Source organism: Bradyrhizobium roseum, assembly GCF_030413175.1.
In the GTDB taxonomy this organism is placed as follows: Bacteria; Pseudomonadota; Alphaproteobacteria; order Rhizobiales; family Xanthobacteraceae; genus Bradyrhizobium; species Bradyrhizobium roseum.
On record NZ_CP129212.1, the window covers coordinates 6176746 to 6289170 of the forward strand.

Annotated in this window: 114 protein-coding genes and 1 pseudogene (2 of these 115 cut by a window edge); 54 read left to right on the forward strand and 61 right to left on the reverse strand. The window is 64.0% G+C overall.

The features are described from left to right. The 4 genes in view from fliG to flbD are tightly spaced (at most 53 nt apart) and all read left to right on the forward strand, a layout consistent with a single transcriptional unit that may run on beyond the window. Positions 1 to 325, forward strand: partial view of a flagellar motor switch protein FliG gene (gene fliG, locus QUH67_RS29175; protein ID WP_300942952.1) — the end only. It extends 761 nt beyond the left edge of the window; only the last 325 of its 1086 coding nucleotides appear in the window; the start codon falls outside the window, past its left edge; the stop codon is at positions 323 to 325. Then, entirely contained in the window at positions 325 to 951 is a 627-nt protein-coding gene (locus QUH67_RS29180; protein ID WP_300942953.1) for a FliH/SctL family protein, read from the forward strand. The genes fliG and QUH67_RS29180 overlap by 1 nt, the downstream gene beginning before the upstream one ends. A gap of 19 nt (positions 952 to 970) precedes the next feature. After that, the gene (fliN, locus tag QUH67_RS29185; protein WP_300942954.1) at positions 971 to 1321 is read left to right on the forward strand and encodes a flagellar motor switch protein FliN; all 351 of its coding nucleotides are present in this window, start codon (positions 971 to 973) and stop codon (positions 1319 to 1321) included. Between the two features lie 53 nt (positions 1322 to 1374). After that, positions 1375 to 2754: a sigma-54-dependent transcriptional regulator FlbD gene (gene flbD, locus QUH67_RS29190; RefSeq protein ID WP_300942955.1), complete on the forward strand. Its 1380-nt coding sequence runs from the start codon at positions 1375 to 1377 to the stop codon at positions 2752 to 2754. A 290-nt stretch (positions 2755 to 3044) separates the two neighbouring features. Here the strand turns inward: flbD and QUH67_RS29195 are convergent, their stop codons facing one another. The 8 genes from QUH67_RS29195 to QUH67_RS35040 form a co-directional block, all read right to left on the reverse strand. Next, entirely contained in the window at positions 3045 to 4256 is a 1212-nt protein-coding gene (locus tag QUH67_RS29195; protein WP_300942956.1) for an LLM class flavin-dependent oxidoreductase, read from the reverse strand. Positions 4257 to 4403: 147 nt separating this feature from the next. Further along, positions 4404 to 5120 carry a NapC/NirT family cytochrome c gene (locus QUH67_RS29200; protein WP_300942957.1) on the reverse strand — a complete coding sequence of 239 codons (717 nt, stop codon included), beginning with the start codon at positions 5118 to 5120 and terminating at the stop codon, positions 4404 to 4406. Positions 5121 to 5127: 7 nt separating this feature from the next. Continuing rightward, entirely contained in the window at positions 5128 to 5586 is a 459-nt protein-coding gene (locus QUH67_RS29205; RefSeq protein ID WP_300942958.1) for a nitrate reductase cytochrome c-type subunit, read from the reverse strand. Next, positions 5583 to 6524 carry a quinol dehydrogenase ferredoxin subunit NapH gene (gene napH / locus QUH67_RS29210; RefSeq protein ID WP_300942959.1) on the reverse strand — a complete coding sequence of 314 codons (942 nt, stop codon included), beginning with the start codon at positions 6522 to 6524 and terminating at the stop codon, positions 5583 to 5585. The genes QUH67_RS29205 and napH overlap by 4 nt, the downstream gene beginning before the upstream one ends. Continuing rightward, positions 6521 to 7288 (reverse strand): ferredoxin-type protein NapG, encoded by a 768-nt coding sequence (napG, locus tag QUH67_RS29215; RefSeq protein WP_300942960.1) that lies wholly within the window; start codon positions 7286 to 7288, stop codon positions 6521 to 6523. Before napG ends, napH begins: the two co-directional genes overlap by 4 nt. A 17-nt stretch (positions 7289 to 7305) precedes the next feature. Next, positions 7306 to 9855 carry a nitrate reductase catalytic subunit NapA gene (gene napA / locus QUH67_RS29220; protein ID WP_300942961.1) on the reverse strand — a complete coding sequence of 850 codons (2550 nt, stop codon included), beginning with the start codon at positions 9853 to 9855 and terminating at the stop codon, positions 7306 to 7308. A gap of 14 nt (positions 9856 to 9869) precedes the next feature. Beyond that, on the reverse strand, positions 9870 to 10217 hold the full coding sequence (locus QUH67_RS29225; protein ID WP_300942962.1) for a chaperone NapD: 348 nt from the start codon (positions 10215 to 10217) through the stop codon (positions 9870 to 9872). Continuing rightward, entirely contained in the window at positions 10210 to 10560 is a 351-nt protein-coding gene (locus tag QUH67_RS35040; RefSeq protein WP_407080364.1) for a 4Fe-4S dicluster domain-containing protein, read from the reverse strand. Before QUH67_RS35040 ends, QUH67_RS29225 begins: the two co-directional genes overlap by 8 nt. 303 nt (positions 10561 to 10863) lie before the next feature. Here QUH67_RS35040 and QUH67_RS29230 point away from each other — a divergent pair, with 303 nt between their 5' ends. After that, positions 10864 to 11979 (forward strand): ATP-dependent DNA helicase, encoded by a 1116-nt coding sequence (locus tag QUH67_RS29230; protein WP_300942963.1) that lies wholly within the window; start codon positions 10864 to 10866, stop codon positions 11977 to 11979. Between the two features lie 38 nt (positions 11980 to 12017). On the opposite strand, the gene QUH67_RS29235 is transcribed toward QUH67_RS29230, so the two are convergent. Continuing rightward, complete coding sequence (locus tag QUH67_RS29235) at positions 12018 to 13733, reverse strand: caspase family protein (protein WP_300942964.1); 1716 nt, start codon at positions 13731 to 13733, stop codon at positions 12018 to 12020. Positions 13734 to 14000: 267 nt separating this feature from the next. Between QUH67_RS29235 and msrA the strand changes: the two genes are divergently transcribed. The 5 genes from msrA (at position 14001) to QUH67_RS29260 (ending at position 16428) form a co-directional block, all read left to right on the forward strand. After that, complete coding sequence (msrA, locus tag QUH67_RS29240; protein WP_300942965.1) at positions 14001 to 14720, forward strand: peptide-methionine (S)-S-oxide reductase MsrA; 720 nt, start codon at positions 14001 to 14003, stop codon at positions 14718 to 14720. 9 nt (positions 14721 to 14729) lie between these two features. Next, the gene (msrB, locus tag QUH67_RS29245; RefSeq protein WP_300942966.1) at positions 14730 to 15140 is read left to right on the forward strand and encodes a peptide-methionine (R)-S-oxide reductase MsrB; all 411 of its coding nucleotides are present in this window, start codon (positions 14730 to 14732) and stop codon (positions 15138 to 15140) included. Between the two features lie 120 nt (positions 15141 to 15260). After that, the gene (locus QUH67_RS29250) at positions 15261 to 15635 is read left to right on the forward strand and encodes a hypothetical protein (protein WP_300942967.1); all 375 of its coding nucleotides are present in this window, start codon (positions 15261 to 15263) and stop codon (positions 15633 to 15635) included. A gap of 120 nt (positions 15636 to 15755) precedes the next feature. Further along, on the forward strand, positions 15756 to 15920 hold the full coding sequence (locus QUH67_RS29255; protein WP_300942968.1) for a DUF3309 family protein: 165 nt from the start codon (positions 15756 to 15758) through the stop codon (positions 15918 to 15920). Positions 15921 to 16143: 223 nt separating this feature from the next. Next, complete coding sequence (locus QUH67_RS29260) at positions 16144 to 16428, forward strand: hypothetical protein (protein ID WP_300942969.1); 285 nt, start codon at positions 16144 to 16146, stop codon at positions 16426 to 16428. A 54-nt stretch (positions 16429 to 16482) separates the two neighbouring features. Here the strand turns inward: QUH67_RS29260 and QUH67_RS29265 are convergent, their stop codons facing one another. Both QUH67_RS29265 and QUH67_RS29270 read right to left on the reverse strand, forming a co-directional pair. Further along, the gene (locus QUH67_RS29265) at positions 16483 to 17037 is read right to left on the reverse strand and encodes a DUF4112 domain-containing protein (protein ID WP_300942970.1); all 555 of its coding nucleotides are present in this window, start codon (positions 17035 to 17037) and stop codon (positions 16483 to 16485) included. 129 nt (positions 17038 to 17166) lie between these two features. Next, positions 17167 to 18129 (reverse strand): AraC family transcriptional regulator, encoded by a 963-nt coding sequence (locus QUH67_RS29270; RefSeq protein WP_300942971.1) that lies wholly within the window; start codon positions 18127 to 18129, stop codon positions 17167 to 17169. Between the two features lie 252 nt (positions 18130 to 18381). Here QUH67_RS29270 and QUH67_RS29275 point away from each other — a divergent pair, with 252 nt between their 5' ends. The 5 genes from QUH67_RS29275 (at position 18382) to QUH67_RS29295 (ending at position 20535) form a co-directional block, all read left to right on the forward strand. Further along, on the forward strand, positions 18382 to 18621 hold the full coding sequence (locus QUH67_RS29275) for a hypothetical protein (RefSeq protein WP_300942972.1): 240 nt from the start codon (positions 18382 to 18384) through the stop codon (positions 18619 to 18621). A gap of 35 nt (positions 18622 to 18656) precedes the next feature. Next, the gene (locus tag QUH67_RS29280) at positions 18657 to 18905 is read left to right on the forward strand and encodes a GCG_CRPN prefix-to-repeats domain-containing protein (protein WP_300942973.1); all 249 of its coding nucleotides are present in this window, start codon (positions 18657 to 18659) and stop codon (positions 18903 to 18905) included. Between the two features lie 221 nt (positions 18906 to 19126). After that, the gene (locus tag QUH67_RS29285) at positions 19127 to 19321 is read left to right on the forward strand and encodes a hypothetical protein (protein ID WP_300942974.1); all 195 of its coding nucleotides are present in this window, start codon (positions 19127 to 19129) and stop codon (positions 19319 to 19321) included. Positions 19322 to 19804: 483 nt separating this feature from the next. After that, on the forward strand, positions 19805 to 20053 hold the full coding sequence (locus QUH67_RS29290; RefSeq protein ID WP_300942975.1) for a hypothetical protein: 249 nt from the start codon (positions 19805 to 19807) through the stop codon (positions 20051 to 20053). 77 nt (positions 20054 to 20130) lie between these two features. Further along, entirely contained in the window at positions 20131 to 20535 is a 405-nt protein-coding gene (locus tag QUH67_RS29295) for a hypothetical protein (RefSeq protein WP_300942976.1), read from the forward strand. Positions 20536 to 20901: 366 nt separating this feature from the next. On the opposite strand, the gene QUH67_RS29300 is transcribed toward QUH67_RS29295, so the two are convergent. The 5 genes from QUH67_RS29300 to QUH67_RS29320 all read right to left on the reverse strand — a co-directional run bounded on the left by QUH67_RS29300 (position 20902) and on the right by QUH67_RS29320 (position 25904). Next, complete coding sequence (locus tag QUH67_RS29300; protein WP_300942977.1) at positions 20902 to 21273, reverse strand: BA14K family protein; 372 nt, start codon at positions 21271 to 21273, stop codon at positions 20902 to 20904. Positions 21274 to 21525: 252 nt separating this feature from the next. Continuing rightward, the gene (locus QUH67_RS29305) at positions 21526 to 22179 is read right to left on the reverse strand and encodes a response regulator (protein WP_300942978.1); all 654 of its coding nucleotides are present in this window, start codon (positions 22177 to 22179) and stop codon (positions 21526 to 21528) included. Next, positions 22176 to 24281 carry a sensor histidine kinase gene (locus QUH67_RS29310; protein WP_300942979.1) on the reverse strand — a complete coding sequence of 702 codons (2106 nt, stop codon included), beginning with the start codon at positions 24279 to 24281 and terminating at the stop codon, positions 22176 to 22178. The genes QUH67_RS29305 and QUH67_RS29310 overlap by 4 nt, the downstream gene beginning before the upstream one ends. 165 nt (positions 24282 to 24446) lie before the next feature. Then, entirely contained in the window at positions 24447 to 24869 is a 423-nt protein-coding gene (locus tag QUH67_RS29315) for a DUF5413 family protein (RefSeq protein WP_300942980.1), read from the reverse strand. A gap of 174 nt (positions 24870 to 25043) precedes the next feature. Continuing rightward, positions 25044 to 25904, reverse strand: coding sequence for a LysR substrate-binding domain-containing protein (locus QUH67_RS29320; protein ID WP_300942981.1), 861 nt, complete (start codon positions 25902 to 25904; stop codon positions 25044 to 25046). 123 nt (positions 25905 to 26027) lie between these two features. Here QUH67_RS29320 and QUH67_RS29325 point away from each other — a divergent pair, with 123 nt between their 5' ends. After that, positions 26028 to 26993 (forward strand): sodium-dependent bicarbonate transport family permease, encoded by a 966-nt coding sequence (locus QUH67_RS29325; RefSeq protein ID WP_300942982.1) that lies wholly within the window; start codon positions 26028 to 26030, stop codon positions 26991 to 26993. A 21-nt stretch (positions 26994 to 27014) separates the two neighbouring features. Beyond that, positions 27015 to 27329 carry a P-II family nitrogen regulator gene (locus tag QUH67_RS29330; RefSeq protein ID WP_300942983.1) on the forward strand — a complete coding sequence of 105 codons (315 nt, stop codon included), beginning with the start codon at positions 27015 to 27017 and terminating at the stop codon, positions 27327 to 27329. Between the two features lie 55 nt (positions 27330 to 27384). Here the strand turns inward: QUH67_RS29330 and QUH67_RS29335 are convergent, their stop codons facing one another. Further along, on the reverse strand, positions 27385 to 28485 hold the full coding sequence (locus QUH67_RS29335; RefSeq protein WP_300942984.1) for a DUF2336 domain-containing protein: 1101 nt from the start codon (positions 28483 to 28485) through the stop codon (positions 27385 to 27387). A 774-nt stretch (positions 28486 to 29259) separates the two neighbouring features. Between QUH67_RS29335 and QUH67_RS29340 the strand changes: the two genes are divergently transcribed. After that, entirely contained in the window at positions 29260 to 29529 is a 270-nt protein-coding gene (locus QUH67_RS29340) for a hypothetical protein (protein ID WP_320416107.1), read from the forward strand. A gap of 170 nt (positions 29530 to 29699) precedes the next feature. On the opposite strand, the gene QUH67_RS29345 is transcribed toward QUH67_RS29340, so the two are convergent. Both QUH67_RS29345 and QUH67_RS29350 read right to left on the reverse strand, forming a co-directional pair. After that, positions 29700 to 31322, reverse strand: coding sequence for a hypothetical protein (locus tag QUH67_RS29345; RefSeq protein WP_300942985.1), 1623 nt, complete (start codon positions 31320 to 31322; stop codon positions 29700 to 29702). Positions 31323 to 31360: 38 nt separating this feature from the next. Then, complete coding sequence (locus QUH67_RS29350; protein WP_300942986.1) at positions 31361 to 32653, reverse strand: adenylosuccinate synthase; 1293 nt, start codon at positions 32651 to 32653, stop codon at positions 31361 to 31363. A gap of 343 nt (positions 32654 to 32996) precedes the next feature. Here QUH67_RS29350 and ybaK point away from each other — a divergent pair, with 343 nt between their 5' ends. Next, positions 32997 to 33470 (forward strand): Cys-tRNA(Pro) deacylase, encoded by a 474-nt coding sequence (ybaK, locus tag QUH67_RS29355; protein WP_300942987.1) that lies wholly within the window; start codon positions 32997 to 32999, stop codon positions 33468 to 33470. A gap of 35 nt (positions 33471 to 33505) precedes the next feature. Here the strand turns inward: ybaK and QUH67_RS29360 are convergent, their stop codons facing one another. Then, positions 33506 to 33670, reverse strand: a complete 165-nt coding sequence (locus QUH67_RS29360; RefSeq protein WP_300942988.1) for a hypothetical protein — start codon at positions 33668 to 33670, stop codon at positions 33506 to 33508. Between the two features lie 404 nt (positions 33671 to 34074). On the opposite strand from QUH67_RS29360, the gene QUH67_RS29365 reads away from it, so the two are divergent. The 3 genes from QUH67_RS29365 to QUH67_RS29375 all read left to right on the forward strand — a co-directional run bounded on the left by QUH67_RS29365 (position 34075) and on the right by QUH67_RS29375 (position 37149). Further along, entirely contained in the window at positions 34075 to 35001 is a 927-nt protein-coding gene (locus tag QUH67_RS29365) for a DMT family transporter (protein ID WP_300942989.1), read from the forward strand. A gap of 75 nt (positions 35002 to 35076) precedes the next feature. Beyond that, the gene (locus QUH67_RS29370) at positions 35077 to 35889 is read left to right on the forward strand and encodes an MlaD family protein (RefSeq protein ID WP_300942990.1); all 813 of its coding nucleotides are present in this window, start codon (positions 35077 to 35079) and stop codon (positions 35887 to 35889) included. A gap of 105 nt (positions 35890 to 35994) precedes the next feature. After that, positions 35995 to 37149 (forward strand): alpha-hydroxy acid oxidase, encoded by a 1155-nt coding sequence (locus QUH67_RS29375; protein ID WP_407080486.1) that lies wholly within the window; start codon positions 35995 to 35997, stop codon positions 37147 to 37149. A gap of 110 nt (positions 37150 to 37259) precedes the next feature. On the opposite strand, the gene QUH67_RS29380 is transcribed toward QUH67_RS29375, so the two are convergent. Beyond that, a complete protein-coding gene (locus QUH67_RS29380) occupies positions 37260 to 37661 on the reverse strand; it encodes a DUF1330 domain-containing protein (RefSeq protein WP_300942992.1) in 402 nt (133 codons plus the stop codon). Positions 37662 to 37753: 92 nt separating this feature from the next. Here QUH67_RS29380 and QUH67_RS29385 point away from each other — a divergent pair, with 92 nt between their 5' ends. Then, positions 37754 to 38692: a DMT family transporter gene (locus tag QUH67_RS29385; RefSeq protein WP_300942993.1), complete on the forward strand. Its 939-nt coding sequence runs from the start codon at positions 37754 to 37756 to the stop codon at positions 38690 to 38692. Positions 38693 to 38838: 146 nt separating this feature from the next. Beyond that, complete coding sequence (locus tag QUH67_RS29390; protein WP_407080487.1) at positions 38839 to 39765, forward strand: Bug family tripartite tricarboxylate transporter substrate binding protein; 927 nt, start codon at positions 38839 to 38841, stop codon at positions 39763 to 39765. Positions 39766 to 39896: 131 nt separating this feature from the next. On the opposite strand, the gene QUH67_RS29395 is transcribed toward QUH67_RS29390, so the two are convergent. Further along, on the reverse strand, positions 39897 to 41582 hold the full coding sequence (locus tag QUH67_RS29395) for a methyl-accepting chemotaxis protein (protein ID WP_300942995.1): 1686 nt from the start codon (positions 41580 to 41582) through the stop codon (positions 39897 to 39899). A gap of 233 nt (positions 41583 to 41815) precedes the next feature. On the opposite strand from QUH67_RS29395, the gene QUH67_RS29400 reads away from it, so the two are divergent. The 4 genes from QUH67_RS29400 to QUH67_RS29415 all read left to right on the forward strand — a co-directional run bounded on the left by QUH67_RS29400 (position 41816) and on the right by QUH67_RS29415 (position 46374). Further along, positions 41816 to 42859 carry a C-terminal binding protein gene (locus QUH67_RS29400; RefSeq protein ID WP_300942996.1) on the forward strand — a complete coding sequence of 348 codons (1044 nt, stop codon included), beginning with the start codon at positions 41816 to 41818 and terminating at the stop codon, positions 42857 to 42859. 184 nt (positions 42860 to 43043) lie between these two features. Then, entirely contained in the window at positions 43044 to 44390 is a 1347-nt protein-coding gene (locus QUH67_RS29405; RefSeq protein WP_300942997.1) for an ABC transporter substrate-binding protein, read from the forward strand. A gap of 132 nt (positions 44391 to 44522) precedes the next feature. Then, positions 44523 to 45479, forward strand: a complete 957-nt coding sequence (locus QUH67_RS29410; RefSeq protein ID WP_300942998.1) for a carbohydrate ABC transporter permease — start codon at positions 44523 to 44525, stop codon at positions 45477 to 45479. Then, the gene (locus QUH67_RS29415; protein ID WP_300942999.1) at positions 45472 to 46374 is read left to right on the forward strand and encodes a carbohydrate ABC transporter permease; all 903 of its coding nucleotides are present in this window, start codon (positions 45472 to 45474) and stop codon (positions 46372 to 46374) included. The genes QUH67_RS29410 and QUH67_RS29415 overlap by 8 nt, the downstream gene beginning before the upstream one ends. Positions 46375 to 46382: 8 nt before the next feature. On the opposite strand, the gene QUH67_RS29420 is transcribed toward QUH67_RS29415, so the two are convergent. Further along, the gene (locus tag QUH67_RS29420) at positions 46383 to 47276 is read right to left on the reverse strand and encodes a LysR family transcriptional regulator (RefSeq protein ID WP_300948212.1); all 894 of its coding nucleotides are present in this window, start codon (positions 47274 to 47276) and stop codon (positions 46383 to 46385) included. A gap of 218 nt (positions 47277 to 47494) precedes the next feature. Here QUH67_RS29420 and QUH67_RS29425 point away from each other — a divergent pair, with 218 nt between their 5' ends. Next, positions 47495 to 48316: an alpha/beta fold hydrolase gene (locus QUH67_RS29425; RefSeq protein WP_300943000.1), complete on the forward strand. Its 822-nt coding sequence runs from the start codon at positions 47495 to 47497 to the stop codon at positions 48314 to 48316. A gap of 90 nt (positions 48317 to 48406) precedes the next feature. Continuing rightward, entirely contained in the window at positions 48407 to 49411 is a 1005-nt protein-coding gene (locus tag QUH67_RS29430; RefSeq protein WP_300943001.1) for an alpha/beta fold hydrolase, read from the forward strand. Between the two features lie 149 nt (positions 49412 to 49560). Here QUH67_RS29430 and QUH67_RS29435 read toward each other — a convergent pair whose 3' ends face one another. The 6 genes from QUH67_RS29435 to QUH67_RS29460 all read right to left on the reverse strand — a co-directional run bounded on the left by QUH67_RS29435 (position 49561) and on the right by QUH67_RS29460 (position 54830). After that, positions 49561 to 50391 (reverse strand): energy transducer TonB, encoded by an 831-nt coding sequence (locus QUH67_RS29435; RefSeq protein WP_300943002.1) that lies wholly within the window; start codon positions 50389 to 50391, stop codon positions 49561 to 49563. A 5-nt stretch (positions 50392 to 50396) separates the two neighbouring features. Then, positions 50397 to 50840 carry a TonB system transport protein ExbD gene (exbD, locus tag QUH67_RS29440; protein WP_300943003.1) on the reverse strand — a complete coding sequence of 148 codons (444 nt, stop codon included), beginning with the start codon at positions 50838 to 50840 and terminating at the stop codon, positions 50397 to 50399. Between the two features lie 18 nt (positions 50841 to 50858). Beyond that, on the reverse strand, positions 50859 to 51644 hold the full coding sequence (exbB, locus tag QUH67_RS29445; RefSeq protein WP_300943004.1) for a tonB-system energizer ExbB: 786 nt from the start codon (positions 51642 to 51644) through the stop codon (positions 50859 to 50861). Positions 51645 to 51677: 33 nt separating this feature from the next. Beyond that, positions 51678 to 52193, reverse strand: coding sequence for a heme utilization cystosolic carrier protein HutX (hutX, locus tag QUH67_RS29450; protein ID WP_300943005.1), 516 nt, complete (start codon positions 52191 to 52193; stop codon positions 51678 to 51680). A 12-nt stretch (positions 52194 to 52205) separates the two neighbouring features. Then, positions 52206 to 52541, reverse strand: coding sequence for an antibiotic biosynthesis monooxygenase family protein (locus tag QUH67_RS29455; protein WP_300943006.1), 336 nt, complete (start codon positions 52539 to 52541; stop codon positions 52206 to 52208). Positions 52542 to 52676: 135 nt separating this feature from the next. Continuing rightward, a complete protein-coding gene (locus QUH67_RS29460; protein WP_300948213.1) occupies positions 52677 to 54830 on the reverse strand; it encodes a TonB-dependent hemoglobin/transferrin/lactoferrin family receptor in 2154 nt (717 codons plus the stop codon). Positions 54831 to 54870: 40 nt separating this feature from the next. Here QUH67_RS29460 and QUH67_RS29465 point away from each other — a divergent pair, with 40 nt between their 5' ends. From QUH67_RS29465 to QUH67_RS29490, 6 genes are all read left to right on the forward strand, one after another. After that, positions 54871 to 55101 (forward strand): hypothetical protein, encoded by a 231-nt coding sequence (locus QUH67_RS29465; protein WP_300943007.1) that lies wholly within the window; start codon positions 54871 to 54873, stop codon positions 55099 to 55101. Between the two features lie 181 nt (positions 55102 to 55282). Then, entirely contained in the window at positions 55283 to 55489 is a 207-nt protein-coding gene (locus QUH67_RS29470; protein ID WP_300948214.1) for a hemin uptake protein HemP, read from the forward strand. A gap of 7 nt (positions 55490 to 55496) precedes the next feature. Beyond that, the gene (locus tag QUH67_RS29475) at positions 55497 to 56450 is read left to right on the forward strand and encodes a heme/hemin ABC transporter substrate-binding protein (RefSeq protein WP_300943008.1); all 954 of its coding nucleotides are present in this window, start codon (positions 55497 to 55499) and stop codon (positions 56448 to 56450) included. Positions 56451 to 56500: 50 nt separating this feature from the next. Then, positions 56501 to 57538, forward strand: a complete 1038-nt coding sequence (locus QUH67_RS29480; protein ID WP_300948215.1) for a FecCD family ABC transporter permease — start codon at positions 56501 to 56503, stop codon at positions 57536 to 57538. Continuing rightward, positions 57535 to 58341, forward strand: a complete 807-nt coding sequence (locus QUH67_RS29485; RefSeq protein WP_300943009.1) for a heme ABC transporter ATP-binding protein — start codon at positions 57535 to 57537, stop codon at positions 58339 to 58341. The genes QUH67_RS29480 and QUH67_RS29485 overlap by 4 nt, the downstream gene beginning before the upstream one ends. Before the next feature lie 107 nt (positions 58342 to 58448). Continuing rightward, positions 58449 to 59801: an esterase-like activity of phytase family protein gene (locus QUH67_RS29490; RefSeq protein WP_300943010.1), complete on the forward strand. Its 1353-nt coding sequence runs from the start codon at positions 58449 to 58451 to the stop codon at positions 59799 to 59801. 52 nt (positions 59802 to 59853) lie between these two features. On the opposite strand, the gene QUH67_RS29495 is transcribed toward QUH67_RS29490, so the two are convergent. Further along, positions 59854 to 60735, reverse strand: coding sequence for a hypothetical protein (locus QUH67_RS29495; protein ID WP_300943011.1), 882 nt, complete (start codon positions 60733 to 60735; stop codon positions 59854 to 59856). Positions 60736 to 60933: 198 nt separating this feature from the next. Next, positions 60934 to 61806, reverse strand: coding sequence for an enoyl-CoA hydratase-related protein (locus QUH67_RS29500; protein ID WP_300943012.1), 873 nt, complete (start codon positions 61804 to 61806; stop codon positions 60934 to 60936). Positions 61807 to 61970: 164 nt separating this feature from the next. Between QUH67_RS29500 and QUH67_RS29505 the strand changes: the two genes are divergently transcribed. Then, entirely contained in the window at positions 61971 to 62657 is a 687-nt protein-coding gene (locus QUH67_RS29505; protein ID WP_300943013.1) for a CBS domain-containing protein, read from the forward strand. Between the two features lie 60 nt (positions 62658 to 62717). Here QUH67_RS29505 and QUH67_RS29510 read toward each other — a convergent pair whose 3' ends face one another. The 12 genes from QUH67_RS29510 to glmM form a co-directional block, all read right to left on the reverse strand. After that, a complete protein-coding gene (locus QUH67_RS29510; protein WP_300943014.1) occupies positions 62718 to 64400 on the reverse strand; it encodes a mucoidy inhibitor MuiA family protein in 1683 nt (560 codons plus the stop codon). A 152-nt stretch (positions 64401 to 64552) separates the two neighbouring features. Beyond that, on the reverse strand, positions 64553 to 66517 hold the full coding sequence (locus tag QUH67_RS29515; protein WP_300943015.1) for a methyl-accepting chemotaxis protein: 1965 nt from the start codon (positions 66515 to 66517) through the stop codon (positions 64553 to 64555). Between the two features lie 272 nt (positions 66518 to 66789). Continuing rightward, complete coding sequence (gene serA / locus QUH67_RS29520; RefSeq protein ID WP_300943016.1) at positions 66790 to 68379, reverse strand: phosphoglycerate dehydrogenase; 1590 nt, start codon at positions 68377 to 68379, stop codon at positions 66790 to 66792. Positions 68380 to 68395: 16 nt separating this feature from the next. Then, on the reverse strand, positions 68396 to 69154 hold the full coding sequence (locus QUH67_RS29525; protein WP_300943017.1) for an enhanced serine sensitivity protein SseB C-terminal domain-containing protein: 759 nt from the start codon (positions 69152 to 69154) through the stop codon (positions 68396 to 68398). A gap of 61 nt (positions 69155 to 69215) precedes the next feature. Then, complete coding sequence (locus QUH67_RS29530) at positions 69216 to 70388, reverse strand: phosphoserine transaminase (protein WP_300943018.1); 1173 nt, start codon at positions 70386 to 70388, stop codon at positions 69216 to 69218. Between the two features lie 79 nt (positions 70389 to 70467). Further along, positions 70468 to 70662 carry a hypothetical protein gene (locus QUH67_RS29535; RefSeq protein ID WP_300943019.1) on the reverse strand — a complete coding sequence of 65 codons (195 nt, stop codon included), beginning with the start codon at positions 70660 to 70662 and terminating at the stop codon, positions 70468 to 70470. 170 nt (positions 70663 to 70832) lie between these two features. Continuing rightward, complete coding sequence (locus QUH67_RS29540) at positions 70833 to 71303, reverse strand: GNAT family N-acetyltransferase (RefSeq protein WP_300943020.1); 471 nt, start codon at positions 71301 to 71303, stop codon at positions 70833 to 70835. Between the two features lie 17 nt (positions 71304 to 71320). Continuing rightward, on the reverse strand, positions 71321 to 71911 hold the full coding sequence (locus QUH67_RS29545; RefSeq protein ID WP_300943021.1) for a glutathione S-transferase family protein: 591 nt from the start codon (positions 71909 to 71911) through the stop codon (positions 71321 to 71323). An 81-nt stretch (positions 71912 to 71992) separates the two neighbouring features. Further along, the gene (locus QUH67_RS29550; protein WP_300943022.1) at positions 71993 to 72811 is read right to left on the reverse strand and encodes an outer membrane protein; all 819 of its coding nucleotides are present in this window, start codon (positions 72809 to 72811) and stop codon (positions 71993 to 71995) included. A gap of 212 nt (positions 72812 to 73023) precedes the next feature. Then, complete coding sequence (locus QUH67_RS29555; protein ID WP_300943023.1) at positions 73024 to 73851, reverse strand: outer membrane protein; 828 nt, start codon at positions 73849 to 73851, stop codon at positions 73024 to 73026. Between the two features lie 296 nt (positions 73852 to 74147). Then, positions 74148 to 75407: an MFS transporter gene (locus tag QUH67_RS29560; protein ID WP_300943024.1), complete on the reverse strand. Its 1260-nt coding sequence runs from the start codon at positions 75405 to 75407 to the stop codon at positions 74148 to 74150. 146 nt (positions 75408 to 75553) lie between these two features. Next, positions 75554 to 76900 carry a phosphoglucosamine mutase gene (gene glmM / locus QUH67_RS29565; protein ID WP_300948216.1) on the reverse strand — a complete coding sequence of 449 codons (1347 nt, stop codon included), beginning with the start codon at positions 76898 to 76900 and terminating at the stop codon, positions 75554 to 75556. A 504-nt stretch (positions 76901 to 77404) separates the two neighbouring features. Between glmM and QUH67_RS29570 the strand changes: the two genes are divergently transcribed. Beyond that, entirely contained in the window at positions 77405 to 78541 is a 1137-nt protein-coding gene (locus QUH67_RS29570) for an alpha-hydroxy acid oxidase (RefSeq protein WP_300943025.1), read from the forward strand. A 166-nt stretch (positions 78542 to 78707) separates the two neighbouring features. Here QUH67_RS29570 and QUH67_RS29575 read toward each other — a convergent pair whose 3' ends face one another. The 7 genes from QUH67_RS29575 to QUH67_RS29605 all read right to left on the reverse strand — a co-directional run bounded on the left by QUH67_RS29575 (position 78708) and on the right by QUH67_RS29605 (position 86235). Continuing rightward, positions 78708 to 79286, reverse strand: a complete 579-nt coding sequence (locus QUH67_RS29575) for a hypothetical protein (RefSeq protein ID WP_300948217.1) — start codon at positions 79284 to 79286, stop codon at positions 78708 to 78710. 136 nt (positions 79287 to 79422) lie between these two features. Next, complete coding sequence (locus QUH67_RS29580) at positions 79423 to 80265, reverse strand: shikimate dehydrogenase (protein ID WP_300943026.1); 843 nt, start codon at positions 80263 to 80265, stop codon at positions 79423 to 79425. An 83-nt stretch (positions 80266 to 80348) separates the two neighbouring features. Continuing rightward, a complete protein-coding gene (locus QUH67_RS29585) occupies positions 80349 to 82397 on the reverse strand; it encodes an elongation factor G (RefSeq protein WP_300943027.1) in 2049 nt (682 codons plus the stop codon). Positions 82398 to 82708: 311 nt separating this feature from the next. Further along, positions 82709 to 83512, reverse strand: coding sequence for an alpha/beta fold hydrolase (locus QUH67_RS29590; RefSeq protein ID WP_300943028.1), 804 nt, complete (start codon positions 83510 to 83512; stop codon positions 82709 to 82711). 112 nt (positions 83513 to 83624) lie between these two features. Then, complete coding sequence (locus QUH67_RS29595) at positions 83625 to 84107, reverse strand: DUF992 domain-containing protein (RefSeq protein WP_300943029.1); 483 nt, start codon at positions 84105 to 84107, stop codon at positions 83625 to 83627. A 181-nt stretch (positions 84108 to 84288) separates the two neighbouring features. Continuing rightward, entirely contained in the window at positions 84289 to 84804 is a 516-nt protein-coding gene (locus QUH67_RS29600; protein ID WP_300943030.1) for a DUF992 domain-containing protein, read from the reverse strand. 228 nt (positions 84805 to 85032) lie between these two features. Further along, the gene (locus QUH67_RS29605; protein ID WP_300943031.1) at positions 85033 to 86235 is read right to left on the reverse strand and encodes a pyridoxal phosphate-dependent aminotransferase; all 1203 of its coding nucleotides are present in this window, start codon (positions 86233 to 86235) and stop codon (positions 85033 to 85035) included. Positions 86236 to 86823: 588 nt separating this feature from the next. Between QUH67_RS29605 and QUH67_RS29610 the strand changes: the two genes are divergently transcribed. The 3 genes from QUH67_RS29610 to QUH67_RS29620 all read left to right on the forward strand — a co-directional run bounded on the left by QUH67_RS29610 (position 86824) and on the right by QUH67_RS29620 (position 89085). Further along, entirely contained in the window at positions 86824 to 87474 is a 651-nt protein-coding gene (locus tag QUH67_RS29610) for a glutathione S-transferase family protein (RefSeq protein WP_300943032.1), read from the forward strand. A 202-nt stretch (positions 87475 to 87676) separates the two neighbouring features. Next, a complete protein-coding gene (locus QUH67_RS29615) occupies positions 87677 to 87850 on the forward strand; it encodes a hypothetical protein (RefSeq protein WP_300943033.1) in 174 nt (57 codons plus the stop codon). A gap of 74 nt (positions 87851 to 87924) precedes the next feature. Next, entirely contained in the window at positions 87925 to 89085 is a 1161-nt protein-coding gene (locus QUH67_RS29620) for a PQQ-dependent sugar dehydrogenase (RefSeq protein WP_300943034.1), read from the forward strand. Between the two features lie 29 nt (positions 89086 to 89114). Here the strand turns inward: QUH67_RS29620 and QUH67_RS29625 are convergent, their stop codons facing one another. Further along, positions 89115 to 89468 carry a DMT family protein gene (locus QUH67_RS29625; protein WP_300943035.1) on the reverse strand — a complete coding sequence of 118 codons (354 nt, stop codon included), beginning with the start codon at positions 89466 to 89468 and terminating at the stop codon, positions 89115 to 89117. Between the two features lie 200 nt (positions 89469 to 89668). Here QUH67_RS29625 and QUH67_RS29630 point away from each other — a divergent pair, with 200 nt between their 5' ends. The 3 genes from QUH67_RS29630 to QUH67_RS29640 all read left to right on the forward strand — a co-directional run bounded on the left by QUH67_RS29630 (position 89669) and on the right by QUH67_RS29640 (position 92267). Then, complete coding sequence (locus QUH67_RS29630; RefSeq protein ID WP_300943036.1) at positions 89669 to 90481, forward strand: PAS-domain containing protein; 813 nt, start codon at positions 89669 to 89671, stop codon at positions 90479 to 90481. 103 nt (positions 90482 to 90584) lie between these two features. Beyond that, on the forward strand, positions 90585 to 91046 hold the full coding sequence (locus tag QUH67_RS29635; RefSeq protein ID WP_300943037.1) for a GNAT family N-acetyltransferase: 462 nt from the start codon (positions 90585 to 90587) through the stop codon (positions 91044 to 91046). A gap of 282 nt (positions 91047 to 91328) precedes the next feature. Next, a complete protein-coding gene (locus QUH67_RS29640; RefSeq protein WP_300943038.1) occupies positions 91329 to 92267 on the forward strand; it encodes an aldo/keto reductase in 939 nt (312 codons plus the stop codon). Positions 92268 to 92452: 185 nt separating this feature from the next. On the opposite strand, the gene QUH67_RS29645 is transcribed toward QUH67_RS29640, so the two are convergent. The 3 genes from QUH67_RS29645 to QUH67_RS29655 form a co-directional block, all read right to left on the reverse strand. Further along, positions 92453 to 92797: an endonuclease domain-containing protein gene (locus tag QUH67_RS29645; protein ID WP_300943039.1), complete on the reverse strand. Its 345-nt coding sequence runs from the start codon at positions 92795 to 92797 to the stop codon at positions 92453 to 92455. A gap of 64 nt (positions 92798 to 92861) precedes the next feature. Then, a complete protein-coding gene (locus QUH67_RS29650) occupies positions 92862 to 94088 on the reverse strand; it encodes a DUF1501 domain-containing protein (RefSeq protein ID WP_300948218.1) in 1227 nt (408 codons plus the stop codon). A 14-nt stretch (positions 94089 to 94102) separates the two neighbouring features. Next, positions 94103 to 95665: a DUF1800 domain-containing protein gene (locus QUH67_RS29655; RefSeq protein ID WP_300943040.1), complete on the reverse strand. Its 1563-nt coding sequence runs from the start codon at positions 95663 to 95665 to the stop codon at positions 94103 to 94105. 322 nt (positions 95666 to 95987) lie between these two features. Here QUH67_RS29655 and QUH67_RS29665 point away from each other — a divergent pair, with 322 nt between their 5' ends. Next, positions 95988 to 96668: an HAD family hydrolase gene (locus QUH67_RS29665; RefSeq protein ID WP_300943041.1), complete on the forward strand. Its 681-nt coding sequence runs from the start codon at positions 95988 to 95990 to the stop codon at positions 96666 to 96668. A gap of 33 nt (positions 96669 to 96701) precedes the next feature. Here QUH67_RS29665 and QUH67_RS29670 read toward each other — a convergent pair whose 3' ends face one another. Then, positions 96702 to 97313, reverse strand: coding sequence for a TetR/AcrR family transcriptional regulator (locus QUH67_RS29670; protein ID WP_300948220.1), 612 nt, complete (start codon positions 97311 to 97313; stop codon positions 96702 to 96704). Between the two features lie 88 nt (positions 97314 to 97401). On the opposite strand from QUH67_RS29670, the gene QUH67_RS29675 reads away from it, so the two are divergent. Further along, a complete protein-coding gene (locus QUH67_RS29675) occupies positions 97402 to 98193 on the forward strand; it encodes a crotonase/enoyl-CoA hydratase family protein (RefSeq protein WP_300943042.1) in 792 nt (263 codons plus the stop codon). Positions 98194 to 98195: 2 nt separating this feature from the next. On the opposite strand, the pseudogene QUH67_RS29680 reads toward QUH67_RS29675, so the two are convergent. The 6 genes and pseudogenes from QUH67_RS29680 to QUH67_RS29705 form a co-directional block, all read right to left on the reverse strand. Further along, positions 98196 to 98888: pseudogene (locus QUH67_RS29680) on the reverse strand (glutathione S-transferase family protein). Between the two features lie 191 nt (positions 98889 to 99079). Next, a complete protein-coding gene (locus QUH67_RS29685) occupies positions 99080 to 100525 on the reverse strand; it encodes a peroxidase family protein (protein ID WP_300943043.1) in 1446 nt (481 codons plus the stop codon). A gap of 286 nt (positions 100526 to 100811) precedes the next feature. Then, positions 100812 to 101090: a hypothetical protein gene (locus tag QUH67_RS29690; protein WP_300943044.1), complete on the reverse strand. Its 279-nt coding sequence runs from the start codon at positions 101088 to 101090 to the stop codon at positions 100812 to 100814. Positions 101091 to 101295: 205 nt separating this feature from the next. Next, positions 101296 to 102003, reverse strand: coding sequence for a glutathione binding-like protein (locus tag QUH67_RS29695; RefSeq protein ID WP_300943045.1), 708 nt, complete (start codon positions 102001 to 102003; stop codon positions 101296 to 101298). 121 nt (positions 102004 to 102124) lie between these two features. After that, positions 102125 to 102361 carry a hypothetical protein gene (locus QUH67_RS29700; protein ID WP_300943046.1) on the reverse strand — a complete coding sequence of 79 codons (237 nt, stop codon included), beginning with the start codon at positions 102359 to 102361 and terminating at the stop codon, positions 102125 to 102127. A 28-nt stretch (positions 102362 to 102389) separates the two neighbouring features. Continuing rightward, positions 102390 to 103151, reverse strand: coding sequence for a sulfite exporter TauE/SafE family protein (locus tag QUH67_RS29705; RefSeq protein ID WP_300943047.1), 762 nt, complete (start codon positions 103149 to 103151; stop codon positions 102390 to 102392). 147 nt (positions 103152 to 103298) lie between these two features. On the opposite strand from QUH67_RS29705, the gene QUH67_RS29710 reads away from it, so the two are divergent. The 8 genes from QUH67_RS29710 to QUH67_RS29750 form a co-directional block, all read left to right on the forward strand. Then, on the forward strand, positions 103299 to 104204 hold the full coding sequence (locus QUH67_RS29710) for a LysR substrate-binding domain-containing protein (RefSeq protein WP_300943048.1): 906 nt from the start codon (positions 103299 to 103301) through the stop codon (positions 104202 to 104204). Then, entirely contained in the window at positions 104194 to 105417 is a 1224-nt protein-coding gene (locus QUH67_RS29715) for an NAD(P)-binding domain-containing protein (protein ID WP_300943049.1), read from the forward strand. Before QUH67_RS29710 ends, QUH67_RS29715 begins: the two co-directional genes overlap by 11 nt. A 130-nt stretch (positions 105418 to 105547) precedes the next feature. Continuing rightward, positions 105548 to 105760 (forward strand): hypothetical protein, encoded by a 213-nt coding sequence (locus QUH67_RS29720; RefSeq protein WP_300943050.1) that lies wholly within the window; start codon positions 105548 to 105550, stop codon positions 105758 to 105760. 331 nt (positions 105761 to 106091) lie between these two features. Beyond that, positions 106092 to 109115, forward strand: coding sequence for an excinuclease ABC subunit UvrB (gene uvrB / locus QUH67_RS29730; protein ID WP_300943051.1), 3024 nt, complete (start codon positions 106092 to 106094; stop codon positions 109113 to 109115). Positions 109116 to 109592: 477 nt separating this feature from the next. Further along, positions 109593 to 110039, forward strand: a complete 447-nt coding sequence (locus QUH67_RS29735; RefSeq protein ID WP_300943052.1) for a nuclear transport factor 2 family protein — start codon at positions 109593 to 109595, stop codon at positions 110037 to 110039. A gap of 552 nt (positions 110040 to 110591) precedes the next feature. After that, complete coding sequence (locus QUH67_RS29740) at positions 110592 to 111026, forward strand: nuclear transport factor 2 family protein (RefSeq protein WP_300943053.1); 435 nt, start codon at positions 110592 to 110594, stop codon at positions 111024 to 111026. A gap of 240 nt (positions 111027 to 111266) precedes the next feature. After that, a complete protein-coding gene (locus tag QUH67_RS29745; RefSeq protein ID WP_300943054.1) occupies positions 111267 to 112169 on the forward strand; it encodes a hypothetical protein in 903 nt (300 codons plus the stop codon). 183 nt (positions 112170 to 112352) lie between these two features. Continuing rightward, positions 112353 to 112425, forward strand: partial view of a hypothetical protein gene (locus tag QUH67_RS29750; protein WP_300943055.1) — the 5' end (the start) only. The gene runs 344 nt beyond the window's last position; the window shows 73 of its 417 coding nt (coding positions 1–73); its start codon is at positions 112353 to 112355; its stop codon lies beyond the right edge, outside the window.

Below are 112425 nucleotides of genomic sequence, written 5' to 3' on the forward strand. Positions count from 1 at the left end.
GCGCATCAAGGCGCTGATGTTCACCTTCGACGACCTGATCAAGCTCGATTCCGCCTCGGCGCAGACGCTGATGCGCAACGTCGACAAGGACAAGCTCGGCATCGCGCTGAAGAGCGCCAATGAGGAGGTGCGCGGCTTCTTCCTCGGCAACATGTCCTCGCGCGCCGGCAAGATGCTGATGGACGACATGGCGGCGATGGGACCGGTGCGGCTGCGCGACGTCGACGAGGCGCAGGCGCTGCTCGTCAACATGGCCAAGGACATGGCGGCGCGAGGCGAAATCACGCTGACCAAGAACCGCGCCGACGACGAATTGGTGTATTGATGGCCGCGCCCGCAAAATTCCTGTTCGACACCGACTTTGCCGCTCCCGACAAGACGCGCGAACGCGCCGCCACGAGCGCCGAGATCGCCGAGAAGGTCGCGGAGGCCGAAGCGCGTGCCTACCGCGCCGGCTACGAAGCGGCCCAGCACGAGGCGAAGGTGGAAAGCGATCGCCGCGCCGCGCTGGCGCTGGAGGAGATCGGCATCGCCATCCGCGGCATCGCCTCGCGCTTCTCCGGCATCGAGACCAGGATGGAGACCGAGGCGGTCGACGTTGCTGTGGCGGTGGCGCGCAAGCTGTGCAGCGAACTGATCGTCCGCGAACCGCTCGGCGAGATCATGGCGCTGGTCAGCGACTGCTTCTCGCATCTGGTCGCGACCCCGCATCTCGTCGTCCGCATCAACGACCAGCTCTACGATGCTGCCCGCGAGAAGATCGAGCGGCAGGCCGCCCAGAGCGGCTTCGAAGGCCGGCTCGTCATTCTTGCCGAACCCGCCATCGCCACCGGCGACTGCCGGATCGAATGGGCCGACGGCGGCGTGGTGCTGGAACGGACGGCCATCGAATCGAAAATCAGCGAACTCGTCGGACGCTATCTGGCGTCCCGCGGTCAGGCCGCAACGTAAGGGCCATGAGGACTGAACCATGAGTGACACCGACGCACAGGTACCGCTACCCGACCTCAACGCCGCGGACGCACCGCCAATCGACGACCTCGCCTATAATGAGGACGAACAGGCTTCGCGCATCGCCGCCGACCTCGAGGCGGTGTTCGACGTGCCGGTGCAGGTTTCGGCCGTGCTCGGCCGTTCCAAGATGGACGTCGGCGAGCTGTTGAAGCTCGGGCCCGGCACCGTGCTCGAACTCGACCGCCGCGTCGGCGAAGCCATCGACATCTACGTCAACAACCGCCTGGTGGCGCGCGGCGAAGTGGTGCTGGTGGAAGACAAGCTCGGCGTCACCATGACGGAAATCATCAAGGCGGAACGCAACTAGTAATTTGGCGATACGCGCCGAAAGCGGCGCGAACAGACGGACAGGAGATCAACATGCGGCTTCTCATCGTTGGCACATTGAAGGGCCAGCTTACGACCGCCACCAAGATCGCGATGGAAAACGGCGCATCGGTCACCCACGCCGAGGCGATCGAACAGGCGATGGCCGTGCTGCGCGGCGGCAAGGGCGCCGACCTGCTGCTGGTCGACGTCGCGCTCGACATCCGCGACCTGGTGATGCGGCTGGAAGCCGAGCACATCCATGTGCCGATCGTGGCCTGCGGCATCTCCAACGACGCCCGCGCTGCGGTCGCCGCGATCCACGCCGGCGCCAAGGAATACATCCCGCTGCCGCCCGATCCGGAGCTGATCGCCGCGGTGCTCGCCGCCGTCGCCAATGATTCACGCGACCTGATCTACCGCGACGAAGCCATGGGCAAGGTCATCAAGATCGCGCAGCAGATCGCGGGCTCGGATGCCTCGATCATGATCACGGGCGAATCCGGCACCGGCAAGGAAGTGCTGGCGCGGTACGTCCATTCCCGCTCCAACCGCGCCAAGCGGCCGTTCATCTCGATCAACTGCGCGGCGATCCCGGAACATTTGCTCGAATCCGAATTGTTCGGCCACGAGAAAGGCGCCTTCACCGGCGCCATCGCCCGCCGCATCGGCAAGTTCGAGGAGGCCACCGGCGGCACGCTGCTGCTGGACGAAATCTCCGAGATGGACGTCCGCCTGCAATCGAAACTGCTGCGCGCCATCCAGGAGCGCGTGATCGACCGCGTCGGCGGCACCAAGCCGGTGCCGGTCGATATCCGCATCATCGCCACCTCGAACCGCAACCTCGCCGACGCCGTGCGCGAAGGCACCTTCCGCGAGGATCTGCTGTTCCGCCTCAACGTCGTCAACCTGAAGATCCCGCCGCTGCGCGACCGCCCCGCCGACATCCTCGAACTGGCGCAGCATTTTGCCAAGAAATATGCCGACGCCAACGGCGTGCCGTTGCGGCCGATCTCGGCCGACGCAAGGCGCGTGCTGACCTCGAACCGCTGGCAGGGCAACGTCCGCGAGCTGGAAAACACCATGCACCGTTCGGTGCTGATGGCGCAGGGCGACGAGATCGGCCCCGAGGCGATCCTGACCCCCGACGGCGACCGCCTCGACCTCGCCAAGACCGTCCCCGCCGTGGCGCACGCGACCCTTGCCGCCGAGCAGGTCACGCGAGCGCTGGTCGGCCGCACCGTCGCCGATGTCGAGCGCGACCTGATCCTCGAAACGCTCAAGCACTGCCTCGGCAACCGCACCCATGCCGCCAATATCCTCGGCATCTCGATCCGTACGCTGCGCAACAAGCTGAACGAATATGCCGACGGCGGGATTCCGATCACGCCGGCGGGCGCGGGGGATCAACAGCGGTTTGTGGTGGCGGGGTAGGATGCACGGGCAAGCCTGCTCGCGGCCCCTCGCCGTTCCGGAATGGTCCGAAGGACCCGACCCGGAATGACGGGACCTGCGAATAGCTCGGTGCGTCGGGTTTTCGAAAAATGCGGATGGGATCGCCCGGCGTGAGATCAGGCCGCGTCCAGAGCGCGTAAGCATACAGCGCAAGATAGGCGATCGCGATCGCGCCTACGCCGTAGAACAGCCAAATTCCGATCCGCTTCATGCGCCGCTTTTAGATCGGCGCCCCGGCAAAAGCGAGGCGCTTCAGGGCGCAACAGCGCCTACCCCGCCGCCACCTTCTGCGGCGCCGGCGCCACATTCACCGCCAGCTTGCCGTAACGGTCCTTGAAGGCCTCGGTGTCGATCTCCTCGAGCTTGATGGCGCCGCTCAGCACGCCTTTCTTCCACGCCTCATGTTCGGGATCGTTCTGGAATTCCGGCATCACTTCCTTGCCGAACAGTTCGAGCGACTCGCAGATGTGCTCATGGGTATTCTTGCCGGCCTGGTTGAGCAGGATCACCTGGTCGATATGGGAGGCGCGGAACCGCCGCAGCTTTTTGCGGATGGTTTCCGGCGAGCCGATCAGGCCGCCACGCAGCGCCGCCTCCTGCGCTTCCGGGTTCTCGCGCTTCCACTTGTTGTACTCGTCCCACATGTTGACGGTGCCGGGATCGGGACGCTGCCGGTTCTGCGAGGCGCCGTAGAAGCGCAGCGCGAACTGGAAGAAGGTGGCGCCGTCGGCGCGGCGGCGCGCTTCCTCGTCGGTCTCGGCGCACATGAAGAACGACACCAGCGCCATGTTCGGGTTGATCACGTAATCGGCGAGCTTCTTCAGCCGTTTTGTAATCGCGTTGTAATAGGCATGCACCCAGGCATGCGCGGCGTCCGCGCTGACGAACTGGAAACCCAGCGCGCCAAAGCCGTTCTCGCCGGCACGCTCGATGGTCTGCAATTGCGAGCAGGCCATCCACAGCGGCGGATGTGGCTTCTGCACGGGCTTCGGCACCACGTTGCGCAGCGGTATATCGAAATACTTGCCGTGATGCTCGGTGCCCACCTTGGTGAACATCGGGAAAATCGCCTGGACGGCTTCCTCGAACACCTCACGCTTGGTTTCCATGTCGCGGCCGAACGGGGTCAATTCGGTGATGGACGCGCTCTCGCCCATGCCGAATTCGCAGCGGCCGTTCGAGAGCAGATCGAGAACTGCTACTTTTTCGGCAACGCGCGCGGGATGGTTCGTGGTGAGCTGGAAGATGCCATGCCCGAGCCGGATGTTCTTGGTGCGCTGGCTGGCGGCGGCGAGAAAGGATTCCGGGGCGGGCGAGTGCGAGTATTCCTCGAGGAAATGATGCTCCACCACCCAGGCGTGGTCGTAGCCGAGACGGTCGGCGGTTTCGAGCTGCGTCAGTGCGTTCTGGTAGAGCCGGAGTTCGTCGCCCTCTTCCCATGGGCGTGGCAGCTGCAGTTCGTAGAAGATCCCGAATTTCATGATCTCTCTCCCGCGACGATCTTGTTGTTGTCGTCAGTCTAACCGTGCGGGTGATTGAGTCCAGAGCTCGGCAATTCCGCTTGGCGGGAGAACTGGCAGCCCGCGCAAGCGGCGGGTCGCCCCTTCAGGCCGGAACCCGATGCACTCCTATCGCGCCGCCTTCGCCCGGGCGACGTCGGCGTCCTGGAGGAAATCGATCAGCTTCTGCAGCGGCCCAACCTGATCGATGTTGTCGAGCATCTCGCGATAGGATTCCTGCGCTTTCGGCGGAAGCTTGTGGGCGATTCCCTGATGGCAATCGATGCAGGTCTTGCCTTGCGCGAACGCCGTCTGGTGCAGCTTGGAGGCCCGCGGCTCCTGCGCCGCGTACTCCATGTGATCAAACTTGTGGCAGTTGCGGCATTCGCGCGAATCCGTGGTCTTCATGGCGCGCCATACGTTCTTGGCGAGGTCGAGGCGATGCGCGTTGAATTTCTCCGGCGTATCGATGCTTCCAAGCGCCTTGTGATACAGCTCGTTCGATGCCTGGATCTTGCGGACAACCTTGTGCCCCCATTCCTTCGGCACGTGGCAGTCCGGACAACTCGCGCGCACGCCGGTGCGGTTCGAGTAGTGCGGCGTGTTGCGGTACTCGGCGTAGACGTTGTCCTTCATCTCATGACAGGAAATGCAGAACTGCTCGGTGTTCGTCGCCTCCATCGCCCAGTTGAAGCCGCCCCAGAAGATGACGCCGGCGACAAAGCCGACGATGATGATCAGGCCCCAGGCGAAGCGCGCCGTCGGCGAGAGGAACCAGCGCCGGAGCCTGGCTACCAGGCCTGGCCGCGGGGCTGCCGGAGCAGCGGCGGTGTCGGTATCGGCCATTATCGCCTCACTTCGCCTGCGTCGCGTTCTTGAAGATGTTGCCGACCAGCGGCTTGGCGTCGGCCTGCGGCACGTGGCACTGCTGGCAGAAATAGCGGGTGCCCGCGACCTTATCGAGCCGCACGCCCTGCCGGTCGACATAGTGCGTTTCGGAAATCTTCGGCGCGTTGACGCGCGCATTGCCGGGCCAGTCATGGCAACCCATGCAGGCATTGTTCTCGCTGCTGATCTGATAGCCTTCGACCTTGTGGGGAATCAGCGGCGGCTGCTGGCGATAGGCTCGGTCAAAGCCGCCGGCCGGCACCGATTGCTTGCCGACGTCGGGAGCGGACGACGTATCGGTGAGCGGCGCCTCACGCAGGCTTTTTGGCGCCTTGGCCTCCTGGGCCTGCGGCCCGACGGCGACAAGAGGCGCGAGGATCACGGCCAGCGTCGTAACCAGTGGAATGAATCGGACAAGCTTCATGGGGCGACCCTTTCAGGACTGCGACGTGTTGGCGCGACTTGCGAAGCAGAAGCTGTCACCGTCGCGGAATTGGTGGGGGCCACGCCGCTGCGTGCGCGCAGGCCCAGATTGAACACCCGCTTGGAGCAGACATCGATGCAGGCGCCGCACAGCGTGCAGTCGCCCGACGCAATGACAGGGCTCGTGCCGGACCGTTCGCCCCTGAGCGCGGGGCTGATGACGTGCGGTTCCGGGCAGACGGCAAAGCAGTCCATGCAGTCGTCGCAGGCGGCGCGGTTATCCGCAGCCACGCGCAGCAACGACACCCTGCCGATCTGGCCATAGAATGCCCCGACGGGGCAGAGATGGCCGCACCAGCCGTGCTTCGCCACGAAGAGATCGAAGATGAAGATCGCTCCGGCCCCACACGCTCCAGACCAGAGGCCAAAGACGAGCGCGCGATGCAAGGCGGTGATTGGATTGATGAGCTCCCACGCCATGGAGCCGGACACGGCGGACGCTGCCAGCACGCCGACGACGAAATAGAGCCGCAGTTCGGGGCGAACCTTGGCCGTGTAGGTGATGCCCAGCCGGCGCCGCAGCCAGGCGGCGAGATCGGTTACCGGGTTGACCGGACAGACCCAGGCGCAATAGCTGCGACCGCCGAGCAGCAGATAGCTGCCCAGAACGATCGCCGTGCCGAGGATCGCAACGCCCTCGGGCCAGTGCCGCGCCGCCAGCGATTGCAGGAAAATGAAGGGATCGTTCAGCGGCAGCACGCCAAGCGTCATCGACGAGGCCAAGGTGCCTTTCGCGATCCAGATGCCGAACAGCGGCCCCGACAGGAACAGGGCCAGGAACGACAGCTGGCTGATCCGGCGCAGCACCAAAAAACGCGTCGATGCCCAAAGGCCCTTCTGCGCACGCGCTTCACGATATGGCCTGGCGTTGGCGGTCATGGCGCGCCTCCCGCGTCGGGCTTGCGCACCGGCAGCTTGAGCGGCGCATCGACGAGCGGGGCGCCGGACTTTTTCTTCTCTTCCCAGCCGCGGAGATAGTGCTCGTCCTGCTTCAGCGCGGCGATCTCGATCGGCAGCACCTTGATCGCGGCGTCGTTCAGCACGCAGGATTTCTCGCATTTGCCGCAGCCGGTGCAGTATTCGGCATGAACCACTGGCTCGAAAATCGCGTGCCTGGCGGTGCGGGCGTTGTGCGAGGTCTCCAGCGTGATCGCCTTGTCGATCGCAGGGCACACCCGATAGCAGACGTCGCAACGCAGCCCCTGCAGATTGAGGCAGGTCTCGCGGCTGGTGATCACGGCCACGCCCATTTTCGCCTTCGCGATGTCGGTGAGCGAATGGTCGAGCGCGCCGGTGGGGCATGCCTTCACGCATGGAATGTTGTCGCACATCTCGCAGGGCACGTTGCGCGCCACGAAGAACGGCGTTCCGACTGCCGGACCGTCCGCCCAATCCGAGAGATTCAAGGTGTCATAGGGACAGTCGCGAACGCAGAGGCCGCAGCGCACGCAGGCGGACAGAAACTGTTTTTCCGGCAATGCGCCGGGCGGCCGCAACGTTTGCGCCGGCTTTGCGCGGGAGGACACGCCGAACCCGGTCAGCATCGTCGCGGCGACGGCGGCGCCGCCGCCGAAACGCGCCATCTCCTGCAGCGCCTTGCGGCGCCGCGGATCGCCCGGATTGCCTGCCCCCGAATCCGCCATGGTCCATTGCATCCGGATCAGGCGCTAACCACGCGGCAGGCGCACTTCTTGAAGTCCGTCTCTTTCGAGATCGGGCACGTCGCATCAAGCGTGAGCTTGTTGGCGAGTTGACTCTCGTCGAAGAACGGGAAGTAGACGAGCCCGCGGGGCGGCTTGTTGCGTCCCTTGGTCTCCACCCGCGTCACCACTTCGCCGCGACGGGTCTGGATCTTGATCGGCTGGCCGCGCAGCAGCTTGCGATCGGCCGCGTCGTCCGGATGCATGAACAGCGTCGCCGCCGGCACGGAGCGATGCAGTTCGGGCACGCGGCGCGTCATCGAGCCGGAATGCCAGTGCTCCAGCACGCGGCCGGTGCACAGCCACAGGTCGAATTCCTTGTCCGGCGACTCGGCGGCCGGCTCGACCGGGCAGAAGATGATGCGCGCCTTCTTGTCGGGCTTGCCGTAGAACGAGACGCCTTCGCCCGGCTTTACGTAGGGATCGTATCCTTCGCGGAAGCGCCACAGCGTTTCCTTGTTGTTGACGACCGGCCAACGCAGCCCGCGCGCCTGATGGTACTGCTCAAAGTCGGCCAGATCGTGCCCATGGCCGCGACCAAATTTGGCGTATTCCTCAAACAGGCCCTTCTGCACGTAGAAGCCGAAGGCCGCACTCTCGGAGTTGTCATAACCCTTCTGGCATTCGGTGACGGGGAACTTGTTCACCTCGCCATTGGCATAGAGCACGTCGAACAGGGTCTTGCCGCGCCATTCGGGCTTCTTGGCGATCAGTTCTTCCGGCCACACTTCCTCGAGCTTGAAATGCTTCGAGAACTCCATCAGCTGCCACAGGTCGGAGCGCGCCTCGCCCGGCGCCTTGACCTGCTGCCGCCAGAACTGCGTGCGCCGCTCGGCGTTGCCATAGGCGCCTTCCTTTTCCATCCACATCGCGGTGGGCAGGATGAGGTCGGCGGCCAGCGCGGTGACGGTCGGATACGGATCGGAGACGACGACGAAGGCGGCCGGATTGCGGTAGCCTGGGTAGCCTTCCTCGTTCATGTTCGGGGCCGTCTGCATGTTGTTGTTGCACTGGACCCAGTAGGCGTTGAGCTTGCCGTCCTTCAGCATGCGGTGCTGCTGCACGGCGTGATAGCCGACGTTGCCCGGCAGCGTGCCTTCGGGGAGCTGCCAGACCTTCTCGGTCTCGGCGCGGTGCTTGGGATTCGTAACGACCATGTCGGCCGGCAAACGATGCGAAAACGTGCCGACCTCGCGCGCGGTGCCGCACGCGGACGGCTGGCCGGTCAACGAGAACGGACCGCTGCCCGGCTCCGCGATCTTGCCCGTGAGCAGGTGCACGTTATAGATCATGTTGTTGGCCCACGTGCCGCGCGTGTGCTGGTTGAAGCCCATGGTCCAGTAGGAAATGATCTTCTTCTTCGGATCGGCATAGAGCTTGGCGAGCCGCTCGAGCTTCTCCTTCGGTACCCCGGACGCCTTGGCGGCGTAGTCGAGCGTGTATGGCTCGAGCAGCCTCTTGTATTCGTCGAGCCCGATCTTGTCCTTCATTCCTGCCGGATCCAGCGCGCCGTCCTTGCCCGCCTTGTGCGAGGCGTTTACTGCCTTCACTTCGAGCGCGTGCGTTGGACGCAGCCCGTAGCCGATGTCGGTGACGGTCGAAGCGAACTCGATATGCTTTTCGACGAAATCCTTGTTCATCGCTCCCGAGTTGACGATGTAGTTCTGGATGTAGTTGAGGATCGCAAGGTCGCCGTGCGGCGTGAACACCATCGAATTGTCGGCCAGTTCGAACGAGCGGTGCTCGAAGGTCGACAGCACGTGCACTTCGCAGCCTTCATGCGTCAGGCGGCGGTCGGTGAGACGCGACCACAGGATCGGATGCATCTCCGCCATGTTGGCGCCCCACAGCACGAACGCGTCGGTTTGCTCGATGTCGTCATAGCAGCCCATCGGCTCGTCGATGCCGAACGTCCGCATGAAGCCGGCGACGGCCGAGGCCATGCAATGGCGCGCGTTCGGGTCGAGATTGTTGGTTCGGAACCCCGCCTTGAGCAGCTTGGCGGCGGCATAGCCTTCCCAGATCGTCCACTGGCCGGAGCCGAACATGCCGACCGATGACGGGCCATTCGCCTTCAACGCGGCCTTCCATTTCTCGGCCATGATCTTGAAGGCGTCGTCCCAGGAAACCGGCGCGAACTCGCCGTTCTTGTCGAACTTGCCGTTCTTCATGCGCAGCAGCGGCTGGGTCAGCCGGTCCTCGCCATACATGATCTTCGACAGGAAATAGCCCTTGATGCAGTTGAGACCGCGGTTCACCGGCGCATCGGGATCGCCCTGGGTCGCAACCACCTTGCCGTTCTTGGTGCCGACGATGACGCCGCAACCGGTGCCGCAAAAGCGGCAGACGCCCTTGTCCCACCTGATGCCGTCGGTCTTGCCGGTCTGAGCCCCCGCCGTGTCGGGCAGCGTGACTCCGATCGTCGCAGCGGCAGCGACCGCAGCCGCGGCCTTCAACGCCTCGCGACGCGTGGTCTGTCGTTCATGGGTATCGGTGGATTGGTTGTCCATCGTTCGCTCTCCGCTTAACGAATCTCTGTCGGTCCGGTTGACACGCGATGTCCGGTGCCTGCACCGCACGCCGCATTGTCTTCGCAAGGATTGTCGTCAAAGGGCTCGGCCCCGCCGTCCGCCTCATCGACCGCATGGAAGATCAGCGAGGCGGCGACCACGCCGGGCATGCGATGAATGGCCGCAATCTGATCGATCGCCATGCTTGTCGGCGTGTCGACGACGGTCGCCGCCAGCCTTTGCTCGCCGGAGGCCGCCTGCAGCTCGACGCCCGGCAGCGCCTGTATTCTGGCCGTAAGATCCGCGCCGGCGCCCGGTGCGAGATACACGGCAACACCGCAGATGTTCTGGGAATTAGCCATGACCGGCCACCAGCCTCGCCACTTCGGATGCGAGCTCGGCCCGCTCGCGGGGCAGCATCGCGATCGCCTCGACGGGACAGACCGGGGCGCAGTCCCCGCAGCCCGTGCAGGCCGCGGCATCGATGACCGCTCCCTTGCGTTCCCGGGCGGGGATTCGAATAGCGGAGTGGTCGCAGACTTCCGCGCAACGCCGACAGCTCACCCCGTGTCTCTCGACGCAGATGTTCGCGGTGGAGACGGTCGCCACGAGCCTCGGCTGTTCACAGGCGCTTGAATCGACCGCGGCATCGGCGGGCGCCGAAGGAAAAAAGGCCGACAATAATGCGCGTCGCGACACTGGCATGCTTTTCACGAGCTGAAGCCCGTGCCCCCAAAAGTTAGCGGAGAGGGTCGCACAGATGCGCGAATCCCCGGGGGACGCCGTTGTCCTGGAACATGTCTAAACGGGCCTCCACCGCGGTACTTTGCGCTAGATCAACGAGAAGCGACGCCGCCCTCCCCGGCACGCCTGCAGAACAGCCTGAAAATGCTTTCGTTTTCCCGGACGCGGTGTGTGCGCTGCAGTGGCTTGCACTGGCCTTTGCAATGGTTAGTTTCGGGTATTCGTGAGTCGGCGGTCCGCCGGCGCCCCTCCCTCACCTTGACCATGACCTCCTTCACCCCGCATCAGGATGCCGCGTTGAAAGCCGTTGCCGACTGGCTGAAAGCCAAGCCCGGCCGAGGCGGCACGCCGCCGGTGTTCCGGCTGTTCGGCTATGCCGGCACCGGCAAGACCACGCTGGCGCGGCACATCGCCGAGGGCGTCGACGGCGAGGTGAAATATGCCGCCTTCACCGGCAAGGCGGCACTGGTGATGCGCAACAAGGGCTGCGACAACGCCTCGACGATCCACTCGCTGATCTACCGCGCCAAGGAATCCGGCGTGGAACAGCCGAGCTTTGAGCTCTGGGACGACGCACCGGCCTCGAAGGCAAAACTGATCGTGATCGACGAATGCTCGATGGTCGATGCCGAGCTAGGCCGCGACCTGATGTCGTTCGACTGTCCGTTGCTGGTGCTCGGTGACCCCGCACAATTGCCGCCGATCCAGGGCGGCGGCTTCTTCACGGATTGCGAGCCGGACTCGATGCTGACCGAGGTGCACCGCCAGGCCCAGGACGACCCGATCGTTCGAATGTCGATGGACGTTCGCGAAGGTCGCGAGCTCGAAATCGGCCGCCATGGCGAGAGCGAGGTGGTGCCGCGTAGCGAACTCGATCCCGACCGCGTGATGGGCGCCGACCAGGTGCTGGTCGGCCGCAACAACACCCGCCGCGCTTACAACATGCGGGTTCGGCAAAAGCAGAACATCGAGGACCCGTTTCCGGTGGCCGGCGACAAGCTGGTGTGCCTGCGCAACAACCGCAAGAAAGGGCTGTTCAACGGCGGTCTGTGGCGGGTCAAATCGCGCACCCAGCCGCGGGGCAAGTCAAAGATCCTGACCATGCGGCTGTCGCCCGACGAGGAGTTCGGCCACAAGGTTACCAAGGTCTCGGTGCGCCACGACTGCTTCGAGGGCGGCATCGACGCGATCCCGTGGGACCAGCGCAAGCCCTATGACGAGTTCGACTACGGCTATGTGCTGACCGTGCACAAGTCGCAGGGCTCGCAATGGGACGACGTGGTGCTGTTCGACGAAAGCTTTGCGTTTCAGGACAGCCGGGCGCGATGGCTCTACACCGGGATTACGCGGGCGGCGAAACGGCTGAGCGTGGTGGTGTAGCTTCGCACGGCAAGGAAGTCCTCATCCTTGAGGAGCAGCTACTTTCCCCCCACGAAGTAAAAATCCTCACGCCCGGGCAGCGAGCCGTAGGTGAACGGCTGCTGGGCGCGGTTGGTCGCCTTCCAGACGTCGTCGCGGACGATGTCGAACAGTTTTCTCACTTCGATCTTCGGTTCCTTGATGACGCGCGCCAGAACGGTAGCAAACGGGCTGTTGAGGGCATCGCCGTCGAGGGCGGTCTCGCCGTGCTTGGCGGCATAGACCACCATGAAGCCGGCTTCCGGCTCGATATTGGAAAAGCCGCGGTTCACCAGTTTCAGCGCAATTGTCCGCTGCATGGTCTTTTCAAACGGGTTGTCGCGGCAGGCGTCGAGCATGACCAGGCGCAGCTTCTTCGCCCCGGCGACGGACGCGATCACCTGCTCGAGCGCGACGGCTTGCGTTTCAGCGTCGCTGTCGGCCTTGAGCCGGGCGTCGACCGGGATCAGGTAGTTCACGCCGCCGATCTCCATGCCGTGGCCGGCATAATAGACCACCGCCCAGTCGGCCTTTTCGGACTCGACACCAAATTCGTGCAGGGCGGCGAAGAACTTGTCGCGGCCGAGATCGGGCGCCATCGTCACCGTGGCAAAGCCGAGTTCGCGAAAGGTCGACGCGATCAGTTTGGCGTCGCGCGGCGGGTTGGCGAGCGGCGCGACGCTCTGATAGGCGCCGTTGCCGACGATCAGCGCGACCTTGCGCGTCCCCGTCGGCTGGGGCGCCGACGGCAAAACCTTGCCGGCAGGCGCCGGCGCGGCCGCGCCCAGCAGGGCTTCCAGCCGCGCCTTGGCGACGGCGCGGGCCAGCGTGGTGTCAATGTCCTCGCGCCGCGCCGCCACGGCGCTGGCCACCGTGCGGTAATCGGCGCGGGCGGCGGCGAGGTTGCGGCGCTTCTCGAACAACTGGCCGCGCCCGACATAGGCGCGAACATAGTTCGGGTTGATCTTGAGCGCAGCCTCGTAATCGCCGAGCGCAGCATCGAGATTGCCCTTGCCGAGATAGGCATTGCCGCGGCTGGCCAGCGCGAAGACATTGTTCGGCGACTTTGCCAGCGCCGTGTTGCAGTCCGCCAGCGCGTCGTCGAACCTGCCCATCCCGATATAGGTCACGCAGCGGTAGACCGGGACCTGCGGGCCGTCGGGGTTGATCTTCTGCGCCTCGGCGAAGTCGGCGAGCGAGGCGTCATAGGCCTTCAGCAATCCCTGCAGCCGGCCCCGGTTATAGTGGTGCAAATAGCGGCTCTGGTCGTTGGAGACGTGCTTGACCGCCAGGTTGAACTCATCGAGCGCCCGCTGCAGCTCGCCACGGCGCATGAAGATCAGGCCACGATTATTGTAGGCGCTGCCGAAGGTTGGACGGAGCTGCAGACACAGATCGTAATCGGCCAGCGCCCGTTCGTCGTCGCCCTTGTAGCTGTAGGCGATGCCGCGCGCGTTGATGACGTTGGTATTTTGCGGCGCGATCTCGTGGGAGGCGCTGAAGGCGGCGATCGCGCCGTCGTAATCGCGCTTCTTCATCAGGCTGTCGCCCCGATACCAGAACGCGGCCGCCCGCGAGGGGCCGGTGATCTTCTCGTCGGCGATCACGCTTTCGCAGGCCGCCAGCCGCGCCACCGGTTCCGCCGTATTGTTCCGGCAGGTATCGATATCGACGGCCGCCCGCGCCGGGCCTGTGGCGCCAAGCATGACGAGACCGAGCAACAAGGCCCGCAACATCGATGGATCGCTCCGGTGCATGGATTTCGGTCGCGGCGCGCGGCCGGGGGTTCATTCTGCAAAACAACGCCTGCAGCGGTCAGGCGCAGTTTAACCGTCTCCCTTAAGGCCTTGCGCAGACGGCGCTTTATTCACGAACTCGTGTGGCGCGGGCCTGTAACAATCAGGCCATCGCGCCGTATCTGTGGCATCGGAACGATCAGGGCCGATTGCGAAACGCCGATCCCGCTCTAGACTGCCCTTCAACCATTGCCGAAAGAGGAAACCATGTCCCCTCGCCATCTCAGACGCCTGTCCCTGTGCGCTGCCGCCGTCGGTGCGCTGGTCATCGCCGCGGTCGCCATCAGCCCGTCGCGCGCCGCCGAGGAAGCCGTCATCATTCCGCCGCCCGCGGTCGACGTTCAGGCCGCCGACGGCATCCAGACCGCTGTGATCGCCGGCGGCTGCTTCTGGGGCGTGCAGGGCGTCTACCAGCACACCGCGGGCGTGCTCAACGCCGTGTCCGGCTATTCCGGTGGCAGCAAGATGACTGCGAACTACACCATGATCGGCACCGGGACCACGGGACATGCCGAGGCGGTCGAGATCAAGTACGATCCGAAAAAGATCAGCTATGGCAAGATCCTGCAGATCTTCTTTTCCGTCGTGCATGACCCGACGCAGTTGAACCGGCAGGGCCCGGACACCGGCACGCAATATCGCTCGGCGATCTTCACGGCCAATGACGAACAGAAGAAGGTGGCGGAGGCCTATATCGCCCAGCTCAATGCCGCCAAGGTCTACAAGAAGCCGATCGTGACCAAGGTCGGCCCGCTGCAGGCCTTCTATGCGGCGGAAGACTATCACCAGGACTATCTGACGCTGCACCCGAACCAGCCTTATATAGCGTTCAACGACATCCCGAAGATCGAGAATTTGAAGAAGATCTTTGCGGAGAACTACATCGAGAAGCCAACGCTGGTCAGCAGCGCGAAGGCTACGAACTGAGGAGGCTAAATGTCCGAGACCAAAACATCCCCCAAGGTCGTCAAGAGCGAGGCCGAATGGCGCAAGGAATTGACGCCAATGCAGTACGCGGTGCTGCGCGAGAAGGCGACCGAGCGGCCGTTCTCGGGCGAATATGAGCACGAGCACCGCAAAGGGACCTATACCTGCGCCGGCTGCGGCCAGACGCTGTTCGAATCCGATGCCAAGTTCGACTCCGGCTGCGGCTGGCCGAGCTTCACGGCACCCGCCGTGGACAGCCATGTCGACGAGGAGCGCGACGTGAGCCACGGCATGATCCGCACCGAGGTGTTGTGCTCGAAATGCAACGGTCATCTGGGCCACGTCTTCCCTGATGGCCCGGGCCCGACCGGCCTGCGCTACTGCATCAACTCGGCGGCGCTGAAGCTGCAGCCGAAATAGTTCCAGTAACGCTCGAACCTGTTTGCACCCCGCGCGACCAAGAACTGGTCGCGCGGGGTTTCTGTTTGATGGGGCGATTTTTCCTGTCTGCCCGGCGTGCAGACAAGGATGAATTTCGAAATGAACATTTCCAAACGCCTGCTGCTCGGTATCGGCGCAGCCACCCTCATCATGGAGAGCGCCGTGATCCAGCCTGCCTTCGCCGCGGACAAGGTTTCTCTGTTCAAGATTATCACGTCCAAAGATGAGATCGTGATCGGGATCAGCGAGGGCGATCTTGCCCAGATCGAAGGCCAGAACGCCGGAGGCATCGCCAAGATGCTGGTCGCCAAGGGCTCGATGAGCGCGTGGCAATATGCGGTACGCAAATCCGCCAGCGGCGATCTCGAACAGGCGCCGCTGCACAAGATCGGCCTGATCGCCCGCGACAGCATCCGCGTCGAGCCCTATGCGACGCCGCTAAAGGTGCTGCCGATCGACGAGACGAAGAAGTGACTCTCCTTTCCTTCTCCTACAAGAGGAGAAGGAAGCGAACGACTTGTGGCCCAAAACATGCTTTGATCCGGTCGCGGTCGCGTTTGGGGACGCTCCCGCGGGCTGTTAGGGGAGCTCGCCATGTCGCTTGGGACGATACTGGTCATCATCCTGATCATCATTCTGCTGGGCGGCTTTTCCGGCCGCTTCAGGGGGTATGGCTACGGCCACGGCCATTCCGGGATGGGGCTGATCGGGGTGATTTTGGTCGTCCTGCTGATCCTGCTGCTCCTTGGCAAGATCTGACCCGCTAAATCATTGAAAAAACTTGACTAAATTTATGCCTCCCGCAGCCATGCGTGGATTCATCATCACCCCCGATCTGCTGCTTCAGGGGTCGCATTTCCGTCAAATAAGCTTATATTGGCTGTTGAAATGACTGCACGGCGCGGCCCGCCATCGTGGCCCCACCGTCATCCAATCCCCATTGCTCACACGCAAGAGCCGAAAAAGATTGAGGTCACTGTCCATGCGTCCATTCAGCTACAACACCTCCGCCGAACTGTTTCCCGCCGCGATCCGCAAGAAGAAGCGGGCCGGGTTTGCCTATCGGCGTTTCGGCACCGCGGCGGAAGCGGTTCGCTTCGCGATCGAGGAGTTGCCGGCGGATTCGCTGAACGGCGCCTACCTGCAGGTCGAGGAGGCCCGCTTCGACCAAAGCGGCATCCGGTCGCTCTATGAAAGCGAAGCCTTCCCGCTCGAACGCCGTCCGCGCCCGGCCGCTGACGCTGAGGATAAGGCCGACGCGGCCTGAGCTTTCGGATATCAAATAAAGCGCCCCCGGAGCTGGTCTCCGGGGGCTTTTTTGTCAGCGCGGCTGCTTGTCGAGCCAGCGCTTGAGCATGCGCATGTTGCGAACGTTGGCGCGGAACATGACGTCGAAGGCGTCGCCCGCGACCGGCACCAGGCCCACGACCCCGTCGACCGCGACATTGCCGAGCATTCGCGCCGTGATGTGCCAGGGCGCCCCGAGCGCCCGCGCCTCGCGCACCAGCCATAGCGAAATCGCCGTCGTGATGATGTCGCCAACCACCGGGATCAGGCCGATCAGCCCGTCGATGCCGTAGCGGAAATTGGTGCCGGGCACGACGAAGGCGACATCCAGCAATTTGGCGATGGCATCGAGCCGCGCCAGCCGCTGCTCACGGGTCAGGTCGCCGAATGGATTGGCGCCGCCAGGACCAAAATCGAACCGGAAGCCTTCGAACTGGGCACGCGGGCCGGCGTCGGGGATTTCCCGCCCGTCCTGGTCGATGACAGGCCCGCGCCCTTGCGCGCGTCCTGTGGCGCGTTCGCGGAAGGGCCGTTCGCTGCCGCTGCGGGAACGCTGCGGCGTATAGATATCATCGTTTGCCATGGTCATCAGATGGTAACGCCAATACGAGGCACAAGTTGCGTCAAATTATCGCTCGATCAGCCTTCGATTTGACGCGTTAGCTTCACGCCAACCAGCGTCCACCCCCAGGTCCGAGGGCATGGTTCGCTTGAAACGCTACCGCCCCCTTGCCGACGTCGGCGTCAGGCCGAAACGGCGGCGGAAGCAGCGGTTGAAGTAGGACAAATCGTTGAAGCCGCAATCGAAGGCGATGTCGCTGATGCGTCGCCCGGCGGGCCGCGCCAAGAGGTCCGCCGCCTTGCGCAGCCGCAATTCCAACAGCCGCAGGGTGAAGCTGGCGCCGGCTTCATAGAGCAGTTCGTTGACGTAGCGCTCCGACAGGCCGGCGGCGGCGGCGAGCTTCTGCGCGGAAAAATCCGGCTCGGTAAAACGTTTCTCCAAAATCATCAGCACCGCCTGCAGCCGCACCGCGCGCAAGCCGGCACGGCGGGCTACGCCGGCGACATCGCCGCGGGCGCCGAGGCCGAGCGCCGCCAGATCCATCAAATGGCTGGCGATGGCAAAGCCCGCCTCGTCGACGGCGCCGGGATGTCGCAACAACAGATCGCTGTAATCCATCGCCAGCGACAGCGCCCCGCCCGGCGCCAGTTCGCGGCCGACGAGATCGTCGACGCCGGCGACCAGAGCCTTCAGCGTCGCCATCGGCAGATGCACATTGGTGAAGCGCTTCTCGTTCATGCCGTCGGCGGCGAAGAACGGCTCGTCAAGCCTGAGCAGCGCCATCGATCCCGGCCGCAGCACGAACTCGCGGCCGCGATGGGTGACGCGGGACTCGCGGCTGCCGGTGTTGCGCGCCAGGCAATAGCGGTCGTCATTGGTCGCCAGCACCTGCCGCCTGTCGCGCCGCACCGTGGTGAAGGTGCCGTCGCAGCGGCCGAGCATGGTGGTGCCGACATGGATCGAGTTCATCGCCGCGCGAAACGGCACGTCCCCGGCCGGATCGAGTTCGCCGGTGTTGGAGAAATGCTCGAACAGTTCGGCGAAATACATGAAGCGCTGCCGCTCGCTCAGGCCCTGCGGCAGCATGTCGGTCGACAGCGCTTTCTTGAGGACGGGCATCGGCGGAAGGTTCTGATGGCAACGTGGACAGTCTTGCAACTGGCGGATGAATGCCGGCTGAAGCGAGCCTAGCAACACGCCGCCGTGAAGAAAACAGCGCCGGACAGTCCAAATCTCAAATCCTTCGGCGCTTGCCAGTCCAAGACGCGGCCTCGAGCCGGGCTTATCCGTGCGGCGACAGCGGCCGCCGGGGCCGCCGCATTCCCGCAAGCGGAATCGTCGGCGTTTTAACACCTCAGAGGAGACCAGGAGATGACGACATCCTTCGCCCGCAAGGCGCTGCTTGGCGCTGCGATCGCCGCCAGCATGGGCATCGGCTACGCCATCGGTGCGCAGCCGCACATGACCGCCAGCATCGGCCTGTTGCAATCGGCGCGCGCTGAACTCGTCGCCGCGACGCCGAACAAGGGCGGTCACCGCGAAAAGGCGATGGGCCTGATCGACCGGGCCATCGGCGAGGTCCGCGCCGGCATCGCCTTTGCCGGCGGCTGATCGCGATATCCGGCTGAACCCATCGGAGAGATTTGATGAACAGACTGATCGCCACCGTTTTCGCTTTCGGCATGATGGCCGGCGTCGCCCATGGGATGCCGTTGGCGCCGCTCGCGCCCGCGACCAACAGCGACGTCATCGAGGTCGCCGGCGGCTGCGGCCGTGGCTGGCACCGCGGTCCCTATGGCGGCTGCCGACGCAACTACGCCAGGCCGTGGCTGCACGCCTGCCCGCGCGGCTGGTACCCCGGTCCCTACGGCCGCTGCCGCGCCAACGGCAGGTGAAATTTCATCACGCGACGATACTGCATCACCGGCGGCGGATCGAAAGATCCGCCGTTTTGATTTGCGCGGCCGACTTGTCGCTTCTGACAGGATTTTCCTGACGTTTCAGGATCCGGGCTCGCCCTAATATGCCGCACGCCAAGAAAGCATCGGGCACGAAGGAAAACCAAACGGCGCCGCCACGGCCATTCTCGGCGTGCCAGCAGTAAAGGTGACCGCTGATGGGAAAGCTTGCCTATCTCGCATTTTCATTCTTCTTCGCAATCGGAAGCGCAACGCTCGTGGCATACACGCTGGCATACACCGCGCACTACTATCTCGACGTTCCCGGCTCCGCGATTCGCGAACAGGCACTGATCTCCGCAGCGCTCATCTTCGGTTTCGTCACAATCCAGCTTCTGACAACCAAGGACTAGATAACTTGCTGGGCATACTCCCGCATCACTGCTGATCGACGCGATCATGATCGGGAGTTTGCCCAGCCTTTCGCTTCCAGCGGCGATGATAATGATCGAAAGGATTATCGGGGCGATCCGGCCACAAGATTCTGCACGACAACATCATGGGGGTTTGAATGTTCTGCAGCAAAACAGTCGAAAGGCAACCGTCAGCCTATTGCATACCGTGTTCGGAACGAACGCCGCACCGCTACGAACGGCTGGGTGTCAACGGCCGACTGACTTCCAGGGCCATCTGCCTGGTCTGCGACAACGATTCGCGCCGGGACCCAGCAAGCCTTCGTGAGACCGGGTCACCGTTGCCGTAAGCGTTTCAGCCCTCCCCGCGTCAGGCCAAGCACGACAGGCGCATTGACAGGTTTTTCCTGACGCGCCGATGCGGAATTGGGGCCTAGGATGGGGACTAACAGGCATGAGCATGCATCATTCCAGGGGTAAACGGTGGACCAGGCGAACGAAAAGTCACTCAAGCAGATCCAAAGCAAGCAACTGAGCGATCGCGCTTTTTTCTTTAAACGCCTCGCGATTGGCGCCGCGGATCCAAAATTTGCGTCGAAACTGCAGCGGCTCGTCGAGGAATATGAACGCGCGGCAGCGCGCATTACGCTGGAAGCAGAACCTGCCTCCTTGCAAGCAGAGAGCACGGTGCTCCAAGCCGCGCCAGCGCAGCGCAGCGCAGCGATTGAGTGAACTTGCCCGGCCTAGGCAAGCGAACTTGCTCTGTCCATCATCCGGCAAAACGATGATCGCGGACTGAGATATCCGTCATGCTCGAACACACGACATCAGCCCCTAATATGGCAACGCAATACGTCCCGGACGATATCCGCGACTTCCTTTTGAACCACATTGCTTCGGTTGCGCAGATCGAAGCCTTGCTGCTGATATGGGCTACCCCGGAGAAACGGTGGGGCATCTCGCAGATTGCTGCGCGGATCTACGCCAACGAAAGCGAAACCGCAAAAGCACTAGAGGGGCTTTGCAACGTCGGTTTGCTCGACCGCAGGGACGGGACCTTCGGCCTGCAGACGTCGGAAGAAACTTTCGAACTGATCAGGAGGCTGCGGGAAACCTATGCCCGGCATCTCATACCCGTGACGGATGTCATCCACAGCAGATCGCGTGACCCGCAGTTGACAGCCGGGGCACGCCCGACTGAAGGGGATCGATGACATGTCGACGCGCGAGGCAGGCCGTGGGCTCTCCAGGCTTACCGCGAGGCTGCGCAAACCGCCTGTCTCGTCGTGCTTGTGGCGATCCCGTTCGCGGCACAGCCGTCGTTCGCCCAGAAACTCCATGCCTACGAGCCGCCAATAATGGACCCCTACTCCACGGCCTATGTCGACAACGGCTCCTGTTCGGCTGGCAAGATCCTGAAGGTCCAGGGTGCGCCGCGCAATCAACGCCGGAAGAAAAGCTGTGTGCCCGTCAGCGATCTGCGGGCCGTCGGGGCGCCTGCAGTCGCCAGATAGGGAAGCGATTGGTCGCACGCGGATGTGCGGGGCCGCAGAAAGCATGCAACCCCGCGCGGCGCGCGCCTACGGGCAAGAATGGCGATTGCCGTCATATCCCAGATAGGTGCCGGAGGCCGGATCGTAGGAACGATAGCGCTGCGCACAATAGGTCATCGCGTCGTTCGCCCGAGCCTGACTGTTGGCAATCGCACCGCCAATGACAGCGCCTGCGGCCAGCCCGCCAAGTGCCGCCGCCCCGGGCCCGTAGTGGCGGCGATGGTGCCAGCGTCGATTCCCATGATGCCACCGGCGGTATTGCACGCTTGTCAAAGGAAATGCCGACGCGGCCAGCATTTCCGGCCCGGCTACCGGCGCCATCGGCGCCGCCGCGGCCGGCGAGATCGTCGCCGATGCGCCTAGCAAGATCGTGACTGCGACAATTTTCCATGAAGTCATCTGAACGCTCCTGTTTCAGGGCACGCCAATTGAGGGGATCCGCCACGTGAACCATTTCCGCTGCGGCTTGCGTGCGCACATGTCGGCAACACGCCGCGGGATGGATCGTTCTGACAGGTAATTCCTGACGCTAAACCGCGATGAGATCGGGATGAATCATCCATCGCGCTTCAGGTTGCTGTTTGAGGATGATCTGTTCGGAAAGCCGCTTCACATTTTTCCGGATCATGCCCCAGGTCGTACAGCTTGGCTTCAGTTGGGTGGCGCCAGCCAGCCCTGCTTGATACCGAAGCGGACGATATCCGCACGGCTATCAAGCCCCTTTTTCTCAGCCGCGCGCGCCTTGTACGTCTCTACGCTCTTGACGCTGACATCAAGTTGGCCGGCGATTTGCTTGTTGCTGAAACCTTGCGCCACCAGCTTAAGCACGTCCTCTTCGCGCCAGCTGAGTTCGCCGCCGGCCTCTTCGCTCGGCAAGGCGAATGAAGGCGCGCTCATCGCCGTTCTTTCGGCTATCGCCGGATCGAGGTAGACGTTCCCCCGATTGACGTCCCGGATCGCGCGGAGCAATTCTTCCCCAGCCGATCGCTTCAACAGATATCCTCTCGCGCCGGCCTCGAGCACCGGATGCACATACGCCCGATCTTCATGGACCGTAAGAACGATGATCTTGACGTCCGGGCAGTGCCTCGTCACCTGGCGCGCGAGCTCCATCCCGCTGATATCCGGCAATGACAGGTCGATAACCGCGATATCCGGCGCGCAGTCGCGAATGGCCTTCAGGCCCGTAGCCCCTGTGCTGGCTTCGCCGACGAGTTCGACCTCGGGCACTCCCTGCAGCAGCGCCCGAATGCCCGCGAGAACCACGGGATGATCGTCAACCAATGCGATACGAACCGGCGTCACGCGATGGTCTCCGACGCCTGCAGCGGAATCTGGATAAAGATCGTACTCCCCTTTCCAGGTGCGGATTCGAAGGCGATTGTGCCGCCGAGGAGAGCAACCCTCTCCTTCATGCCGGAAAGACCCAAGCCCGGCGTCCGACCGGGGCCTGACGCAATCCGGCCAACGGTCTCCGGGTCAAAGCCAACGCCATTGTCCTCCAGAACCAGCGCAAGGCTTTCCGGTTTCTTCTCGAGTACGATGCTGACCTTGCTTGCGCTGGCATGTTTCAGGACGTTGGTCAGCCCTTCCTGAATCAATCGGTACAGCACCGCCGCCGCATCGGCTGGCAGAGCATCGTCGCGCCCGAACGTCTGAATATCGACGCGAATGCCGTAGCGCTCTTGCCATTCCGCAACATAGGCCTCGATCGCCTTGAAGAGGCCGAGATCATCGATGGCCGTCGGCCGCAGGTCTGACGCCGTACGATGAATGTCGCGACCAATCTGGGCCGCAAGCTGCTCCAGCCAACGCACCTGCGCCGTCGCCCCCTCTTCACTCGTGCCTTTGGCCAATCGCTGCTCCAGCGCTTTCAGTCCGAGAGACAGCCCGGTCACCGTCTGACCGATCTGATCGTGCAGCTCGCGCGAAATGCGGCGCTGCTCCTCTTCCTGCGCCGAGGCTAGTCGTCGCAGCAAATGAGACCGTTCAGTCTCCGCGCGCTTGAGAATATCGATGTCGGCCAATACGCCGTTGATAACGTGACGCCGGTTGGGCGGCCCCTCCGCCCTTCCCGCCGCGCGCAGCCAGTACTCCCCGCGGTCGTCGGACTGCACCAGGAACTCGACGCTGCCGGATCTGCCACTCTCAAGGCAGTCGGTGGCGAACGAAGTCAGCGCGACGCGGTGCGGCGACTCGATCTGCGCGAAAATCCGCTCGGCCGGAAATCGGGTTTCTCCCGATCGCGCGGCCGCCAGGCCCAGCAGCGCGCAAAATCGACTGCAGCCGATGAACTCGTTGGCGGATAGATCCCAGCGCCACGTGCCGAGTTCGGCCGCATCGACCGCGAGCGCCCCGCGCTTTTCGCTATCCAGCAGCGCAGCCGCCGATTGAAGCGACTCCATTCGGCGCCGTTGGGCAATTTCTCTGGCAATAACCAGACCGAGGGCAATGGCAAGCCCAACACTGGCCGCCGTGCCGCTGAACAGCAGCCGCAACGAACGGGATACCGGTGCATTCAACTCCGACACGGGCACGCCAACGTGGACCGACCATCCATCCGTACCGGCGAGCACGCGGTGAACAGTTTCGACATCGACACCCTCGCGGGTCTGGGTTCGCGCCGAGTTCGAGCCGCCGCGCGCCATGGCTTCCTGTACGGCCGGTGTCGTGGCGGCCGCCTTGGCAACTTTGACGTCCGGCGTGCGCGCAACCATTTTTTCCCTGGCATCAATGACGGTGCCCGCCCAACCTTCGGGCAATCCGGCCTGGCCCAGAATCGTGCTGATCTGGTCAGGCAGCAGGCCGATCGTCAGGACGTAGCGGAGTTCACCATCCCTGACGACGGGAACGCGCAGGGACACCAATTGCTTGCCGATGGCGGCCTGGTACGGGCCGAGCCCGCCGAGCACCGGCTTTCGCGTGCGCACAACCGCGTTGAAGCTTTCGGTATCGGTTACCGGTCCAAGCGGAGCACCGAGCGGCCGGAGCACGTTCAGGACCTGCTCTTGATCCGGCCTCGTCAGCGCGGCGGTTTCCCATAGCGGGCGGCTAGCCACGATCCGCGTTGCTTCGAGATAGAAATCCCGCAGATTTCCATGATCGAGCGCGACGGAACTCGCAAGCGTTTCGGCCACCTGCACCTCACGGGAAATCTCGCCTTCGATGCGGTGCGCGACCTGTGTCAGCGCCTCGGTGGCGGCCTTGCGCGCGTAGTTTCGCTCCTGATCGGCGGTGATATAGGCCATCCATCCCCCGAGAAGGAGGACCGGAATGGCCGCCGTGAGAACGAGGGCCGCGAAAAGCCAGAAGCCCTCCTTGGGGCGGCTCGAGCCGGAGGAAAGCAAGGTTCCTAACCTCGCGATCACTGTCGCCCGCGACTCCTTTTTGCCGGCGATAACGAACAACGTTATGCGCTCCTTAATTTGCATTCCCGATCGGATCAGCGCGCTGTAGTCCTGCCAAGTGGTATATCGGCGGCACCGGTCAGGAAAATCCTGACGCGGGCGGGTGCAAGTCCGGTTCCATTCGGACTCGTAACGCAACGCCAGAAACGAGCGGCCGAAAACCCATCAGGTCGAATGCGCGGCCTGCGGCGCGTCGTCGTATCTATGCGCCAGCCAGGACGACAGCAGCGCGGGCGCCATCCCCACGAGGCCGTAGAGCAGGAACTGCGTGATGCCGGCATCCGGCCCGCGTGAACCGTAGAGCAACGACGAAGCGGCAAAGCCGATGGCAGCCACGATCAGCATCCGCACCGCGGGCGGGATGCGCCTGACGTGATAGAGGATGTCGTCGATGGCGCCGACCATCAGCGCCGGTATGATGCCGAACAGGTAGCTGTATTGCAGCGTCTTGACGAAGGCGCCGAGGAATTTACCGATCTCCGACCAGTTGGTGTCGTGCCAGTAGCCCGAGGTCACCGTGGTCGCGAACAGCATCAAGAATCCGCCCACGAGCGGGCCGATGGCCCCGAAGATCAGATAACGCTTCATGGCAACCTCTGCGCGGGCGTGTGCACCGGAAAGCCTGACTTACTGCTTGAGCGGAAAATGGTTCCGCCAATGCCGGAACGGAGTGCAGCAAAGCATCCAGTCCTCAGCCGCCGCTATTTCAAATTCTGTCGGCGGTGAGTCAAGCGGTTCCCCGTCCCGGCGACGACGCCACACTCACCCAAGCGACTTCACCACATGTTCCATCAGTCGCCGCGCCGGGACGGACAAACGGTCCCGGTGCAGCAGGGCGATTTCGGTATCCTTCAGATCCGGCAGCGGCGCGCCGTCGACGACATGCAGGCCGGGCGGGACCATGTCCTTGGGCAGGACCGTGACCCCCAGCCGGGCCCTGACAGCCGCGATCGACCCGGCCAGCGAGCCGCAGGTATAGGCGATGCGCCAGGCGCGATGGGCGCGATCCAGCGCTTCGGTAGCGCGCTTTCGGTAAACGCATGGAGCGGGCGAGACCACCAGCGGCAACGGCCCCTCGGCGGCGCGGAAGTCGCGGTCCGACATCACCCAGACCAGCGGCTCCCGCCAGACCCGGATGCCGCCGGACTGCGCCGCGGCCGGTTCGCGCTTGATCAGCGCCAGGTCAAAGGCACCCTTGCGAAAGCGTTCGAGCAGATTGAGCGTGAGGTCGCATGTCACCTCAAGCGCCACGGCCGGATAAGCCTGGGTGAAGCGGGCCAGCACGTCGGGCAGATGCCGGGTGGCAAAATCCTCCGGTGTGCCGAGCCGAACGGTGCCATGCATCTGCGGCTCGTTGATCCTGGAAACGACCTCGTCGTTGAGGTCGAGCATGCGGCGCGCGTAGCCCAGGAACGTCTCGCCTTCCGACGTCAGCCTGACGGCGCGCGGGCTGCGCTCCATCAATTTCTGGCCAAGCGCAATTTCCAGTCGCTGCACCTGCAGCGAGATGGTCGACTGCTGGCGCCGCAGGATCTCCGCCGCGCGGGTGAAACTGCCGGTGCCCGCGATCGTCGCGAATGTTCGCACCAGGTCGAGATCGAGATTGGTCAGCGATTTCGGCATCGGGCCCATCATTGAAATAATTGATCTCAGAACTAACAGTTATCAATTTCCATTGACTTGGCAAAGCCTGTAGCGAGGCGGCCGTGGCGCTGCCGCGTCCGCTTTCAAACGGGATGGAGATCGATGCTTAGCCTGGGACTGCAAAATCTCCTGTCACCGATGGTATTGTTCTTCGTGCTGGGATTGCTGGCGGTATGGGCCAGGTCGGACCTGTCGATCCCCGAGGCGGTGGCCAAATTCCTCGCGCTGTATTTGCTGCTCTCGATCGGTTTTCGCGGTGGCGCCGAGGTCGGCCATCACGGCTTGACCGCGCCGTTGCTGTCGGCGATCGCGGCCGGCGTAGCGCTGTCTTTCGCGATGCCATTCATCGCCTATGCGCTGCTGCGCGCGACGACCGGCCTGAGCGCGATCGACGCCGCCGCGATTGCCGGCCATTACGGCTCGATCTCCGCGGTGACCTTCGCCGCCGTGACCGGGATGCTAAACCAGTTGGCGGTCCCCTATGACGGCTATCTGGTGGCGGTCGCCGCCGCGATGGAAACTCCCGCCATATTCGCCGCGTTGCTGATCGCCAATCGGGAGCGCAAGTCCGAACAGGGGAGCGGCGAGTTCTTCCGGGAAGTCGCCTTCAACGGATCGATCTTCATCCTGCTCGGATCGTTCGCTATCGGCGCGATCACGGGAGAGCGAGGCGTGACGATGCTGAAGCCGTTCATCCTCGATCCGTTCGCCGGGGTGCTGTGCCTGTTCCTGCTCGACATGGGTCTGGTCGCCGGACGCGGGCTCCGGCAGGGCTGGCGATATCTTTCGTTCGCGGTCACGTCATTCGCGGTGGTGATGCCGCTGATCGGCGCGGCGATCGCCGCCGCGATGGCGGCCTTGCTTGGCCTGTCCGCGGGCAGCGCCGCGGTATTGATTACGCTCGCCGCCTCGGCCTCCTACATTGCAGCGCCAGCGGCGATGCGGCTGGCGCTGCCGGCCGCCAATCCCGCGCTCGCACTCACGCTGTCGCTCGGCGTGACGTTTCCCTTCAACCTGCTGGTCGGCATTCCGCTGTACATCGCGACGGCTCGCCAGATCGCGCATTGATCCTACAGGACGGGTTACGCCATGAAGAAGTATCATTTGAAGAAGCGCATCGATATCGTCGTGGAAGCGCCGCTGATGCGAACGCTCGTCAGCACGCTCGACCGGGCACGCGTCCCCGGCTATTCCGTGCTGCCCATCGTCGAAGGCCGCGGCTTGCAGAATGCCTGGCATTCGCAAGGCCAGATCGGAGACGCCACCAACATGATGGCGGTACTTTGCATCGTCGATCCCTCGCGCGCCGACGAGGTAATAGACGCCGTCTTTGCCGCCATCCAGGACCGGATCGGGTTCGTCACCTTGTCCGATGTGTTCGTGATCAGGCCGGAACGCTTCTAGACTCTCAGGGACCGGGAAAGAAAGGCGCCGGTTCGCGTCGCGCGTGGATGGATCCCTACCTGCCAGACGCCGCGACCAGTTCGCCCTTCCGGGCAAGCAGCTGATCGGAACCCCAACGGATCGTCCATTGCGCCACGGACAGCAGCAGCGTCTCATAAATCGCCACGCACTGTTCGAGTTCCCGGTCGGTGGAGGGCGGACAGTTCGGCCGGTTGCGGACGATCATGGTCGTGGTCGACCAGGTCAGCCGGGCGGCCTTGCAGGCGACGATCAGCCCGTAGACGCGGTCGGGATCGAGCAGCGGTTCGATGGCTTCGACCTTGACATCGGCCTTCAGCGCAATCGCAGCGACCACATAGGTGTACTCACCCCGCACCGCGAAGCGGTTGACGGTCGAATCGTTCAGCTTGCCGGTGCGGTTGAGCGCCACGACCTCGTCGTGCGCCTGGGTGTAGTCGATCTTGTTGCGCGGCGCGGCGGACGGTCCGGCGGCGGTTTGGATTTTCGGGCGCGCCACCGGCCGCGACGCGGTCAGGAAACGCGCGCGGACGACGTCGGCGACCTTGCCGAGCAATTCCCTCAGCAGGTTGCCCGGGATGTCCAGGCGGACGCCGAGCTTTTCCGCCAGCCCCTCGTCCTTCTCGGCCCGCCCGACCAGCGTCGCATAGCCGCATTCGGAGAAGCACGCACCGGTATTGTGGGCGAGCGCGTTGGAGACGTTGACATCGCCGAACCGCATCAGCGCGTCGGTCAGCGCCTCGTTGAGCGTCTTGCGGAGGCAGATCGCCAGCAGATGCTGCTGGCTGCGGCTCTTGACGATCTCGAGCAGGTCCGCGTCCGACAGGCAGGCGGAGCTTCGCAGCACGGGTGCCGCGACCCGCGGCTGTTCGTGGAACGCGAGCCTGCGGACAGTCTGGACCGGCGCCCGGTCGATGGCGGACAGCGCCTCGCTGAGCTGGATCACGGTCTCCGCTTCCACCCGACCGACCAGGTGGGCGAGGACGCCGTCGACGGCCGCGATCTGGGACTCGCCAAGACGTCCGACATTGGACAGGAACAGGTCGGTCACCTCGCCGAAGATCCGGGCGTCGTGCTCCGGGCCATCCTCCTCGGCGCCGTTCAGTTCCTTGCGCAGGTCCGTCGAAGCGGCGGGCATGGTTATGCCGCCTCCGCGCCGGTTCGCCGCCTGGTCCTATCTCGGCAAGTTCGCGTCATGCCCTCACGCCCACGATCCCGAGCGCTTCCCTTGTCGCCGCCGTGCCATCGCGAGGAGGCCGCGGTGTTCGTGGATCCATCGGCAGCGGAACGAACAAGCATCGCCATTCGAAAGCCCGGTGCCGGCAACCGTTTTGCTCCCACGCAGCCCTGAACGTCATCCATGGGCCCGGTGCGAGCAATAGCCGCTCATGCTACCCCGGCTTCCCTAACGGGTGGTTGTTCGACAACCGTGAAACCCCGCATTTCTACTGAGTTTTACGACGCCGAAGGCGGCGAGCCTGTCCGTTCCGGCAACCGGCCGGCAAGGCCGGCGTCGGGACGCCCCGGGAATTGCAGCGATCGCCTCGGCGTGCGCGGGCGAACGGGTCCGCACGATGCCGACCATAGTCGGTGCTGTGCGTCGCAGCGCTTCCGCTCACCCTCGCTGGCGTTTCCAAAAAAATGCCGCATCGTCGCTCATCTCTCGCCGCGATCGACGTGGCGTGCACGCAACAGTCAAAGAAGTGTTGATGCGGGCCATTGCAGCTTCGAATCATTAGCGCATAATTAATGCGGGGCGGCGCAGCACTTTTTGATTCGAACATCGGCAGATTCGAGCAACCACACCGGGTGACATCCTGAGTGATGGATGACGCGTGCGGCCGTGCGAGCCGCGTGCAGCGCCCCCGAACGAAAGCGGCCAGCACCGCGCGCAACCTTGGGGAACGCATCGATGATCTTTCGTCGTGTCAGCAGAGCAGCACATTTCTCCGCCATCGCCGTCGCGGCAACGGCATTTTCCGCAGGCCTCGGCCCTGCCTTTGCGTCGGACGCCCAGCAGATGTGCACCGGCGATGCGATGCGGCTGTGCGGCCATGAAATCCCCAACGTGCAACGTATCACCGCCTGCATGCACAAGCAGCGCGCCAATGTCAGCCCGGGCTGCCGCGCGGTGATGGACCGCGACAACGTTCCGCGCAGGCGCGCCGCCGCCGGCGAGTGAGCTGACAACCGCGCATCAATTCCCAAAACGGCCTCAGCCGCGCGCAGCGGCTGAGGCCGTTTGTTTTGTCGGATGATTTGCCTCGCCTTGCGGCAATCGATCTGAAGATCGATTGAAGACTCAACGAATATCCGCTGCAGCTTGGGAGCGCCCCGATGCGCTCTCGCCGGCTACTCCCCCCAGATCGCGAACGCGTCGTTGAACGCGCGTTCGCCGGGAGAACCCTTTTCGATCGCGATGATGGCGCGGCGCTGATTGACGTAGACCAGCGGCACGTCGAACCAGGAGCGCTCCTTCAGGAGCTGCAGGTTGCGGGCGCGGTCGGAATCGACGTTGGAGAGGCCGACCAGGAAGAAGCCGTCGGTGACCTTCACCGCGAGGCCGGCCAACGGCGTGCCGCGTGCCTGCTCGTTGGACTTCATCAGAATGCCCGGCACGTTGCCGACGCCGCCGCCTGAAAAATCCTGCGGCAGGATGAAGGTCAGTTCCGCGGTGTGGCTCGCCGGCAGTGACGTATCGGTGTTGCGGCGGAACGACATCGTCATCTTGAACTTGCGGTCGGGAATCTCGATGTCGGCGCGCACGGCGACGTCGGCCTTCTGGTTGCCGCTCGCCTTGATCGGTTCGGTGCGCCAGATCACCGAGCCGACATATTGCTTGCCCTTGGGGTCGGACGGGTCCTCGTCATACAGCACGACGCGCTGTGCCACCGGCGCCATTTCGCTACCCGGCTGGCCGACGCGATCGGGGATCTTCGGGCGCGACTGCGGCGCGGCCGGATCCTTCGCCGCTTCCGTCACCGGGGAGGATTTGAACAGGCTGCTGACCGCGGTGACAGCCGACTTGCCCCACAAAATGCCGGCGCCGACCAGAATGAGCACGATGCCGACCGCAATCGCGCTCTTGAACGGAAATGCTGCGCCGGCGCGGGCGCGCGCCGGCTTCGGCTCGCGGTCCGGCGGCAGCCGCGGACGCTCGCGCGCGGCCTGCGGTAGCGGCGGCCTGTCGGCGTAACGGTCGGCCTCCTCCAGCGATTCGTCGTACGAATAGGGCGCGTCGGGATCGGCGCCGCGGTTTTCCATGCTCGGCTCGAGCCGGTCGAATTCCGGCGAGGGCGAGGGCACGTTGGCATAGGTTTTTCGAGCGGCGCGATTGGCCTGCGCTGCGGCGCGGCCGAGATCGTCGGCGTCGGCGGCAAGGTCGCGAAAGCCGGTCATGCCGGGCGGCTGCGGGCCACCGTCTTGGGGACCGCGACGGGGAACAGCTCCGCGCGGGGGCAGAGGGGGCGGCGGCGGCAGGCCGGGATCCTGCATCGGGATTTGCGGCGCCTGGGGGCGCGGCGCACCCGATGGCGGCGCGTCGGGGCGCAGATTACGCGGCGGGCGTTGTTCGTCCTGGCCAAGCGGCGGCCGGCCCTCGCGTCCGGTCGTTGGCGACGGCGGACGCTGGCGGGGCGGACCACCGGGCGGTGGCGCACCCGGAGAAGAACCGCCTTGGGCTTCCGGCGGCCGGGCGTTGGCCCGGCGGAAAGCGTCGGGGCCACGGACGGCACCGCCGCCCCGACTGGCCTCGCGGGCGCGCTGGGCGGCTTCCGATTCGACCTTGCGGACGGCCTCTTCGAGCGACAGCCGCTCGCGGGTGATTTCCGATTCGGAAAGCGGCGGCTGAACGCTGCGCAATTGCGCGATCAGCGCGGTGCGGGCCCGCTCATAGAGCGCACGGCGGCTCTCGCCTGGAGCATTGGGATCCAGGCCGGCGATGGCACGTGCGATCAGCGGGTAATAATCAGCCATTGTTCATCAATACTGCGGGGCCCGGCGGTAATGTCCTGTTAAGCCTCGAACGGATTCTGTACCAGAATAGTATCCTCGCGTTCAGGGCTCGTGGAAAGCAATGCAATCGGACAACCCACCAGTTCCTCGACCCGGCGGACATATTTGATCGCCTGCGCCGGCAAATCCGCCCAGGAACGCGCGTTGGCGGTCGGCTCTTTCCAGCCTTCGATTGTCTCATAAATGGGCACCACACGGGCCTGGGCGCCCTCGCCTGCCGGCAGGTGGTCGATTTCCTTGCCGTCCAGCTTATACCCGGTGCACACCTCGATGGTTTCAAAACCGTCGAGAATGTCGAGTTTGGTCAGCGCGAGCCCGGCGATGCCGCAGGTGCGCACGGTCTGGCGCACCAATACGGCGTCGAACCAGCCGCAGCGGCGCTTGCGGCCGGTGTTGACGCCGAACTCCTTGCCGCGGCGGCCAATCTCCTCGCCGATCTCGTTGTTGAGTTCTGTCGGGAACGGGCCCTGGCCGACCCTTGTCGTATAGGCCTTGCAGATGCCGAGCACATATCCGACCGCGCCCGGGCCCATGCCGGTGCCGGTCGCGGCCTGCGCCGCCACCGTGTTGGACGAGGTGACGTAAGGGTAAGTGCCGTGATCGACGTCCAGCAGCGCGCCCTGCGCGCCCTCGAACAGGATGCGCTTGCCCTCGCGGCGCTTGATGTCGAGCAGCCGCCACACCGTCTCGGTGTAGGGCAAGAGCTTCGGCGCCAGCGCGCTGAGCTCCTTCAGGATGGCGCCGGCGTCGAACTCCTCCAGATTGAGCCCGCGGCGCAGCGCGTTGTGATGCGCCAGCAGGCGGTCGATCTTGTGTGGCAGCGTGTCGAGGTCGGCGAGATCCATCAGGCGGATGGCGCGGCGGCCGACCTTGTCTTCATAGGCCGGGCCGATGCCGCGGCGGGTGGTGCCGATCGCGGTGGCCGAGTTGGATGATTCGCGCAGCGCATCGAGTTCGCGGTGCAGCGGCAGGATCAGGGTGACGTTCTCGGCGACGCGCAAATTTTCCGGGCTGATGGCGACGCCCTGGGCCTTCAGCTTGGCCACCTCGTCGAGGAAGGCCTGGGGATCGAACACCACGCCATTGCCGATCACCGCCAGCTTCGAGGGCCGCAGCACGCCGGACGGCAGCAGCGCCAGCTTGTAGGTCTCGCCATTGATGACGAGGGTATGGCCGGCATTGTGACCGCCCTGGAAGCGCACGACGATGTCGGCCTGCTCCGACAGCCAGTCGACGATCTTGCCCTTCCCTTCGTCGCCCCACTGGGCGCCGACGACGACAACATTGGCCATTTCTAAGGTGTTCCCTGCAAATCTCTGGTGGTCCCAGCATGACCTCTTCCGGAAAACCGGTACTCGCTTTTCCGGATCATGCTCTCGTCAATTTCTGGCGCGTCTTCTTCACGCGAACCGGTACCCATTTCGCTCGAAAACGCTATAGCCTGCCCAGCCAAAATCACGGCCGGGGCCGTTCGCTCGCAAGGCAGCCCCACCGGATAAAGGAAGCGGATGCTCTAGGCAAGCAAGAAGGCGGTTTCAGGGGGGCGTTAGAACCGCTCCAACCCATTGATATCCCCGTAAAATCCGGGGACATCCGGGTCTGCACTTATTAACATCTGGCAATGACGGAAAGGCCATGTCGAAAACCACCCGCGCCACCCAGTCGCTGGAAAAGCTCGGGGTGAAATTCACCCTGCACAGCTATCCCTATGATCCGGACGCTGCGAGCATCGGGCTGCAGGCGGCCGAAGCGCTGGGCGTAGCGCCTGCGCGGGTGCTCAAGACGCTGATGGCCGAGGCCGACGGCAGGCCGGTCTGCGCCGTGGTGCCGTCGGACTGCGAAGTGAGCATGAAGAAGCTTGCCGCCGCCTTCGGGGCCAAGACGGCAAAGATGATGCGGCCGGCCGACGCCGAACGGCTGACCGGCTACCATGTCGGCGGCATCTCGCCGTTCGGGCAGAAGAAGCGCGTGCCGGTCGCGATCGAGGCGGCCGCGCTCGGCCATGCCACCGTGTTCCTCAACGGCGGCCAGCGTGGCTTGCAGGTGGAACTCGCCCCGCAGGACGCCGTCAAGGCGGCAAACGCGATCACGCCCGTGCTGGTGGCGTGAGCGGGATTCGCCCTGGCAATGGTTTCGCCAGTTCGCTACGCGGGGAGCCTCGGCTGTGTCTGCGCCCATAGCATGGCCTCGATGATGGCCTTGCGCAATTTGGGGCGCTGCTCCTCATTGCATTCGATGAACGCCAGAATCGAATTGGCGCGAACGGCAAATTGGTGACGTGTTTCTGATTCGGCTTCTTCTGCCGACATTGGCTTGCTCAAAGGAATGATCCACTTCTAGAAATTCGACCTCACGGCAAGATGAAGCTGCTATGCAGCCGTCGCCTGCAAAACCGTGGTCCCAGCGATCGAACGAACGCGCGTACCTAAAAAATTGTCCTTGAATAACCCACGACATGCACCCGGAAAACACACCAAGGTTGGGTTGCATGAATCGATCGTCCTTTGATTGCATATTTGGCCGCTCGCTGGCAACCCCAAATAGCGGACAAGAACAACAAGAAGATAATCGATAAGCCCTGCATGGTCGCGATGCATCCTGCACCATTGATGAGCACGGCAATTCCGTGTCTGTGGCAGGGCCGGGCGATATTCCGGCCCGGCGTTTTCGGCCGGGCGGGGCCGCGCCGGCGTGAACCGGGCCCAAGCTTGCAATGCCGGCTACCGAACAGACTTCCGCCACCCGATCCGGCAACTGGCTTGCCAACCAGCCTTACCTGCTGCTCAGCATCACCGCGCTGTGCTGGGCCGGCAACGCCATCGTCGGGCGGCTGGCCGCCGGCCACATCGCGCCGGTGACGCTTTCTTTCCTGCGCTGGGCGTTCGCATTCCTGATCATCCTGCCGTTCGCCTGGAAGCATCTGGTGCGCGACTGGGCCGCGATCCGCAGCCGCCTCGGCATCATGATCCTGCTGTCCGTCACCGGCATCGGCGCGTTCAACACGCTGCAATACTGGGCGCTCGAACATACCCAGGCGTTGAACACGCTGCTGTTGCAGTCGTCCGGCCCGCTGGTGGTCGCGGTGTGGTCGCTCGTGCTGCTCGGGGTCCGGCTGACGCTGGCGCAGGCCGCCGGCGTGCTGCTGTCGATGGCCGGCGTATTCGTCATCCTGCTGCATGGCGACCTCACCACGCTGTCGAAGATCGACTTCAACATCGGCGATCTGATCTTCCTGATCGCACTGGCGATCTTCGGGATCTACTCGGTGCTGTCGCTGAAACGCCCGGCCATCCACGGCCTGTCGTTCGTTGCCTTCACCTTCGGCGCCGGCGCGGCCTGCCTGATCCCGCTGTTCATCTGGGAGCTGTTTGCGCGGCCGCCGATGCAGTTCGATACCGCCAATTTGCTGACGCTGGCCTATGTCGCGCTGTTTCCCTCGACGATCGCCTACCTCTGCTACAATCGCGGCGTGCAACTGATCGGCGCCAACCGCGCCGCGCCGTTCTTCCACGTGGTGCCGGTGTTCGGCACCGTGATGTCGATCATTTTCCTGGGCGAACATCCGCAAGCGTTCCACTTGATCGGCTTCGCGCTGGTGCTGACCGGGGTGTTTGTGGCGTCGCGGAAGGCGTCGGCGTAGCATAAGGTCGGGCGAGCGCGGTGACTTGGCCTGGCAAATCCGCTATCCCTTGGTCCCGTTTTACCAGAGCATCCCATGAGAGCCCGCGCCAGCCATCTGATGATCGGCATCCTGACCCTCGCTTTGATCGGCGGGGCGCTCGGGGGCTGGCTCGGCTATCAGAAGCTCATCAGCGCCAAGCAGAAGACGGCATTCCGGGTGATCTTCGAAGGTTCGGCCTCGGGCCTGCGCAAGGGCGGCAGCGTGAATTTTGCCGGCATCCGGGTCGGCGAGGTGGTGTCGCTCAAGCTCGACCATCCGCGCCGTGTCGTCGCGCTCACCATGATCGACGGCAACACGCCCGTGAAGAGCGACACCCAGGTCGGCCTCGAATTCCAGGGGCTGACCGGCATCGCGGCGATCTCGTTCACCGGCGGCTCCGACGAGGCGCCGCCGCCGCGAAAGGGCGCGGACGGCATTCCCGAACTGACCGCCGATCCCGACGGAACGCTCAACACCCAGGAAAAAATCCGAGTGGCGCTGCGCAACGTCGACAAGATCATCGTGGACAACGAGGCAGCGGTGAAGGATACGCTGCGAAATTTTGAAAGCTTCACCGCCTCGCTGTCCGGCAACGGCGCCAAGATCACCAGCGTCATCGCGGCCGCCGAGGATGGCATCGCCGCTGTCGACGGCGCGCTGGACAAGACCAAGAATTTTCTCGGCAGTCTCGCCAGTGACAAGTATGGCGGCGAGTTGCTGCCGACCGTGATCTCGATGCGCGAGCTGATCGAGAGTTTCGACAAGAAGTCCGGCGCGGTCATCGCCGACACCCGCAAGATGTTCGGCGAACTCAGCCAGTCGATCAATTCAAGCAAATTCGGCGCCGGCCCGCCCTCCAGACGATAGCCATTGAGTCAAGAACCAAGAAAAACGGAAACGCCTGACGTGCTCGACAAATCAACCGCTGCGACCGCCGCCCCGCCCGCCACCGTGACCCGCGCCGAGAACACCGTGCCGCGGCATCTGCAGAAATATCTTTCGCTCGACGATTTCGAGGCGACGGCGCGACGGCGGATTCCGAAATTCCTGTACGGCTACATTTCCGGCGGCGCCGAGACCGACGCGGCCGTACGCGACAACCGCGCCGCTTTCGACGAATACGGCTTCGTGCCGCGCGTGCTCAACGACGTCTCCGGCCGCGACCAGACAACGACATTGTTCGGCAAGACCTACGCCTCGCCGTTCGGCATTCCGCCGATGGGATCTTCAGCGCTCTGCGCCTATCGCGGCGATATCGTGCTGACTCAGGCGGCAAAAGCCGAGAACGTGCCGATGATCCTCAGCGCGTCCTCGCTGATCACGCTGGAGGATGTGCGCGCCGCCAACCAGGCGGCGTGGTACCAGGCCTATCTCGCCGGCCTGCCCGAGCGGATCGAGCCGCTGGTCGACCGCGTGGCGGCGGCGGGCTACGACACCTTCGTCGTCACCGCCGACGTGCCGGTGCCGCCGAACCGCGAGAACAACATCCGCAACGGCTTTCAGGTACCGCTCGCGATCACGCCGCAAATTGCCTGGGATACGGTCACGCATCCGCACTGGCTGTTCGGCACCTGGGCGCGCACGGTCAAGAATTTCGGCATGCCGCATTTCGAGAATATGGACGCCAGGCGCGGCCCACCGGTGCTGGCGAAGAATTTGATGCGCAACATCGGCGCCCGCGACCAGCTCGCCTGGAAGCACGTCGAACTGATCCGCAGGAGGTGGAAGGGCAAGCTCGTCGTCAAGGGACTGGTGTCGCCGGCGGATGCAAGAATCGCGCGCGAGAGCGGCGTCGACGGCGTGATGCTGTCCAACCATGGCGGACGCCAGCTCGATTACACCATGTCAGGCCTGCGCACGCTGCCGGAGATCGCAGCCGAGGCAAAGGGCATGACGATCATGGTCGACGGCGGCATCCGCCGCGGCACCGATGTCATCAAGGCCCTGGCGCTCGGCGCGCAGTTCGTCTGGATCGGACGGCCGTTCCTCTACGCCGCGATCGCCGGCGGCGAAGCCGGCGTGCAGCGCGCGATCTCGCTGCTGAAAGCCGAAATCGACCGCGACCTGGCGCTGCTGGGCATCCGCTCGATCGGCGAGATCACACCGGATCTGGTGCGGAAGTTTTAGTTTTGTAGCCTGGATGAGCGTAGCGACATCCGGGACAGTTGTATCCGCGGACGGGCCCTGTCCCGGGTATCGCTGCGCTCACCCCGGCTACGGATTCGCGGCGTCGAAACTCACCCCATCTTGAACTTGCTGTACGCTTCCTTCGTCGCGATGATTACATGCTCGGCGCAGCCATTGGTGCGGTGGGGATCGCAGCGCTGCTCGTAATCATCCGACGTCATCATGTCGATGAAGGCCGACACCGTGGGATAATAAACCAGCGCCAGGTAATCCCATCGATTGCCGGCCTCCTCCCCCAGCGCGACCGCCTTGGCATCGCCGGTCCACAGCAGCGTGCCGCCGCGCGCCTTGATCATCGGCACCGTGAGCGCGCTGTAGCGCAGATAGGCGTCCCATCCCGAGCCGTCGCCATCGAGCGAGCACTCGCGAAACCGCATCAGGTTCACCATTACCACCTGCGCCTGTGGATCGAGCGCCTGCAGGCCTTTCACATTCAACAAATCCACCGCCATCGACCAACCCTCGCGACAATTTGGGGCATTGTAGCATTGCAGGCATGGGACTTGTCGCCCACCGGAAAATCCGGCCCTATCGACGCGCGATCATGACCGAGCCTGCACCCGCGCCCGCTGCCATCCATCCCTTAAGGTGGCTCAACAACCAGCCCTATCTGCTGCTGACCCTGACCTCGCTGTTCTGGGCCGGCAACATCGTGCTGGCGCGACATGTTGCCGGCCACGTGCCGCCACTGACGCTGTCCTGCGTGCGCTGGATCGGCACCTTCCTGATCCTGCTGCCGTTTGCCTGGCCGCACCTGAAGCAGGACTGGCCGGTGCTGCGCGCGCATCTGCCGATGATGCTGTTCCTGTCGCTGGTCGGGTTTGCCTACAACAACGCGATCTCCTACTGGGCCCTGCAATATACCGAGGCGTTGAACGCGCTCTTGATCCAGTCGTCCGGCCCGCTGTTCGTCGCGCTGTGGTCGCTCATTCTGTTCGGCGTCCGCCTCACGCCCGCGCAGCTCGCCGGCATCACCATCTCGCTCGCGGGCGTGCTGACCATCATCCTGCGCGGCGATTTTTCCGCGCTTGCCGGCATCAGCTTCAACCGCGGCGACCTGATGTTTGCCAGCTCCCTGGTATCGTTCGGACTCTATTCGGCGCTGATCCCGCGGCGGCCGGTGACGCATGCGCTGTCGCTGATCTCGTTCACCACCTGCTGCGGCGCCCTGATGCTGGTGCCTTTCTCGATCTGGGAATATTCGACCGGCGCCACGCTGAAATTCGACGCGATCTCGATGGCGACGCTGGCCTATGCCCTGATCTTTCCGTCGACGCTGGCCTATATGTTCTTCAACCGCGGGCTGGCGTTGATCGGGCCCAACCGCGCCGCGCCGTTCTTTCATCTGGTGCCGGTGTTCGGCTCCGCGATGGCGATCTTGCTGCTCGGTGAACGGTTGCAGTTATTCCATCTGGTGGGCTATGCGCTGGTGCTGGCCGGCGTCGTCATCGCCTCCAGGCGGGCTTCGGCAAATAAGGCCTGAACCGACCTGCGGCACGGCGTCCTGCCGGCTTCCCCTTTCGATCCCGGCAGGCTAGCGTGCCGGCCAATCGAACCAAAAACAAACGAGGAAACAACTACATGTTCGCGTTATGGAAACGGTACCGGTACGCTGCGGCGGCCCCCCTGATGCTGGCGATGGTCGCCACGGCTGCCGCGCAGGCTCCTTACCCGAACCGCAACGTTACGCTGGTGCTGCCGTTCGCCGCCGGCAGCGGCACCGACACCACCACGCGCCTGATCGGAAAAGAACTCGGCACCGCGCTCGGCGTCAGTACCGTGATCGAGAACAAGGCCGGCGCCAATGGCTCGATCGCGGCGAGCTTCGTGGCGCGCTCGCCCGCGGACGGCTACACGCTGTTCGTGACCACCAACACGACGCATTCGGCCAATCCGTATCTGCTCAAGACCATGAGCTACGACCCGATCAAGGACTTCACCCCGATCGCGCGCACCGGCGACCTGCCCTTCATGCTGGTGATCCACCCGGACATCCCGGCGAACTCGGTGGCCGAACTGATCGCGCTGGCGAAGAAGGAGCCGGGGAAATACTCCTATGCCAGCGGCAGCTCCTCGGCGATCGTGTCGGGGGCGACTTTCGCACGCCTCGCCGGCATCGACCTGCTGCACGTGCCCTACAAGAGCTCGCCGCCGGCCCTCACCGACGTGATCGCCGGCCGCGTCTCGATGATGTTCATCGACGTCCCGACCGGCCTGCCGCACGTCAATGCCAAGGCGCTGAAGTCGCTCGCGGTGACGACCAAGAAGCGTTCGGCGCTGCTGCCCGATCTCCCGACCATGGACGACACGGTGAAGGGCTTCGATATCACCTCATGGCAGGGCTATCTCGGCCCGGCCAACATGCCGAAGGATATCGTCGTCAAGCTGAATGCGGAAATCCGCAAGGTCATCGAACGGCCCGACATCAAGAAGCAGCTCGCCGAGCGCGGCATGGAGGCCTTTTCCGGCACGCCGGAGGAATTCGACGCCTTCCTGAAGGAGCAGCTCGTGCTGTGGGAGAAACTGATCGCGGACGCCGGAATCGAGAAGCAGTAGCTCCTCTCCGTCATGGCCGGGCTTGTCCCGGCTATCCACGTCCTCCGTTGTCACGGTTCTTAAAACGTGAATGCCCGGGACACGCCCGGGCATGACGAAGTGGAAACAACGGGGTGTCGCGTCCGGAAAGCCTACGCCGCGCGCACCTTGGCTAAAAACTCGTCGACCGCGCTGCGCAGCATGCCGGACTGGGTGTCGAGCTCGCGGGCATTCGCCAGCACTTCGGACGCCGCCTTGCCGGTTGCGGCTGCAGCCGTGGTGACGCCGCCGATATGGCTGGAAACCTCGTTCGATCCGGCCGCCACCGACTGGATGTTCCTGGCGATCTCGCGCGTCGCGCCGCCCTGCTGCTCGACCGCGGTCGAGATCGAAAGCGTGATCTCGCTCATCTGCGAAATCGTTTCGGTGATGCCGCCGATCGAGGACACGGCTTCGCTGGTTGAGGCCTGCATGGCCGCGACCTGCGAGGAAATTTCCTCGGTCGCCTTCGCCGTCTGATTGGCGAGCGCCTTCACTTCCGATGCCACGACCGCAAAGCCGCGGCCTGAATCGCCGGCGCGCGCCGCTTCGATGGTGGCGTTGAGCGCCAGCAGGTTGGTTTGCGCCGCGATCGAATGGATCAGCTTGACCACCTCGCCGATCTTCTCGGCGCCGGTGGAGAGCGCGCCGACGGTGGCGTTGGTGCGCTCGGCGTCGCTGACCGCCTTGCTGGCGATCTCGCTGGAGCGCGCCACCTGGCGGGAGATCTCGGTCACCGAGCTGGAGAGTTCTTCGGCGGCTGACGCCACCGTGCCGACATTGTCGGACGAGCGCTGCGACGCCGCGCTGACGGTCGCCGCCCGCGCGCTGGCGTCGCTGGCGGTGGCCGTCATCGACTGCGCAGTGGTCTGCATGCCGGCAGCCGCCGTCGACACCGAGCGGACGATGCCGGTGACGCTGCGCTCGAAATCGCCGGCGATCTGTGCCATCGCCGCCCGCCTGTCCGCCTCGGCCCGCGCCTGCACGTCGGCTTCCTTTTGTTCAAGGCCGCGGATGCGTACTGCATTGTCCTTGAAGATCTGCACCGTCGCGGCCATCGCGCCGATCTCGTCGCTGCGACCGATACCGGGGATCTCGCCGTCGAGTTTACCCTCGGCGAGCTCTTGCATGCGGGCGCCGAGCTGTCCGAGCGGCTTTGAAATGCTGCGGCCAATCAGCCAGGCGATGCTGCCGGCAACCAGACCGATGCCGAGAATGGCCAATCCGAGCAGCCAGGCCAGCGGCTTCATCCGTGTGTCGAGATCGTCGAGATAGGCGCCGGTGCCGACGAACATATTCCAGCCGGGAATCGGAACCGCGTAGGAGAATTTGCGGATCAGTTCTTCCTGTCCGGGCCTGCGATACTCATAGCGCAGCGTGACTTCGCCGTCCTTGACGATCCCGTCGCGCAGTTCGCGCACCAGCTTGCGGCCGCCGGTGTCGATGTCCATGCGGTTCTGGCCGATCTGGCTCGCGACAGGCGCCAGCACCGCGATGCCGTCCATCGTGTAGGCGAACACGTAGCCATTGCCATTGTCGAAGGTCAGCGTGTTGCCGCGCTTGCTGAATTCGGCGATCGCCGCCTCCTTCGTCATCTGGCCCGCGGCGACCTGCTTCTGCAGGCCGAGCGCCATGTTGCGCGCCATGTCGACGATAGCCCTGGTCTGCTCGATGCGCCCGTTGAGCATTTCACGCTGCATCAGATAGCCTGCGAGGATGCCGGCGGCGCAGAGACCGAGCAGGGTCACACCCACCAGAATGCCGAGCTTGGGGGTGATCTTGAGATTGGTGAGCTTCACGGGAGATCTCCAGAAAGGACGTGCGACTTGGCTGTTGGATTCCGTGACGGTATCTTGAGACCCTTTAGCGGTTTGTTACGATGGGTGGCGCAAGCCCGTGTTTTTATTGAAGAAAGCAACCATCGATTGTAGCGGATGGCTATCAGGTCGCGTAAAAGGGGAAATCGCAATTAAACATGCGTGGCGGCGTCCGCCGTCCCCAACCAACACCGAAAATAAATCGGGAGCAGGAAATGCCGAAATTCAGGGTGGTCACGCCAAAAGGCGCGAGCTTCACGGTTGCCGGCAGCGGCTACGACTACGAGAAGGAAGCGCTCGATCCGATCGGGGCCGAAATCGTCGAGGCGCCGGCCAATGAGGCGGAATTCATCGCTGCCGCGAAGACCGCGGATGCGATCTACGCCAAGGGCATGCCGATCACCAAGGCGGTGATCGACGCGCTGGAAAATTGCAAGGTGATCACGCTCGGCAGCGTCGGCGTCGACAGCGTCGACGTCAAGGCCGCCACCGCCCGCGGCATTCCCGTCACCAACATCCCCGACACCTTCATCGAGGAGGTCGCCGACCACGCCATGATGCTCCTGCTGAGCGGGTTTCGTCGGCTGGTCGAGCAGGACAAGATGGTGCGCACCGGCCGCTGGTCGGAGGGCCGCCCCGCGCTGTTGAAGATCCCGCGGCTGATGGGTCAGACGCTCGGCTTCATCTCGTTCGGCCGGGTGGCGCGCGCGGTCGCCAAGCGCGCGGCCCCCTTCGGCCTGCGCATGATGGCCTACGATCCCTTCATCCAGGAAACGCTGATTTCCGACCATGGCGTGATCCCGGCGACGCTGTCAGAGGTCCTCGCCCAGTCGGACTTCTTGTCGATGCATGCGCCTGCGCGGCCCGAGGTCCATCACATGCTGGGCGAGAAGCACTTCAGGCAAATGAAGAAGAGCGCCATCTTCATCAATACCGGCCGTGGCGCGACAGTGGACGAGGAAGCGCTCGTCAAGGCGCTGCAGGAAGGCTGGATCGCGCATGCTGCGCTCGACGTGCTGGAAAAGGAACCGCCGTCCCACAACAACCCGATACTTTCGATGGAGAACGTCACCCTCACCGCCCACGTGGCGTCGGCATCGGCACGATTCGACGAGGCGCGCAAGCGCCGCGTAGGCTACGAATTGTCACTGGTCCTGCAGGGGATGTGGCCGGTAAGCTGCGTCAATCCGTCGGTGCTGCAAAATACCTCGCTTCGACGCTGGCAACCTGTCAGCATGGATCGCGGTCCGAACAGCTAGAGCTGATCCGAAAGGTCATGCTTTAGACGGCAAGAAGCGTCTTTGGGCGAAACGGAGAACGGTCCGTGCCCGCAAGGCGCAAGAAGAACAAGAGTGAATTGCCTCGGCTCCGATTGGAACCAGGGGCCTGAGCGTTCACCGGCGATTAAACGCCGGGAACAAGGAAACCAAGGAGAAGCTTTTTATGACCAATCAGATCACCCGCCGCGACGCGTTGGCTCTGGGCGTTTCCGCCGCCGCGCTGGCGGCTACCGGCGCTTCGGCCCAGACCACCTCCGCCATCAAGGCCGCCGACGTCGCCGCCCCCAAATTCGCAATTGAAAAGGGCGCCAGCCTGCGCATGCTTCGTCCAGTGCGCTTCGTGCAGGCCGACGAAGACGTGTTTCGCGCCAATGCTGCAAAATTCAGCAAGGAGACCGGCGTCGAGGTCAAGGTCGACTTCGTCGGCTGGGAGGACATCAACCAGCAGACCGCGGTGACTTCGAACTCCGGCGCCGGCCCCGACATGATCATCGGCTTCTCCGACGCGCCGCACATCTATGCCGACAAGCTGGTCGAACTGAACGACGTTGCCGATTATCTCGGCAAGCGCTACGGCGGCTGGCTGCCGCTGGCGCAAACCTACGGCAAGCGCAGCAAGAGCGACGCCTGGATCGGATTGCCGTTCGGCGCCACCGCCGGCCCGCTGATCTACCGCAAATCGGTGCTGAAATCGGTCGGCTATGACAAGGTTCCGGAAGATCATGCCGGAATTCTCGAGCTATGCCAGAAGCTGCAGAAGGCCGGCAAACCGGCGGGCTTCGCCCTCGGCAATGCCAAGGGCGACGGCAACGGCTTTGCCAACTGGGTGCTGTGGTCGCACAACGCTTCCTTGCTCGATGAAGAGGGCAACATCGTCATCAACAGCAAGGAAACCATCGCCGCGCTGAAGTGGGTCAAGGAACTTTACCCGACTTTCATTGCCGGCACGCCGTCATGGAACGACGTCAGCAACAACCGCGCCTACTCCTCGCAGGAAATCTCGCTGACCGCCAACGGCGTCTCGCTGTATTTCTCGCTGAAGAACGATCCGGCCACCAAGGCGATCGCCGAGGACAGCGAGCATCAGTTGCTGCCGAAGGGCGTCGCCAAGATTTCGCCGATGGCGGGCCTGACGCTGAACGCGATGCTGTTCAAGCACAGCCAGTATCCCAACGCCGCCAAGGCGTTCCTGCAATTCATGCTGGAGAAGGACCAGTACGAGCCCTGGCTCAACGCCAACTCCGGCTATTGGTCCCAGCCGCTTGCGGCTTACGCCGAAGCCAAGGTCTGGTCCGAAGATCCCAAGGTCTCGATCTTCAAGGATACGATGAAGAGCACCTATTACGACGGCTACAAGGGGCCGATCTCGACGGCGACCGGCGCGGTGAGCGCCGATTACGTGCTGGTGCAGATGTGCGCGGCGGTGGCGACCGGCGCTTCGACGCCGGAGGCGGCCGCAGCGGAAGCCGAGCAGCGGGCGAAGCGGTATTTCCGGCGCCAGGGCCGGTAACGCCGGACGGAGCGGCCGTCATTGCGAGGAGTGAAGCGACGACGCAATCCATTGTTTCTTTTCATGGAGGCATGGATTGCTTCGCTTCGCTCGCAATGACGTCCTCACGTAGCTCGCATCGGGATAATATTGATGTCTGTAACCACCCTACCATCACGCGTCGTGGCCGCCCGGCAACCGGGCTGGATCGTGCGCCTGTTCGATTACAAGCCGTTCCTGATCGTGATGTGCCTCGCGCCCGCGATCGGGCTGCTGGCGGTGTTCCTCACCTATCCGCTCGGCCTCGGCGTCTGGCTCGCCTTCACCGACACCACGATCGGCCAGCGCGGCGTCTTCGTCGGATTCGAGAATTTCCAGTACCTCCTCAAGGATCCCTTGTGGTGGAACGCGGTATTCTACAGCGTGTTCTACACAGCCGTGGCGACCTTCGGGAAATTCGCGCTCGGCTTCTGGCTCGCGCTGCTGCTCAACAACCACTTCCCGCTCAAGAGTTTGCTGCGCGCCATCGTGCTGCTGCCGTGGATCGTGCCGACGGTGCTCTCGGCGCTGGCGTTCTGGTGGATCTACGATCCGCAGTTCTCGATCATCTCGTATCTGCTGGTCGACGTGCTGCACGTCCGCAGCACCAATGTCGACTTCCTGGGAACGCCGTGGCCGGCGCGGTTCTCGCTGATCGTCGCCAACATCTGGCGCGGCATTCCCTTTGTCGCGATCTCGCTCCTGGCGGGCCTGCAGACCATCTCGCCCTCGCTCTATGAGGCGGCAATGCTGGACGGCGCCACCGCCTGGCAGCGATTCCGCTACATCACCTTCCCGATGATGATGCCGATCCTCGCGATCGTGATGACGTTCTCGATCATCTTCACCTTCACCGACTTCCAGCTCGTCTACGCCATCACCCGCGGCGGACCGGTCAACTCGACGCATCTGCTCGCCACACTGGCGTTCCAGCGCGGCATCGCCGGCGGCGAGCTCGGCGAGGGTGCGGCGATCGCGGTGTCGATGATCCCGTTCCTCGTATTCGCGACATTATTCAGCTACTTCGGCCTCGCGCGCCGCAAATGGCAGCAGGGAGAAGCCAATGACTGACGTAGCCGCCTCACCGGGCAACAGCAATGTCGCCAGCGCCACGCCGGACACGATGTCGTGGGACTCCCGCGCCCGGCGGGTGATGATGATCTACCTGCCGCTGTCCTGTTTCGTGCTGATCCTGCTGTTCCCGTTCTACTGGATGGCGATCACCTCGTTCAAACCGAACGCGGAGCTCCTGAACTACAAGGAACACAATCCGTTCTGGATCACTTCGCCGACGATCGCGCACATCAAGCATCTGCTGTTCAACACTGCGTACCCGACCTGGCTGAAGACCACGATGTTCGTGGCGATCGGCTCGACCACCTTGTCGCTGTTCGCGTCGACGCTGGCGGCCTACGCCATCGAGCGGCTGCGCTTCAAGGGAAGTCCTTACGTGGGGCTCGGCATCTACCTCGCCTATCTGGTGCCGCCCTCGATCCTGTTCATTCCGCTCGCCACCGTCATCGTGCAGTTCGGCCTGTTCGATTCACCGATGGCGCTGATCCTGGTCTATCCGACGTTCCTGGTGCCGTTCTGCACCTGGCTCCTGATCGGGTATTTCAAGTCGATCCCCTATGAGCTCGAGGAATGCGCGCTGGTCGACGGCGCGACGCGGCTGCAGATCCTGCGGCGGATCACGCTGCCGCTCGCGGTGCCCGGCCTGATCTCGGCCGGCATCTTCTCGTTCACGCTGTCGTGGAACGAGTTCATCTACGCGCTCGCCTTCATCCAGAGCGGCGCCAACAAGACGGTGCCGGTCGCGATCCTGACCGAGCTCGTCACCGGCGACGTCTACCAGTGGGGAGCGCTGATGGCGGGCTCCCTGCTCGGCTCGCTGCCGGTCGCGCTGTTCTACTCGCTGTTCGTCGACTACTACGTGTCGTCGCTGACCGGCGCGGTGAAGGAGTAATCCTGCGTTCAGGCAAGCCGGGCCTTCAGGCGCGGCGTCATCCAGTTCAGGAAGGCGCGCAGCTTGAGCGGCACCGGCTTGCGCTCGGCATAGACGATATGGACCGGCCACGGCTCCTGCTCAAATTCCTCCAGCATGAGGACGAGCCGGCCGTCGCGCCGGGCCGCCTCCATCTTGTATGACATGACCCGCGTGATGCCGGCTCCCGCGACGGCGGCCTCGATGGCCGCCTCCGAGTCGCTCACCGTCAGCCTCGACCGGATCGGCGTCACGATCTCCCGGCCATCCCTGATGAACTTCCAGCTCCGCTGAGGCGCGACGCTGTCTATGCTGATGCAGTCGTGCGCTGCCAGTTCAGCGGGCTCGCGCGGGTACCCATGCTCCGCGAGATAGCCGGGGCTCGCGCATAGTACGAACCGGACCGAACCAACTTTCGTTGCGATCAGATTGCTGTCCGCGAGATTGCCGATCCGGATCGAAATATCGATGTTCTCTTCGACCGTATCGACGATGCGGTCGGTGAGGACAAGCCGCAGCGCAATCTCCGGATAGGCGTTCATGAACTCGACGGCGATCGGCATCAGGTGCATGTGCCCCAGTCCCCAAGGTGAGGTGATCGCCAGATCGCCTTTGGGGGTTCTATACTCGCCGGACACTTCGCGCTCCGCATCATCGACCTGCTCGATGATGCGCTTGCAAGCCTCGATGTAGGAACGCCCGGCGTCGGTCAACGTCATTTGCCGCGACGATCTTTTGAACAGCTGGGCCTTCAGCCGCGCTTCGAGTTCGGCGACCATGCGACTGACGGTTGCGACCGGCTTCTTCAGACGCCGTGAGGCCGCGGAAAAACTGCCTGTTTCGGCGACGGCGATGATAACCGACATCGCCTCCAAGCGATCCATTACACGGTCTTTCCAAATTCGAGAAGGTTCTTCTCGATCATATGGAGTGCACCCACACGCCGCAATGCGGTACAGGCTCGGCGTTCGGTGACTCCGGCGTGCGAGATTCAAAAGGGTGCTGCGCGGAACTAACCGGCCCCGACCGTCGGGATGCGCTGACGGCATACCGATCAACAAAGTTGCAATCAGCTCGATTGCTCGCGAAGAGGATTACGCCAGTGGGCACCATCACGACGGCGGACGGCACGCAAATCTTCTACAAGGACTGGGGCGCTGGACGTCCCGTGGTTTTCTCCCACGGTTGGCCGCTCAATGCCGACGCCTGGGACGACCAGATGTGGTTTCTCGCCTCGCATGGCCTGCGATGCATCGCCCATGACCGGCGCGGCCACGGCCGGTCCAGCCAGCCGTGGAGCGGTAACGACCTCACCACCTACGCGGATGACCTTTCGGCACTGATGGAAGCGCTCGATGTTCGGGACGCCGTCATGATCGGGCATTCGACAGGCGGCGGCGAAGTCGCGCGCTATCTCGGCCGGCACGGCACCAAGCGCGTCGTCAAGGCCGCACTCGTTTCCGCCATTCCTCCGCTCATGCTGAAAACCGCGGCTAATCCCGGCGGACTTCCGATCGAGGTCTTCGACGGCATCCGCGCCGGCCTCGTTGCCGATCGGTCGCAATACTATCGGGAACTCGCCGCGCCGTTCTATGGCGCCAATCGACCCGGCTCGAAGGTCTCACAGGGCGTCAGGGACGCGTTCTGGATGTGGAGCATGCAGGCCGGCTTTGCGGGTGCCTATCAATGCATCAAGGCATTCTCGGAAACCGATCTGACCGAAGACATCAGGCAGATCGACATCCCGACATTGGTGATCCACGGCGACGACGACCAGATCGTGCCGATCGCAGATTCGGCGCTGCTGTCATCGAAGCTGATCAGGAACGCCACCCTGAAAGTCTATCCCGGCGCTCCACACGGTCTGATGGCAACACATCGAGATCAATTCAACGGCGATTTGCTCGGCTTCATTCTGGGCTGAAAAGGCGCCCGGCGGACATCATCTTTCGCCTGCGCGTTTAACGGCGCGCAATCATCCACGACAATCAGGCTTCCCGACACGGAGACAGACATGGAAAGCGAAGAAATCAAGGACGTGGCGCTTTGCCTCGATCGTCGCCGCCTCATTGCCGGAATTTCCGGAGTGGCCGTTGCCGCGGCAGCCTCGCAGAGCGCGTCGGCGAAGTCTTCGCGCGAGGCCTCAGCCGCCGGCTATCCGGTCACGTACCATCGGACAAAGGTGATCGACGGAATCAAGATCTTTTACCGCGAGGCGGGGCCGAAGGATGCGCCCGTCATCGTGCTGCTTCACGGATTTCCGACCTCGTCGCACATGTTCCGCAACCTAATCCCGGCGCTGGCAGACCGTTATCGCGTGATCGCTCCCGATTATCCCGGCTACGGCCAGAGCGACATGCCGGACCGCGCGGCCTTCAAGTACACGTTCGACCGTTTCGGCGAACTCATTGGCGGTCTGCTCGATCAACTCGGTGTCACCCGCTACGCGATGTATGTGATGGACTACGGCGCGCCGGTGGGCTGGCGCATGGCGCTGAACCATCCCGAGCGCATCACCGGCCTGATCGTGCAGAACGGCAATGCCTATGACGAAGGGCTGAAAGAGTTCTGGGATCCAATCAAGAAGTACTGGGCCGATGGATCTGATGCGAGTCGCAAGGCCTTGCTGAAGCTCGTCACGCTGGAGACGACGAAATTTCAATACACCGACGGGATGTCCGACGTGAGCCGGATTTCGCCCGACAACTGGGTGCACGACCAGGCGCTGCTCGACAGGCCCGGCAACAACGAAGTCCAGATGGATATGCTCTACGACTATCGCACCAATCTTCCGCTGTATCCCGCGGTGCAAGCCTATTTCCGCAAGCATCAGCCGCCTACGCTGATCGTGTGGGGCAAGAACGACTTCATTTTTCCTGCCGATGGCGCGCACCCGTACAAGCGCGACCTTCCGAAAGTGGAGTTCCACCTGATCGATACCGGCCATTTCGCGCTCGAAGACAAATTCGACGAGATGGTTCCGCTGATCCGCGACTTTCTGAGCCGCAAGATCTCATAGCCTCTCACGAACGGAACGGCCTGCAGGTCGTCGCGAGGTTTTGCCCGAACTCGCCGGCTGCACCCGCAACGTGATCGACAGCAGGACCGTCAGCTACGAGGTTCCGTCAAACGAGGCGCCGCACTGAAGCGAGGCGTCCGGAGTGTTCGCTACCTGATATAAAACGCCACTGGCGCGTTGAACGGCATCGACGACTGCTTCATATCGGCAGGGAACGCGGGAAACGGCTGGGCGCGGCGCACCATCGCGAGCGTCTCGGCATCCAGTTGCGAATGGCCCGACGAACCGCCGAGGCTGACGGAAAGCACCCCGCCGCTGCGGCTGAGCGTGAAACTGACGCGCGAGGTGCCCTGCTGGCCGGCGGCCTTGGCGGCGGGCGGGTACTGCTTGAAGCGCTGCAGGTGCGCGGCGACCATCTGCCGGTAGGACGCCAGCACCGCCGCCGATGCACCGGCACTGGCGGCAGATGCGGCCGGCGCCTGGCGTTCGGCCTTGGGCGAGGCCGTCGTGCGCGGCGCCGGCGGCGCGTCGGTCGGTTTCCTGGCGTCCGGGCGCACCACTTTCGGCTTCACCGGCGTCGGCTTTTTCTCGGGCTCGGCCTTGGCAGGCTCCGGTTTCGGCGGAGTCGGCTCGGTCTTCTGCTCCGGCGGCGCGAACACTTCGGGCTTTTCCTGCGGCGGGGTCGGCTCGATCTGTTCCTGCACGGCTTCCGCCGCCGCGGGCTCGGGCGGCGAGGCATCGGCCTGCTGCATCACGGGTCCCGGTGCCAGATCGGCCTGCGTCGGCTCCGGCGCGGCGGAGACCGGCGCCATGTCGACCATGATCGCCGGCAGGGAAACGCCGGGCATCGGCCGCTGCGTGGACCAGTTCATTGCCAGCGCGATAACCGCGGCGTGCGCGGCTAGAATCACGAACGCTGAGACTCCCCAGCGCCGGGTCGTCGCACCGTCGGAGACCTCGTGCAGCGCAAACGCATTCACTGGCGCTAGCTCCGGCCGTCGAGGCCGACCAGCGCGATCTTCAGATAGCCGGCGTTGCGCAACAGGTTCATCACTTCCATCAGGTCGCCATAACTGACGGCCTTGTCGGCGCGCAGATAGAGCCGCTCGTTCTTGTCGCTCTTGGTTGCCGCATCGATGGCTGACGTCAGCGCCTCGCGCGCAATGACGTCCTCACCGACCGCAACCGAGAGGTCCGCCTTCACCGTGACGAATACCGGCTTGTCCGGGCGCGGCGCCGGCTCGACGGCGCTGGCGGGAAGATTGACGCCGAGATCGACGGTGGCGAGCGGCGCTGCGACCATGAAGATGATCAGCAGCACCAGCATCACATCGATGAACGGCGTGACGTTGATCTCGTGCGATTCGACGAGATCGTCGCTGCCGCCCCGCGTCCTGCCGCCGACTGCCTGACCGAGTCTTGCGCCCATCGCCTGGCCCTCCGTCGTCTACTCGGCGGCGCGCGCCAGCCGGAACGAGCCGCGGTCGCCTTCGCGGCTGATCAGCAGCAGCACCATCGCCGAGGCGTCGCCGAGCAGCGCGCGGTGCGCCGCGATGGTGCGGGTGAGATGGTTGTAGATCACGACCGCCGGGATCGCTGCCACCAGACCGAGCGCGGTCGCCAGCAACGCTTCCGCGATGCCGGGCGCGACGACGGCGAGATTGGTGGTGTGGGCTTCGGAAATGCCGATGAACGAATTCATGATGCCCCAGACCGTCCCGAACAGGCCGACGAACGGCGCCGTGGCGCCGATGGTCGCCAGCACGCCGGTGCCGCGCGCGATCTGCCGCGACATCGCAGCTTCAACCCGCTCCAGCCGCAGCGCCACGCGCTCCTTGAGGCCGTCGTCGAAATGGCCGCCGGAAAGAGCGGCCTCGCGCGCGGCCGACTGGATGATCTGGGCCACGGCATCCTTGCCGCCCCGGGTTTCCTGCTCCGCCCGGGCCAGCACCGTATCTGTTTCCAACAGGCCCAGACGGCGGCGGGCGGTCGACGACTTGCGGCGGACCTCAATGGTTTTGGCAAGCCAGACTGTCCAGGTCGCCAACGAGGCGAAGGCAAGCCCGACCATCACCGCCTGCACCACGATGTCGGCATTGATGAACATATTCCAGGGCGACAGGTTGCGCGGCAGCAGCGCTGCGTCCGTGGCGGCGCGCGCCGCGCCCGGCAACACGCTTGCGCCAGCCGCAACACCCCAACGGATCACCAGGTCCAGCACTGTTTGCTGCATGACCACCTCCCGGACTGATACTGCAGGAATCGGCTACGCCGCGCGGGCGGGCGCGATCCTCCCGGCGAGCGCATGAAAGCGCTGCATCTGGTCGGCACGCAGCGCGCGGGTCTCCTCGCGCCCGACGAACACCTTGAACATGATGCCGCCATCGACATTGACGAAGGCGATGAAGGCTGACGATTTGCCCATGAACGGCCGCTCCACGAAGGCGATCGCTGCGCATCGCTCATGGCGGAGATGGCCGTGGAGCCCCTTCGGCTGCATCAGGTTGAAATAGCCGCGCCCGACTTCGCCCGCCGGAAGCGGCCCGGTGAATTCGAAGATCGCGTCGTCGGTATGGACGATCAGTGTCACCTCGCCCCACTCGGCAACGTCGTTCATGGCAGCGCCGAACTCGCCGCCGGGGCCGATACGCACCATCACCTCCGGCATCGCCTCGAGTACCGCGCGCGGGGAAACCTTCCGCTCCCGCGCCACGTCCTCGATGACAGCGCCCGGATTCTCGGCCATATGCGCCCTGAGGTCGGCAAGCTCCGTGCTCAACATCGCGCCCTCCCCTCAGGCAGCAGCGCTGGACTTGCGCTCGCTCAGGATCACCTCGAAACCTTCGAACTTGGGATGGCCGAGGTAGAGGCTCTCGCCGGTCTTGTTGTCGGCGCGCGCGTGGGCGCGGCGGAACTCTTCCGACTTGGTCCAGGCCTCGAACGCGGCCTTGTCGACCCAGGTCGTATGCGAGGAATACAGCGTGTGATCTTCAAGCACGGGGCCCTTGAGCAGATGAAACTCGACGAATCCGGCCATGTTGCCGAGATAGGATTCGCGCGTGCGCCAGACGGTCTCGAACGCCGCTTCAGCGCCAATCTTCACCTGGAACCGGTTCATTGCGATAAACATTTCGAATTCTCCTTGCTGGGATGCGGGGTTGCGCCTGGCGTACGGTTTGAGTTGGTTGGGAATACGAACGCACCGAAACCGCGCTGGAGCATCAACGCGGCCCGGTGCAACATGATCGGTTATCAGCTCGTCAAATTACGCTCCGCCAAAGTGAATCTTCAAGCCTGCCTTGTAGACCCTGCCCGGTCCAGGACTCGACCACAACACGTCGTTTTGCGTGGTGCCGTCGGTGGAACTGCCGGGAATGGAATAGGGCCGGTAATACTGGTTGAGCAGATTGTCGATCGATGCCGTGAACATGATGTCCTTGGTCGCATGCCAGGTCGCGTACAGATTGACCAGCTCATACCCGGTCGAGGGAAGATATCCGGCGGGGACGTCGTTGTTGGCACCGAACGAAGACCACTGCGCCGCCAGGATCAGCCTGCGGTCGAGCAACCGCACGCCACCAGTCGTCGTGATCTTGCGCGGCGTGATGGTCGCCAGCCCGATATTGGTGGCGACGTTCTTGCCGCGGATCAGGTGACCGGCAACGCCGACATACCATAGGCCGGCATCATACATGGTCTCGGCTTCCACGCCCTCGATCCGGGCGTGCGCGATGTTCTGGTACTGATAGAACTGCGAGAACGTGCCGAACGGAGTCGCTGTCGGCGTCGAGGCAACGAGATCGATGTAGCCTTCGACGTCGTTGCGGAAGACGTTGAACTTGCCGCGGAAGCTGTCGCCTGACGTGAAGATGTCATTGTACTTCAGGTTGAGACCGACTTCCTTGTTCTTGCCGACCTCAGGCCGCAGTCCGGCGTTGGGCAGGAAGCAGAACAGGCCGCTGGTGCCATCGGGACAGGCGAACAAGGCCGGACCGCCGCCCGTGGCGTGGCCGCCCGCGATCAGCGTCTCGGTGATCGACGGCGCGCGATAACCTTCGGCATAGCTCACATAAGGCGTGAAGCCTGCCATCGGCGTCACGCCGAGGGTGATCTTTGGCGAGAAACGGTCGCCGCCGGTAGAGACCGTCCGCGAGTCCAGATCATAGCGATCGTAGCGAATCGCGCTGATGGCTTCGAACCAGGTCGAATAGTTCTGCTTCAACTGGATGAAGCCGCCGGAAACGGTGCGCACGCCGCTCGGCGTGGTGACGTCGGAGTTGCCGCGCGCGTCGGTCGTCACCACGTCGTCGCGGAACGCGTCGAACCCGTAAGTCACCGCATTGCGCCAGTCGCCGACGTTGAATCGCGTGGTGTTGTTGACGTCGACGCCGAGCGTGTCGAGCACATAGCCGCGGCGGTCGCCGACGCAGCCCGAGATGTTGTTGCCGGGAGTACCGATCGGGCAAACGCCGCCGCCGGTGCTGATGCGGTTGTTGTAGGTCTTGACCTGGTCGTTCTCGACCCGGTTGCCATATACCGTGGCGTTCCAGTCGAACCAATTGTCGTCCGGCTTGGAGTACTTATAGGTGATCGTGCCAAGGTAATTCTTCGCGTCCGATGAATAGACCGACGAGCCCGCGATCGCCGCCAGCGGCGCCGCCGTCGTGGTGGCCCCGCGATTTTGCTGCCCGATGCTGTATTGGTAATCCTGGAATACGCCACCGATCTTGACTTCGTGACCATCGGCGGGGCGGACGGTCAGCTTCATCAGGCCTGCCGCAAGCTCATTGCCGGTGTTGCCGATTTCGGTGCCGTTGCCGTCCTTGTAGTTGCCCTGGGTGCGGTACACCGCGCCGCCGAACACGTCGACATTGGGATCGGCGCGCACGCCGCCGAAGATCGAGCCGAGGCCGCGCGCATTGTTGGTGCCACCGGAGCCGGTCATGTCGACGCCCCAGCGCTCGCCCGGACGCACGACGTCGTTGATGTCCTTGGTGCGGAACGAGACCAGGCCGCCGATCGCGCCGGAGCCGTAGATGTTGGATGTCGGGCCGCGCACCACGTCGACGCCGCCGACCAGCTCCGGATCGAGGAAGAACGAGCCGTTGGCATTGTGTCCGGAACGCTGGTAATTCTGCCGCGCGCCGTCCACGACGACGGCAACACGGCCGAAATCCTGCAGGCCGCGGATGTTGATCACGGTCGCGGGGTCGTCGCCGCGCTCCTGGAACGACACGCCCGGCACATTGTAGAAGACATCCGACAGCCGGTTCGGCTGCAGACCCTGGATCTGCTCCATCGATACCGAGCTGACCGGCGCCAGCGCATCGATCGCGCGCTCCTCGGTCTTCGAGGCCGCCACCGTGATTGTGTCAAGCGATTGCACCGGCGCGCGGCCGATCTGCGCGCGCGCGTTCATCACCGGCGAGGCTTGCGCCTCTTGTTGCGGCGCGGCCGGCTTGCGCTTCGACTGCTTCAGCTTTTTCTCGGATGCGCGCGTAGCGGTCTCCGGTCCGGCCGATTGGGAATATGCCGCGCTCGACGATATCAAAGCGAACGAAATTGCCGACGCGCCCAAAACCAAGGCGCGCGAATACCTGACCCCGAAAGCCATACTGCCCCAACCTGTTATTTGTGTCTTGGGTTTGGCTGGCGGGCGCCGCCCTGAAGCGCGGCTGCTTGCTGGCTAATCATTTCCGCGACCGGGCACCCCCGCTCGTGTCGCGTCTGTCTTTGGTTACGCCGCGTTGAGGAACCGGTCAATCAGGCCGGGATGCACTTTATATCGATTGTAAAGTGCAGCTGTTGGATTGCGCGTCGATCAAATTATACAAAGCAGCTGATCGGGAACACAGGGACACAACCGCAATTATGGCGTCACCTTCAGAAGATAATGTCGGAGGCGCCGGAAAGCATGCCGAGAACCCGCCGTCTGCGAAGCGCGTTCTTACCATGAACGGCAGCCGGATCGATAGCCGCGAACTGTTCGCGACCGAGCGCGAAATCATCATCGCGCATGGCGCGGAAAGCTATCGCTTGCGCCTGACGTCGCAAAACAAACTGATTCTGACCAAGTGAACCGGTAATGACACTCTGCCGCACGCTCTTATTATCTGTGGCCACCTGCGGCTTCGTGCTCGGCGGTGCGGCCATCGCTGCGGGCATTACCGTACATGATGCGCGCAACCGCGATGTCACGATATCTGACCCGGCGAGGATCGTATCGATCGGCGGCGCGATCACCGAAATCCTTTATGCCCTGGGTTTCGAGGACCGCCTAGCCGGCGTCGACACGACGAGCCTTTATCCGCCGGCCGCACTGCGCGACAAGCCGAATGTCGGCTATATGCGCCAGCTTTCGGCCGAAGGCGTGCTTGGGCTCAATCCCTCGCTGGTGCTTGCGGTACAGGGCTCCGGGCCAAAGGAAACCATGGACGTGCTGGAAGCGGCCAAGGTGCCGCTGGTGCTGGTGCCCGAAACCTTTTCCGAACAGGGCCTGCTCGACAAGATCAAGCTGGTCGGCCACGCCATGGGTGCGGACAAGCGGGCCGAGTGCCTGACGGCGGTGGTGACCGACGATCTGGCGCAACTCCGCGAGCTGCGCGCCAAGGTGACGAGGCCGGTACGCGTGATGTTCGTGATGTCGCTATTGAACGGCCGGGCGATGGCCGCCGGAAAGAACACCGCGGCGAACGAGATCATCGCGCTCGCCGGCGCCGTCAACGCGATCGACGGCTATGACGGCTACAAGATCATCAATGACGAAGCGATCATCGCGGCAAAGCCCGAAGTGGTGCTGTCGATCCAGCGCGGCAAGGACTCGGTGGACGCGGAGACATTGTACGTCCATCCGGCTTTCGCGCTGACGCCGGTCGCGGCCAACAAGACTTTCATCGCCATGGAAGGCCTCTATCTGCTCGGCTTCGGCCCGCGCACGGCGGCTGCCGCCCGCGACCTCTCGATCAAGCTCTATCCGGGGCTGGCGCCGCAGGCGGAGAAATTCAAGCCCGCCGCCGTTACCGCCAACTGCCGGCTGTGACCACCCTCTCCGACAGCACCGAGCGCGCGAAGCCGCGCAGCGGATACGCCCTGCGTCCGCCCGCTTCGCTCACCCTGCTTTGCCTGCTGATCGCACTTGCCGGAGCGGCGCTGATCGCACTGACGATGGGCGCCGCCGGCATTCCGCTGGCCCGGCTGCCGGCCGCGCTCGGGCTGTGGGGCGACGCCGGACCGACGCTGGCACGCGACCAGCTCGTGCTGTGGTCGATCCGGATTCCGCGGATCGCCGCGGCCGCGATGGTGGGCGCCCTGCTCGCCGCATCGGGCGCCATCATGCAGGGGCTGTTTCGCAACCCGCTCGCCGACCCCGCGCTGGTCGGCGTTTCCTCCGGCGGCGCGCTGGCGGCGGCCGCCGCGATCGTGTTCACCGACAGCCAGATCGGCCAAAGCTTCCGCTTCATGCAGCATCAATTGCTGCCGATCGCGGCGTTTGCGGGCTCGCTGGTCACCACGATCGTCCTCTATTCGATCGCGAGCCGCTCGGGGCGGACGTCGATCGCGATCTTCCTGCTCGCCGGCATTGCGATTGCCGCCATCGCCAATGCCGGCATCGGGCTTCTGGTGTTCATCGCCGACGACCGCCAGTTGCGCGACATCACGTTCTGGATGCTGGGCTCGCTGAGCGGGGCGACCTGGCCCAAGCTCGCGACGCTGGCGCCGGTGCTGGCGCTTGCCTTGATCGCCTGCGTTTCGATCGCGCGCGGGCTCGATGTGCTCGTATTGGGTGAGGCCGAAGCGTTTCACAGCGGCGTCGATGTCGAGCGGCTGAAGCGGATTTCGATCGTGCTGGTGTCGGCGATGACGGGCGTCGCGGTTTCGGTCTGCGGCGTGGTCGGATTCATCGGCATCGTGGTGCCTCATCTGCTCCGGCTGGTGATCGGGCCGGCGCACCGGCTGCTGCTGCCGGCCTCGATGCTGCTGGGCGCCGTGCTGCTGGTGGGAGCCGATACGTTGGCCCGCACCATCGTGGCGCCCGCCGAAATGCCGATCGGCATCCTGACAGCGGCGATCGGCGCGCCGTTCTTCCTCGGCATGCTACTGCGCCAGCGCGGGCTGGTTTCGCTATGACCGACGTTCTCGAAGCGCAAACGGTCTCGTTGGCGATCGGCGGTGCCACGCTGGTCGACGGCGTCGATCTGCGTGTCAGCGCCGGCGCGATGGTCGCCATCGTCGGCCCCAACGGCGCCGGCAAGTCGACGCTGCTGCGGATGCTGTCCGGCGATCTCCGCCCGACCCGCGGGCAGATCAAACTGAAGCAGCGTGACATCCACGCCTATCCGCCGCGGCAACTCGCCCATCACCGCGCCATGCTGTCGCAGCACGTCAACGTCACCTTTCCGTTCACGGTCGAGGAAATCGTCCATATGGGCGCAGGCGATACCGGCCGCGCCGCCGCACAGAAACTGGTCGATGCGGCGCTGGGCGAGGTCGGGCTGGCGCATTTCAGCCACCGGCAATTGCCGACGCTCTCCGGCGGCGAGCAGCAGCGCGCGCATTTCGCCCGCGTGCTGGTGCAGCTTGCCTGCGGCGAAAAGCAGCATGGCCCGGGGCTCCTGCTGCTCGACGAGCCGACCTCCAGCCTCGACATGCGCCACCAGATCGATCTGGTGGAAACAGCGAAACGGCGCGCACAGAACGGCACCGCGGTGATCGCCGTACTGCACGACCTTAACCTGGCGATGCGCTTCGCCGACCGGATCGTGCTGCTGCATCGCGGCAGGCTCGCCGTCGACGGCGGCCGCACTGATGCAATCACCGCCGAAACCATCCGCCGGATTTTTGAGGTGGATGTAAAGGTTGAATACACCGATCAGGGCGCGCCGTTTCTGCTGCCGCAGACCATGCGGCCAGCGGGCCAGCCAATGACATAACGCCGCAGACTTATCCAACGGCGTCACGCTGCTTTCACGGAACTGTCAGCCAATTGTAACAGCCGCTCCGCAAGACACTCCGCATCGTCATCATGAGGAGATCCGCCATGCGCGTGTCGTTGCTCTGCTCCGTCGCTTCGCTATTTTTGGCCAGCGCGGCCTTCGCACAAGGCGAAGGCGAATTTCCCGCCACGTTGAAGGGTCACGCCGTGCTGTCGGCCGAGACCTTTGTCGAGGCACCTGCTGATGCGCCGGCGGATCTGAAGACCGCCGGCAAATACACGACCGGCAAGCGCATCGACGCCCTCGGTAGCGTGATGGGTAAATCCTACGAGCGCCCCACCGGCGTCTCGCTGCCATTCAAGGGCCAGCCGCTGCAGGGCCATTCCGGCATCAAGGTGATGCCGGACGGTTCGTTCTGGGTGCTGACCGACAACGGCATGGGCTCGCGCTACAACTCGGCCGACTCGATGCTGTACCTGAACCGCCACAAGATCGACTGGACGGGCGGCAAGATCGAACGGCAGGAAACTATCTTCCTGCACGATCCCGACAAGAAAGTGCCGTTCCGCATCCTGCATGAGGACACGGCAAAACGTTATCTCACCGGCGCAGACTTCGACACCGAGGGCTTTCAGATCATCGGCGACACCTTCTGGATCGGCGACGAGTTCGGACCCTATGTGCTGAAGGCCGACAAGACTGGCAAGATCCTGGCCGTGTTCGACAGCATGGCGGACGGCAAGCCGGTGCGCTCGCCCGACCATTGGTCGGTGCAGTCGCCGGGCGCGCCGGGCGCGAGCTACACCACGGTCAACCTGCGCCGCTCCAAGGGCTATGAAGGGTTTGCCGCCTCGAAGGACGGCAAGTTCCTCTACGGTCTGCTCGAAGGCCCGCTGTGGGACGTCGAAAAGAAGGATGTTGAAAAGGTCGACGGCAAGGAAGCCGCTCGGATTCTGGAATTCGACGTTGCGGCCGAAAAATTCACCGGCCGCTACTGGCACTATGTCTTCGAGCAGAACGGCCACGCCATCGGCGACTTCAACATGATCGACGCTTCGAGCGGCCTGATCATCGAGCGCGACAATGGCGAAGGCACGACCGACAAGGCGTGTCCGGCCGGCCAGCGCGGCGAGAATTGCTTTCCCGACCTCGCGAAGTTCAAGCGCGTCTACAAGATCGAACTGTCCGACGCCAATGTCGGCAAGCCGGTGCGCAAGATCGCCTATATCGACCTGATGAAGATCAAGGATCCCGACAAGAAGGCCCGCAAGCCGCTGAATGACGGCGTCTTGACCTTCCCGTTCTTCACCATCGAGAACGTCGACCGTGTCGACGAAACGCACATCATCGTCGGCAACGACAACAACCTGCCGTTCTCGTCGAGCCGCGATCCCAACAAGGCGGATGACAACGAGTTCGTGCTGCTGGAAGTGGCGGAGTTTTTGAAGGCGAAGTGAGGTAAGTGCGCGGCCCTCTCCGCTTCGTTGCGCGGAGAGGGTGATCAGAGGGCTACGGCAGCACAGCCGCCCGTCGCCGGTCGAGCGCCTTCGAGTGCACCATCCATGCCGGCAGAGCCTCACCATCGCGGTGTCGCCCTCCGGCGCATGCCGCTGCCCATGCCGATGCGGCACCGAGCAGAATGGCCGTCGCAACCGAGAATGCTAGGATGACGGTGCTGCGGCGTGACCTCGCGATGGCCGTCGTGGCGCTCGCGACGACGCCGTCGACCCTGCGTTCCGCGTCAGTTGCGGCAAGTCCGGTCAGAGCTACGACCTGCTGAACGAGATAGGTTCGATCCTCCGCGCTCATGCCGCTATGGCTCGAGGTGGTAAGAAGGATGCGACCAGCCTCCGCGCGTTCGGCGCTCAGATCGACATTGGGGGCACGGCGACCGGCGCGATAAAGGCGGTCCAGCTCATAACTCAAAATGGGCTCGGCCGCACTCGCCTGCGCCGTGCCTCGCGCCGGCGTTGTACGACTGACGGTGGCGGCGCCGATCCAAGTCGCAAGGATGGCTCCCATCACCACGGCAAGCGCCCAAGTACCGAGTCCATGGGCACCGTCGACGTGCTCGGTCTCATCCACTACTGCCGTGCCGACAGCTGGGGTAGCCGTCGGAGTACGGGTGTGCCCGGCAATGTAACCGCCGAGCCCGAAACTGATGACAGCCTGGATGATCAGATAGAGGCCTGACAGGATAGCAAGCGCCGCGGATGCATCGCGCCACGTCGGCGCCGTCGATGTGACGCCAAGCCCGATGGTCACGGCGAACGTCAGCAATACCGACGACAGCGCAGTCGCCGCCAGAGCGCCGAGGACGATAGGCGACCATTGCAGGAAGCGTGGCGCGACATCGCTTTGCGTCCCCGGGGTGATATTTTCCATCGACATATGCATCGCCTCAGCGAAGGCCGAAGAAGGACAGCACCGCCAGAACCACGACAACCAGGCCGACAAGATAGATAAGACCGTTCATGATTTTTCCTCCATAGGTCCCGCCGCCATTTCCCAAGCGACAATCTTCACAAATCGGCAAAGTTCCCTGATTGCAGAGGAAAAAGTTGCAAGCCGGGATCCCTGGTTGTCGTGTCAACTTGTTGGCCCCGCATGCTTATTTGCAATAGTCGTGCGATCCTTCGTCCGATAATCTCCGAACGTCGTGTCGCGCTGGTCGAGTTGCGATTTCACGCTCGATCCGTCACGCCGGAACGTCGACATGTAGTTCCTGCTCGCCTCCGTCGTGAACGCCAGCGCCTGGATCTCGGTGCCGGCGCGCATCGCGGCGCGCGCGCCCATGATCTCCATGGCGCGGTGCACCGAGCGCTTGTTGAGCTGCTGCAGCTCCACCGGCACTTTTGCGGCGCGTTCGGCAAAGTCCAGCGTACGTTCGTCAAGTTCTGCGAGCGGGAACGACCGTGTCGCAAATCCCCATTCGGCAGCCTCGCGGCCGGACATCGCGTCGCCCGTCAGCATCAGTTCCATCGCGCGGCGCATGCCGACCAACCAGGGGTGATACTGCATGTCGGGCGGGCTCATCAGCCGCACCGGCGGATAGCCGATCTGGGCGTCGTCGGCGACGTAGACGATATCGCAGGCGGTCGCGAGTTCGGTGCCGCCGGCGAGACAATAGCCGTGCACCTGTGCCACCACCGGCTTTGCCAGATCCCAGATCGAGAACCAGCCCTCGACGACGTGACGTGACCACTGACCCGGGCCGGCGGCCGAGTGATACGGCTGGTCAATGCGGTTATCGGCCGACAGATCGTAACCCGCCGAGAAGCACGGACCGGCGCCGCGAATGACTGTGATCGACACGTCGGGATTGCGATCAGCCGCTTCCAGCACCTCGAACACTTCCGCGCGCAGGCGATTATTCAGTGCATTGCGCTTCTCCGGCCGGTTCAGCGTGATGCGCCGGACCCGCGGCCGGGGATCATCGACGAGAATATGTTGATACGGCATCGGTCGGCTTCTCCCTGTTCGCGGGGCTGTTGGGCGGCCCTCGTGCTTCGGCGATGGTATCAGAGATGAAGCCGTCCCACAGCAGCCGGGCCAGCTTGACTTGAATCAACGACAGGAACGGCCTCTCGGCCTCTGATCCTCACTCCATTGATAGGAGAAGTGCGATGCTTGTCCGCGACGTCATGGTTGCCCCGGTGATCACCGTGGGTCCGTCCGCCTCCGTGCAGGAGGTTGCGAAGCTGTTTCTTGAAAAGCAGATCAGTGCGGTTCCCGTGCTGGACCACAATGGCAAGTTGGTCGGCATCGTCAGCGAGGGCGATCTGCTGCACCGGGCCGAAGCCGGCACGGAGCGGCATCGATCCTGGTGGCTTCGCGCGTTGACCGACAGCGATACGCTGGCGGCCGAATACGTCAAGTCGCACAGCCGCAAGGTTTCGGACGTCATGACGCGGGAAGTCGTCACCACGTCGCCCCAGACGCCGCTCCACGAAGTCGCGGCGGTGATGGAGAACAATGCCGTCAAGCGATTGCCGGTTCTGGAGAACGGCCAGCTCGTCGGCGTGGTGAGCAGGGCCAATCTTCTTCAGGCGGTGGCCAGCGCGCGGCAATTGCTCGACATCGCGCCGACCGACAAGGCGATCCGCGACCGAATCCTGTCCAGCCTGAAGAACGAATCCTGGGGCCACACGGGACTGCTGAACATCACCGTCGCCAACGGCATCGTCGACATCTGGGGCATGGCGGACTCCGACGCTGAACGACAGGCGATCAGGGTGGTGGCAGAATCTGCCGCCGGTGTCGGCGCCGTTCACGATCACCTGGTCACGTACCGGGGTGGCGGCTGGCAATGAGGGACTTCCGACCCTCTCCCGCACCGGCGAGAATCGGAAGTCCATCTATCCTCGCTGTGCTCAGCCCGACGGCGTCATCACCACGCTCTTGTCCTTGGGCCAGCGGATCCGCCAGGCGAAGTTGATGTCCTTTGCCTCGCCGGCCTTGGCTTCATACGCCCATTCCAGCACGCCGCGCCTGTCGCGGAGGTTGGTCGCTGACGGCGCCGTGGTCGACGGCAGCATCTCGACGACAATGTCCTCGTTCTCGCTGACCGGCAACTGGTCCTCGATCGCGATCCGGATCGGGAAATCATGACCGTTGCGCACGGTGGTCTTGAACGAACGCTCGTCGGTCTTCGACGTCGTCACTATCAGGCCGGCCGAGCCCTCGTTGCGCTTCAGCACGCTGCGTTCGATCTTGATTTTTTCGTCGGCGCCGAAGCCGAGCCGCACGGTTTCGTCCTTGGCCGCAGCCGCCATCTGGCCGCGACCGACGAACACGCCGTCACGATAGATCGCGACCCGTCCCGGCAGCAGCGGCGCGTCCTCGACCTGTTTGAAGCTCGCTTCGAGGAAGGCCGTTGGGTCGATCACCGGCACGGCGCGAACCGCCAGATCGGGTGCAATATTCGCGCTGGAGACGCGCAATCCCTTGGCGCCTTCGCCGGCGCCAAGGCTGACGCGGCCGGGAATCCGGAATACCACCTGGAAGCCGCTGACGTCGGCGGCGGCCTGCTGCTCGACCGCCTTCTCCATCGCGGGCTCTTCGTTCTTTCCTCCTATAGCGCCGCGGAGCAGTCGCTGCGGGGCTGGCGCAGCTGACGGCATTGCCATATCCGACATCGCCCCCGCAGAGATCGGGCGCGGCGGTTGCGGATATTGAACGACGAGCGACTTCAGGTCGGGCGCGCTGCCGCCCCGCGCGGTGCGCACGGTGGAAACGGCGAGCGCGACATTCGACCAGTCCTCGCCGGTGTTTTGCGTGATCTCGGCGCGGCGCACCAGTTCGAGCGCGGGCTTGCGGTCTTTCGCGCCGGTGTCGAGGCGGGCGTCGTAGAGCGGCGCCCAGCGCGCGTTGCGCACCGAGTAGGTAACCCGCAGCGTCGCCTTGGTTGCCGCGGCGGCCGACAGCTCGATCCGCACTTCCATCCTGCTCGGCGGCTTCTGCGCCCGGTCCTGTTCGAGACGGGCGATTTCACGATCGAGTTCGCGCTGCTTGCGCCCGGCATCGCGGATTGTGCTGTCGGCGCTGGCGACTTCCTCGCCGACCGCAGCAAACGCAGCGCGCCATTCGGCGATCGGCCGCGCCTCACCCTTGTCGCCGATGCCGGCCGGAGAAGCCTCCGCAAACCGTTCGGCGAATTTGCGCCGGGCGGTGGCGGCATCGATCGCGCCCTGCAGATTGACGCGCTCGTCCTTGAGCGCCTCGATGCGCTTGTCGAGTTCGGGCAGGTTGACCGGCGGCGCCGCGCGCGGCGGTTTGGCGTCGATCGCGCCGATCGTGAGTTTCACACCGGCCTCCCCCTCGACGCGCAGCGAGGCTGGATCGAGCGTCAGGGGAAAATCCTTCAGAACGGCCGAATTGTCGCCGGCGGGCAGGTCGAGCGTCACGACGCGGGTGACGCTGGCGCCATCGGGATAGACGGTGACGGCATCGACCGCGGAGACGGCGGCGAGGTCGGCTGCACGCGCGGGCTCCATCGCCAGCACCGTGAAGGCGACGAGGCTCGTCGTCAAAAAGCCGTTCGAAATCAATCGCATGGATACTCTCCTGAACCGGTCGCCGGACGGCAACGGGAAACCTGCCCACCACTCCCGGTCATGAGACGCAGCAAGGGCGAAACCGGTTCGATCGGGAGAGTAACGCCATCGCGGCGGGACCGCGGCGACGGCAGGAAGGTAGCGTTACCGGCTCAGGCGGCGCGCACCGAGTTCAGGAATTTTCCGACCTCGAGCTTGAGGCGGTTGCTGTCGCCCGACAGCGACTGCGCCGCCGAGAGAACCTGGGTCGAAGCCGAGCCGGTTTCGACGGCGCCGGAACGGACGTCGGCGATGTTGGCGCTGACCTGTGTCGTTCCCAGTGCCGCCTGCTGCACGTTGCGGGAGATTTCCTGCGTCGCCGCGCCCTGCTCTTCGACCGCGGCTGCGATGGTCGAGGAAATCTCCGACAGTTTTTCAATCGTGCTGCTGATCGCCCGGATCGCGCTTACGGAATCGCCGGTGGCCGCCTGGATGTCCGCGATCTGCCGGCCGATGTCATCGGTCGCCTTCGCAGTCTGCTCGGCCAGCGCCTTGACTTCGGACGCCACAACCGCAAAGCCGCGTCCGGCCTCGCCGGCGCGGGCGGCCTCGATCGTGGCATTCAGCGCCAGCAAATTAGTCTGTCCGGCAATGGTATTGATCAGTTCGACGACATCGCCGATCCGGGTCGCTGCGTTCGACAATTCGACGACGCGCGCATTGGTATGGTGGGCCTGGCCGACCGCCTCATTGGCAATCCGCGCTGAATTCTGAACCTGGCGGCTGATCTCGTTGACAGAAGAACTCAGCTCTTCGGTCGCGGAAGCCACTGACTGCACATTGGTGGCAGCTTCCTCGGAAGCCGCCTCCACAATGGTGGCCAATTCCTGCGAACGAGTCGCGGTCGTGGTCAGCACGGTAGCGGAGGCTTCCAGCTCGGTCGAGGCCGACGACACGGTGTCGACGATCTCACCAACCGCGCCCTCGAAGGAATCGGCCATCCTGATCATGTCGGCCTTGCGTTGCTCGGCCACGATCCGCTCCTGCCGGCTCTTTTCCTCGGCTTCAGCACGCGCCTTCGCTTCCGCATTGATCTTGAATGTTTCCACCGCCTGCGCGATCTCCCCGACCTCGTCGCCGCGGCCGAGTCCTGGAAGCACGATGGCAAAATTGCCCTTGGCCAGTTCCACCATCGCCGCCGTCATGGCCGTCAGCGGTTTGGAGACCGATCTTCCGATAAAAAATCCAGCCCCCATCACCGATACCGCAATCAGCGCAATCGCTATCTCCATCCAGCGCTGGATGCTGTCGCGTTCCGCCGCATTCATCCGCTCCGCCTCGGCACGGATAACGTTGACCTCCTTCGATACGGCGTCGATCACGGGCTCCACTTTCGCAAACGCCTCCGACATCGCCTTCAATTCAGCCGCGAGCATCAGGGCCTGCTCCATCCAGGCCTGAAAATCGCGCTGATAGTCCGCGAGCTTCTGCTTCAGTTCGGTCCTGGCGGCGTCCGCAACAGCGGCTTTTTCGATCCCGGCGACGAACTCGGCATTTCGCTTTGTCATGTCGTCGCCATACTTGCGGTCACGCCGCAACATGAAATCCTTCTCGTGGCGGCGCATCATCAACATGGTGATCAGGAGTGCCTGATCCTGCATCTGGACGATGCGAGATTCGATTTCGTGAACCGAAGCTCGCAAGCGCCCCTCGAGGCCCGACTTCTCGTCGAGGCCGAGATGCCGCTTCTGTTCGACGACGGCAACGAAGTGCCCCTGATACTTCTTCAGTGAGGCGTTCATTGCTTCGATCTGGCGTCCGAGATCGGGCTTGCCGACGGCAGCGACCCTGCCACGCAGGGTCTCGACGTCGGCGGCAACCGCCTTGGCGATCTCGACCTGGCTCTCCGCCTTCTTCATGTCGTTGCGTAGCAGGAAATCCTTCTCCGCCCGACGGCCTTCCAGCAATCCGACCTCGATCCCCCGATTCAGCTCGGCGATGCTTCGCGCGTTATCGGCGGCGTCGCGATACACCGCCATGGCTTTTTCGCCGTACAGATGCATGCCGCCGATCAGAACGACGCCGACCACGCCAATTGCGCCAATCGCCATGATCTTGTGAGTCAAGCGCAGGGGCATGAAAAATTCCTGAGGTGGTTTGCAAAAGCTAAACCGTTCTGCACCTCTAGCGTGCACGCACGCAACTTTTCGTAAATTTCACCGCCCGTAAGAATACGTGTCGCGACAGGTCGTCTCGCTTCGAAGGCGCGAAACCCGGGCACAGCTAGAAAGCAGCGCACCCCGCACACCGCTACGCACGCTGGCGTGCATAGACTGTCGAGCAATCCATGCGACTGCGCGAACCTAACCGAACCGTCGGGATACGCTCAGCGCATCGAGTATTCCGGTTCTCAGAACACCAGCGCCTTGGCCTGCTTCACCTGCGGCAGTGCCTGCACCTTGCCGAGCACGTCAGCCGGCACAGGGCCGTCGATCTCGACCAGCGCGATGGCGTCGCCGCCCTGCTTGACGCGGCCGAGATGGAAGGTGGCGATGTTGAGCTTGGCGTCGCCGAGCAGCCCGGCGAAGGCGCCGATGAAGCCGGGCTTGTCCTCGTTGGTGACGTAGATCATCGACTTGCCGAACTCGGCGTCGACCCGGATGCCCTTGATGTCGACCAGCCGCGGCTTGCCGTCGTGATAGACCGTGCCTGACACCGAGCGTTCCTGCTGTTCGGTGGTGACAGTGACCGTGATCAGGCTTTCATAGTCACTCTGCGCGGCGCGCACGATTTCGTCGACCACCATGCCGCGCTCCTTGGCGACAACCGGCGCAGAGACGACGTTGACGTCGCCCAACATCGGCCGCAGCAGGCCCGAAAGCACCGCCGAGGTGATCGCCTTGATCTTCATCGAGGCGACGTTGCCTTCATAGGTGATTTCGACCTTGAGAATGCCGCTCTCGGTGAGCTGGCCCGCGAACGAACCGAGCTTTTCGGCGAGTTCGATGAACGGCTTCAGCTTCGGCGCTTCCTCCGCCGTGATCGACGGAAAATTCACCGCGTTCGAGATCGCGCCGGTCAGGAGATAATCCGACATCTGTTCGGCGACCTGCAGCGCGACATTCTCCTGCGCTTCCGTGGTCGAGGCGCCGAGATGCGGGGTGCAGATCACGTTGGGATGGCCGAACAGCACATTCTTGGTGGCGGGCTCCTCGACGAACACGTCAAACGCCGCGCCGGCGACATGCTTGGCGTTGAGCGCGTCGACCAGCGCCTGCTCGTCGACCAGGCCGCCGCGGGCGCAATTGATGATGCGCACGCCTTTCTTCATCTTTGCAATGGCCGCCGCGTCGATGATGTTCCGGGTCTTGTCGGTCAGCGGCGTGTGCAGCGTGATGAAATCGGCGCGCTTGAGCAAATCGTCGAGTTCGACCTTCTCGACTCCGATGTCCTTGGCGCGCTCGGGCGACAGGAACGGATCGAACGCAATGACTTTCATGCGCAGGCCGAGCGCACGGTCGGCGACGATCGCACCGATGTTGCCGCAGCCGATCACGCCCAACGTCTTGCCGGTGATCTCGACGCCCATGAAGCGGTTCTTCTCCCACTTGCCGGCCTGGGTCGAGGCGTCGGCCTGCGGAATTTCGCGCGCCAGCGCCAGCATCAGCGTTATGGCATGTTCGGCGGTCGTGATCGAATTGCCGAACGGCGTATTCATCACGATGATGCCCTTGGCGGTCGCGGCCGGGATCTCGACATTGTCGACGCCGATGCCGGCGCGGCCGATCACTTTCAGCCTGGTGGCCTTTTCGATGATTTTGGCGGTGGCCTTTGTCGCGGAGCGGATAGCAAGCCCATCGTAGTTTCCGATGATCTCGGCGAGCTTGTCCTTGTCCTTGCCGAGATTGGGCTGGAAGTCGACCTCGACGCCGCGATCCTTGAAGATCTGCACGGCGGCGGGGGACAGCGCGTCGGAAATGAGAACTTTTGGCTTTGTCATTGGTCTACCTGAAAGGCTAATGGAGGAAGCCGCTCTTGGCGGCGGTGACGGGAATTCCGGTACGCAGGGTCGCGGCAATCGAACTGCCGTCGAGCGGCATGGCATCGAGAATGCGTCCGCCGAGAATATCGCCGACCAGGGCGCCGCTGATCGCATCGCGAACGTCCTGCCACGCACCGCTGTGATCGACCCCGAGCATCCAGCTTTGCTCGCCGCCCCGCGTCGCCAGCATCAGCCAGGCGCCGCGGACGGATTTGACCGCGGCGAGTTCGCGCGCCAGCGCCTGGATCAAGTCCGTGGGGATTTCGCTGGGATGCGCCAGCATGACCTGCTGCGGCGCTTGCGTTGTGACGGCCTGCGGGCCGCTGAGCTCGAAATCGCCCGCTAGCATCCGCGCCACTTCGCCCGGCGTAAAATCCTTGCCGTAGTCCGATCCCGGATTGAGCACGAATGGCGCGCCGGGATAGCGGGCGAACAGGTCGCGCACCCGTTCGGGCACCGCGACGTGGTCGTCGCGGTACCAGGCCTGCGCGCGTGAGCGTGCGGTAAAGAACGGAATCAACCGCTCCTCACCGCGCACCGCACTCGGCAGCGTCATTTTGACGCCTTCCGGAATCACGGCGTTGCCGTCCGGGCCGGATGCGATCGGACCGTCTGGCACCAGCACCAGTACGATTTCGGCGTCCATCAACGCGCGCGCAAAGCCCGGCCGTTCGGCCGGCTCCGCCGATGCACGCATCAGCAAACGCTCGATGTCGTTCTCGGGTTCAAACATGAGATCGCCTGTGAAAGGTATTGCCGTGCGGAGCATCCGCACGGCTGAACTTCAGGCTGTCTTAAGCCGCCTTCGGCAGCGCGGCTTTGGTCTCGGCGAAAGCCCAGTCGATCCACTGCGTCAGCAGCGCGACGTCGGAAGCCTCCACGGTGGCGCCGCACCAGATCCGCAGGCCCGCCGGCGCATCGCGGTAGTAGGCGAAGTCGTAACCGGCGCCTTCCTTCTCGACCAACGCGACCAGCTTCTTGGAAAACTCCGCCTGCGCGTCCGCCGTCAGCGAGGTGATGGCGGGATCGGTGAACTTGAGGCACACCGACGTGTTCGAGCGGATCGAGGCTTCCTTGGCCAGGAAGTCGATCCACGGCGTCTTCGCCTTCCAGTCCGACAGCACTTTCGTGTTGGCGTCGGCGCGCGCGATCAGCGCCTTGAGGCCGCCGATCGACTTGGCCCAGTTCAGCGCATCGAGATAATCCTCGACGCACAGCATCGAGGGCGTGTTGATGGTCTCGCCTTCAAAAATGCCCTGGTTGAGCTTGCCGCCCTTGGTCAGGCGGAAGATCTTCGGCAGCGGCCAGGCCGGCTTGTAGGTCTCGAGCCGCTCCACCGCGCGAGGGCTGAGGATCAGCATGCCGTGCGCGGCCTCGCCGCCCAGCGCCTTCTGCCAGGAGAACGTCACCACATCGAGTTTCGCAAAATCGAGCGGCTGCGCGAAAGCGGCCGACGTCGCGTCACAGATGGTGAGGCCTTCGCGGGTCGCGCTGATCCAGTCGGCGTTCGGCACGCGCACGCCTGATGTCGTGCCGTTCCAGGTGAAAACGATGTCGGACGCCGGATCGGCCTTGGCGAGATCGGGAATGTCGCCATAGCCGGCGTGCAGCTTGGTGACGTCCTTCAGTTTCAATTCCTTGACGATATCGCTGACCCAGCCCTCGCCGAAGGATTCCCAGGCAATCGTGGTGACGGGACGTGCGCCGAGCAGCGACCACAGCGCCATTTCGACCGCGCCGGTATCGGACGCCGGCACGATGCCGATTTTGTAATCGGCAGGCACCTCAAGCACTTCGCGCGTCAGTTCGATCGCGAGCTTGAGCTTGGCCTTGCCGACCTTCGCGCGGTGCGAGCGGCCAAGGGCTGCGTCCTTGAGATTTTGCGGATTCCAGCCGGGGCGCTTGGCGCAGGGGCCGGAGGAAAAATGCGGCACGTTCGGCCGCGAAGCGGGCTTCGCTACGGTCATGATCTATCCTTCCAGATAGCAAGCCTCCCGTTGGGGGGAGGTGTCCCGTCGCGGTCATTATGGGAATCGCGCCCGATCGTCAAGGAACTTCAGGCGTCTCACGCTCGCGTGATGGGGGCTTCTCCGCGGCGGGCGCAGGCTCCTGCTGCAACAGCCCGGCGGCGTCGGTCACCAGCTTGGCCGCTTCCCGTCGACTAGAGACCTTCAGAATACTGGTCTCTCCGGCCTGCACGACATATTCGCTTCCAATGCGGACGATCGAATATTTCTTCATCTGAAATCCCCAAGCTGCCCAGGCCCCATGGGATACGCGCCCATAGCGGAGACGTTCCGATCCGTAAAATCACGGCCGCGCGCGTAGTTTATCGGTTGTTAACCGGATCGCAGAACCGTGACTACCTGAAGTGTCGTGCAGGAATTCGCTTCAACTTCTTTCCGGTTCGGTCAAAACCGCATGGTCATGCCGACATGGCTGCGGGCAAAACCCAGCCGTTCGTAGAAGCGCTGTGCATCGACGCGGGTATGATGCGTCAGCAATTCGACCACCTTGCAATCCCGCGCGCGGGCTTCCGCCACCGCCCACTGCACCAACTGTTCGCCGATGCCGCGGCTGCGGCAGTGTTTGGCGACGCGGACATCCTCGAGCAGGCCGCGCGAGGTGCCTTGCGAGCTCAGGCCCGGCAGGATGCAGAGCTGCAGGCATCCGACCACGGCGCCCTCTCCGTCCTCGGCGACGACAAGCTGGATATTCGGATCGCGTGTGATCCGTTCGAACGCGGCAAGATAGGACGACGGCAGCGGATCCTCGATCCGCTCCCGGGGGCCACCGAGCGGATCGTCCGCCAGCATGGCGACGATAACGCCGACATCCTCGACGCGGGCAGCACGAATGGCGATCTGTGGCTGGGCAGACATGACGATTTCCGGTGTGGTCAGTGCGCTGACGGGAGCCCGAGGAATTTTTCGGTCTCTCCGATCCAGCGGCGCACCGCGGCGTAGCCGTCGAGGTGAAAGCCGCCCTCATGCGCGAGTCGCGTATAGGCCAGCAGAGATATGTCGGCGAGCGTGACGGCGTCGCCGGCCAGAAACGGCGAGATGGCAAGCTCATGCTCCATCCGCGCCAGCGCCGCATAGCCGCGCTTGACCTTCTCGGGATCGAGATCGGAAGCGGGCTTCTTCAGGTAGAACATCTGAAAGCGGCAGACAGCGATATAAGGCTCATGGCTGTACTGCTCCCAGAACAGCCACTCATCCATCTTGGCTTGCGCGAACGCATCCTGAGGAATGAGGTGCGAGCCGCGCGCGAGATAGCGGATGATGGCATTGGATTGCGCCAGCGAACGGCCGTCTTCGAGTTCGATGGTGGGGACCTGGCCGGCGCCGTTGCGCTTTAGGAATTCCGCTGTGCGCGTCTCGCCCTTGAGCGTATCGACCGCAATCCAGCTGTAGGGCAATGCGAGGTGATCGCAAACCCACTTCACCTTCAGGCAATTTCCGGAACTGGTATCGCCGTAGACCTTCATGCGCTGCCACCCTCGTTGGGGCGGCAGTGCAACAGGCGGCGGCAGATCTGTCAACGGCGACGGGACGGCGCCGCGACGAAATCAGAACTTGTAACCGAGACCGGCGCGGACGGTGTTGATGCTGGTGTCGACCGACGAGGCGAAGCGCACGTATTCCCATTCAGCGCGCATGAACAGACCCGACAGCAGCATGATTTCGGTGCCGAGACCGACCGAATAGCCGTAGATCAAATGGGCGTACTGGCCGTCGGTAGCGCTGATGTCGAACGGCACGTTCTGAAATCCAGGCGCGGCCGCTGGATTGACCTGAGTACCGAACACGCGAGCGGTGCGAATGATATCGGCCTGCCCCAGCGCGATGCCGCCGAACAAATAGGGCAGGAACGGACCGTAGGCGTAGCCGCCGCGCATGCGAAGCGTGCCCATGTCGGAAATATTCATACGCGCGGTGCCTTCATAGGTGACGGCGTCCGTGTACCCGGAAGGAAGCGTGAAGAAGCGCGACATGCTGCCGGTCTGCGATCCGCCGAACTTGCCGTGCGTGTAGTTGATCTCAAGGCCGACGACAGTGTCGGTCCACTGCCAGTTGTAGCCGACGAACCCGCCGAACCCGCTGCCGTGCACCGAGACTTTTCCCATCACCGGCCATTCTGAGATCCGCTGGACTTGCTCCATCTCCAGGCCGTCCATGAGGCGCGCCGCCACGTTTCTCGTCGCACCCGCGAAGTTCATGTTGGAGGTGCCATAGGCGCCATGTGCGCCGATATAGGCGCCCTGCCAGTTCACGGCATTCACGCCCTCAGTGAAGCTGCCGCGAAGTATCGGCAGGTCCGGCATATCGGCCGCCTGGGCGACGCTCGCCGCTCCCCACATCGCAGCCACCAGCAACAATCGACGCATCGCAACGCTCCATCGGACACTCTGAAACTTGCACTGATCATCGCCCGTTAACCTTAACCAATCGTTGTCATGGACATTGTTTCGGCGCGATCTCGTCCGAAAGCCGCCAAACATTTTGCGCGCACGCAACTCGCGCTTCGGCAGACGACAAAAGCAAACGGCGCGGGAAATGCCCGCGCCGTTCGGCAACCGTTAAGGAATGGAAGTCGCGATTAACCTTTGCGGATCATCGGCGGCGGCGGCGCATAAACCTGCGGGCTGGTCAGATCCCAGCGCACGCCGAGCTTCAGATCATGCGAGGTGATGTTCTTGAAGGTCATCGGGTTGTTGATGTTGTTGACGCCATCGAAGGTGCGGAGATCGCCGGTCACGCCGTCGCCCATGTCGAGATAGCGGTAAGCGAGTTCGACGGTAAAGTTCGGCGTCACCTTGTAGGCAAGACCGGCATGCGCCGCCCAGGCGAAATTCCACCTGGCGGCGTCGGCGCCATAGGCGAGACCCGGCAGCGCGCCGCCACCATTGTTAGCAATGCTCTGGTCGGTGAAGCCGTTGATCGCGACGCGCGCGCCGCCGACGCCGGCGCCGATGAACGGAGTGACGCACCACCAGGTGCCTAGATCGACGTAGGCGTTGGCGAGAACGACCCATTCGCTCTTGGTGGCGTGATAGGTATCGGTGCCGACGCCACCCGTATAGGTAATGCGATCGGTGCCGAAGAACTGCGAGTTGCCACGGTACTCACCGGTCGCGTCAGCGCGGAACCAGTTGTTGACCTTGTAACCGACGCCGACGCCGAAAATGCCGGCGGTGTTGAAGCTGTTTCTCTGCACCGAAGAAGTGAGCGTGGAATCGAGCGCGTTGTTCAGACGATCGACGCGCTGGTTGGAAAAGCCGATGTCGCCGCGCAGATACCAGCCACCGAAATCCTCGACGACGGGGGACGCATACGGCGGAGGCGCAATCGCCATGTCGGCGGCAAACGCTGCGTGGGACAACAATGTCACCGCGCCGGCGGCAATGAAAAACTTAACGCTACGCATTGGGCTCGTCCTTTTGTCCGGTGAGGCTTGCTCCAAACGGCCCCACTTGAAAATTCACGGACGGACGATGCCATCAAATGTTTAAGCGGCGCTTAACCCTAATTATTAAGGTTGACAATGTCTGACTTTTTTCTCGCGACGTTATTTCCGGCGTGAATCGCCGCGTTTCCAAAACGCGAGAATGTCAGAAACGGCTCATATCCTAACGATGTATTGCAGAAGATACACCGCCGTCCTGCGGTTAAGGTTTCGTTGAGAGAGTCGGCATCGCCCGGCTTCGCGTAAGCCGCACGCACTCAGCGTGCGTGCTTCGGCATCTTCGGCAGGAACACCGCGAGCAGTCCCAGCGCGGGCAGAAACGCGCAAAGGTGATAGACAAAGGCGATGCCGGTGTGGTCGGCGAGCCTGCCGAGCACGGCGGCGCCGAGCCCGCCGATGCCAAAGGCGACGCCGAAGAACACGCCGGAGATCATTCCGAAGCGGTGCGGCATCAATTCCTGCGCGAACACGATGATCGAGGAAGTCGCCGATGAGAGGATGAGGCCGATGAACACGGTGAGAACCGCGCTTCCGACCAGACCCGCATAGGGTAGCGCCAGCGTGAACGGCAGCGCGCCGAGGACCGAGAACCAGAGGACGTATTTACGGCCGTAGCGATCGCCGAGCGGCCCGCCGAAGAACGCTCCCGCCGCGTTGGATGCGAGGAAGATGAAGAGATAGAGCTGGGCCGCCTGCGTCGAGACCTGAAATTTTTCGATCAGGTAGAAGATGTAGTAGCTCGACAGGCTGGAGACGTAGAGCTGCTTGGAGAACAGCAGCGCGACCAGCACCGCAAGCGCGATTTTCACACGCCGTGAATCCGGGTGGTCCGGATGCCGCTCGACCGCCGCGGACGTCCTCGTCACGATCTGCGGCCTGTACCAGATGCCGATCCGCCACAGGATCACGATTGCCAGAAACGCGATCGACGAGAACCACGCGATGCTTGGCTGGCCGAACGGCACCACGATCAGCGCCGCCAGCACCGGCCCCATCGACGTGCCAAAACTGCCGCCGAGTTGGAACACCGATTGCGCAAAGCCATACCGCCCACCCGAGGCGAGCCGCGCGATCCGCGCCGACTCCGGATGGAACACCGCCGAGCCGAGGCCGACCAGCGCGGCCGCGATCAGGATGATGGGATAGAAATGCGCGACACTCAGCAGCAGCAGGCCGAAAAAGGTAAAGCCCATACCGATCGCCAGCGAGAACGGTTGCGCCTTTTTGTCGGTGAAATGCCCGACCACCGGCTGCAGCAGCGACGCCGTGAACTGGAACGCCAGTGTGATCATGCCGATCTGGCCGTAGTCCAGCGCGTAGGCGTCCTTCAGGATCGGATAGACCGAGGCGATCAACGACTGCATGGTGTCGTTGAGGAAATGCGAGAAGCTAATACACGCCAGCACGACATAGGCCGGCCCCGTGGCCGCCGCTTGGGCGGCGAGGCCCGGCGCCGCTTCCTGCACGATCACCGGCGCGGTCGCAGTCTCCTCCGAAACGATGACGGGCTTGTTCAAGGGCGCATTCCCGGAAAGAACGGCAGACAGGCAATGCCTGTCGTTCTACGGCGCGGCCATCCTCGCCACCAGCATCAATAGCTTATGCCTGCGATGCGTTGCCGCGGCAGCGGTCGCCCGTGCCGTTCTATCGTGATGAAGCCGGCTTACGCCGCCGCGGCGTGGCCCAGCGCGTTGACGATCTGGTCGACGACGTCCTCGACCAGCACGCGGTCGTCGCCCTCGCCCATCACGCGGATCACGGGCTCGGTGCCGGACGAGCGGACCAGCAGCCGGCCATGGCCGTTGAGGCGATTTTCGCCGTCCGATATCGCCGATTTCACTTCGGCATGGTCGAGCGGCTTGCCGGAGCGGTAGCGCACGTTCTTCAGGATTTGCGGCAGCGGATCGAAGCGGCGGCAGACTTCCGACACCGGGCGGCCGAGTTTTTGCACCACCGCCAGCACCTGCAGCGCGGCGACGAAGCCGTCGCCAGTCGTGGCGTAGTCGGACAGGATAATATGGCCCGACGGTTCGCCGCCGAGATTATAGCCCTGCTTGAGCATCTGCTCGAGCACGTAGCGGTCGCCGACCGGCGTGCGCACCATGCCGATGCCCTGCCCTTCGAGGAAGCGCTCCAACCCGAGATTGGACATCACGGTGGCGACGATGCCGGGCTTGGCGAGACGGCCGTCTTCCTTCCAGCTTTGCGCGATCACCGCCAGCAACTGGTCGCCGTCGACCACGTGGCCGCGCTCGTCGACCAGGATCACGCGGTCTGCGTCGCCGTCGAGCGCAATGCCGATGTCGGCGCGCATCTCGCGCACCTTCTTCGCCAGCGCTTCCGGCGCGGTCGAGCCGCATTCCTTGTTGATGTTGAAGCCGTCGGGCTCGACGCCGATCGCGATCACGTCGGCGCCCAGTTCCCACAGCGCTTCCGGCACCACCTTGTAGGCCGCGCCGTGCGCGCAATCGATCACGACGCGCAGGCCGTCGAGCGACAGCTCGCGTGGCAGCGTGCGCTTGGCGAACTCGATGTAGCGGTCATGTACGCCGTCGATGCGGCGGGCGCGTCCAAGGCTGGCGCTCTGCGCGAGGCGGCGGTCGATCGGCTCGTCGAGCAACAGCTCGATCTGCTTCTCGACGTCGTCGGACAATTTGAAACCCTGCGGTCCGAACAGCTTGATGCCGTTGTCCTCGAACAGGTTGTGCGAAGCCGAAATCATCACGCCGAGATCGGCGCGCATCGACTTGGTCAGCATCGCGACCGCCGGTGTCGGCATCGGGCCGAGCAGCAGCACGTCCATGCCGACCGAGGTGAAGCCGGCCACCATGGCGTATTCGATCATGTAGCCGGAGAGCCGCGTGTCCTTGCCGATGACCACGCGGTGACGATGCTCACCGCGCTGAAACACCAGCCCGGCCGCCTGTCCCACCTTGAGTGCGAGCTCCGGCGTGATCAGACCATTGGCACGGCCCCGAATCCCGTCGGTACCGAAATATTTGCGGCTCATGTTACCCCCAGCCATCCCGGGATCCGCCAACCAGGCTGCGAATCGCCGAACGCCCTCGATCAATTACCGGCGGTTATAGTCCCTCGGCGGCCAGGATGGCTTCAAAAAATATGATGAATCATTACGGCCCGACGGCGGCGCTCACCCGTCATTGCATTGATATTGCTCGATCTTTAGCCGATCGACGGACCGAAGACCGGATCCCGCTAGCCGCGCCGCGGGACGCAGTGGTCCGCTTTGGAGGGCGGCGGCTGGGTAACACCGACCGGATCGGACCCCGGAAAAGTCTCCTCCAGCCGCTCCTCTAGAGCGTCCTCGAGCCGGCGATTGTCCTCACGGTCGGCCCGGGCCGGTGTCGACAGGGGCAGCGATGCACGATCCGGTCATGGCTCTATCCTCCTGTCGGGAATGGCCAGCGGAATGCGTGCAGATGCGATTTGGCTGACCATCCAACCATGCTAGATGACAGCGCAGCGAAGAAGGCTAGGAAGGGCCGGGACGTCCATGAAGCACATCACCTGCATTGAGGATCTGCGCCAGTTGCACAAGCGCCGGGTTCCCAGGGCGTTTTTCGACTACGCCGACCGCGGCTCCTACACCGAGGACACGCTGCGCGCCAATTCCGAGGATCTGGCGCAGATCAAGTTCCGCCAGCGCATCCTGGTCGACGTCTCCCGGCGCGATCTCTCCACCACGATCCTCGGCGAGCCCGCGGCGATGCCGCTGATCCTCGCCCCCGTCGGCCTGCTCGGCATGCAGCATGGCGACGGCGAGATACACGCCTGCCGCGCCGCGCAGGCCGCCGGCATTCCCTTCACCCAGAGCACGATGTCGATCTGCTCGATCGAGGATATTGCAGCCAGCGTCGACAAGCCGTTCTGGTTCCAGCTCTACGTGATGAAGGACCGCGGCTTCATCAAGGCGCTGATCGAGCGCGCCATCGCAGCCAAATGCTCGGCGCTGGTATTGACCGTCGATCTGCAGGTGATCGGCCAGCGCCACCAGGATATCAAGAACGGCATGACCGTGCCGCCGGAATGGTCGCTGTCGAAACTGCTCGACTTCGCCAGCAAGCCGTCATGGGTCGCCGGTGTGCTGCGCGGCAAGCGCCGCAGCTTCGGCAACATCGTCGGCCACGTGAAAGGCACCGAGGATCTCACCAAACTGTCGGAATGGACGGCGTCGCAGTTCGACACCTCGCTGAACTGGAAGGACATCGACTGGATCCGCTCGATCTGGCCGGGCAAGCTGATCCTGAAAGGCATTCTGGACGTCGAGGACGCCGAGCTCGCCGCAAAAACCGGCGCGCAGGCGATCGTCGTCTCCAACCATGGCGGCCGTCAGCTCGACGGCGCGCCGTCGTCGATCGAAGTGCTGCCGGAGATCGTCGACACCGTCGGCGCGCAGATGGAGATCATGTTCGACGGCGGCATCCGCTCCGGCATGGACGTGGTGCGCGCGCTCGCGCTCGGCGCCAAATCCTGCATGATCGGCCGCGCCTACGCCTATGGCCTCGGCGCGGGCGGGCAAGAGGGCGTCGCCAAGGCGCTCGATATTCTGTCGAAGGAAATGCTTACAACGATGGGATTGTGCGGCGTGAACACGGTCGCCGAGATCGACGATAATCTGCTGGCGGTGTAGCTGACTTCCCTTCTCCCCTTGTGGGAGAAGGTGGCGGACGCAGTCCGCCGGATGAGGGATTCTCTCAACAAGCAGGACTCGCTGCGAGAACCCCTCACCCGTCTCGCCGCCGCTTCGCGGCAGCGATCCACCCTCTCCCACAAGGGGAGAGGGTAAGAAAAGACCATCACATCGGCGGCGTGAGCCCGTCGCGGCCGACATTGATGCGGGCGGCTTCGATTGTGCCGTCGTCTTTCTTCACCGCGGCCACAATGATGATCTTCGCGCCGGGCTTCAGCTCAGACTTGTCGCTGGCGACGAAGGTGACGATCGGCGTATCCGGCGGCACCACGACCTTCTTTTCACCGTCCTTGTATTTGACCAAAATGTTCTGGCCGTCGGTGCCCTTTACCGTCTGCGCGACGGTGGCGTTGGTCATGGTCGAGTTCGGCCGCAGATCCCAGGGACGAAAACCTTCCGACGCGCCGCGCTGGCTTTCCGGGAAAATATGCACCGCCACCGCCTTCTGGGTGCCGTCGGGCTCCGGCACGCCGGTGACGCCGATATAGGAGCCTTCCCTGATCTCGGACAACTCTGTCTTCACGACGGCGAAGACCGCGACATTGTCGGTGACGCGCACCTTGATGTCGACGCCCTCACGCGACTTGATCGACAGCATGGGCAGGTCTACCGCCTCGATGGTGCCGCGAATACGGACCGTCGGCGGCTGCTGCGCGATGGCACAAAGCGTTGAGCCGGCGATCATCGCGACGGCGGCTAGCGAGCGAACGAGTTGAAGGGAACTGACGGACATGGCGGGTGGTCTCCGGTTTCGGCACTAACCTAACCATTGACCCCGGTCTTTCGGAAAAATTCCGGCTCAAGTCTCCGCGACCAACCGATCAGCTATTCATGAGGTCGGCCTCAACCAAGGCACGAAGTTCCAAGGTCACTTCGGGCCGCCGGCCGAACCACAATTCAAAACCGCGCACCGCCTGGTGCAGCAGCATGCCGAGCCCGTCGGCCGTCTTCAGGCCGCGGGCGCGGGCGGCGGCGAGCAGCGGGGTTTCGAGCGGCACGTAGACATTGTCGGCGACGACGGCGTGCGAAGGCAGCCGCGCGACATCGATTTCCAGCGGCGGCTGCCCCTTCATGCCGAGCGAGGTCGTATTCACCAGCAGGCCTGCGCGCGGCAGCAACCCGCCGATTGCATCCCACGCCACGGGGACGACGCGCGCGCCAAACTGATCGGCCAGCGCCTGCGCGCGCGCAACGGTGCGGTTGGCGAGATGCACGCGCTGGATGCCGCGATCGAGCAGGCCGAACAGCACGGCGCGCGACGAGCCGCCGGCACCGAGCACCAGCGCATCCTCGGCACCGTCCCAACGGGGCGCACAGTCGTCGAGATTGTTGATGAATCCTTCGACGTCGGTGTTGGTCGAGCAGAGTTCGCCATTCTCGAACCACAAGGTATTGGCCGCGCCGACCGCACGCGCCCGCGCATCCGGCTTCGACAGCGCCAGCGCGCGCTCCTTGTGCGGAATGGTGACGTTGGCCCCGACGAAACCGCGCAGCGACAGCCGCAACAGGAAATCCTTGAACTCGTCGGGCGGCACCGCCTCGATGACATAACCGCCTTGGATCCCCAACGTCCGCAGCCAGTAATGATGGATCAGCGGCGAACGCGAATGCGCGGCCGGCCATCCGATCAGGCACGCGGCGGGGGGTTTTGTGGCACTCGTCATATCCGTCACATCGGACAAGCGGCGGGCGCTGTCAATGACCATGGTCCGAGGACCATGATCATCGACGCCTCACAAGGCCCGTCTCACGCCGCCACCCGGTGCGCGGCGATGATCTGGTCGGCGGCGCGGCCGGTGACTTCGGCCATGCGGTCGAACGATCGCGTAAAACTGCCGGCGCCGGCGGTGGCGGAGCGCAATTCGACGATCAGGTCGCCGATCTCGGCTTCCGGCATGGTGGCGCGGACACAGTCCCAGCCCGGCCAGTTCTCGCGGGTGTCGAAGCCGAGGATCTGGCCGCGCCGCGCCGACAGGATGGCGTTGATCTTCGCCGTGGCTTCCGTCGGGCAGACGATCTCCACCATGTGGATCGGCTCCAGCAGCACCGGCTGGCACTGCGGCAGCGCCTCGCCCATGCCGATCCGCGCCGCCGTGCGGAAGGCGAGATCGGAGGAATCGACGCTGTGATAGGAGCCGTCCGTCAGCGTGACGTGAAGGTCGATCACCGGGAAGCCGAGCGGCCCCCGTGCGAGGCTGTCGACCACGCCCTCCTCGACCGCGCCGATATAATTGCGCGGCACCGCACCGCCGACGACTCTTTCGTGAAACGCGAAGCCGCTCCCGCGCGGCATCGGCTTGACCTCGAGCACGACGTCGCCGAACTGGCCGTGGCCGCCGGATTGCTTCTTGTGGCGGCCGCGCTGAGTGGCCGATTTGCGGATGGTCTCCTGATAGCCGATCGCCGGCGGCTGCGATTTGACGTTGACGCCAAAGCGGTCCTTGAGCCGTTCCAGCGCGACGCGCAGATGCATCTCGCCCTGCCCCCATAGCACGATGTCATGGGTTTGCGGATTGTGGATCATCGTCAGCGACGGGTCCTCCTCGTTCAGCCGCAGCAGCGCCTGGCCGAGCTTGACGTCGTCCTTGCGGTCGATCGCCGACAGCGACAACGCCAGCACCGGCGGCGTCGGCTCGACCTTCACCAGCGATGCCGGCGCGGTCTTGCCGCTGGACAGCGTATCGCCGGTCTTGATCGCCTCGAGCTTGCCGAGCGCGATGGTGTCGCCGGCCTCGGCGGCGGCCCGCTTGGTGTCGTGGCCGCCGCTCACCGCGAGAATGCCGGAAACACGCCCGGCCTCGCCGGAGGAAGATTGCAACGTCGCGCCGTCATCGAGATGGCCGGCGAGCAGCCGTGTCAGTGACAGCTTGCCGCCGTGCTGCAGATGCAACGTCTTGAACACATAGGCCAGCGCTTCCTTTTGCGCGGACACGCCGAGCCGCTTTGCTGTCTCGGCCACGCCGGGTGATTCGTGCCGCAGCGCTTTCATCAGCCGCAGCACGCCGTGCTCACGATTCGCCGCCCCCAGCAGCACCGGGCAGATCAGGCCCTCGCGCAATTCGCGCGCGAGATCGTCGAACACCGCGTCGCGCGGCGGTTGGATGTCTTCCAGCAGTTGCTCCATCAGCGCGTCATCGTGATCGGCTAGCTTTTCCAGCATCGAGAAGCGCGCTTCCTTCTCGCGGTCGAGATTGCCGCCTTCCAGCGCAATCACTTCTGAAGGCTTGTGTTCGCGATAGACAAAGGCGCGCTCCAGCGCGAGATCGACAAAGCCTTCGATCAGATCGCCGTTCCAGATCGGGATCTGGCGCAGCACCAGCGGCACGCGCGAGGCGGGCTGCAACGTCGCCAGCGTTTCGCGGATGCGCTTGTTGGCGCGGTCGATCTTGTTCAGGAACAGGAAACGGGGAATGCCGAGATCTTCCAGCTCGCGCAGGATGATCTGCAGTTGCGGCAGCTTCTTCTCGTCCGCCTCGCAGACCACGACCGCGGCATCGACCGCGGGCAAGGCGGCGCGCATGTCGTGCGCGAACTCGATCGAGCCGGGACAATCGATAAAAGTGTAGCTGTCGCCCATGAAATTGGTGGTGGCGGCGGAGAGGCCGACGCCCATCTTGTGGTGGCGCGCCTCGGGGCTGGCGTCGCCGACGGAGGTTCCGGCATCGACGCTGCCGGCACTCTTGATGGCCCCTGTCCGGGCCAGGATCGCTTCGAGGAGTGTGGTTTTACCGCTCTGGAAAGGGCCCACCAGTGCAATGCACCGTGGACCGCGGGGACTTCTGACGTCTTGTCCCATTGCCGCCTCCTGATCTCTGGAGCTCGGCCCGTGATTGGGTCGGCGACTGCCAATGCTCCGCCTGTAGCGACGATTTGGCAAGCGGGAAAAATTCGCTGCGTTGCGAGGTAAGAGAAGGGCCCGATGCCGTCATGGCGATCAGCGCCGTTGGTTTAGCTTCGCAACGAAGGAGGAGCTTCAGGCAAGAGCACAGCAACACCAACATTGCCGATCCGGCAGCAAGGCTGACGCCTTGTTCCCGATACAGTGCGTGAGCGTGGCAAAAGCGCGGGGCGCACCAGCACATAACCGCACTCTTTCGGGCTACAATTCTAATACCGGCGGCCGGAACAGTCATCAATGAAGTCGGCAACGAGGCTCGATATCTCAGCCGGCCGTTCCAGGCTCGGCAGATGGGCTACGCCCACCAACTGATGACCCGATCCATTCGGCATTGTTGTTGCGATATGGCGGGACCGCTGCTGAACATGCGGGAAATCGAGATCACCCCAGATTACGAGCGATGGCACCGCTATCTCGCCTAGACGCTGGAAGGCGTATACGACGTCAAGGCTCGACCCGACCGGCGGCGACCGCAGCACAATGCCATGCATGTCGAGGAACAGCCGACGCGCCTCTCCGGTGACACGCCCCTCGGGCTGCAATGGGCCATCGAGCAAATGGTGCGCTCTGATCGCGTTCACACGATCGAGGTCGCCGGCTCGTTCGGCATCCTTTAGCCTGGCCATCTGCGCCTCGATCTCGGGTGAACGGACCGGCTCCGGCGCGCCGCTCACGTTGGGCGCGATGAGAACGAGCGCGCGAACACGATGTGGATGCAAAAGCGCGGCGTCGAGCGCGATCTGTCCACCCTGCGAACATCCGACCAGGACGATCGGCGCACCGTCTCCTGCGGCATCGATCACCGCCATCAAATCCGCGACCGAGGAAAAGCCCTCCTTTTCCGCGCGCGTCTCGCCAAAGCCCCGCCGATCATAGGCGATCGCGCTGTGGCGTGCGCCGACGGCATCCAGTTGCGCGCGCCACATGCGGCTGTCGCAGACCGCCGCATGCAGAAAGACGACGAGGTCGCCATCACCGAAGACCGTTGCGGCTAACCTCGCACGGCCGGACACAATCTCATGAGTTGAGTGCATGCTTCATGCTAACCGGTGCCAGAGGCACCGGCCAGCAAGCAGCCCGGGTGCACGCAACGGGATGCGCGGAAAAAGAACGCGCATTGCTTCACTACCGTCCCGGCCGCAACTCCAGGCTTTCCAGTCCGGCGGCAATGCTGATGCCGATCTGGCCCTGCACGCTGAGCGGCTGCAGCGCGATCGAGTTGGCGGAGCCGCCGACCAGCACGTTGCCGCCGACGCCGACGCCGAGCGTCGCGCTGCCCTGCGCGCCGACATAATTGCCGGAGAGGTCGCCCGGCCCGAGGCGGGCCACAGGCGCGAACACGCCCCAGGCCAGCGCCGATTCCTGGGTGATGCCGATATCGAGCCCCACTTTACGGATGGTCGCGATGTAGCGGTCCTCTGGCATCCCGTCGGAGCGCAGCACACAGCCGAGATTGGTGACGGAACCGACGATGAAGCCGATGCTGGCGCCGCCGCGGCACTCCAGCACGCCTACCTGCACGCGCTGCATCTGCTGCGCGGATGCGCCGCCAATCGACGAAGCCAGCGTGGCAAGCGAGGCAACGGCTAGGATGAGGAAACGACCCATGAAGTAATCTCCGGCTGGAAAAGTGATGCGAGCAGAGAAACGAAAAAGGCGCGCCGTGCCCGCGGCGCGCCTTTTCTATGCCACAACATCAGAGGCCCTGCCAGATCAACCCGGACGAGTAACGCCTACCCCATACGCAAAAAGGCCCGCTGGCGCGGGCCTTTTCCTTAACGTGCAATCCTCAGCCGCGGCGGTGATGCCGGCGATGGTGGTGGCGGCGCGGGGCGATTTCCACCGGCTGCAGTTCGAGGCCGGCAATGCCGGCGGCGACGTTCAGGCCGGTCTGGCCCTGCACGCTGAGCGGCTGCAGCGCATAGGCATTCGAAGGCCCGCCGACCAGGAAGTTGCCGCCGCCGCCAATTCCGATCGACGCATTGGCGCCGACGCCGCCATAGCTGCCGGCGAGTTCGCCGCGGCCAAGCCGGGTGTTCGGCGCATTGACGGCCCAGGACAACTGCGTCTGCGCGGTGACGCCGAGATCAAGACCGATGCGCTGCACCTTGGCGATGTAGGGTTCGGGCCGGCGGCCGTCGCTGCGGAACACGCATTCGAGGCTGGTCACCGAGCCGACCACGAAGCCGACATTCTGGCCGCCCTGGCACTGCAGGATGCCGGCGCGAACCGCAGGCGCCGCGCTGGCGGTCGCGATCGGCGCCATCAGCGCGAGCGTGGCGAATGTCATTGTCAGAAGGCGCATGTGTCCCGGTCTCCGCATGTTGATGAACAAAATTCAGCGGGCGGACAGGATGGAAGCGCCGTGTCGAAAACATGGCGCTTCCTCAAAAAAGATGGCGCTTTGGAAAGAAGCGATCAAAACATCGCGAGTTTCACGCGCGTGTGATGCGACCCTTGTTCCACGTTTTTCTTTGCGCAACGAAAAGCCGTCCCGCATGGCGTGCGGAACGGCTCGGTTACAGATTTCTTCTTACCGCAGATTGCCGCAGAAGCGCTGGATGCGCTTGCAGGCCTCTTCGAGATCGGAGGTCTTGGTCGCGTAGGAAATCCGGAACGCCGGGCCGAGCCCGAACGCCGAACCCTGCACGACGGCGACGCCTTCGCTCTCCAGCAACTCGGTGACGAAATCCTCGTCATTGGCGATCACCTTGCCGGACGGCGCGGTCTTGCCGATGGTGCCGGCGCAGGACGGATAGACGTAGAACGCGCCCTCCGGCCGCGGACATTCGATGCCCTTGGCCTGGTTCAGCATCGAGACCACGAGATCGCGGCGCTCCTTGAACACCTTGTTGTGCGCAGGGATGAAGTCCTGCGGACCGTTCAGCGCCTCCACCGACGCCCACTGCGCGATCGACGACGGGTTCGAGGTCGACTGCGACTGGATCGTCGCCATCGCCTTGATCAGTTCCGCCGGGCCGCCGGCATAGCCGATGCGCCAGCCGGTCATGCAATAGGCTTTTGAGACGCCGTTCACCGTCAGGGTGCGCTCGTAGAGTTTCGGCTCGACCTGCGCGGGCGTGGCGAACTCGAAGTCGTCATAGACGAGATGCTCGTACATGTCGTCGGTCATCACCCAGACATGCGGATGCTTCACCAAGACATCGGTGATCGCCTTCAGCTCGGCGCGGGTATAGGCGGCGCCGGTCGGGTTCGACGGCGAGCACAGGATGATCCACTTGGTCTTCGGCGTGATCGCCTTTTCGAGATCCTCGGGCCGCAGCTTGAAGCCGCTGGAGGCCGGGCACACCACCGGCACGGATTCACCGCCCGCCAGCGCCACCATCTCGGGATAGCTGACCCAATACGGCGCCGGGATGATCACCTCGTCGCCGGGATTGATGGTCGCCATCAGCGCATTGTAGAGCACCTGCTTGCCGCCGGTGCCGACGATGATCTGGTTCGGCTTGTAGGTCAGGCCGTTCTCGCGCTGGAATTTCGCGATGATGGCTTCCTTCAGCTCGGGAATGCCGCCGACGTCGGTGTACTTGGTCTTGCCGGCCTCGATGGCGTGGATCGCCGCCAGCTTGATGTTGGCGGGCGTGTCGAAATCCGGCTCGCCGGCGCCGAGGCCAATGACGTTGCGCCCCGCCGCTTTCAGCGCGCGCGCTTTATCCGTGACCGCGATCGTCGCGGACGGCTTCACACGGGCGAGCGAGGCGGACAGGAAGGGCATCATCATCTCCTGGCAAACGTCGTGACCACAGGAATTCACGACTTTTTTTGATGGTAACGCCGCACCCTAAGGTGCTGTGCGCTGCATCGCAAGAAGCTTGGCCGGATACGGGGCGAAACTTTGGGGAACACGCCGCCCTGCTCGGTGCGATCGGAGCAATATCGGCGCAATATTCGTAAAGATCCGCTCTGAATTGACGTATCGGAGAAGGACCGGAAGGCTGACGCTTCGGCGGGAGAGCGATCAGGAGCAGCAGCTGCCAAAGAGGCCGCTCTACCCCCGCGAGCGATAGAAAAGGTTCACACCTCTTCGATCGGCTGACTCAAGGTCGGACATTCGCACCCCGATTCGATGTCGCGCGATATCGAAGGCTTGATGCTGTCTGCCTGTCTGCTCTCATCCATGTGATGCCAGCGTCATGGCATAACGTACTGCGCGCGTGCAGTGCAGTAGAGGTTTTCGACTTTTTCCATTCCGCAGGCCTTGCGACGCATTCGTATCGGCATCATTGTTTAGCCGCGTTGCGGCGCGAGAGCTTCCGCTGATCGCCCACGGCGTGTGCCCCTCGACCGAGTGACCCCAACGACGATGTACAAGCTCTATTCGATGCAGCGCTCCGGCAACAGCTACAAGGTCCGCCTTGCGCTGGCGCTGCTCAATGCGCCGTATCACGCCATCGAAGTCGATATCCTCCGCGGCGAAAGCCGCACGCCGGAGTTTCTGGAGAAGAACCCGAGCGGACAGGTGCCGCTGCTGGAAGTCGCCGACGGGCGCTACCTCGCCGAGTCCAACGCCATCCTCTGGTATGTCTGCGGCGGCACCTCGCTGGCGCCGGAGTCGCGCGTCGAGCGCGCCGAAGCGCTGCAATGGATGTTCTTCGAGCAGCACGCGCTCGAGCCCAATATCGGCGCCGCCTATTTCTGGCTGTCGCTGGTCAAGGGCGGACGCGACCTGCAGACGCATGCGCTGGAGGACTGGATGGAGCGCGGCTATGCGGCGCTGCAGGTGATGGAAAACCATCTCAAGACCCGCGCCTATTTCGCCGCCGGGCAGCTGACGGTCGCCGACATCGCGCTGTACGGCTACACCCATGTCGCCGACCGCTGCGACTATGATCTCGCAACCTTCCCCGCCATCCGCGCCTGGCTGCGCCGGGTCGAGCAGACCCCCGGCTTCGTCACCATGGAATGGCGGCCGGCAGAGGTCGACGATCAGGCCGGCATCACCGCTGGCGCATAGTCACTGCTTTTTTCCACTCACATTCGCGCGAGCAGGCGGGCAATAGTTAACAATAGTGGGCATAAGCACCTATTTTGTTAACCTTTGCCCTGATCTCGCCATTTTCAGCCTCTGGTCGCCGCAATGTTGCCGGTGATCGCTGCAAGATGCCGGTGTCGCGTGAGTCGCGGTGATTCGTCGGGTGGTACAAGGATTTAAGCCTATGATGCGGTTATCCGGCGCAGTCGGCTTCGATAGTAGCCGAACGCCCGTCACTTCTTCCCGGTTGTCTGCTGCCATCGCTACATCGCTTGCGATCGGCACGCTGTCGCTTTGCCTGGTGGTCACACTGACGGTGCTGTCGATCAGGGCCACCGTCGCGATGCCCATGCCCTGACGGTTTCGGCTCAAATTCGCATCGTTTTGCGTTATTGGCGAATACGCGATGATCAACATCGCGACGGGATGAGCATGAAGACACCTGTCGGCCTGGTCACCGTCGCGCTGGCGGTCGCCACCCTGCTTGCCGCGACGTTCCTGATCGCCACCGGCACGCGCGGCCAGGCGCCCGCATTCGGCTCGTCGGCCGGCGAACTCGAAGTGCGCACCGTTGCGCGCGGCCTCGCCAATCCCTGGGCGATTGCATTCCTGCCCGACGGCACCATGCTGGTGACCGAGCGACCGGGCCGCATGCGCATCGTCACCAGCGAAGGACAGGTTTCGCCGCCCCTCAAGGGCGTGCCCGAGGTGTGGGCGTCGGGCCAGGGCGGCCTGCTCGACGTCGCCGCCGACAAGGCCTTTGCGCAGAACAGAACGATCTATTTTTGCTTCGCCGAGCGAGCCGACGGCGGCGGACGCACCGCCCTCGCGCGCGCCAAACTCGACAGCGGCAATAGCGGGCTCGACGAGGTCAAGATCATCTTCCGCCAGCAGGGACCGCTGTCGTCGGGCAATCACTACGGTTGCCGCATCGCGCAGGCCGAGGACGGCAATCTGTTCGTGACGCTCGGCGATCATTTCGCCTATCGCGACAAAGCGCAGAGCCTCGACAATCACCTCGGCAAGGTGATCCGCATCGCCCCCGACGGATCGGTGCCCGCGGGCAACCCGTTCGCCGGCCGCGCCGACGCCAAGCCTGAGATCTGGAGTTTCGGCCATCGCAACCCGCAGTCGCTAGCGATCCATCCGGCGTCAGGCGAACTCTGGGAGATCGAGCACGGCCCGCGCGGCGGCGACGAGGTCAACCTGATCGGCAAGGGCAAAAATTACGGCTGGCCGGTGATCGGCTACGGCATCGATTATTCCGGCGCGAAGATCCACGACGCCACGGCCAAAGACGGCATGGAGCAGCCGCTGAAATACTGGGTGCCGTCGATCGCGCCGTCGGGCATGGCCTTCTATACCGGAAAACTGTTTCCGAAATGGGACGGCAGCCTGTTCACCGGCGCGCTGCGCGGCGCCATGCTGGTGCGGTTGACGCTGAACGGCAATGCCGTGACATCAGAGGAACGTATGCTGCAAAACCTGAACGAGCGCATCCGGGACGTCCGCCAGGGGCCGGACGGCGCGCTGTGGCTGCTGACCGACAGTTCGAACGGACGCGTGTTGCGGGTGGCGCCGGCCGCGAAGTGACCGCGGCGGCTATGGCCGCCGCTGCCGGCTCATCCCCATTTGTGGAAAATCAGAAACGCGCCGATCGAAATGAAGAGAAAACCCAGCGCGTGATTCCACCCCAGGGGCTCCTTCAGATAGAGCACCGAGAATCCGGCGAACACGACCAACGTGATCACCTCCTGCATGGTCTTGAGCTGCGCCGCCGAATAGACCGCGCTGCCCCAGCGGTTGGCGGGCACCGCCAGCCAGTATTCGAAAAAGGCGATGCCCCAGCTCGCCAGCACGACGATCGGCAGGGCATTCTCCTTGAATTTCAGATGGCCGTACCAGGCAAACGTCATGAAGACGTTGGACGCGAGCAGCATCAGAATCGGCAATAGCGTCGGAGAAACGGTGGGCATCGATGTCCTCGTTAAATAATGCGCAGCTTTCAATCGCAGGGGTCGGCCCCCGTTCCCGACTTCGATAGCATTTGATTTCAAAAATACGAAAATACGCTGCGACGCGACAACGCCCGCTTAAGACTGGCGGCGAAAAGGCGTGCACGTTCGTAACAATCGGGCATGCTTGTGCCTTAATCCCGCCAAGCGACGAGTACGGCATGCGGTTCAACTGGCGCGCAATCTCCGGTCCGGTTCTGACGACAGTGACGGCGCTGGCCGCGTTCCTGCTCGACCGGCACATCGCCGGCGTTCCCAATCCGGCGCCGCTTTTCGTCTGCATCGTAGCCCTTGCCGCCTCGACCAGCGGCATCGCTTCCGGCATGGTCAGCGCCGCCATTTCAGTGGCGGCTTCCGCGCTGTTCTTCATCAACCACCGCACCACGCCCGGTTACGATCCATCGGACCTGGCGCGCATCGGGCTGCTGGCGGCGACGGCGGGCGGCACCGCGCTGATCACCGGGCTTCTCCGGCAGAAATGGGTCGACGCCTTTGCGTGGGAGACCAAGCATCACGCCACCGCCGACCGCCTGTCGACCGCGCTCGATCAGGTCGATATCGGCATCGTGCTGCTCGACGCCGACACCCGCGCCGAATTCATCAACCGCGCCTTCCGCGACTATTTCGCGCTGTCCGACGAGCAGGCCGACGGCAAGCCGCCCCTCATTGCGCTGATGTATCACGGTCGCGACACCGGCGCCTGGCAATTGCCGGAGGACGAACTGGACGCGTTCATCGCCAAGCGCACCGAGATGATCCGGGCCGGCGATTCCACACCGATCAACATCAACCTCGCCAACGGACAGGTGCTGCGCTTCATTTGCACGGCGCTCCCCGATGGCGGGCGCATGCTGAGCTATACGCCGGTCACCGACCTCGTTCGCCACAACGACGATCCCGGCAGCGGCGACTATTATCGCGCCCTGCGCGACAGCCCCCGCAGCCTCGCCAGGCCACTCGGCGCCGCGCACTAGCGGCGGTACGCCGCGCTGCATGCGACGTTGATCCCCTCCTGCCAAGTCTGTAGGAATCAACGCGCGTCGCGACGCGCTCCTCATGCCAACGGAAATCACGCAAATGCCCGGCGACCTCACCATCCGCTTCGTCACGCGCAATGACTATGCGCAATGGCTGCCGCTGTGGGACGGCTACAACGAATTCTACGGCCGCTCTGGCCCGACCGCGCTGGCGCCCGAGATCACTGCGATGACGTGGGCGCGCTTCTTCGATGCCTACGAGCCGGTGCACGCGCTGGTCGCCGACAGCGGCGGCGAGCTGCTCGGGCTGACGCATTACCTGTTCCACCGGTCCACGACCATGATCGAACCGAACTGCTATCTGCAGGATCTGTTCACGAATGCCGGGGCGCGAGGCAAGGGCGTCGGCCGCGCCTTGATCAACGGCGTCTACACACAGGCCAGGCTTGCCGGAGGATCGCGCGTTTATTGGCAGACGCACGAGACCAACCACACCGCGATGCGGCTTTACAACAAGGTGGCGGACCGCTCCGGCTTCGTGGTCTACCGCAAGCTGCTCTGAGCCGATTTCGCAGGACGGCTGGATCGCGCCGCCTGTGGATAAGTCCGGATGTCACGGCTGCGTAACAAAGCGCGGATAGGTTGCGGGTGCGCCTGATCAGGCCCCCCGTCTCAGGTCACGCGCCCCCAAGCGGCCCCCGTCAGTCGCCGCATTCTGACCGGGGCCGCATCCTTTTGTGCCGCATGGCTGCCAAGCGTTGCCGTCGCGGACTCCGCTGCTTGCCGGGTGAGCCGGCGCGGGCCACAATAGCCTCTCGCCGCGACCATCCCACAGGATCTATCCATGCAAATTCGTAACCTCGGCGGCTCCGGCCTGCGCGTTTCCGCCGTCGGCCTCGGCTGCAACAATTTCGGCCAGCGCACCGACCTGGAAACCTCGCGCAAGGTGATCCACAAGGCGATCGACCTTGGCATCACGCTGTTCGACACCGCCGACATCTATGCCGGCATGGGCGGCTCGGAGACCGTGCTGGGCACCGTGCTCGGCGACCGCCGCAAGGACATCGTGCTGGCGACGAAATATTCCAAACCCATGAGCAACGACGGCACCAAGCAAGGCGCCTCGCGCCGCTACATCATGTCCGCGGTTGAAGCCAGTCTGACGCGGCTGAAGACCGACTACATCGATCTCTACCAGCAGCACGACTACGACCCGCTGACGCCGATGGAAGAGACGCTGCGCGCGCTCGACGATCTCGTCCGCCAGGGCAAGGTGCGCTACATCGGCAACTCGAACTTTCCGGCCTGGCGCATTGCCGAAGCCGAGATGCTTGCGCGCCAGATGAACGTCAGCCGCTTCGTTTCCTGCCAGGACGAATACAGCCTCGTGGTGCGCGGCATCGAAAAGGATCTGCTGCCGGCCGCCACCGAATACAAGCTCGGGCTGTTGCCGTTCTTCCCGCTGGCGAGCGGACTCCTGACCGGCAAATACAAGCGCGGCGCCGACGCGCCCGCCGACACCCGCTTTGCCAAAGCCCCGGCACTGAAGGACCGCTACGTCACCGCGCGCAACGAAGACATCGTCGAAAAGCTGCAAGCCTTCGCGCAGGCCTGCGGCCATAGCATGCTGGAGCTGGCGTTCTCGTGGCTGGCCGCTCGCCCGCAAGTCGCAAGCGTCATCGCCGGCGCCACCCGCGTCGAGCAGGTCGAGCAGAACGTGAAAGCGATCGGCTGGGCACTGAGCGCGGAGGAGATGGCAGAGGTGGACAAGATCACGAAGTGAATCTCGTTCGCCGTCGTCCCGGCCTTCCTCGCCCCCTCGCCCCGTTCTTCACGGGGAGAGGGTCGGGGTGAGGGGCTCTCTCCGCGAATTGAGCCCTATCGATGGACCTGTACCCCCTCACCCGGAGCGCTTCGCGCTCCGACCTCTCCCCGCAAGCGGGGCGAGGTTGCGGACGCGGCACGAGCTTAATTCGACAACTCGATTTGAATAGCGGTGAGGACGCCTTCGATATTCCCGAGCACATCGTTGTTCCAGAATCTCAGCACACGATAACCTTGGTCAGTCAGGCGGCGATCACGAATTACGTCGGCTTCTGATTCATTATGCTGCCCGCCATCCACTTCGATAATCAGACGTCGTTCGCGACAAACAAAATCGCAGATGTAACAGAATATCGGCACTTGCCTTGCAAACTTGTGTCCGTCGATCTGTCGATTGCGAATGCGATTCCAAAGAACCGTTTCTGCATCCGTTTGATTAACGCGCAGCTGTCGTGCGATTTGGATGGTCTTTTCGTTGCTGCCACGCATTGCCCTGCCCCTCACTCGGATTGCTGCGCAATCCGACCTCTCCCCGCAATAGAGCGGGAAGAGGTTAAGCAAGCAATCCCTGCATCGGCTTCACCGCGCCACTATCCGGGAACACGCTCTCTCCCAGCACCTTGTCCGCCAGCCCGAACTGGTCTTTCAGCACGCCCTTCATCACCGCGCGCAGGTCGGTGGTCGGGGCGAGATCGCGGCCCTGATAGAGATTGTTCGGCTTCAGTCCTGGCCAGTCCGCGATCACGCGGCCGCCCTTCACGGCTCCGCCGGCGAGCAGCGCGATGGTGCCGGTGCCGTGGTCGGTGCCTTGCGTGCCGTTGATGCGCGCGGTGCGGCCGAATTCGGTGGCGACCACGATCACGGTGTCGCGCCAGCGCGGGCCAAGTCCCGTCTCGAATTCCGCCAACGCGCCGTCGAGACCGCCGAGCAGTTGCGCCAGCCGTCCGACCGGCCCGCCTTCATTGGCATGGGTGTCCCAGCCGTCGAAGGCGAGCGCGCCGATCCGCGGGCCGTCATCGGCCGCCATCAGCTTCGCCGCGCCGCGCGCCACCAGCCGCATTGCACCGACGCCATTGGCTCCGGGTTTTGGTCTCATGTCGTCGCCCTGCGCGGCCTTGTCCAGCGCGAGGCCTTGCTTCAACGCCGCAGCAAGCGCGGGATCGCGGTGTTGATAGAGCTCGACGAGCCGCATCGCGGTATCTTCCGCCGCCTGCGGCAGCGCGACGGGCGCCCAGCCGACCGTCGGCGCCGCGCCGCGCAGCACGAGCGGCGTGGTCGGGCCGACCGCGAGCGCGCCCGTCACCCGCTCGCCTTTCGGCAGGCCTTCCAGCGCGCGGTTGAGCCAACCGGACTGCACCCGGCCCGGACCCGCAAAACCGCTTTCGAGCACGTCCTGCCCGTCAAAATGCGAACGGTCGCGATACGACGTCGCGACTGCGTGAATCACTGCCGCCTTGTTCTCGCGATACATCCGGGCAAATTCCGGCATCGCCGGATGCAGTGCAAAGAACGCGTTCAGCGGCAACGCCGCGTTCGGCCCATTGGACGTCAGCGCGATCGAGCCATGCAGGCCGGCGTAGTCAGGATCGCCAAGCGGCGCGACGGTCGCGAGCCCATCCAGGGCGCCGCGCAAAATGATCACGACCAGCCGTGGATCGCGGCCGTCGGCGGCGCGCGCGAATTTCGGTAAGTAAGCCCAGGCCGCAAAGGAGGCGCCGCCGAGCAAGACGCCGCGCCGCGAAACCGCCGACGATCTCAGGCCCTCGCAGCAATCGTTCATCGTTTCCATGGGCGCTATCTCCTCTGGAACTCCGGCGACATCAGCAACAGCGCCAGCGCCTGCTGCCGCGATTCCGCTCGCTCGATGGTTTTGCGCGTCTCTGACGATGCCGCGTCCGCCGCCACCAGTTCGAGCAGGTCGCGCGGATCAACGCCGTCGGCGAGCCGGGAGGCGATCTGCGCCGATATATCCAGCCGCAGCTTGATGCCCTCCGGAGCCGCCCACGCCGCGTTGCTGTCGGCAAAACCGTTCGGCCCCGCGGGCGACCACAGCGGCTGGCCCAGCGTGTTGAGCGCGCCGAGGTAGCGGCCGGGATCATTCGGGATCTGCGCCAATAGCCGGCCCGACGCGACGAGGAATTCATACGGCGAGCGTATCTTGGCGAGCGGCGCCTTCCAGGCATCATCGGAATCCACCAGCGCCATCGCCAGCGCCTTGAGCTCGCCGTCGGTTCTCGTGAAGACATCGGCGAGCCGCGCCACCAGGGCCGGTGGCGGATCATCGGCCACGAAGTGACGCGCGAACTTGGTCGCGATGAATTTTGCCGTCGACGGATGGCGCGCAAGATCCGCCAGCACCGCTTCACCCTGCGTGACATCCGGCGCGCTGTAGATCTTCCCCATCACGCGCCGCGCGCCAGGCTGATGCGCATTGGCGTTGAACACGAAGGTGCCGGGCGCACCCAGCCGGCCGAGCCGGCCCGCATAGGTCCAGCCGGTGATGACATTCGCCAGCGCCGTCACGTCGTCCTGCGAATAGCCGCCGCCGACGCCGAGCGTATGCAGTTCGAGAATTTCGCGGGCGAGGTTTTCGTTCAGTCCGCGGTTGCGATTTTTTCCGGCGCGGGAGTCCGGACCGAGCGATTGCTGATTATCGAGAAAGAACAGCATCGCCGGATGCTGCTCGACCGCCTTGAGCATGTCGGCGAAGCGACCAAGTACATGGGGGCGGATCGCCTCGCGCTCGAACGAACCAGCCCACATCCGCGCCGGCCCACCCTTGTTGGCGGAGATGCAGAAATGATTGGACCAGAATGCCACCAGCCGTTCGATGAACCCGCAATCGGCCATCACGCCACGCTGTAGCCGCGCCAGCGCCTCGGCGCGAAAAGTCTTCTGGATGATGTTGAGCGGCGCCGGCGGCGGCTTTGGCGCATTGGGCCGCATCGCGTCAGCGGGCGCCATCGCCGCGTCGCGAGTTTCCGCAGGCTTCGCCGCTTCAGACGCAGGTTCTTTCGGCGCCATATCCATCGCGATGCTGTTCAGCGACAGGTTCCGCCGCTGTATCTTCGCATCCGCCGGCGGTTGGCCTTCGGCGGCGGATGGCGTTGCGGCCTTTGCGGCGGCATCGCGGGCCTGCTGAATCCCGAACTGATAGTCGAACACCGCCTTGCCGAGCGCCGCCGTCGACTGCAAGCCCGGCACTTCGAGCAGCACGCCGCTCGGACGCGCGAGTTCAGCCTTGACGAAACCGCGCGGATCGGACGCCGCGTTGAGAAAATCGCCGGATGCCCCGCCGCGCGCGCCCAAACCAAAGCGGTTGAGCGCAACAAGGGCAGCTTGCGAATCGCGGGCCATCGGATCTCCCTTGGGATCTCCCTTGGGATTTCCCTTGAAACGTCACAGGCGTATAGTCGCTGCGAAGTATAACGCGGTTCGCTATGAACCCGGGATTAATTCCGCGTCAGGATGCGGCCTCATTGATGATACACGCCTTGGAACAGCAACCTGCGCGCCGCCTTTGCTGCGCCCGATGCGGCACTGAGTTCAGTTGCAGCCTTTCCGGACCGTGCTGGTGTGCCGGCGAGGCGTTTCGCCTGCCGATGCCCGTGGACGGCGACGACTGTCTCTGTCCGCAATGCCTGCGCAAGCTGGCCAAACAACACACCGGTGCCGCAACGTGACCGCGAGATGGAACGTCAGTGCCGTCCTGCTCGACATGGACGGCACGCTGCTCGATACGGAAAAGATCTATTTCGACAGCCTCGTCGCGGCGCTCCATGCCCATGGTTACGGTGACGACGCCCCCGCGCTCTGCCACGCCATGGTCGGCCTGCCCGGCCCAGCTTGCGAAGCCATGCTGCTTGATCGCTACGGCGCGCGGTTTCCGCTCACCGAGATCAACCGCGCGTATGTTGCGAACCGCGACCGGTTCATGGAAGCGGGCCTGCCCCTCAAGCCATGCACGCTCGAACTACTCGATGGGCTCGCCGCCGCCGATTGCCCGATGGCGATCGTCACCTCGTCGTCGCGCCGCAACGCCGAGCGCAACCTTTCGCTGGCCGGCATCCGCGCGCGCTTCGACACCGTCCTGACGCTTGACGACGTGACGCACGGCAAGCCGAGCCCGGACCTCTATCTCCTCGCCGCCGCACGCCTTGGCCATGCGCCGGAAGCCTGCGTCGCGGTGGAGGATTCCAACCACGGCGTGACCGCATCCCACGCCGCCGGCGCGATCACCATCATGGTGCCGGACATGACCCCGCCGACCGACGAGACGCGCGCAAAATGCGCCGCCGTACTGCCGGACCTCGGCGCGGTGCTCGCGATGCTGCGCGAGCGCGGCGCGTTCGAGCGCTAGCCGCCGTGCCACTGCCGTGGGGTGGGCACGTCGCTACGCCCCTCTGCCTACCCGGCGAGACCGGCGATGCCGCGCCAGCGCGGCCTCGATCAGCCCATGCGCCGCCTCGCCCGCCGTTTCCATGTACGAGGGATCGCGGTGCAGCAGCACGACCGCGAACGAGCCGTCGAGCAGCAGCAGAATTTGCCGCGCGAGCCGCAGGGGGTCCGCGATGCCCTCCGCCGCAAAGACTCCACGCAGCCACTCCTCGAATTTCTTCTTGTGCGCGGCGCCGATCTTCATCGCGGGATGGCCGGGCATGTTGGCGAGTTCGGCCGACGTCCGCAGAAAGCCGCAGCCCTTCCACTTCGGATGCCGCGCCGACCGGGCGAGATTGAGGAAGATCGCCTCGACCTTCGCCGGCAGGCTGCCCGCCGCCGCATCGAACCATTGCCGGAACAGCGCCAAATTTGGCTGGTCGCGGCCGGCGAGATAGGCCGCGACCAGATCGTCCTTGCTCTTGAAATGATAATACAGCGTCCGCTTGGTGACGCCGGCCCTGGCTGCCACCGCATCGACGCTGACGCCCCGGATGCCGTCATTGTAGAACAGCGCATTCGCCGCCGAAATGATGCGCTCGCGCGTCGGGATGCCGGATCGTGCCATCATCCAAATGTATACCGCCCAGTGAATATACACAATGCGAAGGGATCTTTAGCGTGCTCGTGACTGAGCAGCACGCACGGAGCCCCGCATGTCTGATCCTATCCTGTTCGAAACCGACGACGACGTGGCGCTGGTCACGCTCAACCGGCCCGAGCGGCTCAACGCCTTGAACTACGCGTTGATCGACCGCCTGATGGCCGTGCTGGACGCGGTCGAGACCGACACCACCTTGCGCGCCGTGATCGTGACCGGCGCGGGCGACCGCGCGTTCTCGGCCGGCGCTGATATCCATGAATTCGCGAGCACCATCCGTCACGGTCGCGACGGGGCGATCCGCGACTTTGTTCGGCGCGGACAGGCGATGACCGCGCGGCTCGAAGCGTTTCGCAAACCGGTGATCGCCGCCGTCAACGGCCTGGCGTTCGGCGGCGGCTGCGAGATCACCGAGGCGGTTCATCTAGCCGTCGCCAGCGAGCGTGCGCAATTTGCCAAGCCGGAAATCAATCTCGGCATGCCGCCGACCTTCGGCGGCACGCAGCGCCTGCCGCGGCTCGCCGGGCGCAAGCGCGCGCTCGAAATGCTGTTGACCGGCGATCCCTATTCGGCGGCACATGCGCTCGAGATCGGGCTGGTCAACAAGGTGGTGCCGCATGACGCGCTGCTGCCGGCCGCGCGCGAGCTGGCGGCACGCATCGTCAGGCATTCGCCGCTCGCGGCCGGCGCTGTCATCACCGCGGTGACGCGGGGGCTGAACATGGGTATCGCCGAGGGGCTGCAGGTCGAAAGCGAACAATTCGCCGCGCTGGCGCCGAGCCACGATCTCGGCGAAGGCCTCGATGCCTGGATCGCGCGCCGGCCCCCGAGCTATGCCGGCCGTTGATGTTACGGGTGATAGCTCGGCGACTTTCGCGCCAGCCCGTCGAAGGCATCGAGCAGCCGCTCGCGCCAGGCGTGAACCGGATCGTCTTCCGTCAGCAGCCTGAACGGGCTGACCACCCGCGCCCACTGGAACGCGCCGAACACGATATAATCCGCATAGTTCGCGGCCGTACCGCCGAGGAAAGGCTGCGTCCGCAAGGTCAGCCGCAGCGGATCGAGCGATTTGCGAAAACCTGCGACCGCCTCGTCGCGGCTGGCCATGATATCTTCCAGCGGCCTGCCGAACCGCGCTTCGCGGCTTTCGCGGAAATAGGCCGCGTCCTCCGGCTTCAGATTCAGCGGAATGTCGGCGATGATCAGCGGAGACATGCCGCCGATCACCCCGTCGCCCCACCAGTTCAGCATCCGCCCCATCGCGCGGCCGCCTTCGCCGCCAAACAGCGACGGCCGGTCGGGATAGGCGTCTTCGAGCTAGTTGGCGATCGTCCAGGAATCGATCACGGCACGCTCGCCGTCGAGCAGGACCGGCACCTTTTCCGAGCCATGCGGCGCGATGGCGCTTTTTTCAGTGAAGCACCACGGAACGGTTTCCGCCGACAGTCCCTTGTGCGCCAGCGCCATGCGCGTGCGCCAACAGAACGGGCTGAACGGGCGGGATGGGTCGGCGCCGACGAGTTCGTAGAGCTTGAGAGGCATGGCGACATATTGCGCAAACGGTGGCGATTACACAAGCGCCAACCCGGTATGCCCTCGGCCGCGATGGCGGTGGAAGTGAACCATTGCCTGGAGCGAGAACATTTCCGAACTTCGCTGCGATGGCATGGCGCCCCCGCCAAGCCATCGCAGCCATCATTGAACGTCACGACCGGCGACAGGCGCGGGGACGCCTAGACCGTCGAAATGCCGTCGATCGGGCTGATGTCACCGACGAACCGCAACAGGTCTGCCATGGTGAAATCGCCGGGAGTCTGGGACGGCAGCGTCGGCTTCCAGTTCTTCCCTTTCAGCCACAGGTACGACTGATGATCGCCGTGCACGAGGCCGACGAACACTTCCGCCACGATCGTGGCGCCGACCGGCCCGAGCTTCTCGCCGCCACCGCGTTGCTCCGCTTCCTTGAGGATGTAATACCAGAGCGGCGTACTCTCGTGCATGCCGTGCTTCTTCGCCACGGCGCCGTCCGTCCCCTTGGCGATCTCGGCCGAAGTGAGCGGGTTCTTGATCTTCATCGCTTTGGCGACGTCCTGTCCGGACGGCAAGCCCAGCTTGACGCCGCGCTTCAGATTGCGGAACGGAAGGGGAGGACCACCGTCCGGCAATTCATGCAGTTGGGGTATCAGGAACGGATCGACCTTGCGCGAGGGATTGAGCCGCACATCGGGGGGATTGGCCGCCAGCACTTCATAGTAACGGCGCCAGTCGATGATCCAGTTGCTCGAAAGCACCGGAATCGGCAGCGGCGGCTGCACGGGATCAGGTGCGAGATCTCCGATGATGCCGCCCGACAGGCCGGTGAATCTGAACAGCAGGTCGAGCGTCGCCGGAATGCCGCCGCCCGGCGTGAACTTGCGATTGTGGCTGTAGACTTCGCGCACCATGCTGTGGCCGAACCGGTACGCCGCCGCGGAAAATTCGACCGGCATATAGGGCGTCTTCTTGAACCGGTAGAAGCGGCGACCCTGGTCGAGGATCCTTGCGACGATTCCCTTCTCGGTGACGCGCTCGACGAAATCGTGCAGCACCATCCACTGGTAATGCCAAGTCACCATCTGGCGTGCCTGCGCAAATATTTCGTCGGCCGGCACACCGGACGCCGCGAGTCGGTCGCAGACCTTGTTATGAAACTTCAGCATCGCCAGGTGCGTCTGCGCGACGACGAGATTTTCATCGTTACGATGGTCGCCGATCAGTGCGAAGCCTTCCGGGCTGCGCGGCAGGTCGTTGCGCGGCGTAATCGTGATATCGTCGACGCTGATGGTCTTGCCGATCAGGAGTTTCGGACCGGGCGCCTTTCCGGTGTTATTGCCGGGATTGCGCGCGTAAAGGTGCCTGCTGCCGTCGGGACCGAGGCCGTAGACACTGTCGAGATCGAGTGCCGGCGTGCGGAAGTTTTCGACTGCCAGCGGGTCGGCCTCCTTGTCGCCGAACGACGTGAGATCGAGCGTGATGTCGTGATCGACGAACTGGCCGAGATAGGTGAACCCCGCCGGGATCTTGGTATTGTTGCCGACGGCGTCGCCCGGGTTGGCGTCCTTCATCGCGTCGGCAAGTTCCTTCAGCGGACCGTCGTCGACGGCGAGCGGCTCGAGGTTCGGAAACATCCGCCCGAACATTCCGGGATCTTCATGTCCGGAAAGCGAATCAAGAAATTGCCGGTTCGGTTGGCGGCCACCTTTGCCATGGCCAGGCTGGACATTCACTTGAGTTGCCATCACTTCCTCCAATCGGATGTTGGGAGAAGAGGGGTACCGGTGTGTCGCAATGTCAGGTCAATACAAAGGTTTCAGAAAATCCGATGGATACCCCTCGTAAAGGGTTCAGTCAGCAAAACCCGACTCCAGACTGTGACCAATCGGAGCGCGCTGCCAGCGGTTTATTTTTCGATTTGTGTGATCGACTTCACTTACCCGGCGCGACGTCGAACTCCTTGCGCAATTCGGAGTCGGTGTAGAAGCACACACCGCCATCGAGATCGCGCACCAGCCACTCCTCGAGATAGACGATCTGTGCTCCGCTCTGCCGCTCATGCCGAAGCTCGAGATGCCCGTCATCGCCTCGCTGCATTGAGCAGCTGGACTGAACCCAGTTTGGCCATTCGTGCAGCGGCTGCCCGGTGAACTGCCAGGCGATCAACGCCACGTCGGCTGGGCGTGGCTTCAGCTTGAGGGTTGTGTCCACAATCGTCTCCGAAACAATGAGTCCTGCAGTCCCATAACGCCTTGACCCGGCGAAAGTTGAGCGTTCATCCGGCGATTTCGCCGCGATTCGCCAATAATGCCTATGCGTTTTCGGGATGGATATCCGGGATAGGACGGAGAAATCCGGGAATTGTTCCACCTGGAATCGAATGTTCGTCGAGCGCGGCTCGCCGCCCGCACCTGCCCTAGCGCACCACGGCCGCCGTCTGCCCGAACAGGATCTTGCGTTCCTCCTCGGTGCGGTTCACCGGCTGGCCGAAGTTCGGATTGACCTCCTTTGCCTTGGCGTAGGCGCGCACGGTCGCGGGCCGCGCGGCAATGGTTTCCAGCCAGCGCTTCAGATGCGGAAAATCATCGATGTTCTGGTCCTGGTTCTTGTAGGGCACGATCCAGGGATAGCTCGCCATGTCGGCGATCGAATAATCGCCGGCGATGAATTCGCGATCCGCCAGCCGCTTGTTGAGCACGCCGTAGAGCCGGTTGGTCTCGTTGACGTAGCGGTCGATGGCGTATTGGATTTTCTCCACCGCGTAGTTGCGGAAGTGATGGTTCTGCCCGGCCATCGGACCGAGCCCGCCCATCTGCCAGAACGTCCACTGGATCGCGTCGTAGCGGCCGTAGAGATCGGCGGGCAGGAACTTTCCGGTCTTCTCGGCGAGATAGACCAGCATCGCACCGGATTCGAAGATCGAGATCGGCTTGCCGCCGCCTGTCGGTTCGCGATCGACCATCGCCGGAATGCGGTTGTTCGGCGCAATCGCCAGGAACTCCGGCTTGAACTGTTCGCCCTTGCCGATGTTGACCGGAAAAATCTTGTACGGCAGCCCGGTCTCTTCGAGGAACATCGTGATCTTGTGGCCGTTCGGCGTGGTCCAGTAATAGAGATCGATCATGGGGCGTTTCCCGTCCTGGCTAGCGGCATCGGTCCGATTTGCATGCGATTGCATGAATTTGGCCCGACGGCGCGATGCGAGTCAATGCCGCCGGATGACTCGCGCGTGAATGTGATCGGCTTCAGCCGAGGCGACCGTGCTCGCGCAGCAATTTTTCACCCGAGGCGGTGATCGCGACATGAACGCCCTGCCCGCCAACCGAACGGCGCGCGACATAGCCGCGATCGACGGCATCCTCCCAGATGGTCAGGCGTGGGCATGAGGTCCGCCACGTTTCGATCACCTCGGAATAGGGCCGCGGCTCGCGTCCGATCCATTCGACGAGGTCGAGCACCAGTGCGTCCGTGGTCCCGGTCATCAGCGCCTCCGTGAGAAAGCCGTCAAACTCAAAACGCCATCGCGCTTCCACGCGTGAACAGCAGCCAGCCGCCGTAGAGGATATAGTAGCCCGCCACGGCGGTGATCAGCCGGTTCGCCCAGGTGCGAAACTGCGCGTCGCTCATCGCCTCCAGGATGCGCCGCGCCAGCGTGGTGCCGAGCATCGAGGCCGCAATCGCGACACCGGCCAGCACCGGATCGAGCGTCGCCGCCTGGTCGACGATGCCGCCGAAATAGATCAGCTTTGTAAGATGGCTCGCGACCTGGCACGTCGCCTTGGTCGCGACCACCTCGCGACGGCCGAAATTGCCGCCGAGAAAGAAGGTATCCATCAGCGGGCCGGAGACGCCGGTCATCAGCATCAGGCCCATGCAGATGAAGCCGTAGAACGAGCCCTGCGCGATGCTGTCGGGGTTGGGCTTGAGGTTCTTCGGCATCAGCCGCGCCATGAACGGCGTCACGCCGAGCAGCAGCAGCGCAATCGGCTTGTCCGGCACGTAGCGGATGATCGACCAGGCGCCGAGCGCCAGGGCGCAGCCGATCAGATAGACGAACACCGGCCGCCAGCGGATATGTGCCCGCCAAAGAAAGGCGCGCCAGCCATTCGAGGCCATCTGCGTGATCGCATGCAGCACCATCGCGGTCGGCAGCGGCATCAGCATCAGCAGCACGCCGATCAGGATCATCCCGCCGGCCATGCCGAACAGTCCCGACAGGAAGGCCGTCGCGACCATCAGCACGCCGAGGGCTGCAATCATGAGGGGCGTCAAGGAAAGCCTCCCGCGCAAGTCAGGCTCAGATCGAAGCGCCTGCCGCACCGATTCACGACGTCAATTCTTGGGTTTGCTTTTGCCTCGCTTGTGGCATCGGCGCAAACCGAGTTATCTTGCCCTTGCATCAGTTTTCCTGAGGGTGTTGTGCGGCGGCTGCTCTTTCTCAACGGGATCAAGGCGTTCGAAGCGGCGGCGCGGACCGGCAGCTTTGCAGCCGCCGGCGCCGAGCTCAACGTATCGGCCGCCGCGGTCAGCCGGATGGTGCACCTGCTGGAAGAACGGCTCGGCGTCGCGCTTTTCGAGCGCAAGGCCAATCGCCTTGCCACCACCGCGGCCGGCCGCGCCTACCAGAGCGGGCTGACGCCGCTGTTCGACGCGCTGGCGAGCCTGACCGCCCAGGTCACCGCGCCTTCCAGCGTGCGGGTGCTGACCATCGGCGTCGGTCCCACTTTTGCGATGAAGTGGCTGATCCCGCGGCTGGCGGATTTCCGCAAACACGAGCCGGACATCGACGTCCGCATCACCACCGGTGGCGCCGCGGTGCCGTTCGGCGAGGACTGGAGCTGCGGCATCAAGCTCGGCGACGGCGAATGGCCCGGCCTGGTCGCCGAGCCCTTGTTCGCCGCCGACCTGCTGCCGGTCTGCGCGCTGCGGCTGGCCAACGCCCTCAAGCGCCCCGCCGACCTGAAGGGGCCAACACTACTGCGGGTTGCGCATTCGCCCGACGACTGGCCGTCCTGGCTCGAGGCCGCCGGCGCGGCCCGCATCTGCGCCCGTGGAACGGAATTCGAATTTTATGGCCAGGCGCTGCAGGCGGCCGTCGACGGCCTCGGCATCGCCATGGGCATACGCCCCTATATCGACGACGACCTGGCGGCCGGCCGGCTGGTCGCCCCGTTCGCGTTAAGCGTGCCGAAAGGCATGCGCTGGTATCTCGTGTACCGGGGGTTTGGCACTGGGCAGCGCGATTTTGCCGCGTTCCGGCGCTGGATTGTCCGCGCCGCGGCAGAACCTGCTGTGCGCCGCAGGGGCCAGAGACATGCCGGATGAGAAGATCGAGACGCTGGTGATCGGCGGCGGCCAGGCCGGGCTGGTGATGAGCCACCGGCTGAAGCAGCGCGGAATTTCGCATCTGGTGCTGGAACGCCGCCGGATCGCCGAACGCTGGCGCAGCGAACGCTGGGATGGATTGAAATTCCAGTTCCCCAACTGGTCGGTGCGGCTACCGGATTTTCCGTTTCCGCATAGCGACCCGGATGCCTTTGCCGACAACGACGACATCATCAAATTCATCGATGACTACGCCGCCTTTGTCGCGCCGCCGATCCGCTGCGACGTCGAGGTGACGCGGCTGTCGCGGGGTAACGGCGCGCGCTTCGCCGCCGAGACCACCGGCGGCACGATCGCGGCGAACAATGTCGTGGTCGCCACCGGTCCTTACCAGCGCAACATCGTCCCCGATCTGCTGCGCGATCATCCTGTCTTCCAGGTCCATTCCGCCGACTACAGGAATCCCGAACAGCTTCCGCCGGGCGCGGTGCTGGTCGCCGGCGCCGGCGCGTCGGGTGCGCAGATCGCCGAGGAATTGCTGCAGGCCGGCCGCCGCGTGTATCTCTCGATCGGACGGCACCGCCGCATGCCGCGGCGCTATCGCGGCCGCGACCTCGTGTGGTGGCTCGCCGAGATGCGCCTCGACCAGGTCACGCCGGAAGAGCGCGGGCCGGCGCGCCTCGCCCCGGTGATTTCAGGCGCCAATGGCGGGCGCACCATCGATTTCCGCAACTACGCAACCGACGGCATGATTCTGATCGGGCGCGTCGAGGCGGCGCAGGACGGCGTACTCGAAATCGCACCGGGCCTCGCCGAGAGCATGGCCGACGGCGATCTCGTCTACACGACGTTCCTCGATACCGTGGACGCCTACGTGAAACGTCGAGGCCTGGAACTGCCCGAAGAGCCCGGGGCCCGCGCGACGGTCCCGAACCCGCCTTGCGTCGCCACGCCGCTGACGCGCCTCGATCTCGCCGCGGAAGGCATCTCGGCGGTGGTCTGGGCCACCGGCTACGGCGTCGATTTCGGCTGGATCGATCTGCCTGTCATCGACGACAAGGGCGATGCCATGCATCGCAACGGCATATCCCCCGAGCCGGGCCTGTATTTCCTCGGCCTGCAATGGCTGTCGAAAATGAATTCATCGTTCCTGTCCGGCGTCGGCGACGACGCCGCCGTGCTGGCCGACCATATTCTGGGGCGGCGCGGCTGATCGCGCCCCCCGCGCACGCGCTGCCAGGGGAATGCGAGCGAAAAAATCCAGAGACATGTGAACCGTTTCACAAAGCCCCCGACATGGCCGTGCTCTCCTTGTCCTGATGGGACAATCCGGGGGACACGCCGTGATCTATGGCGGCTTTGAAATTCAATCGTTCGAGGCAGGGAGAGGGCTATGGCACGCCAGGATTCAACGGGCCGACCAGACGCCGGTGGTGATCGACGGGATGGCGTTCCCGACCCTCGAAGTCGGTTTCGCGTGGTCGGATCCGGAAGCGGCGATCGCGGACGCGAAAGCCCATATCGATCGTTTCAAGCCGCGCTTCGCGAATCCGTAAGTACCGGCGGAACGGCCGGCCGGCTCCCGGCGCCGCTTCCCGAACAAACCCTGCAGGCGACGCCGACACTCTCGACCTGTCCCGACTGCGATGCCTCGCTCGCGGTGCTGCGCATCATCCCCGGTCGCGCCGGCGTCGAATACTGGACCCTGCGCTGCACCGATTGCGGCGGCATTCATCTCGATATCGTCAAGCCGTCCGACGCTCCGCTGACGACCTGCGAGACGGGTTCCGGACCCCCCTGCTGACACCTGCTGACATGACCTGCGCAACATCGCGCAGGAGGCCGTTTGCCCTTTTCTAGCTGGTTGACTCATCCCATATTCGCCGGATGGCGAAGAAACCCGACACTCCCAAAAATCCCGGCAAATCCCAGAAATCCAAGGCCCCGAATTCCAGGGCGTCGAGGCCGGACGTTCAGCCGATCGCGCCGGCGCTGGCTGAACTGCTCAACCCCGCGATCAACCGCGGCGACGCCGGCACCGGCTCGGGCACCGGCCTGCAGCCGCCGCCGGACAATTCGTGGGACCGCCGCGCCGGCGGCGAAGCCGCCGCGCACCGTGCCCGCGCCTCGACAAAATCGACGGATGGCCTGCCGGCCGAACCGCTGCCCGACCGCAACACGACAAGTAACGTCGTCGCCCGGCAGGCCCCGCTGCGCCCCAATCCGCAACCGCCGGGCGCTCGCAGCTCCCCGCAAGGCCTCGAGGAAGCCCCGCAAGCCAATTACGGCACCTCGGCCACGATCCCGACGCTCGATCCAGAACTCGCGCGTCAGCTCGGCCTGCCGACGGCGGAGGACGACGACGAGGCGCTGGCCCGGCCGCCGCGCAACAAGATGGAGGCGCTCGGCGTCAAGGCGACGGCGGATGCGCTGGAGAACCTGATCCGCGACGGCCGACCGGAATTCAAGGGCAACGACGGCCAGGTGAGAATCTGGACGCCGCACCGGCCGCCGCGCCCGGAAAAATCCGAGGGCGGCGTGCCCTTCGTGATCAAATCCGAATACGAGCCGAAGGGCGACCAGCCGACCGCGATCAAGGAACTGGTCGAGGGCATCAACCGCAACGACCGCACCCAGGTGCTGCTCGGCGTCACCGGCTCGGGCAAAACCTACACCATGGCCAAGGTGATCGAGGCGACGCAGCGCCCCGCCATCATCCTGGCGCCGAACAAGACGCTCGCCGCCCAGCTCTATGGCGAGTTCAAGAGTTTTTTCCCCGACAACGCGGTGGAGTATTTTGTCTCCTACTACGACTACTACCAGCCTGAGGCCTACGTCCCGCGAACGGACACGTACATAGAAAAGGACTCGTCGATCAACGAGCAGATCGACCGCATGCGCCATTCGGCGACGCGCGCGCTGCTGGAGCGCGACGACGTCATCATCGTCGCTTCCGTGTCGTGCATCTACGGTATCGGTTCGGTCGAGACCTACACCGCGATGACCTTTGCGCTGAAGAAGGGCGAACGCATCGACCAGCGGCAGCTGATCGCCGACCTCGTCGCCCTGCAGTACAAGCGGACCCAGGCCGACTTCACCCGCGGCACGTTTCGCGTACGCGGCGACGTCATCGATATCTTCCCGGCGCACTATGAAGACCGCGCCTGGCGCGTGAACCTGTTCGGCGACACCGTTGAAAACATCGAGGAGTTCGATCCGCTCACCGGCCACAAGCAGGACGAGCTGGAATTCATCAAGATCTACGCCAACTCGCACTATGTGACGCCGCGTCCGACGCTGGTGCAGGCGATCAAGTCGATCAAGAGCGAGTTGAAGATGCGGCTCGACGAGCTCCACAACCAGGGCCGCCTTTTGGAAGCGCAGCGGCTGGAGCAGCGCACCACCTTCGATCTCGAAATGATGGAGGCCACGGGAAGCTGCGCCGGCATCGAGAACTACTCGCGCTACCTCACCGGCCGCCGCCCCGGCGAGCCGCCGCCGACACTGTTCGAATACGTGCCCGACAACGCGCTGGTGTTCGCCGACGAAAGCCACGTCACCGTGCCGCAGATCGGCGGCATGTTCAAAGGCGACTTCCGCCGCAAGGCAACGCTCGCCGAATACGGTTTTCGTTTGCCCTCCTGCATGGACAACCGTCCGCTGCGGTTCGAGGAATGGGACATGATGCGTCCGCAGTCGGTCGCGGTCTCTGCGACGCCGAGCGGCTGGGAGCTCAACGAAAGCGGCGGCGTGTTCGTCGAGCAGGTGATCCGCCCCACCGGGCTGATCGATCCGCCGGTCGACATCCGCCCCGCCCGCACCCAGGTCGACGACCTCGTCGGCGAAGTCCGCGCCACCGCGCAGGCCGGCTACCGCTCGCTGATCACGGTGCTGACCAAGCGCATGGCGGAAGACCTCACCGAATACCTGCACGAGCAGGGCATTCGCGTGCGCTACATGCATTCGGATATCGACACCATCGAACGCATCGAGATCATCCGCGACCTTCGATTGGGCGCGTTCGACGCGCTGGTCGGCATCAACCTGTTGCGCGAAGGCCTCGACATTCCCGAATGCGCGCTGGTTGCGATCCTCGACGCCGACAAGGAAGGTTTTTTGCGCAGCGAGACCTCGCTGATCCAGACCATCGGCCGCGCCGCGCGCAACGTCGACGGCAAGGTGATCCTCTACGCCGACCAGATGACCGGCTCGATGGAACGCGCCATCGCCGAAACCAACCGCCGCCGCGAGAAGCAGGTCGAGTACAACACCGAGCACGGCATCACGCCGGAGAGCGTGAAGAAGTCGATCGGCGACATCATGAACAGCGTCTACGAGCGCGACCACGTGCTGGTCGAGATCGGCGATGGCGGCATGGCCGACGATGTCATCTCCATCGGGCACAATTTCGAGGCGGTTTTGTCCGACCTCGAAACCCGCATGCGCGAAGCTGCCGCCGATTTGAACTTCGAGGAAGCCGCCAGGTTGCGCGACGAAGTCAAACGCCTGCGCGCCACAGAAATGGCCGTGGTCGACGATCCCACCGCCAAACAGCGCAACGTACAGAAGCAGGCCGGCGCCTACGCCGGAACGAAGAAGTACGGCGAGGCCGCCAACCTTCCCGTCAGCGCGATGAAGAAGAAAGGCGTGCAGACGGCCTTAAAGTCGAGCCGTGGCGGCGGTGCCGGCAGCAGCACCTCCAAGGTCCACAAACCCCACCTTGACGAAATGCACGGCCCGGAATCCCTGCCCTACCGCCCGAGCGGCGCCAAACCGCGCAAGCCCGATCTCCCCGGCGGCACCAGGATCTTCCAGCCCACCGACTCCCGCCAGTCCGGTCCCGAATTCGGGCCCGCCCCGCGCTCCAGCGGCGGCGCGCCGGGCCATCGCGGCGGGTGGAAGAAGCGGTGAGCCAAGCAGCGCCCGCATAACGATCAACGTCAGCGCGAGCGAAGTGAAGCAATCCATATCACCGCGCACGCGGACCGACGGATTGCTTCATCGCTACCCTCCCCTGCAACAAACGCTTCGCGTTTGTTGCAGGCAATGACGGCAAATGGACACACCAATGCGAGCTGACCGCACGTCGCCGCACGTCGCTGTCCGACCGGACTATGTCCCGCCCGGCCCATGAGATGAACAAAAGGTTTGTGATCGACCTCACAACCCGCAGGGCCTTGCCGCAAGCGGAATTCGGCAAGCTTTAGCGCATGCAGCGCGCGATATCAGCGGCGCGCTGTTTGCCAACGGTATCCGGTTCAGCTGCGGTTGCGGAGCGCCTTAATGCTTTCGGAAACTTTAAATCCATTTGCCGATTGATCCCGGTGCGGTTCCGTTCAAAATGCGAGCAATCGCAGATGCGGGATCGAACACGGTCAGGGTGGGCGAATGTCCGAGGAATCGAATCGTCAGTTCGTGTTGGACTTTCTCAACACCCTGTACTCCGGCGACCTCGAGACCACGCTGGCGCGCTGCACCGACGACATCGAATTCATTGCAAACGCCCCGGTCGACCTGCTGCCGCATCTCGGCTACCGCCGCGGCAAAGCCGAGATGCGCGAGATGTGGAGTGCGGTGCTGGCCCGCTATTCCGAGTTGCGCTGCGAGGTGTCGATGTCGGTCGCCGAGGGCGACAAGGTCGCCGTCTATGTCCGCGTGTTCCTCCGCAAGAGCATCAATCAGCGCATGATGCAGTTCGACATCGCCGGCTTCTACACGCTGCGCGACGGCAAGGTCTGCCAGATCCGGGAAATCATCGACACCTACGATCTGGTGCAGCAACTGGTCGAACGCGACGTCACCGCGATCCTGACCGGGCGACGTGCGAATCCTTAATCACGCCGGCAAGGTCCGCCTTTCGGCAAGCCGTCGCCATCCACATCATCCGTGCAGCCCGATGCGCCGCTTATTCCGCGCGCGCCGTTGAACCTCGTCGCACTTGCCGTGACCCATCACCAGCCTGTTTCCCGACACGACGGGCGGATGAAGCGCGCGCCGCCGCTTTTCTCAGGCCCGACGGCCGGCTGCCGGGCGGCGCGCCATCCGGTTGGAACGGCTTAAAGGCGCGCATTTTGAAGGCCCTGGCGGGTCCCGTGGTTGTCGCACGGAGGTGCAGACGACGGTATCGGCGGCGCCGAATCTCGAAGCACCCGGCATTGAAAATCGCCGGCACGTCGCGAGCCGATGGCGCTTATGACCGTGAAGTGATCGAAATCCGGCCGACAACGCCGCATTTGTGCGATGCAAAAAACAACGGTTGTAATTTCACATTCCTGATATATTTAAGAGCACAACAGAACATGCAGCAAATCAGCCCGGCGTCGATGGCGACGCCTCATTAGGGCTTGATGGCTGTTTCGAAAATCCAGTTTCCAAGGACCACCTGAAATGACAGAGCATAGTCTCTGGCGTTTTTCGCGCGCGTTTCACCGCGCCATCAATGAACGCCAGCCCGCCGATCTCGACGCCCTGCTCGACGAAGACGTCGACTGGGCGATCTATGGCCCGATCGACATGTATCCGTTCTTCGGCTCGCGCCGCGGCAAGGCGGCGGTGATCGATGTCATCAGGCAGATCGCCGACAACTTTCGCGTCCACCGTTTCGACCGGGAATCGATCATGCTGGGCGTGGATACCGCGTCCTCGATGATGCGTTATTCCCTCACCGCGCTCGATTCGAACAAGCCGATCTCGTTGCGGATTGCCCATTTCGCCCAGTTCAGCGCCGGCCGCCTGACCAACTTCCGCGTGCTGGTCGATACCTTCGACCTGGTCGAGCAAACCGTGGGCTATCCGATCAACCTGCCTCGAATGGCGGTGTAGCTTTCATCCACAATTCCAATCGTCATGCCCGCGCGCGAACAGCAACTGCGCGCGGGCATCCACGTCTTCCTTCGCCAGCCCCAAGGAAGCGTGGATGGCCGGGTCACCGGGCGCGATCACGCGCTGTGCCCGGCCATGACGTTCAATTGAAGTGAACCGAAGCGCCCGCGCCATAATTTTGCAACAGAGTGAACGCATTCTGGGCGCGAGTTGGAATGCGGGCGGGCGATGATTTCCAAAATGCGATGTGGATGGGCGCGGCTGCCGATGCTGGTGGCCGGCGTGAGCGTGGCTTCGATGCTGGCAGCAGCGGCGCAAACCCCGCCGGCGGAAAACGATCCGGACATGCCCGAAGCGGAAGAGACCGAGGCGGCGCCCGACGCCGGCGAGGTCGACATCATGAAAGACATCGACGTCAGCAAGCTCGACTGGAGCCAACTCAACGTCGATGCATCGACCCTGCCGGCTCCCGCACCGAAGGGCAGCGGCGCGTCGAGCCTCCTCGGCGGGATCGACACCGCGTGGTCCGCCAATGAAAAGGCAAACGGCTCTTCCGCGGTGTCGGTCAAGCAGTCGATCTCGCCGTTCTGGGATACGCGGGTCGGCGTCGACATGACGGTCGCGCGGCAGGGCGCGGCGACGACCTCCGAACAGCTCTCGGAAAGACTGGCCAATGGCGGCAGCCTGCCGCAATCGTCCGGCACCGCCTGGGCGGCGATCACCGCCCCCGGCGTGGCCTCGATCTGGGACAAGACTTCGGTCGAGGCTCGCGTCGATCCCGGATCCGAGCAGAGCCGGATCGGCACCTCCCTGAGCAAGTCGCTGCCGATCGGCGAGCAATATTCGCTCACGCTGAAGAACGACTACAATCTGATCCAGCAAGGCCTTGTGCCGGTGCCCGGCATCATCAGCCATCCGGCGCGCAGTGCGGAGACCGACCAGTCGGCCAGGCTCAGCATCGCCGACACCGGCACCAGCCTGACCGCAGGTCAGACCACTTCGGCGTCGGACGACAAATGGCTGCGCAAGGTCGGCGCCGAGCAGAGGTTGTTCGACGGCGTGACGATCTCGGGCTCGATCGGCGAAACACCGTCGGGCGCCGCCAGCAAGAGCCTCAGCGCCGGCTTCAAACGGAGTTGGTGACGGTTTGAGTCGTCCCAATTTGACGCACTTTGCGGCGTGAAACGGCCGCCTCCCGATAATGATCCACGATTGCCGCAGATTGGCCCAGATGCGGCCAAAATCGGCAGCGCAGATGGCGGCGATCTACTTCGTCGTGCGGGGGGATTTCCGCGCTCGCCTGAATGCGAAACAAAGGAATTGCCGATGAACGCCACCATTCGTCCGGAGCAGGCTGATGAAACGCCGGAAGCCGACGGCGATCTCGCCGCCGTATCCG

Excerpts from the sequence above, each read along its gene's own strand:
- QUH67_RS29180 (WP_300942953.1), top strand. The coding sequence starts at position 325 with ATGGCCGCGCCCGCAAAATTCCTGTTCGACACCGACTTTGCCGCTCCC.
- fliN (WP_300942954.1), top strand. The coding sequence starts at position 971 with ATGAGTGACACCGACGCACAGGTACCGCTACCCGACCTCAACGCCGCG.
- flbD (WP_300942955.1), top strand. The coding sequence starts at position 1,375 with ATGCGGCTTCTCATCGTTGGCACATTGAAGGGCCAGCTTACGACCGCC.
- QUH67_RS29195 (WP_300942956.1), bottom strand. The coding sequence starts at position 4,256 with ATGAAATTCGGGATCTTCTACGAACTGCAGCTGCCACGCCCATGGGAA.
- QUH67_RS29200 (WP_300942957.1), bottom strand. The coding sequence starts at position 5,120 with ATGGCCGATACCGACACCGCCGCTGCTCCGGCAGCCCCGCGGCCAGGC.
- QUH67_RS29205 (WP_300942958.1), bottom strand. The coding sequence starts at position 5,586 with ATGAAGCTTGTCCGATTCATTCCACTGGTTACGACGCTGGCCGTGATC.
- napH (WP_300942959.1), bottom strand. The coding sequence starts at position 6,524 with ATGACCGCCAACGCCAGGCCATATCGTGAAGCGCGTGCGCAGAAGGGC.
- napG (WP_300942960.1), bottom strand. The coding sequence starts at position 7,288 with ATGGCGGATTCGGGGGCAGGCAATCCGGGCGATCCGCGGCGCCGCAAG.
- napA (WP_300942961.1), bottom strand. The coding sequence starts at position 9,855 with ATGGACAACCAATCCACCGATACCCATGAACGACAGACCACGCGTCGC.
- QUH67_RS29225 (WP_300942962.1), bottom strand. The coding sequence starts at position 10,217 with ATGGCTAATTCCCAGAACATCTGCGGTGTTGCCGTGTATCTCGCACCG.
- QUH67_RS35040 (WP_407080364.1), bottom strand. The coding sequence starts at position 10,560 with ATGCCAGTGTCGCGACGCGCATTATTGTCGGCCTTTTTTCCTTCGGCG.
- QUH67_RS29230 (WP_300942963.1), top strand. The coding sequence starts at position 10,864 with ATGACCTCCTTCACCCCGCATCAGGATGCCGCGTTGAAAGCCGTTGCC.
- QUH67_RS29235 (WP_300942964.1), bottom strand. The coding sequence starts at position 13,733 with ATGTTGCGGGCCTTGTTGCTCGGTCTCGTCATGCTTGGCGCCACAGGC.
- msrA (WP_300942965.1), top strand. The coding sequence starts at position 14,001 with ATGTCCCCTCGCCATCTCAGACGCCTGTCCCTGTGCGCTGCCGCCGTC.
- msrB (WP_300942966.1), top strand. The coding sequence starts at position 14,730 with ATGTCCGAGACCAAAACATCCCCCAAGGTCGTCAAGAGCGAGGCCGAA.
- QUH67_RS29250 (WP_300942967.1), top strand. The coding sequence starts at position 15,261 with ATGAACATTTCCAAACGCCTGCTGCTCGGTATCGGCGCAGCCACCCTC.
- QUH67_RS29255 (WP_300942968.1), top strand. The coding sequence starts at position 15,756 with ATGTCGCTTGGGACGATACTGGTCATCATCCTGATCATCATTCTGCTG.
- QUH67_RS29260 (WP_300942969.1), top strand. The coding sequence starts at position 16,144 with ATGCGTCCATTCAGCTACAACACCTCCGCCGAACTGTTTCCCGCCGCG.
- QUH67_RS29265 (WP_300942970.1), bottom strand. The coding sequence starts at position 17,037 with ATGACCATGGCAAACGATGATATCTATACGCCGCAGCGTTCCCGCAGC.
- QUH67_RS29270 (WP_300942971.1), bottom strand. The coding sequence starts at position 18,129 with ATGCCCGTCCTCAAGAAAGCGCTGTCGACCGACATGCTGCCGCAGGGC.
- QUH67_RS29275 (WP_300942972.1), top strand. The coding sequence starts at position 18,382 with ATGACGACATCCTTCGCCCGCAAGGCGCTGCTTGGCGCTGCGATCGCC.
- QUH67_RS29280 (WP_300942973.1), top strand. The coding sequence starts at position 18,657 with ATGAACAGACTGATCGCCACCGTTTTCGCTTTCGGCATGATGGCCGGC.
- QUH67_RS29285 (WP_300942974.1), top strand. The coding sequence starts at position 19,127 with ATGGGAAAGCTTGCCTATCTCGCATTTTCATTCTTCTTCGCAATCGGA.
- QUH67_RS29295 (WP_300942976.1), top strand. The coding sequence starts at position 20,131 with ATGCTCGAACACACGACATCAGCCCCTAATATGGCAACGCAATACGTC.
- QUH67_RS29300 (WP_300942977.1), bottom strand. The coding sequence starts at position 21,273 with ATGACTTCATGGAAAATTGTCGCAGTCACGATCTTGCTAGGCGCATCG.
- QUH67_RS29315 (WP_300942980.1), bottom strand. The coding sequence starts at position 24,869 with ATGAAGCGTTATCTGATCTTCGGGGCCATCGGCCCGCTCGTGGGCGGA.
- QUH67_RS29320 (WP_300942981.1), bottom strand. The coding sequence starts at position 25,904 with ATGCCGAAATCGCTGACCAATCTCGATCTCGACCTGGTGCGAACATTC.
- QUH67_RS29325 (WP_300942982.1), top strand. The coding sequence starts at position 26,028 with ATGCTTAGCCTGGGACTGCAAAATCTCCTGTCACCGATGGTATTGTTC.
- QUH67_RS29330 (WP_300942983.1), top strand. The coding sequence starts at position 27,015 with ATGAAGAAGTATCATTTGAAGAAGCGCATCGATATCGTCGTGGAAGCG.
- QUH67_RS29335 (WP_300942984.1), bottom strand. The coding sequence starts at position 28,485 with ATGCCCGCCGCTTCGACGGACCTGCGCAAGGAACTGAACGGCGCCGAG.
- QUH67_RS29340 (WP_320416107.1), top strand. The coding sequence starts at position 29,260 with ATGATCTTTCGTCGTGTCAGCAGAGCAGCACATTTCTCCGCCATCGCC.
- QUH67_RS29345 (WP_300942985.1), bottom strand. The coding sequence starts at position 31,322 with ATGGCTGATTATTACCCGCTGATCGCACGTGCCATCGCCGGCCTGGAT.
- QUH67_RS29350 (WP_300942986.1), bottom strand. The coding sequence starts at position 32,653 with ATGGCCAATGTTGTCGTCGTCGGCGCCCAGTGGGGCGACGAAGGGAAG.
- ybaK (WP_300942987.1), top strand. The coding sequence starts at position 32,997 with ATGTCGAAAACCACCCGCGCCACCCAGTCGCTGGAAAAGCTCGGGGTG.
- QUH67_RS29360 (WP_300942988.1), bottom strand. The coding sequence starts at position 33,670 with ATGTCGGCAGAAGAAGCCGAATCAGAAACACGTCACCAATTTGCCGTT.
- QUH67_RS29365 (WP_300942989.1), top strand. The coding sequence starts at position 34,075 with ATGCCGGCTACCGAACAGACTTCCGCCACCCGATCCGGCAACTGGCTT.
- QUH67_RS29370 (WP_300942990.1), top strand. The coding sequence starts at position 35,077 with ATGAGAGCCCGCGCCAGCCATCTGATGATCGGCATCCTGACCCTCGCT.
- QUH67_RS29380 (WP_300942992.1), bottom strand. The coding sequence starts at position 37,661 with ATGGCGGTGGATTTGTTGAATGTGAAAGGCCTGCAGGCGCTCGATCCA.
- QUH67_RS29385 (WP_300942993.1), top strand. The coding sequence starts at position 37,754 with ATGACCGAGCCTGCACCCGCGCCCGCTGCCATCCATCCCTTAAGGTGG.
- QUH67_RS29390 (WP_407080487.1), top strand. The coding sequence starts at position 38,839 with ATGCTGGCGATGGTCGCCACGGCTGCCGCGCAGGCTCCTTACCCGAAC.
- QUH67_RS29400 (WP_300942996.1), top strand. The coding sequence starts at position 41,816 with ATGCCGAAATTCAGGGTGGTCACGCCAAAAGGCGCGAGCTTCACGGTT.
- QUH67_RS29405 (WP_300942997.1), top strand. The coding sequence starts at position 43,044 with ATGACCAATCAGATCACCCGCCGCGACGCGTTGGCTCTGGGCGTTTCC.
- QUH67_RS29410 (WP_300942998.1), top strand. The coding sequence starts at position 44,523 with ATGTCTGTAACCACCCTACCATCACGCGTCGTGGCCGCCCGGCAACCG.
- QUH67_RS29415 (WP_300942999.1), top strand. The coding sequence starts at position 45,472 with ATGACTGACGTAGCCGCCTCACCGGGCAACAGCAATGTCGCCAGCGCC.
- QUH67_RS29420 (WP_300948212.1), bottom strand. The coding sequence starts at position 47,276 with ATGGATCGCTTGGAGGCGATGTCGGTTATCATCGCCGTCGCCGAAACA.
- QUH67_RS29430 (WP_300943001.1), top strand. The coding sequence starts at position 48,407 with ATGGAAAGCGAAGAAATCAAGGACGTGGCGCTTTGCCTCGATCGTCGC.
- exbD (WP_300943003.1), bottom strand. The coding sequence starts at position 50,840 with ATGGGCGCAAGACTCGGTCAGGCAGTCGGCGGCAGGACGCGGGGCGGC.
- exbB (WP_300943004.1), bottom strand. The coding sequence starts at position 51,644 with ATGCAGCAAACAGTGCTGGACCTGGTGATCCGTTGGGGTGTTGCGGCT.
- hutX (WP_300943005.1), bottom strand. The coding sequence starts at position 52,193 with ATGTTGAGCACGGAGCTTGCCGACCTCAGGGCGCATATGGCCGAGAAT.
- QUH67_RS29455 (WP_300943006.1), bottom strand. The coding sequence starts at position 52,541 with ATGTTTATCGCAATGAACCGGTTCCAGGTGAAGATTGGCGCTGAAGCG.
- QUH67_RS29460 (WP_300948213.1), bottom strand. The coding sequence starts at position 54,830 with ATGAACGCGCGCGCGCAGATCGGCCGCGCGCCGGTGCAATCGCTTGAC.
- QUH67_RS29470 (WP_300948214.1), top strand. The coding sequence starts at position 55,283 with ATGGCGTCACCTTCAGAAGATAATGTCGGAGGCGCCGGAAAGCATGCC.
- QUH67_RS29475 (WP_300943008.1), top strand. The coding sequence starts at position 55,497 with ATGACACTCTGCCGCACGCTCTTATTATCTGTGGCCACCTGCGGCTTC.
- QUH67_RS29485 (WP_300943009.1), top strand. The coding sequence starts at position 57,535 with ATGACCGACGTTCTCGAAGCGCAAACGGTCTCGTTGGCGATCGGCGGT.
- QUH67_RS29490 (WP_300943010.1), top strand. The coding sequence starts at position 58,449 with ATGCGCGTGTCGTTGCTCTGCTCCGTCGCTTCGCTATTTTTGGCCAGC.
- QUH67_RS29495 (WP_300943011.1), bottom strand. The coding sequence starts at position 60,735 with ATGTCGATGGAAAATATCACCCCGGGGACGCAAAGCGATGTCGCGCCA.
- QUH67_RS29500 (WP_300943012.1), bottom strand. The coding sequence starts at position 61,806 with ATGCCGTATCAACATATTCTCGTCGATGATCCCCGGCCGCGGGTCCGG.
- QUH67_RS29505 (WP_300943013.1), top strand. The coding sequence starts at position 61,971 with ATGCTTGTCCGCGACGTCATGGTTGCCCCGGTGATCACCGTGGGTCCG.
- QUH67_RS29510 (WP_300943014.1), bottom strand. The coding sequence starts at position 64,400 with ATGCGATTGATTTCGAACGGCTTTTTGACGACGAGCCTCGTCGCCTTC.
- QUH67_RS29515 (WP_300943015.1), bottom strand. The coding sequence starts at position 66,517 with ATGCCCCTGCGCTTGACTCACAAGATCATGGCGATTGGCGCAATTGGC.
- serA (WP_300943016.1), bottom strand. The coding sequence starts at position 68,379 with ATGACAAAGCCAAAAGTTCTCATTTCCGACGCGCTGTCCCCCGCCGCC.
- QUH67_RS29525 (WP_300943017.1), bottom strand. The coding sequence starts at position 69,154 with ATGTTTGAACCCGAGAACGACATCGAGCGTTTGCTGATGCGTGCATCG.
- QUH67_RS29530 (WP_300943018.1), bottom strand. The coding sequence starts at position 70,388 with ATGACCGTAGCGAAGCCCGCTTCGCGGCCGAACGTGCCGCATTTTTCC.
- QUH67_RS29535 (WP_300943019.1), bottom strand. The coding sequence starts at position 70,662 with ATGAAGAAATATTCGATCGTCCGCATTGGAAGCGAATATGTCGTGCAG.
- QUH67_RS29540 (WP_300943020.1), bottom strand. The coding sequence starts at position 71,303 with ATGTCTGCCCAGCCACAGATCGCCATTCGTGCTGCCCGCGTCGAGGAT.
- QUH67_RS29545 (WP_300943021.1), bottom strand. The coding sequence starts at position 71,911 with ATGAAGGTCTACGGCGATACCAGTTCCGGAAATTGCCTGAAGGTGAAG.
- QUH67_RS29550 (WP_300943022.1), bottom strand. The coding sequence starts at position 72,811 with ATGCGTCGATTGTTGCTGGTGGCTGCGATGTGGGGAGCGGCGAGCGTC.
- QUH67_RS29555 (WP_300943023.1), bottom strand. The coding sequence starts at position 73,851 with ATGCGTAGCGTTAAGTTTTTCATTGCCGCCGGCGCGGTGACATTGTTG.
- glmM (WP_300948216.1), bottom strand. The coding sequence starts at position 76,900 with ATGAGCCGCAAATATTTCGGTACCGACGGGATTCGGGGCCGTGCCAAT.
- QUH67_RS29570 (WP_300943025.1), top strand. The coding sequence starts at position 77,405 with ATGAAGCACATCACCTGCATTGAGGATCTGCGCCAGTTGCACAAGCGC.
- QUH67_RS29575 (WP_300948217.1), bottom strand. The coding sequence starts at position 79,286 with ATGATCGCCGGCTCAACGCTTTGTGCCATCGCGCAGCAGCCGCCGACG.
- QUH67_RS29580 (WP_300943026.1), bottom strand. The coding sequence starts at position 80,265 with ATGACGAGTGCCACAAAACCCCCCGCCGCGTGCCTGATCGGATGGCCG.
- QUH67_RS29585 (WP_300943027.1), bottom strand. The coding sequence starts at position 82,397 with ATGGGACAAGACGTCAGAAGTCCCCGCGGTCCACGGTGCATTGCACTG.
- QUH67_RS29595 (WP_300943029.1), bottom strand. The coding sequence starts at position 84,107 with ATGGGTCGTTTCCTCATCCTAGCCGTTGCCTCGCTTGCCACGCTGGCT.
- QUH67_RS29600 (WP_300943030.1), bottom strand. The coding sequence starts at position 84,804 with ATGCGCCTTCTGACAATGACATTCGCCACGCTCGCGCTGATGGCGCCG.
- QUH67_RS29605 (WP_300943031.1), bottom strand. The coding sequence starts at position 86,235 with ATGCCCTTCCTGTCCGCCTCGCTCGCCCGTGTGAAGCCGTCCGCGACG.
- QUH67_RS29610 (WP_300943032.1), top strand. The coding sequence starts at position 86,824 with ATGTACAAGCTCTATTCGATGCAGCGCTCCGGCAACAGCTACAAGGTC.
- QUH67_RS29615 (WP_300943033.1), top strand. The coding sequence starts at position 87,677 with ATGATGCGGTTATCCGGCGCAGTCGGCTTCGATAGTAGCCGAACGCCC.
- QUH67_RS29620 (WP_300943034.1), top strand. The coding sequence starts at position 87,925 with ATGAAGACACCTGTCGGCCTGGTCACCGTCGCGCTGGCGGTCGCCACC.
- QUH67_RS29625 (WP_300943035.1), bottom strand. The coding sequence starts at position 89,468 with ATGCCCACCGTTTCTCCGACGCTATTGCCGATTCTGATGCTGCTCGCG.
- QUH67_RS29630 (WP_300943036.1), top strand. The coding sequence starts at position 89,669 with ATGCGGTTCAACTGGCGCGCAATCTCCGGTCCGGTTCTGACGACAGTG.
- QUH67_RS29635 (WP_300943037.1), top strand. The coding sequence starts at position 90,585 with ATGCCCGGCGACCTCACCATCCGCTTCGTCACGCGCAATGACTATGCG.
- QUH67_RS29640 (WP_300943038.1), top strand. The coding sequence starts at position 91,329 with ATGCAAATTCGTAACCTCGGCGGCTCCGGCCTGCGCGTTTCCGCCGTC.
- QUH67_RS29645 (WP_300943039.1), bottom strand. The coding sequence starts at position 92,797 with ATGCGTGGCAGCAACGAAAAGACCATCCAAATCGCACGACAGCTGCGC.
- QUH67_RS29650 (WP_300948218.1), bottom strand. The coding sequence starts at position 94,088 with ATGAACGATTGCTGCGAGGGCCTGAGATCGTCGGCGGTTTCGCGGCGC.
- QUH67_RS29655 (WP_300943040.1), bottom strand. The coding sequence starts at position 95,665 with ATGGCCCGCGATTCGCAAGCTGCCCTTGTTGCGCTCAACCGCTTTGGT.
- QUH67_RS29670 (WP_300948220.1), bottom strand. The coding sequence starts at position 97,313 with ATGGCACGATCCGGCATCCCGACGCGCGAGCGCATCATTTCGGCGGCG.
- QUH67_RS29675 (WP_300943042.1), top strand. The coding sequence starts at position 97,402 with ATGTCTGATCCTATCCTGTTCGAAACCGACGACGACGTGGCGCTGGTC.
- QUH67_RS29685 (WP_300943043.1), bottom strand. The coding sequence starts at position 100,525 with ATGTTCGGGCGGATGTTTCCGAACCTCGAGCCGCTCGCCGTCGACGAC.
- QUH67_RS29695 (WP_300943045.1), bottom strand. The coding sequence starts at position 102,003 with ATGATCGATCTCTATTACTGGACCACGCCGAACGGCCACAAGATCACG.
- QUH67_RS29700 (WP_300943046.1), bottom strand. The coding sequence starts at position 102,361 with ATGACCGGGACCACGGACGCACTGGTGCTCGACCTCGTCGAATGGATC.
- QUH67_RS29715 (WP_300943049.1), top strand. The coding sequence starts at position 104,194 with ATGCCGGATGAGAAGATCGAGACGCTGGTGATCGGCGGCGGCCAGGCC.
- uvrB (WP_300943051.1), top strand. The coding sequence starts at position 106,092 with ATGGCGAAGAAACCCGACACTCCCAAAAATCCCGGCAAATCCCAGAAA.
- QUH67_RS29735 (WP_300943052.1), top strand. The coding sequence starts at position 109,593 with ATGTCCGAGGAATCGAATCGTCAGTTCGTGTTGGACTTTCTCAACACC.
- QUH67_RS29740 (WP_300943053.1), top strand. The coding sequence starts at position 110,592 with ATGACAGAGCATAGTCTCTGGCGTTTTTCGCGCGCGTTTCACCGCGCC.
- QUH67_RS29745 (WP_300943054.1), top strand. The coding sequence starts at position 111,267 with ATGCGATGTGGATGGGCGCGGCTGCCGATGCTGGTGGCCGGCGTGAGC.